Genomic DNA, 115,343 nt, shown 5'->3' on the forward strand with positions numbered 1-115,343 from the left:
GATTTTATATGTCGAATTTGTTACATCGTGGTCAGTCTGTAATTGGGGGTTTTTGGTGTTTGATTACAGTTTCTACAATTTTACAATTAAGTATTAGAGATTCTTATTTAGCAGCTTTTCAGATATTAGTTGGTTCTGTTATTGGTGGAATTACAGCATTTATTTTTACATCCATTTTAGGTTATCACTATTATGTTATGATTTTAGCTGTGGCAATTAGTGTTCTTATTACAGCTAGTCTACATCTTGAAAATGCTATCAAAATGAGTAGTGCAAATGCTGGGGTGATTGTTGCATTGGGATTGTATCAACCAAGTTATTCACCTTTTCTAAATACTGGTTTACGTTTGATAGAAACATTTAGTGGTACAGCTATAGCATTGTTTTTTATATTTATTAGTAGGATTTTTAGGATAAGGACAGATGATTAATAATATAGGCTTAACTATTTAATAGGATTGAAAAATAGTAATGAAAAACCTAGATGCAAACACAATAACCCTACAAGGTCGCCATATTATCGAGGCTAGTGCTGGTACTGGTAAGACTTTTAATATTACCGAGTTATATATTCGTTTACTTCTTGAGCAGAGGTCGGGAAATAGATTATTACCCAAAGATATCCTTGTAATGACATTTACCAAAGATGCTACCCAAGAGATTATCGGTAGAGTAGAAGCTAAGATTAGAGATGTACTAGAGGATATTTCTGAAGGCAAAGAGGTCAAAGTTTCTATAAAAGGACAAGAAACACTGATACAAAAAGGTGATCAAAATTATAAGCATCTTAAAAGATCATTACTTGAGATAGATGAAGCAGCTATTTTTACCATTCATGGTTTTTGTAAAAAAGTTCTAAGTGAGCAAGCTTTTGCTAGTGGTATGGAGATGGATGTCTCTATGGAGGTCGATACTTCTGATATTTTACAAAAGGTAGTAGAGGATTTTTTTAGAAAACATATCAATAAAAACAAAACCAATTTTGAATATTTGCAAACATATAAGCTACATACTCCAGATATGTTTTTGGATAAGTTAAGAAATGTTGCTAGGTCCAGTTATGAACTTTTAACAAAGCAAGCTATGAGCTTAGATGAATTTAAAATACTCAAAAAGCAACAACTGGAATTATTTTTAAATAATCAAAGTATTGTGGATGACTTTTTATCTAAATTAGGAAAAGATGAGCCAGAGGGCAAGAGAGTAGATGAGTATCATAGAGTTTTAGAATGGTTAAAATTAGATAATCAAATACTATTCCCAGATGATATATCTATAATTACAGATGGCAGAAAGATAAGTGCAAAACTAATAAAACCGATTTTTATTGGTGTAAAAGAATTAAGAGACTTACAGGAAGAAATAAAGCGAGCAAATGCAGCTCAATTCATCAAACAAGCTTGCCTAAAAATTCGTCAAGATTTTATAAAAGCAAAAGAACAAAAGGGTGTTTTAGATTTTGATGATTTGATTACTAAACTTTGTCATAGTGTCAAAAAGTCTCCAGATTTAGTCAAGACTTTACAACATCAATATCCAGTTGCTCTTATTGATGAGTTTCAAGATACCGATGCTGAGCAGTATGAGATTTTGGATACTATCTATCCTCAGAGTAATAAAATACCCCATCCCCCTCTTGAGAGGGATGCCGATAGGCGGGGTGTGGTGTCTGTGACTGACACCCCTTCGTCCCAAAGAGGAATAGATGATTTGTTATTGCTAATGATAGGCGATCCAAAGCAAGCAATTTATGGTTTTAGAGGTGGAGATATTTTTACATATTTAAAAGCTAAAGATAGTTGCTCTAATGACAATCAGTGGAGTATGGATACTAACTGGCGCTCAACTAGAGAGATGATAAAAGCTTACAATAGACTTTTCTATAAACAAGATTATCAGCCAGAAGAAGCGGGACAAATTGGGACTAATATTTTTAGTGATGGTATAGGCTATCAGCTTGTCAAAGCATCACCAAATGCTGACAAAAAAGCAAAAGACTTTGATGATAAACTTAAACCAATAAATTATTTCTATTATCAAGTGGCCGAAGATGATAATAAAAGTGATATCGATAGTAATTTATCAGTATGGACAGCAAATGAAATCGTTAGACTATTAAATTCTAAAAAAGTTGTAGAAAGTGATATCGCAATTTTGGTAGAGAATGGCACGCAAGCAAAGATTATTCAAAAAGCTTTACAAGCTAAGAAACTAAGCTCAGTATATCTAAGCCAGCGCGATAATGTCTATCATAGCCAAGAGGCTAAAGAAATATTAGCTCTTATGGAAGGTATAAACGATCTTGAAAATAAATCTATGCTAAAGAGAGCATTATCAACTAGTTTACTTGGTGGTAGTGCCGATAAATTTATTAGATATATTGATGAAAATGATGTCTCAGCATGGGATGAAGAGATAGAAAAAGCTAAATCTCTAAGACAACAATGGCATAAATATGGTTTTATGGCATTTATTATCCAGATTATACATGAGAACTTCATTCAAAGATCAGATTCAAAAGAGCGTGTTATCACAAATATTCTCCATTTGGCCGAGCTTATAAAAGTAGCTGAGAATAAATATAAACACCCAAATCAATTAATTAAGTGGTACCGTCAACAGTTAAATAGTTCAGCTACAAGTGAGGGCGAACTTAGATTAGAGAGTGATGATAATCTGATTAAGATAATTACAATTCATGGCTCAAAAGGACTTGAGTATTCAGTTGTATTTATACCATTTGCAAGTTATGTAAGTAAAAGGAAATTTGAGACAAGTGATTTCTCTAAATACTATGATAAAAATCTTAAACAGACAGTCTATAAAATTGGTAAAGATGACAGTATAAAACCACAGATAGAAAATGAGGTTATAGAGGAGTTGATGCGCCTATTTTATGTGGCTGTTACACGTGCAGAGCATAGATGCTATATTGGAGTTGCAAAATACCAAGATAAAAAATCTGATATTTCATTTAGAAGTCCATTAGCAAGGTTTTTAGATTATCAAAAAGATGATAATTGGTTAGAGAAAATCCAAAATATAACAGCAAATCCTACTAATCAAAGCTTGCTTATAGATATAGCTACAAGTCATTCTTATGAAAGTGAGAATCTAATTACAAATGACCAATTCGACCATGATGCTTTACAAAACCTCAAAGCAAATGATATTAATAAGTTATTAAATGATAGTTGGGAGATGTTGTCTTTCTCAAAAATTTCAAAGTCAAAAGTTGAAAATACTGCATTAGAAAAAGAAAACGATGAGTCTGAAGATGATAGCGCTCAAAAATCTCAGCAGGAATTGGAGTTTAGATTTACAGCTTCCAAAGGAGCAGATATTGGTAATATTTTGCATAATGTTTTAGAGCATACAGATTTTAGCCTAGGTAAGATAGATGATAATCTTTTACAAGAGCAAATGGATAGATATAAAGTAGTTGCTGCAGAAGATTTTGATAACCTTAAAGTATGGTTAGAAGAGTGTTTAGTTGCATCTATACCTTTTATAGAAACTAAAACTTTTAGTTCTAATGATAATATTCAATATGGTTTGTTTGATATCAATAATAAAGATTTTTGTCTAAAAGATATTCCAAATACAAAAACCTTAAAAGAAGCAGAGTTTTATTTTCCTATAGCAAATGAAAAGTTATATAAGAAAAATATTATCGAAATTTTAGCAGAATATCGTAATCAAACTATTGATTATGACGAATTTGCAAGTCAAAAGATTTTTGGTATGCTTCATGGTTTTATTGATTTGATTTTTGAACATGATGGTAAATTTTATGTGGCAGATTATAAGTCAAATTATTTAGGTGATACTTTAGAAGATTATAATCAGCAGACTATGCAAGAGAAAAATCAAAGTAGTTTTTATGATTTGCAGTATCTGATATATAGTGTTGCTTTAGATAAGTACCTGCGACAAAACATTGAAAGTTATAATTATGAAAAGCATTTTGGCGGAGTATATTATTTCTATCTTAGAGGTATGAAAGATGGCTATGGAGTTTATCGAGCTAGACCAAATTTAGAGATTATCAACAAACTTGCTAGTTTATTTAATGGAGATGATAATGTATAAGACTTTCCATCAAGCTTGTGAGCAATTAGCAGATATTAGAGCTATAGATTTTTTCTTTGCTAAAGAGGTGTTTGATTTAGTCAAAAAGACTATCCCGTCTATGACCACTTTATCAAGTGAGTCATATCTACCCCTTCACGGAGCAAAGGGGAATGATTTGGAACAAAAAAGTAATGAAATTTTATTTCATATTTTGATGAAGCTTATGCATGTGTATAGCCATGGTCATAGCTGTTTGAAGATAGCGGATATATCAAATAAAACTATTTTTGCTTTAGAACAAACCAATCAAAGTGATGCTAAAGTAGGCTTTAAAATTCCAAGTTTTGATGAAATTGTAAGTATTTTAGATAGTTTAAATTATGATGATTTACCTATACATTTTGCCAAACAGTATGATTCTCTATATATCAAAAGATTTTGGAATTATGAGAATGAAATGGCTAACTTTATAAAATTAAGAACAGTCCAAAATACTCAAAAAGATAACTATATTGAAGAAGTCGTAGACAAACTATTTGAACCTATTAATGAGATAGATTGGCAAAAACAGGCAGTTATCAAAAGTCTAAATTATAATTTTAGTATTATCTCAGGTGGACCAGGCACAGGTAAGACAACTACAGTTGCAAAACTTTTACTTGCTATACAAATTCTTAATCAAAATCAGCAAAGAATAGCGCTTTTAGCACCAACAGGTAAGGCTGCTCAGAGAATGACAAAATCCTTAAATAGTGCATTAAGTAAAAGGGCAGATAGTGATAGTTATTTAGGATTATCTAATTTAGAAGCTCAAACTATACATAGATTTTTAGGTTTACGACCGAATTCTACTTATGTTAAATATAACAAACAATCAAAAGCACCATACGATGTGATCATTGTTGATGAAGCTTCGATGCTAGATATGAATATTTTTATTAAGTTGATTAGAGCAGTGGCCGATAATACCAAGTTGATACTAATAGGTGATACTAATCAGTTACCCTCAGTTGAGGCAGGAAGTCTACTAGCAAATTTTACACACCATAGAGATGGTAGCATTACGCCATATACAACATTACTTATCAAAAACTATCGTTCACGACAATATATAAATAATCTTGCAGCCTCAGTTTTAAAAGGAGATATTAATATTGATAGTCACCAAAATGAGAATATTAGTTTTCATAGTCAAAGAAATTTAGATACTTATCTAAAAGAGTATGCAAAGAGATATTCAAAGCTTGAAAAGTGCAGTGACTATAAAGAGGCTCTTATCGAGCTAAATAAATTTAGAATACTTGTAGCTAACAAAAATTTAGAAATTGGTACAGATAAATTAAATCAGAAAATTGAGAAGTTTATGTCTAAACCTATAGATTCTAACTATAAGGGTAAACCAATTATGATAACCCAAAATAGTTATTCATTAGGTTTATTTAATGGAGATGTAGGGATTATTTGGCCAGATGATACTGGTAAACTTCGTGCATATTTTGATGGCAAAGATACTAAGGCATTTAGCCTAAATATGCTACCAAAATATGAAAGTGTCTATGCTATGACAATTCATAAAACTCAAGGTTCAGAGTTCGATGAAATTGTAATTATTCTTCCAGCAGAAGATAATGAAGCGCTAAGTAAACAACTTTTGTATACAGCTATCACTAGAGCGAAACATAAATTAACAATTATATCTGAACAAAGTAGCTTAATAGATATCGCTCAGAAAGATATTAAGAGAAATTCAAATATTAGTGAATTAGTTAGCTTGAGCAATTAATATACGGCTAAAATTATATAAAAGTAGTACTTGATCAAATAGCTTAGATCTAAGCTATTTGCTAGATTGTGTGGTCAAGCCTGACACAATGACGTACTAACTTTTTAAACATAGTAGGCTATCGCTCAGAGATTATTTATTCATTTGCCAGATTATTCTAAGTCCATGAAGTAATAAATCAGAGATAATTACATCAAAATATTGTTCTTTTCAAATAAGTGAGAGTAACCTCCAGTTGCGATTAATACTGGTGGTTTATCTGAGAAATTTTCTTGAGAGATTCTACTAACTATCTCTTTTATAGCACCTAATTGACCATATATAAGACCTGATTGGATTTGGGAGATAGTTGTCTTACCTAACGCAGAACTAGGGTGAGAGATAGTTACATTAGATAGTTTTGCAGTCTTTTGTGATAAGCTCTCCATCGAAAGGTTAATCCCTGGTAAGATTGCGCCGCCTATATAGGCTTTATTATCCGAAATAGCACAAATAGTTGTTGCTGTGCCAAAATCAACAATGATAATGTTCTTTGCAGGAAAGTTAGAGATAGCTGCAACTGAGTTTGCAACACGATCTGCACCTAAATCTAGAGGGTTTTTGATATCGAGTTTTAATCCTGTTTTTATTCCAGGTTTTAACTCAAGAGGTGTTATCCCTAAGTACTTTTTGCAAGCGGAATTGACAGAATACTCTAAATGAGGAACAACAGATGAAAGTACAACTGCTTCAATAGCTTCTATATCAAGCTTTTTTCTCTCAAAGAATGATAATAGAAATATGCCTAGCGTATCGGAGGTACATGGAGTAGTAGAAGGGTAGCGAAAGTTATGTTTAATCTGATCTCCTATGAATATTCCCCCAAAAATATGCGAGTTACCAATATCTATGCATACTATCATTTATTATTCTCCAGTTTTTAGATCAACAAGTTTAGGTTTTATATTTTCTCTAGTAGGATCAACTTGCGCATAACTAATTATAAAAAGCTGATCACCTATTTCACACCTTCTAGCAGCAGGGCCATTTAGTGCGATAGTTTTACTATTTGGTTCGCCTTTGATTACATAAGTTTCAAGACGCTCGCCGTTGTTTAAGTTTACTACTTGTACTTTCTCATTTTCAATAATATTTGCTTGTTTCATTATCTCACTATCGATAGTGATACTACCCACATAAAACAAATCTTTACCAGTTACAGTAGCGTATGAGATTTTTGATTTTAAAACTGAAATTAGCATGATGGTCCGGTCTCCTTTAGGAAGTTGTCAATTAAACGTACTTTACCAATGTAAAGTGCCAAAAATATTCTGTTATTAAGTTTTTGAACGTATTCTGTTCTTGCACCAGTAGAATTAATTTTATTCGTTAGTTCTTCTAAGTCTGAGAAATTATCTTGTCTAAGTATTTCGTATACCTTATTGGCAATTTCCATATCAGTAGATGTTAGATTTTTATTTCTAGAGCTAAGAGGAAGCCCTGTTGGTTCTCTTTGTGTTGGGCAGATTATGACTTTTGTATTGATAAAAAAATCTTTAACAAGCTGTTTGATTAGCATAACTTGTTGATAGTCTTTTTCCCCTAAATAGAGATTATCAGGTTTAGTAATTTGTAGTAGCTTTAGGACTACAGTTAGCATACCACTGAAATGCCCAGGTCTAGCTTTACCTTCTAGGATATTCGCAATCTCAAGCTCCGGTTCTATTCTCAATAGGTTACCATCAGGGTAGATATCTTTTTCATTTGGGTTAAATAATGTATCGACATCAAGAGATTCTAGTATTTGCATATCTTGTTGTAGTTGGTTTGGGTATGTTTGATAATCATTTGAATTATTAAACTGAGTTGGATTTACAAATATACTGACAATAGTAATATCATTTTCTAATTTAGCTTTTTTGATTAGGCTTATATGGCCACCATGTAATGCACCCATTGTTGGGATAAAGCCTATTTTTTGCTTTTTAGTGAAACTTTCTCTTAGTAAATTAAATTGCTCAATATTTTTAGCAATAATCATAGCCATGCTCCTTAGTTGGGAAAACACCATCTTTAGTTTCTTTAACATATGTATTTATAGCCTCGGAAAATATCTCAGAAGCACTTATATATTTTTTGACAAATTTGGGTTGAAAGTCAGTATTCATACCAAGCATATCTTGGAGAACCAAAATCTGACCATCAGTATCACTACCAGCCCCAATACCTATTGTTGGGATATCTAAATTTTGAGTAATATCTTTAGCAATATTTGCTGGTATACATTCTAGAACTATCGCAAAACATCCTGCTTGTTCAAGAAGCTTAGCTTCTTCAAGTAAATGCTTAGCAGCTTCTTCAGTCTTACCTTGAACTTTAAAACCACCAAAACTATTTACAAATTGAGGAGTCATGCCAATATGACCCATGACTGGAACACCAGAATCTACGATATGTTTGATTGTATCTAAGTTTCCTGAACTACCTTCAAGCTTAACCGCATGAGCTCCTGATTGAATCAGAGTCATTACAACTTGCATTGTTGTTTCTAATGATTGACGATAACTCATAAATGGCAAATCAGCAATTATGAATTTATCTGTAGCACCATTAGCTACTGCTTGAGTCATAAACTGCATGTCTGCTAGAGTTGTATAGGTAGTATTTTTTTTACCAAGTAATACCATGCCACCACTATCGCCAACAAGGATACAATCTATATCTGTAGAGTTTATGATTTTAGCTAAAGTATAGTCATAACATGTTACCATCGAGATTTTTTCTCGATTTGCTTTAGCTTTTTTGAAGCCTAAAACTGATTTCATTTCATTTTTTCTCCTTGTTTGAAAATTGATTAACAATTGCTCTAAAAACATCATAGAAATCATCATCAATTAAAGCGTTGAGATCCTTTTGTAGTGTAAGGCTATCTCCTCTAGCTATTGGTCCTGATAAGGCGTGATGATTATGTTTGATATTTTTAAATGTGGTTTCTAAAAATGGTATTAGATAGTCTTGATTTATACCAAAGCGATTTTGCATTTCTGTATAGAATTTCTGCCAAACTAATGTACTTACATTGTTGGCTAAAACACACATTGCGTGATAGTACGCTTTTTGACTTTTATCGATACAAAAATTAGCGTTAGGTAGCTTAGGTAAAAGCTCACCAAACGCGATACTTCTATCACAAGTTACAAAGGCAATCGACTTGTACTCATCTAAAGAGTATAAGCTCTTATCGGGGAAGCTTTGTAATGGGTGTGCTGAGTAAGCATTTTCGATATCCAAAAGACCTGAGAAGTGAATCACTATTAGTCTTTTTGATTTATTTGTGAGATATTTATCTACAAAATTTTGTATCTCAGAGTCTTTGATTAAGACTAAAACATGAGTTGCATTATCTAGCAGTTTATCAAGTTTATCTAACGAGTCTTCTCGTGACCACTGTCTAAAATCTAGTTTTAAGCATTCAAAATAATAGCACATATGTGCTGCTACATTGCCGTTGCCGACAATGACATATCTAGGTACCTGTTGCATAAATCAAGTCCATTTTCTAATTAAACTAATACTGTGATTATTGCCTTTTTAAAAAGGTCAATATTGTTTACAAACTATAAGTACTGTTACAAAATTGTATACAGTCTTATTTTTGTAATGCAGATTTATAACATATCGTTAAACGCTTTGCAATTTTTTAACAGTGATATTAATAATTTTTAAGCTATTTCCATAGTTTTTCTTAGGAGATAATGATTGACAAAAGATTATAACTTAAAAGGTTTTCTCTTATGCAAAAATAGCTAAATTAGTATAAAATAGCTGCTATAAAATAATTATTTTAAAATATTCTTTAATGACGCCAAATGAATTTTTTTCTATAAAATATCATATTTTAGCTAAAGCAGAATTAAAAGCTTACATAGACAAATTAGCTGATTATCTTAGTCAACAGAGCTATTTATATCATACCTTAGATAAACCAATTATTTCTGATTCTGATTATGATAAATTGTTTAGATTACTTCAAGATTTAGTTGATGACAATCCCCAATTTAAGCCGACAAATTCAGTATTAGATCGTGTTGGCGGAGAAGTTTTAGCAGGATTTGAAACTATCAAGCATAAAAAGAAAATGACATCTTTAGCAAATGTTTTTAGTCTAGAAGAGCTGCGTGATTTTTATGACAAAATAGAGTATGACATTGAGCTTGAGTGTGAGCCTAAAATGGATGGTCTTGCTATTAGCATTTTTTACAAAAATGGTAAATTTGACTATGCTGTTACGCGTGGTGATGGTATTCAAGGTGAAAAAGTCTCAGAAAATGTCAAAACTATCCGTAATGTCCCACTTAAACTAAATACTATAAATCCTCCAGAAGAAATAGAAGTTCGTGGTGAGATTATCTTAGATAAACAAAGTTTTTTATCTCTTAATGAGTATATGCAAACTCATGAGAACAAAACTTTTGCAAACCCGCGTAATGCCGCAGCTGGAAGTATCCGTATGCTTGACTCAAAAGTTGTAGCGAAGCGACCACTTAAACTTTTTAGCTATGGTATTGGCTACTTTTCCAAAGACTTTGTACATCCTGAAACACAATTTGAGCTTATGAATCTATTACAAAGTTTTGGCTTTACAATTAGTGATAATATGTTTTTGGCAAAAAGTTTCTCAGAGGTTGAGGAATATCATCGCAAAATGAGTCACCAGCGTGCTGATTTGGCTTATGATATTGATGGCTTAGTTTTTAAGGTTAATAATATTAAACTACAAGATACTATTGGATACACTGCTAGAGGACCTAAGTGGGCTGTAGCATATAAGTTCCCAGCTGAAGAAGTTGAATCAGAAGTGTTAAATGTAGAGTTTCAAGTTGGCAGAACAGGAGCAATTACACCAGTTGCAAGGCTTAAGCCAGTAGCAGTAGGTGGGGTGATGGTTTCAAATGCAACCTTACATAATATCAATGAAATTAAACGCAAAGATATTCGAGTTAGCGATAGAGTAATCGTACGTAGAGCAGGGGATGTAATTCCAGAAGTGGTCAAAAGCTTACCACAATATCGTAAGCCTGATGCACATATGGTTGAGATGCCAACAAATTGTCCAGTCTGTGATTCAGCAATTGAGAATGTTAACGATCAGGCTATATATCGTTGTACAGGGGGATGGCATTGTCAGGCTCAAACTACTGAGCGCTTGAAGCACTTCGTCTCACGTAAAGCAATGGATATTGATAAGCTTGGAGCTAAACTAATTGAACAACTTGTTGCTGCAGATTTAATCAAGTATCCTGCTGATATTTACAAACTCAATTTTGAGCAATTGACAGGCTTAGAAAGAATGGCTGCTAAATCATCACAGAATGTTTTAGACTCTATCACAAAAAGTAAAGAGCCAAGTTTAGCAAGATTTATTTTTGCAATAGGTATTAAAGATGTTGGTGAGGTATCGTCAGAAGCTTTAGCCAATCATTTTGGTAGCTTAGAAAGTTTCCGTGAAGCCAAATTTGAGCAATTAATAGAGATTAATGATATTGGTGAAATTATTGCTAAAAATATTGTTTCATTCTGGCAAGACCCATTAAATATACAAATTGTTGATAAGCTATTAAGTAATGCTATTAACATCCAAAATCCAGAAAAAATTGAGCAAGCGCATAATGAGAGTTTTACAAATAAAACAGTTGTTATTACAGGGACTTTTGAAAACTATAACCGTACAGAATTGACACAACTTCTTAAATCAATGGGCGCAAAAGTTACTTCAAGTGTCTCTAAAAAAACTGATATGGTTATTTGTGGCGATAATGCTGGCAGCAAACTTACAAAAGCTCAAGATTTAGGAGTTACGGTTATATTAGAACAAGATTTACAGAATTTACTATGAACATTAATAACTTAAAAAAGGGCGATGTGGTTTTCATAGTAGATGAAGCTGAAAAGAATATTTCAAGTTTATCTAACGGTTTTGGTGGTTATAGTTACTATCATTGTGCTTTGTATATTGGAGACGGAAATATTATAGAAGCTGTTCCTGTTGCAGGGGTTATACAAGTTAAGTTATCTAAATATTCAGATAAAAAAACTCTAGTAGCTCGTGTATCTGAGAGTAAGGAATTTTTACAAGAAGTAGTTAATAATGCTAGTGAATTTATTGGTCTTGCTTATAATGATTTATTTTTGCCAGATTTAGAAGACAAACTTTATTGTTCGGAACTAATTCATGTTGCTTTTAATCGTACAAGTAATTCAAAATATTTTACTCAGCATAAACTTAATTATATTGCAGTTGATGATGTTGCTGTGTCGAAATACTGGCTTGATTTCTATAGTGAGCATGGTTTAAAAGTCCCTCAAGGTCAGCCAGGTTCACATCCAAATAATTTATCATTAGATAATAAATTTATTTATAAAGCTTTTTAAGTAGTATCTAATAATAGTTTACAACTTTAGTAGTTTGACATAAAATCTACAAGAGAGATATTTGTATAAAAGTATATACACAAATAAAGGATTGATATGAAAATAAGAGAAGCCACAGCTAAAGATTTTGATGATATTGTACATATATGGTCAGAGCATTTATTGAATAATTGTCAGTTTCTTACGACGAATGAAATAAATAATCAAGGAAAGCTAGTAGTAGAGAAATACCTTAATAATCCAGCATTTAAAAGCTTTGTATTAACAGTTGAAGATCGAGTTATTGGGTTTTCTTGTATAAAAGATAATGAGATACTCTTTTCAACAGTTGAACAGAGGTTTTTAGGTAAAGGATTTAGGAGTTTTATGCTTAAATATTTGTTAGAGAATTATGCAGTCGATACTGCATATGTATATAGTGCAAATATCCAAACCTTAGCTTTTTATACATCAATAGGATTTATTATTGAAGATAAAATAGATGATATTATTTTCTCTTCACAGTACCATATAAATAAGTTAAAACTTTCTGCAACTCCTCAAGAAACTATAGAAAAAATTGCTGCTAAAAATAAGGATTTTTTTTAAGTAAACAGTAATAAAAGCCATCACCATCTTGTTGAGATAGCAGTATTTGGTAGCCATAACTAGTTTTATATTTTTTAAGGATATCTATCTCAATAATCTCAGCATTATTATTTTTAGCTAAAAACTCTTTTATTTGTTGTTGATTTTCTTCTGCTAGTATTGAACATGTAATATAGAGTAAGTAACCATTATCAGTAAGGTTATTATTCCATAAGTTAGCCAAAATTTTACTTTGTAAGCTTTTGATAGCTTGAATATCATTCGGTGCTCTTAGTACTTTGATGTCAGGATTTCGCCTTATAGTTCCTAATGCAGAGCATGGAGCATCAAGGATGATTTTATTGAATTTTCCACTTAGAGGTAGAGTTAAATCATGTTTAAAAATATTGACATTATTATTTTTAGATAATCTCGCTAAGTTTTCTCTAAGAAGCTCTAAACGCTTATCAATAATATCTATAGCGGTAATATCAGCTTGTGGAGCAGATTCTAAAATATGCGAAGTTTTACCCCCAGGAGCAGCACAAGCATCAAGGATTTTATCATCATTGTTAGCTTTGATAATATGTCCTGCATACTGTGCAGAGATGTCCTGTATTGTAAAATAGCCTTGCTGAAATAGCTGATTGTATTTTACATCGATAGCTTGATCAAGCTTTATACAATTTTTTAGATTTGTAAAAGAGTATCCTATACTATTTTTGTCAAAATACTCTAAGACTTTTTTAGTATCTTTAGCTTGATTTAAACGAATAAACATATCGGCTTTTGTATTGATTGCTTGAGCTATCTCTAGATACTCTTTAGGATACTGTTTTATGAGTGTATCACTAAGCCATTTAGGCATATCTATTGCTTTATTTTGCTTATAGATACTAGTTATATCATTGATATTACGAGTGATTTCTCTTAGTATTCCATTAACTAGTTTCTTCGCCCAGATAATTTTAAGATCTTTGCAAGCTGATACAGATTCATTAATAGTCGCGTAGTAGGGTTGTTTGACTTCAAATATTTGTAATACCCCAAGCATTATTAAAACTTTAGCCTTTATCTTAGTTTTTTGTTTTAGATATAAACTAGCAATCTTTTCTAAAGAGTAGTAGTGTCTGAAAAACTCATAACACAAAAGTTTAACAAAAGATTTATCTTGCTCTGATAAGTTATGACTAAGAAGCTTTTGCTCAAGGGTAAGCAGAGAATATTTATTATCAAGAATTTCTAAAATAGCTTTAGCCGCAATAGCACGGGTATTCATTATTTTATGTGTTTTGCTAAAATTTTAATAAGTTTGGGTTGGATTTTTTTATTACCCGCTACGATTAAACTAGACTCAAGATTGCTAGTACCATGGATGTCAGTAACTACAGCTCCGGCTTCTTTCATAATTATATAACCTGCTGCTAAATCCCATATTTTGACATTACCACAAGCCCATAATCCATCGATATAACCTGCCGCTAAGTAAGCCATATCCATAGCAATACTTCCAGAATATCTATAGCCAGAGATTATTTGTTGAAGTTTAATAAGTTCTGCTACGTAGCTGTCATTAAATATTTTACGTGAGTATTTTAATGATGCTGAAATTAATGTGTTTTTTAAGTCTTGATTTTGAGCAACTCTTATCTTTTTACCGTTAAGAAGAGCACCTTGACCTTTGTAGGCACAAAACATTAGATCTAAAAAAGGATTATAAATAACTCCTAAAACTATATCATCATCTTTTTTGGCTGCAATTGATATGCAACAGTGTGGTAAGCCGTGAACAAAGTTATTAGTACCATCAATAGGATCAATAATCCATGTGAAACGACTATCTTTGTTACCAAACTCGCCATTTTCTTCAGTTATGAAGTAGTCATTAAAGCCTGATTTTTTGATATTATCAATAATAAAGTTCTCAACAGCAATATCAATATTTGATACAGTTGTGTTATCAAGCTTTTGAGAAATTTTGATAGAGCTTAGATCATTTTGTGCTTGAAGAATAATTTTACCAGCTTTTCTAGCAATAGTTGTTACAGAATTAAGAATAGGTTTCATTGGTTGTGAAAAGTTATCAGATTATTATTTTTAGATATGATACATTATTTAGTTTCAAAATAGGATAGCTTTGGTCAAATAAGAGACTATATTATGCTAGTAATACCATAAGTGATAGCTATGCCACCAAAAAATAACCAAGCAAATAATATTAGCGCTAATACTAGAGGTTTTATTCCTGCTTGGATGAATTTAGATATATGAGTTTCAAGACCTAGAGCAGTCATTGCCATAGCTAATAAAAACTGATCGGCTACTCTAATGCTACTAACTGTTGCTACAGGCAGTAAGTCTAAAGAGTTAAATCCAGCGACAATTATAAAACCAATCGCAAACCATGGGATGATTTTCTTGATAGATCCTTTTTCAGATTTAGAACCATTTATTCCACTAACAGTAGTCGCTGATTTAGCTATCCATATGCCTATGACGATTAGCATAGGAGCTAACATCATTACGCGAATCATTTTAACCGTTACAGCAACTTCTTCAGCATGAGCACTTACACCACTACCAGCAGCTACAACTTGAGCTACTTCATGGATAGAGCCACCAGCAAAAATACCATATTGAGCATCACTCATATGCCCCAATAATCCTGCTTTCATAAGGATAGGATATAAAAACATTGCTATAGTACCAAAGAGTACTACAGTACCAACAGCCATAGCTGCTTTATATGGCTCTGATTTTAAAGTACCTTCAGTAGCTAGTACAGCAGCTGCACCACATACAGCACTACCAGCTGCTACTAGAATTGAGCTATCTCTATCTAAACCAAATACCTTAGTACCTAGTACAATACCTATTACTAAAGTAGAAACTAGCATGATTATTGATACTGAGAGTCCAGCTAAACCAACTGATGCAATTAATTGAAATGTTAAATTAAAGCCATAAAAGATTATTGCAAATCTAAGGATTTTTTTAGCACTGAATACTATACCTTCTTTCCACTTGTGAATAATTTTACTTGCTGGTGTATGAGTCAGTGCCATGCCTAGTACAATTCCTATAATTAAAGGACTAATTCCAAGCTCTTTAATGGTAGGAATTTTTGCAATAAAATATGCAATGCCAGCAAGAATAGCTACTAGGAGCACGCCGAAAATCATTGATTGAGTTAAGTGTTTTTTCATAGTTATTTACAAATTCAATTAAATTAATTTTGTATAACTATACATTATAGGTTTGTAATTTGGTAACAAAAAGAACTTATATGTTTTATTAGCGAAATTTATATAAATGTTTGAGAATTCTTTTGCTCTTTTGAGAAAATAACCGCTAAGATAACAAGTATAAAAGATATTATATAAAATATTACTACGGCATGCATTACACTAGTAAGACCAAAGTATTGGTTTATAAAGGCTCCAGTCGTAGTAGAAAGGGCAGTACCAGTTGTACCGAACAAAAGAATTGTCGTAATTAGTGTTGGAGGAGCATTTTCCATCTGGAATGTTCCATAAGCTAGTAGCCCAGCATAGATATAACAGTTGAATAATCCAAAAATGATTGCAGCTTTAAAGACTATGCTCATATCTGGAATATATAAAATACAAGATAAAGCAGCTAAACCTATTAGCATAAATGTTGGTAGAATGTATTTTAGCGGGATAAATCTAGTTATTATTGGACTGATAAATAAGCCTACACATTGTGCTGTCCAGAAATAAGAAAGAGGTTTGTTTGCATCAATAGTACCCCAACCAAGTATTTCTTGGAAATATGATTGAGCGTAACTAGTCATAGTTAATTGAGCCAATAAGAATAAGAAAGCTGCAAAAGCTACACAATACAAGCTTAAATTCCATGTTGAGAAACTTAAATTTGGTTTTATCTCTTTGGTAGAGATATTGTGACGATTAAGTATTGTGAAATCTGAAAATATTACTAAGACTAATATGATCACAGCAGTTATTTGTAATATCAGATAAATAGTGTACCATTCAAAGTGTTGGGTTATAAGATAAGCAGCAAATATTGGTATCAAAGCGCCACCAAAGCTAAAGAAAAAATCAGTAAAAATCACATTCATAGCTCTTATTTTATGATCATTGTAGATATGTACAATCATATAGCTAGCAATAGCCATAAAAAGACCACCAGTGATACCTACACAAGTAAGTAGTATTTTGAGAGTAAACATTGATGGGATTATGGTAGTAATTAATGATGATATAATTCCTATCGCTACAGCGGCAATTAGTAATAGTTTTATAGAGAATCTATTCATCAAGATGCCTATTATCAATATTGCAAACCACATCGCAACATTAATAAATGTGAAAGCAAAGCCAATATTATTGTTGTGAAAATATTCTGATAATGGCTGCATTACTGCACCTGTTACTAGAACTATATTTGCAGTATAAAAATAACAAAGATAGCAGATAAATGTTATAAGTAGTTTATTTTTTAGTGATGATGAGTCGTGTATTGTACTTTCCATGTTTAAGTTTTACATAATGAGGATATCAAAGTATTATTTTTGCATATAGGACTATTTTTAGCAAGCGCCTGATCTGCTATTCTTTTATACAAATAGTAGCTAATCACAAAAGTCAGATAATTATGCAATTTGCTAAAATAATTTGGGAGAAAAATACTCCTAAATCAGTTTCTTTTGATGATTTTTATTTTTCAACAACATCTGGTATCCAAGAGAGTATATATAATTTCTTAGTGCACAATAATTTACAACAGCGATTTTCTCAGTTACAAAACAAGCAATATTTTAGAATTTGTGAAACAGGTTTTGGTAGTGGGCTTAACTTTATCTTGACAAAGAATCTTTGGCATAAATATGTTAGTAATGATTCTCAACTGGAGTTTATTTCATTTGAGAAGTTTCCTATAACAATAAATGACCTTAGAAAAATACTTAATAGTTTTGCTGAGCTAGACGGTTACCAAAATTTTGTTGAGCAATATAATCCTATTGATGGTTTAAATATTTATAAGTTTGATAATATTACTCTTAAGCTAATAATTGATGATGTTAACAATATTAATCATTATAATCTTCCAGTTATAGACGCATGGTTCCTTGATGGTTTTTCACCAACTAAAAATAGTCTTATGTGGAGTGATAATCTTTTTGAGAACATTTCAAAACTTTGCCATAACCATAGTAGCTTTGCAACTTTTACAGCTAGCTCTAAAGTAAGAAAAGCATTATAGAAATATGGTTTTAAAGTGAAAAAAGACAAAGGCTTTGGTAACAAAAGAGAAATGATGTATGGAGTATTTATGAATTAGCAAGTTCTGGGATATGCTTGACAGCATCAAAAGACGTAAAATGGTATTCAGCAACTTTATTTGTGTGGAATGGATCGTCTTTGATAAACTCTTTGATCTCTTGTATATCTCCACGTGCAATAATAATACCACCTGTCTTTGATGTTTTAGGTCCAGAGGCTATGAATATTCCTTTATTATAGCCAATATCTAAGAAATCTCGATGTAGAGGTCTAACTTTAGCAATTTCTTCTTGTGTAGCCAAATAGTGAATATCAATTATGTGAATTTGCATATTTTTTCCTTAATTTTTATATACAGAAAGCCATATAGTAGTGGCTTATAGAAACTAGCTATATATAAGAAAGTAGCTATGGGTAATTAGATTTTTTTGAAAATTACAGATCCGTTCGTGCCACCAAAACCAAAAGAGTTATTTAGCACATAATCAATTTTCATTTTCTTAGCAGCATTTGCAGCATAGTCTAAATTACAGCCATCATCTAAATTATGTAGATTAATTGTTGGTGGAGCTACTTGATCTCTTATTGCCAGTACGCTAAATATTGATTCAATAGCACCAGCTGCACCAAGTAAATGTCCAGTCATTGATTTTGTTGAGCTCATAACTAAGCCTTTTCTATATTGTCCAATTACTTTTTCAACAACTTGTGACTCTTGAACATCTCCTAGTGGAGTTGAAGTACCGTGTGCATTAACGTAATCTATAGCATCGGGATTATTTTCAAGTCCAGCATCAGCTAAAGCATTTTGGATACATCTTTCTTGTCCTGGAGCATAAGGCATAGTCATATGGTAACCATCGGCAGACATACCAAAGCCTACAACTTCAGCATAAATTTTAGCACCACGAGCTTTTGCTCTTTCATATTCTTCTAAGACAACAACACCAGCGCCATCGCCAAGTACGAAACCATCTCTGTCTTTGTCCCAAGGGCGAGAAGCACCTTGCGGATCATCATTACGTGTAGATAATGCCCTAGCAGCAGCAAATCCACCCATACCAATAGCATTACTTGCTTTTTCAGAACCACCAGCAAGCATAGCATCAGCATCACCACTAGCTATTAATCTAGCAGCCATACCAATATTATGAGTACCAGTAGTACAAGCTGTAACAATCGGAATATTAGGTCCACGTAAGCCATGGTTAATAGAAATGATTCCAGAGAGCATATTCACAATTGAAGATGGTATACAAAACGGTGAAATTTTTGAAGGCCCTTTTGTATCTATTACAGCTTTTGTAGTCTCTAAAGTTTCGATACCACCAATACCAGAACTAACACAAACACCAAATTTATATGAATCTTCTTCAGATACTTTATCGATGCCAGCATCTTTAAGAGCTTCATTAGCAGCTGCAATACCATAATAGCAGAAAGGATCTACTCTCTTTGCGTCTTTTTTACCTACAAGTGCATCTACATCAAAATTTTTAATTCTTGCTGCAAATCTAACTTTGAACTCATTGATATCAGGAGCAGGTGTGTCAAAACCAATTATAGTTTCTACACCACTTTTACCAGCTAGGATGTTAGCCCAAGTCGTAGGGACATCATTTCCTAAAGGTGTTACCATGCCTAAGCCAGTAACAACTACTCTACGATTAGATTTCATAATTTAAATTAACCTGTTTATATTCATTGTAGAAAAAAGTATGAAGTGGATATTCATACTGACTTTAAGATTAATTTTGATTAACCTACATCTTTAGATTCGATGTAGTCATAAACGTCTTTAACAGTTCTGATTTTCTCAGCATCTTCATCTGGAATCTCAGTATCAAATTCTTCTTCTAGAGCCATTACAAGCTCAACTGTGTCTAATGAGTCCGCACCTAAATCATCGATAAAAGAAGCTTCTGGCTTAAGATCTTCTTCTTTAACGCCTAATTGCTCAACTATTATATGGTTAACTCTAGAAAATATTTTTGCTTTTTCGTCAGCATTATTTTTTTTAGAATCTTCGTTATGTGTACTCATATTTTTTTCCTTCTTATTTTTGTTTTGAAAAATTAAAAACCTTAATCGAGTCAATAATATTATTTTTTAATCATTTTTGCAATAATTTTGCAAAATTTAAGCCATATACATCCCACCATTTACATGGATAGTTTGTCCTGTTATGTATTTTGATTCTTCGGAAGCCAAAAAAGCTACTGCTGCAGCGATATCTTTTGGTTCTCCCATTTGCCCTGAAGGTATCTTAGTAGCGATAAAAGATTTCTGCTCATCAGTCAGTTTATCAGTCATATCTGTAGCTATAAATCCAGGAGCTACAACATTTACGGTGATATTACGGCTAGCAACTTCATAAGCAAGAGATTTTGAGAAACCTATTACACCTGCTTTAGCTGCACAGTAGTTTGTTTGTCCTGGGTTGCCAGCTGAGCCAACTACAGAACCTATAGAGATAATTCTGCCCCATCTTTTTTTCATCATCCCACGTACGCACTCTTTTGACATACGGAATATTGAGCTTAAATTAGTATTTATGACTGATTGCCATTCCTCTTCTGACATTCTCATCATCAAGTTATCTCTAGTTATACCAGCGTTGTTGACTAGAATATCTACTGCTAAGTTCTCAGTTTTTATTTCAGTAAAGAAATTTTGAATACTTTCAATGTCAGAAATGTTTAGAACTAATCCTTTTGCCTTAAAGCCTTTTTCTTTCATTGAGTTTTCAAATTTTTCCGCAGAAGCTTGACTAGTTGCAGTGCCTATCACAGTAGCGCCTTTGCTTGCTAATGCATGAGCAACTTCAAAACCAATACCTCTACTTGCACCTGTGACTAGAGCAACTTTTTCATTTAAAGACATTTATTATCTCCTTTTAAATATTTTCTAAACTATCAATGCTGTTTGTATCTTTTATATCTAGTGATTTATCTATTCTTTTGATTAGTCCAGATAAAACCTTGTTAGGACCACATTCAATAACTTCTGTGACGCCAAGTTTGACTAGCTCTTCGACAGACTGTGTCCAAAGTACAGGCTTATACAGTTGTTTAATAACAGCTGTTTTTATTTCTGTTGGATTCGCATGTGATCTAGCGTCAAAATTTTGTACAACTGCAGTAGTTGGCTTTTTAAACTCTACCTTATTCAATTCTGCTTCAAATTTATCAGCAGCATCTTTCATTAAGGAGCAATGTGAAGGTACACTAACAGCAAGTATCTGTGCGCGTTTTGCACCTTTTTCTTTAGCTATTATATTAGCTTTCTCAACAGCGGCTTTTTCGCCAGAGATGACAACTTGTCCTGTTGAGTTGAAGTTTGCAGCTTCAACAACACCAGCATCAGCAGCCTCTTGGCAACACTTGATTACATCTTCATTTGATAAGCCTAGAATTGCGCTCATAGCACATTCTTTGTCTGTGACGGCATTTTGCATTAATTTGCCGCGTGTAGAAACAAGTTGTAAAGCATCTTTGTATGAAATACAACCAGCTGCTAGTAGGGCAGTATACTCACCTAAGCTATGTCCAGCAAAGTATGCTACTTTTAAGTCTGGTTTTTGCTCTTTTAATACTTCGTATATTGCATAGCTAGACGCAAGTAAAGCTGGCTGAGTAAACTCAGTTTTATTTAGAGTTTCTTCATCATTTTGAATAATATTCCATAAGTCATAACCAAGGTGCTCTTTAGCTTCATCGACTATATTTCTAAAGGTCTCAAAATTTTCATAATAATCTTGAAGCATTCCAAGTTTTTGTGAACCCTGACCAGGAAAAACCACAGCTATGTTTGACATAATAATCCTCCTTTTATGTTATTTAAAAAATAATAAATTTATAAAAGATTATATCTTTGCGATAAAACCACCCCAGACAAATCCAGCTCCGAATGCTTCAGAGATTATTGTATCGCCAGGTTTAATTTGATTTGTTCTTACAGCGTGATCTAAAGCCAATGGAATAGATGCTGCAGATGTATTGCCGTGATCTTGTAGTGTTGTGACTACCTTAGACATTGGCATGTCTATTTTTTTTGCAGTTGAATTAAGTATTCTATAGTTTGCTTGATGAGGTACAAGCCAATCAATATCACTAGCTTTTATTCCAGCATCTTGTATTAACTCATCAGCTAATGAAGATAGGCGTGAAACAGCAAATTTGAAAACCTTATTACCTTCCATTATTAAGTAAGGATCAATATTTATACTCTGTCCCCTTGAAGTCGGTAAGTTATTTGGGACATTGAGCATATCTAAACATGAACCATCTGTGAAAAGTAAAGATGACAATATCTTTTTTTCTTGACTTGTTGAAATTACAACGGCACCGGCACCATCACCAAAAAGTACACATGTTGAGCGATCATTCCAATCTAGGACGCGCGTCATTTTTTCAGCACCGACGACGAGAATATTTCTTGAAACACCTGTTTCTATATACTGCTTGGCGATATCTAAAGCATAAACAAATCCACTACAAGCAGCTGAAATATCAAAACAGCGTACCTTGAAATTATCTATTTGTAAATTTTGATGAATCATTGACGCTGTTGAGGGCATTATGAAATCTGGAGTGCTTGTTGCAACAATTATCGTATCAATTTCATTAGCTGTTAGTTGAGCTGCTTCAAGAGCTTTTTTAGCTGCTTGTGTAGCCATATAGCTTGTTGTCTCTGTCTCATTGGCACAATGACGTCTTTCTATGCCAACTCTTTGTTTGATCCACTCATCTGAAGTATCAACAAATTTACTTATATCTTCATTAGTTAAGATTTTTTCAGGCAAGTAACTTCCTGTACCTAGTATTTGTGCAAACATTATATAGTTATACCTACTTTTAAATTATTATTTAACAACAAAAAACCATAAGCTTTCGCATATATGGTTCGGTATTTATTGTAGCATGAATAAAAGGATTAAAGAACTTTTTCTAAAGATTCTTGAATTGTTTTAGGAATATTATATTTAATTTCTTTGATAGCTTCATATATAGCAGTCTCAAAAGCATTAGCACTTGCACCACCATGGCTTTTAACTACTATGCCGGTTAATCCTAATAATGATGCGCCGTTAAAGCTATCAAGATTCATACCTTTTTTCATCTTTTTGAATATCGGTAATGCCATAACTATAGGGATCTTCATTAACCACGAGCTTTCATGTATTGTCTTTTTGATAAGAGACTCTATAAGTCTTAAGCTTCCTTCCATTGTTTTTAGAGAGACATTACCAACAAAGCCATCACAGACTATTACATCGGTAGTATCATCAAAAATGTATTTACCTTCGATATATCCGTTATAATTGATAAAATCACAACCTTGTAATAATTTTGCAGCATTTTTGATATTATCTAAGCCTTTCATTTCTTCTTCACCGATGTTTAGTAATGAAACTCTAGGTTCAGCAATACCTTTTGAACTTGCCGCTAATATTGACCCCATGATCGCAAATTGGAAAAGTTGTTCAGACGTACAAACCACATTTGCACCAAGATCAAGCATATAAGTTTTACTAAGTTGCTTAGTTTCTCTATTGAATGCAGGTAATGCATAAACAATAGCGGGACGATCAACACCATTAATAGTTTTCAGTACGAATTTTGATGTAGCCATTAGCGCCCCAGTGTTACCAGCACTGACACAAGCATCAACAGTACGATCTTTAACAAGGTTGATAGCCACGCGCATAGAAGAATCTTTTTTCTTTCTAACAGCAATAGAAGGTGATTCATCCATACCAACTGTCTCGCTAGCATGATGAATTGCTATTCTTTGTAAAACTGGTAGTTTTATTTTCTTAACTTTTGAATATCTGTCTAAAGCTCTTTTAACTTTATGATGATCTCCAACTAATACTATTTGTAAATTAGAGTCCTTTTTTACTGCTTCAAGAGCTGCTGGGATAGTGGTGTTTAAACCATGATCTCCACCCATTGCATCTATAGATATTTTGTAACCCATAATAGATAAAACTTCCTATATCGCTAATTGTCTATTGCTCATCATTAATAATTATAATTGTCATCTAGATAAGCTGATTAAAAGTGTTGATGGGAAATATTAGTCTTCAGATTTAGTTTCTACTACTTTTCTACCTTTGTAGAAGCCATTAGGTGATACATGATGTCTTAAATGTAATTCACCTGTTGACTTGTCAGTAGATAGAGTAGGACTTGTTAAAGAATCGTGAGATCTTCTCATATCTCTTTTTGATCTGCTTTTTTTAACTTGTTGTACAGCCATTTTAGGTAACCTCTTAGTGTTTTTTATATTCTAAATTAGTATGTTACTTAAGTGTTTTAAGAATCTCGAAAGGATTCTTTTTCTCTTGTATAACACTTTCTTGCTCGCTATAGTATGAATGTTTTTTTGTATTTTTACAAGTGCTTGAGTCTTTTTTTGGTATTAAAGGTAAATCTAAAAGTATTTCTTCTTTGATTATATCCTTTAAATCAATTATTGTGCTTTTACATATAAAAGGCTCATGAAGACTATCTTCTACTAGTCTGTCATCTTCGGTAATTATTATAGTATTTGTTATATTAAAATTATGTTCAAATACTTCTAAAGAATCTTGGCAAATAAGTTCCAATATGCCCTTAATCGAATATCTAATACAAGTATGATTTTTTTCTTCAAAAAAGGAAAATGAGCATACAAATGTATGAGGAGCAGTTGTGATGAAATCAGAAAGCTGATCAAGTTGTTCAATGATTATTTCAATATTTTCTAATTCTCTTTTTTGCTTGGCATATATTGAGTAATTTATCTGAGTATGCTTACCTTTCATCTTGGCTGTTGCTGAGATATTTTGCTAATACTATTATTGTATATACATTTCTTGTTTTATGAAAGTCTCTACTGTATCATCATACTAGTTATTTTTTTAAATTAACAATCACATAATTAAGGGTTAAATACTAATGTCTTTATCTATTCCACGCGAGTTTTCAAACGCTATAAGGTTTTTATCTATTGATGCAACACTTAAGGCTAAATCAGGACATCCTGGAATGCCTATGGGGATGGCTGATATTGCCACAGTGTTATGGACAAAGTTTCTTAAGCACAATCCAAATAATCCACATTGGATAAATAGAGATAGATTTGTTCTTTCAAATGGACATGGCTCAATGCTTTTATATTCTCTACTACATCTGACAGGTTACGATCTATCTATTGAGGATATTAAAAACTTCAGACAGTTACACTCAAAAACTCCAGGACATCCTGAGTACGGCTATGCACCAGGAGTTGAGACAACAACTGGCCCATTAGGACAAGGAGTAGCAAATGCTGTTGGTATGGCTTTAGGTGAGAAGCTTTTGTCAGCTAGATATAATACACCTGATTTAAAAATTATAGATCATCATACTTATGTGTTTCTAGGTGATGGATGTCTGATGGAAGGTGTTTCACATGAAGCATGCTCATTAGCAGGGACTCTAGGTTTAAACAAATTAGTTGCATTTTGGGATGATAATAATATTTCGATAGATGGTGATACTAAGGGTTGGTTTAGTGATAATACACCTCAAAGATTTAGAGCATATGGTTGGCACGTTATAGAAAATGTCGATGGTCATGATTATGCTGCGATAGAAAAAGCTATAAATGAAGCTCATGCACAGCAGCAAAAACCGACTTTAATTTGTTGTAAAACGGTTATAGGATTTGGCTCTCCAGAAAAGGCTGGTACTGCCTCTGTACATGGCTCGCCTTTGAGTGAGCAAGAAAGAGCCTCAGCTGCTAAAGAACTTGATTGGAATTATGCTCCTTTTGAAATCCCTAATGATATATACAAATACTGGGATGCTAAAGAAAAAGGGAAAGCTTTAGAGGCAAATTGGCAGAACCAATGGGATTTATATAAGAATAATCCTAAGTTTGAAGAATTTGATAGAGTGTTGAAAAAACAGTTGCCCGCAAACCTTGAGCAGGAAGTTAATCAATATATTGCTTCACAGTTAGCGAATCCTGTCAAAGTGGCAACACGTAAAGCTTCACAAATGGCGCTTGAAGTATTGTGTAAGAATATGCCTGAGATGTTTGGTGGATCAGCAGACTTGACAGGATCAAATAACACTAATTGGAGTGGCTCAGTTTGGCTAAATAATACTCAAGAGGGTGCAAATTACCTTTCTTATGGTGTTAGAGAGTTTGGCATGGCTGCAATAATGAATGGTCTAAGCCTTTATGGTGGCATCAAACCTTATGGTGGCACATTCTTAGTATTTAGCGATTACTCAAGAAATGCTATAAGGATGTCAGCATTAATGAAGCAGCCTGTAGTACACGTTATGTCGCATGACTCTATTGGTTTAGGTGAGGACGGGCCAACACACCAGCCTATAGAACATATTCCAAGCTTAAGACTTATACCTAATCTTAACGTTTGGCGACCTGCTGATACAATTGAAACAATGATAGCATGGAAGGAGGCTGTAAAATCTAAAGATACGCCAAGTGTAATGGTATTAACGCGTCAAAACTTAATGCCAATAGTGCAAACACAACATCAAGTTGCAAATATTGCTAGAGGTGGATATCTAGTCAAAGATAATCCTGATGCTAAATTAACTATCGTTGCAACAGGATCTGAAGTTGAACTTGCTGTCAATGTTGCAAATGAATTTGAAAAAAAAGGTATGAATTTAAATGTTGCTTCTATACCGTGTGTAGAAGTTTTTGCTACTCAAACTCATGAGTATATAAGATCAGTAATAAGAAATGATATTCCCGCAGTTTTTGTTGAAATGGCACAACCTGATATATGGTATAAATATATGCCAAAAGCTGGAGGAGAAGTAAAAGGAATCTATAGCTTTGGTGAGTCAGCACCAGCTGAAGATTTGTTTGAGTATTTTGGATTTACTGTAGAAAATATTAGCAATATTGTTGCTAAATATGTTTAATAAACTAACTTTCGCAAGATAATATCTTAAGGAGATTAAAAATGAGAGTTGCAATTAATGGTTTCGGTAGAATTGGTCGTTTAGCATTTCGTCAAATGTTTGGTAAAGGTAACATTGAGATTGTAGCGATTAATGATTTGACAAATCCAGAGATGTTGGCACACTTATTGAAATATGATTCTGCTCAAGGTAGATTCTCAAAAGCAGCTGTAACAGTAGCAAAAGAAAGCTCTATAGTTGTCGATGGTAAAGAGATTAAAATATATGCTGAAAAAGATGCAGCTAATCTACCTTGGGGTGAGTTAAACGTGGATGTTGTACTAGAGTGTACGGGTTTCTATGTATCAAAAGCAAAATCACAGGCTCATATTGATGCAGGTGCTAAAAAAGTAGTTATTTCAGCTCCAGCTGGTAATGATCTACCAACTGTTGTGTTTGGGGTTAATCACGATATCCTCAGTGCTGATGATAAAATCATATCAGCAGCTTCTTGTACAACTAACTGTCTGGCTCCTATGGCTAAAGCTCTTCATAATATAGCAACAATTGAAAGTGGCTTTATGACGACTATTCATGCTTATACAGGTGACCAAAATACTCTAGATGCACCTCATGCAAAAAATGACTTTCGTCGTGCAAGAGCTGCTGCTGTAAATATTGTACCTAACTCAACTGGTGCAGCTAAAGCTATCGGTCTAGTAATCCCAGAATTAGCGGGTAAATTAGATGGAGCTGCTCAACGTGTCCCTGTAGCAACTGGATCGTTAACTGAGCTTGTTGCGGTGGTATCTAAGAGTGTAACAGCTGAAGATGTTAATGCTGCGATGAAAGCCGCTGCAAATGAATCATTTGGTTACACAGAAGAGGAGTTAGTGTCTAGTGATATCATCGGGATCTCTGAAGGTTCATTATTCGATGCAACTCAAACTAAAGTTACTTCACTAGGTGATAAGTCTCTAGTTAAAGTAGTATCTTGGTATGACAATGAAATGTCATATACAAATCAAATGGTTAGAGTAGTAGAGTACTTTGGGGCTTTATAAACACTATAGGTAAGATATAAATGAGTTTTCTAACATTAAAAGATGTTGATCTAAAAGATAAAAAAGTCTTGGTTCGAGTAGATTTCAATGTGCCTGTCAAAGATGGTAAGGTAACAAGTAAAGTTAGAATTGAGGCAGCTATTCCAACTATTCAATACATTTTAGATCAAGGTGGCGCTGTGATTTTGATGTCACATCTTGGGCGTCCCATAGAGGGCGAATATGATCCTCAGTTTTCTCTAGAGCTTGTTGCTGAAGCATTATCTCAAATTATCAAAAAGCCAGTTAGATTTGCTAAAGACTGGCTAGATGGTGTTGATGTTAAGGCTGGTGAAATTGTTATGTGTGAAAATGTACGCTTTAACAACGGCGAGAAAAAATCAGCTGAAGATTTATCTAAAAAGATCGCAAGCTTAGGTGATGTTTTTGTAATGGATGCCTTTGCTACAGCACATAGAGCTCAAGCTTCGACATATGGTGTAGCTAAATATATACCAGTAGCATGTGCAGGTATGCTTTTAGCTAATGAAATTCATGCATTAGAGAAAGCTTTGAAAGCACCTAAGAAACCAATGGCAGCTATAGTTGGCGGATCTAAAGTTTCAACTAAGCTATCGGTATTATATAACCTTCTTGATAAAGTTGAGATTCTTATTGTTGGTGGTGGTATCGCTAATACTTTCATAAAAGCAGAAGGTTATAATGTTGGTAATTCGTTGTATGAACAAGATCTTGTTGCTGAAGCAAGAGATATATTATCTAAAGCTAAAACTCTAGGAGTTAATATTCCTGTACCAGTTGATGTAAGAGTTGCAAAAGAATTTAGTGAAAATGCCCAAGCAATCACTAAAAAAGTCTCTGATGTTGCCGCTGATGAGATGATTCTTGATATCGGTCCAGAATCTGAAAAGAGAATTGCTGAGCTGCTAAAATCAGCAAATACTATTTTATGGAATGGTCCTGTTGGAGTTTTTGAGTTTGATAACTTCGCAGAGGGTACAAAAGCTTTATCTTTGGCTATAGCCCAATCGCACGCTTTTTCAGTAGCTGGTGGTGGTGATACTATTGCTGCGATAGAAAAATTTGGCATCAAAGACCAAGTTTCTTATATATCAACAGCTGGTGGAGCATTCTTAGAGTTTCTTGAAGGCAAGAAATTACCAGCTATAGAGATACTTAAAGAAAAAGCAAGCAGCTAATTTAGGATAATTTATATGAGAAGAACAAAAATTTTAGCTACTCTTGGTCCTGCTAGTGAATCAAGAGAAGCTCTAACAGAGATGATTAAAGCAGGCGTCAATGCGGTTAGATGTAATTTTTCGCATGGATCTGCTGAGGATCATCGTAAAAGAGTTGATTTAATTCGTCAAATCGCAAAAGAGCAAGATACCCATGTTGGTATTTTAGCTGATTTACAGGGACCAAAAATCAGATTATCAAAATTTAAAAATGGTTCCGTAGAAATTAAGAAAGGTCAAAAATTTACACTGGATGCTGATCTTGGAGTTAATGATGGTGATGAGAATACTGTAGGAATTGACTATAAAGAACTGATCCAAGATGTAAAAAAAGGTGATATATTACTTGTAGATGATGGCAAAATTGTCTTAGAGGTTGATTCTGTAAAAGGAAATAAAGCAGTCACTAAAGTTGTCGTTGGTGGCAAAGTTTCTAATAATAAGGGTATCAATAAAAAAGGTGGTGGGCTGACAGCGCCTGCACTTACTGAGAAAGACAAAGAAGATATAAAAATAGCGGCAATGCTGCAAGTCGATTTCTTAGCGGTATCATTCGTCAGGGATGGTAAGGATATGGAGTATGCACGCCAACTTGTCCATGAAGCTGGCTGGAGACCTGCTATGGTTGCTAAAATTGAGCGTGCAGAGGCTGTATTAGAAGATAATCTTAAGAGTATTGTTGATGCTTCTGACCTTGTAATGGTAGCACGTGGTGATTTGGCTGTTGAAATCGGTGATGAAAATGTGCCAACTGTACAGAAGCTTATTATTAGTACAGCTAGAAGAAATGAAAAAGGTTCTATTACTGCTACACAGATGATGGAGTCAATGATAGAGAACTCTTCACCAACTCGTGCAGAGGCATCTGATGTTGCTAATGCTGTGTTTGATGGTACAGATGCTGTGATGTTATCAGCTGAAACTGCGGTAGGTAAATATCCTGTTGAAACAGTTTCTGCAATGTCAAGAATATGTAAATCAGCTGAGAAAAGTAAGTATACACATATTTCTAAAAAGCAAAAAATAGCTGATTGTGATAGGATTGATCATGCTGTTTCTGTTGCAGCAGTCAAAATAGCTAACGATATCGGTGCTAAAGGATTAATCGTATTAACAGAAGGTGGCAATACTTCGCGTTGGATGTCACGAATAAATACTGATTTACCTATTTATGCATTATCACGAAATGCTACAACTTTAGGTGCAATGACATTATTTAGAGGAGTCGTGCCAATATATTTTGATTCAACTAGAATGTCTAAGTTGTATGTAAATAGATCAGCTTGTATGGAGCTAGAGAGCAGAAATTTAGCTAAAGATGGTGATATTTTTGTTCTTACTAGTGGTGATAGTATGGGTGTTCATGGAAGCACTAATAAGATTAAAGTAATAATTGCAGGTCAGGTAAGATAAGGAGATAATAATGGCTTTAGTTTCATTGCGTCAACTATTAGATCATGCTGCTGAGCATGGTTATGGATTACCAGCTTTTAATGTTAATAACCTTGAACAGGTTAGGGCTGTTATGGAAGCTGCGGATAAGGTTAATTCACCAGTTATTTTACAAGGTTCTGCTGGAGCAAGAAAGTATGCGGGAGCATCTTTTATTAGACATTTGGTTTTAGCTGCGATAGAAGAATATCCACATATACCAGTGTGTATGCATCAAGATCATGGTACATCTCCATCAGTTTGTCAAAGATCTATCCAATTAGGTTTTTCATCTGTAATGATGGATGGTTCTCTAAAATCAGACGGTAAAACTCCATCAGATTACGAGTATAATGTTAATGTTACAAAAACTGTTTCTGATATGGCTCATGCTTGTGGCGTATCGGTTGAGGGTGAGTTAGGTTGCCTTGGTTCGTTAGAGACTGGACAAGCTGGCGAAGAAGATGGTATAGGTGCTGAAGGTACTTTATCTATGGATCAGTTACTTACTGACCCTGAAGAAGCCGCTGATTTTGTTAGAAAAACTAAAGTTGATGCTTTAGCTATAGCTATTGGTACTTCGCATGGTGCTTATAAGTTCACAAAACCACCTACAGGTGATGTATTATCTATCAAAAGAGTAAAAGAGATTCACGCAAGAATACCTGATACTCACCTAGTAATGCATGGTTCATCTTCTGTGCCACAAGACTGGCTAGAAGTAATAAATACTTATGGTGGTGCTATGGGTGAAACCTATGGCGTGCCTGTAGAAGAGATTGTTGAAGCTATTAAGTATGGTGTACGTAAAGTAAATATTGATACAGATCTTCGTATGGCAGCAACTGGCGCGGTGAGAAGATTCTTAGTTGAGAATCCAGCTGAATTTGATCCACGTAAGTACAATGCTGTTGCTAAGGCTGCAATGTCAGAAATCTGTAAAGCTAGATATGAAGCATTTGGTAGTGCTGGTATGGCAAGCAAAATTAAGCCTATATCTCTTGAAACTATGTTTCAACGCTATGAGAGTGGTGAGTTAGATCCAATTGTTAAATAACTATCTTTTAAACTCTTATAGTATTAACTTATAAATCATATATAAAGTCTAATAATTAAAATTTTATTGACAACTTTCTTAAGAATTATTTCTCATAAATTATACATTTTAATAAAACTTTCAACTACTCCATTAGTCCAGCCAAAACCATCTTGGACTATATACTCTCCTCCTCCTGCTTTTTGCTCGGGGCTTATTACATCGTATTTTTCGCGAATTTTTCCAGTTTGTTTAAATTTTGTATTAACTGTACTTATAAACCTTGTTGCAATAGTTTTTGCAAGTTCATCAAACCCATAATTTTTTAAGCCTATTACTGCCTCAAAGTGTAATGGAGCCCAACCATTTGGAGAATCCCATTGTTGTGTTGTATTTGTAAGAGTTGTAATAAGACCATATTCAGTTAAAAAATCTTTTTCTATGATTTTAGCAACTTTTAGGGCTTGCTGATCTGTTGCTATATTTAAGAATAAAGGAGCTATTCCCGCTAGACTTGTAATATCTGTAAGTTCAGTCGTAATATGGTTTAGATCATAAAAAAATCCTTTTTGATTATCCCAAAATTTATCTTGGATAAGTTGTTTTCTTTTTTTTGCTAATTCTAGATACTTGGTAGCTTTTTTTTGTTGTGAAACTTCGATGAACCATTTACCTAGTAAATGTTCTAATCCATATAAATAACTATTTAAATCAATAGGTAAGATATCAGTAGTTTGGATTGTATTAAAATCATCCGCTTTGGCAAACCAGCGGCTAGAAAAATCCCATCCAGATTCGCAAGCAGCACGAATATTTCGATAAAACTCTGATTTATTTTTTATGTTTTTTGCATGTTCGATATCTTCTCGATATGATTCTGGTCTAGGAGTGTCAGAGTTATCCCAATATCTATTTAATCCATTTATGTTCCTTTGAGAATTCATCCAAAAAGAATACTCTTTTTCTAATATTGGTAGATATTTTTCAATAGCGGATATACCAAGTTCTTGATATAAGATATTTACGATCAAATAAAATAAAGGAGGTTGAGAGCGAGTTAGGTAATATTTTCTATTCGCATTTGGTACGAAGCCAAGTATATCTATAAGATATGCAAAATTATTAGCAATATCTTTAATCATTTGGATTTTACCATCTACTCTTAGACCTTCACAAGTGAAGTAACAATCCCAATAATAAACCTCTCTAAACCTTCCCCCTGGAATTATATAAGGTTTTGGTAATGGTATAAGAGAGCTTAAAGAGTTTGGTTCATCAAAAGTTTGATATAAAAAACTCCACATTTGTTTTATGTATTGTGATAATGATATTTCTTCAGTATTAGCAAAAATTTTTTCAGTAATTGGGTGATAAAAGTTATCCTCAATGAAAGCTTTAAGATTAAAATCATTAGAGCCTTTAAGTTTTCTGTAGTCGTTTAGAATATTTTGAGGTGATCTCTTAGGCGTCATATCAACAAAGTATTTTGAGTCATTAAAACAGGGTTGTAATTGAACAGCTTCAAAGAGCTCCCCTGATAATTGAATTAGTAAATTCTGATTATTGATCATATTATTTATTTCCATGAATTTTTGCATACGGTAGTATTAAAAGTACTAAAATAGTAATCGGTATTAGAACACTATAAAAAGCTGTAACTCCACCAAAATGGGAGAATATTTCGCTAATTATTCTAGATCCTATAGTGCCTCCTAATGCTGAGAATATAATAATCAAACCAGTCATAGCACTTTGTAGGTTTTCAGGTTGGCTACTAAGGACACTTGAGCATAGAGTTGGATATATTGGTGCCATAAAGAAGCCAATCATAGGGAATAATAGCGCGATAATTATTGCTATAGAAGAATCGGTTTGAGTGGGGATTATTAATCTAGATAATTGTAAAGTTGATATTATTAATATTCCACAGCATATAAGGCCTATAATAATAATTGTTTTCCAGTCAATTTTTTTCATGATAAAACCAAATGTGATTCTCCCAGCTGCTATACTCAAAGCAAAAGCACTCGCCATAAAGACACTAGTCGATGTAGAAAGATGGAGAACTCTAGTATTAAATGTTGGAAGCCACGATTGTACGCCTTGCTCAATAAATACATAAAAAAAGACACTGATTATAAATAATACAACAATTGGTAATTTTATAAGCTTTAGCATACTTAGGGTGTCTACCAAAAAGTTAGATGCCTTTGGTATTTGTACAGCTGATTCATCAAGCTTGGTAAATAAAAGCAGAATAAATGCAATAACACATAAACTAGCTAGCAACCAATATGTTTCTAGCCAGTTACCAAAATGAATAAATACACTAAATACAAAAAAGCATAATACTACACCTATTTGAAATATACCTTCTAATAAGCTTAACAGACTAGCGTGTGCCTTTGAATTATCCGTGATTAAACCAACTGTAGAATATACAGATACTTTAATAAGAGCGAAAGCTACACCTATTAGTATGAATAGTATTTTAGTTGTTAGAAAGCTATCAATACTAGCAATAGTAATACAACCTATAGCAATAATGGCTAATCCGGTGAGTATTGCATTTTTATAACCAAATCTTGGAATAAATGAACAAATGGCGAATGAAACTATTGCAATAGTTAGATCTTTGAACGCTTCAAGAATACTTGCTTGAACTTCTGTAACTTGATAATAAGTCACTGACTGTAGAATTACAATACCAATACTATTAAGCAAAATAGCACTAATAAAGAAAGTGAGAAATAGTGAAATTTTTAGTTGTAAGAATCTCATGGATGTTTGATAAAGAGATTGTTTATTATCTTAGAATAAACAAATTTATATATCTAAACAAGTTTTAAGCATTGAGTTTGGAATTTTTTTAGTATCTAATAAATTGTATATATTTAAAAATGAGGTATCTGTTTTGAGTGAATATAAATATTGTGTAGGAGTTATGTCTGGGACATCACTGGATGGAATAGATGTCGCTTTGTGTAAGATTCGAGGCAGAGGATTAGATACTGATATTAAATTGGTAGATTGTCAAACATATCCATATTCTGCTGACTTGTTATGTAACATCAAACAGTCACTAGATCTATCAACAAGCAACGCTCAGCTATTATGTAGTCTTAATTTTAAACTTGGTATTGAATATGCAACTGCGGTAAAAAAACTAGTAGCAACCAATGGTTTGAATTTAAAAGATATAGCATTTATAGCAAGTCATGGACAAACAATTTATCATCAAGCAAATAATCAACAAGGTTTTGTTAAATCATCATTACAATTGGGTGATGCTGCAACAATTGCTTATGAATGTCAGACAACCGTAGTATCAAATTTTCGTGCTGGAGATATAGCTGCTGGTGGTGATGGCGCACCACTTGTTCCTTATGTCGACTATATATTATATAGAGACAAAGATAAATCACGAGCTTTACATAATATAGGCGGAATAGCAAATACTACAATTATCCCAAAAAATGCAAATATTGATGATATTTATGCTTTTGATACGGGACCTGGAAATATGATGATAAATAGAGCTATGGAAGTTCTGTTTAATCAAGATTATGACAAAGATGGTGATACTGCCGCAGCCGGGATAGTTATTCTAGATATGTTACAAGAGCTTTTGGATAATCCTTATCTAAAGCAGAAACCACCTAAATCAACAGGTCGAGAGCTTTTTGGAATCAAGTATACAGATAAGATTATAGCTAAATATAAGCAAAATAAACCTGAAGATATAGTCCATACTTTGACAATGTTTACAGCAGAAAGTATAGTCAGTGCCTATAAAGATTTTGTATTTAATAGAAATAAACTAGATCAAATAATATTTACAGGTGGTGGAGCATATAATAAGTTCTTAATAAAAACTATTTCAGATTTAGTTGACGTTGAAGTATTAACATTTGAAGATATTGGTGAGAGTAGTGATGCAAAAGAGGCTATAGCCTTTGCAGTATTAGGCAATGAAACTCTTCATAAAAACTATAATAATGTACCATCTGCAACCGGAGCAAAAAGTAGAGTTATATTAGGTCAAATAAATTTCTTTTAAAAAAACAATCACAAAAACGCTGTAAAATAGGTTTATCCAATCATAAGGTTCATGTAAGAATAAAGATTATACTATGATTTACTTGTAAGAGTAGTAAGTATGGATCAAGATATCAACGATTTATTATATGATACTGATGATTTGAAAAAAGAAAAAGTAAATGGAGGCTTTTTTGATTTTATCAAAGCTTGGTTTTATAATGACGTTGAAAGACATATGTTTTTTGAAGATGAGATTATTGTGGCTCAGAAACTTAAAACGATGGATGTTATGGCTAATACATACGCCTTAGAGAGAAAAAAATATTTTGAAGATTTTCTCGAGTATTCTCATAAGCAAAAAAGTTTTCTTACAAGAATAAAAGATAGAGATTTTGCTTTTTATAAAGATCCTACTAGAGTTAGGCTATGGAGTAGTATTACTGATACAGACGTCTATAGTTTTTTTATAAAGTCAAGTATTAACCAGATGCTTGGTGGTGGTAATATAGCCCAGCTGACATCATTACCAAAATTTAAGTTTAATGCAATATTATCAGTTAATAGTGAAAATATCTCCGCAGCAGCTAGTCTTGCAGCCACTGGAGAAAAAAGTTTTGCTGGGAGTTCGTGTATAAATATTTGGTCTAATTTACCTGTATTTGATAGTAAAAGAGGAGATGTTAAATCATTTATTCCATTATATCTAAGGATGAGTGGTAAAGCTTCATCTGCATTATTTAGTTATGATGTAGATATAGGTTCTACTACAAATAGATTAAAGTTTACTGACTCTGAATGCATTCAATTGTTAAATAATTTTAAAGGAAATATAAATCTTAAGTTAGTAACTGCAAAAGGTTCTAGAGAAGCAAAAAGTCTTATCTATACACCAAAATTTAAAGAATATAGTAAGCGTTTAAATGATTTAGGTTTTATTCTAAATGTTCAGCAAGGCTCGTATAGATACTTAGTTCCTGAAACTAGGGATGGACTTGATCTAATTAGAGAATATACATATCCAGAAATTGAACAGATTTATTTTGGTAGGAGTGCACTTTCTGGTTATTCAAAGAGTAATTATGATAGGCAGAGTCTAGGCATTGAAAAAAATGGTGAGGGTCTTATGACTCTTGGTGTTAGTTCTAAAGATTATGAAAACCCATTGATCCAGGTGAAAACCTCGACTAAAACGGCAAGTTTTGATCTTCTGCAAGGTGAAATAAAAGGTAAAATATTAGCTGATAGCTTAATCGGATTTGCTGATGTTAAGGGAGCTGTTAATAAATTTAGAAATCAAGTTGATTCTATTGTTAAAAATAATATTGCAGAAAGTTTTGAATCTCCTTTTAAAATACCAAACTTATCTGAATTTAGTGATATGGAGATCAAAGCAAGGTTTGGCTTATATTCTAAGAAGTCGGCATCTAAGCTTAGAACTATAAGAATCTCTATTCCCATGACTACTAAAATGTTAGATTTTAATCAAACATCTGGGTCATATAATACAAAATCAGGCATGGGTTATTCAATGGCTCAGCGACATGAATTAAAAGGAACAACAGCTTATAAACAAGGTCTTCTAGAAAATTCTACTCAGAGGTTGTTTAGTGGCGAAAGCTTAGATTTTAAAAACCAGTTGAGATCTATGGCTAAAGATCTGACAAAAGATTATGTTGAGTTTGGTAATTGTGCAAAAGATAAGGCTAACTCTTTGATAGAGAATATTTCAAATGCTGATCAGCACGATTTTGATTTGGTTAAATCAACTCAGAATAGTGCTCTTGAGACTATGCAGGATAGTTCGTCAAGTATATATGATAAAGGTAGTACTTTTGATTCAGTAATAGATTCTTTGAGAGAGCTTTATAAACTTAAAGGTGAGAACCTAACAAATATTGATTCTAATGATATCCTTAATGTTTTATCACAAAACTCGTCTTTAGCAGGGTTGTCTAGTAGTATTGGAGAGGATCTGAATAAGCTAAACTCTAAGTTTAAGGATATTACATCTATAGATATAAAGAAAAAAGCATCTGAAGAGATATTATCTACGAGTTATCAGCAATATAACCCTAGTTTTAATAAGGCAAAAATATTCAATAATCCAGATTCTTTCTATGTTCAGGATACTTTAATTAACTACTCACAAACTCTAAAAAAAGAAGAGTTTAGAGATCAGATGTCAACAATAAACATTATTGAGTTTGGTAATGACAGTCACTTACCTATATTATTTAATCTTTGCAAAATGATGACTAGTGAGTCAGGAAAAGATGAAGCTAAAGATTTTCTAAACCAAAAAGAAAATGCTAATAAAACTAAAGAGCTTATTAATACTTTAGAAAATACTGCTACTGTAATAAGTCCAGAGTCAAATATCAGTTATACATCTATTAATGTGCTTTGTAACAAAGGTGTTGGCAGTATAATTACTGAGAATAATAAAGCCTCTTCTGTATCTTTAGGTTCAACTGTTAGTCTAGCTGGATTTAATAGAATGTACTCGCTTGACTCAAGAGTTTCTATGCTTGGAGTATCCCCTTTAGAAGAGCTATCAAATTTTTCAGCGGAAAAAAATAAATATAAGATCACTTTTGAAGAATATTTTACTAAGTTAGCAATTCAAAAGTATATAAAAGTTGTAATGATAGATGATGAAGCTAGCTTTATAAGAACATTTGTATCACCAATGATGGAGTGCCAAAAGAAACTATTAGATAATTTAGTTATTTTAAATAAGGTTGCTAAATGGAAAAGTAGTTCATCATTTAAGAGAGCTTTCTCAAGTAGTGGTAGTTTTAGTTTTACTGGTTGGCTTAAAGAGAGACTTCCTGGTTTTGATTTTGAAATTTCTCAGGAGTATGCTTATTTTACTGGCTTAGTAATAAACTTTACCTTTGAAGAAGATAACTCTTCTTCTGAAACTGTAATTAAACTATGTAAGATTATAAAATCTTTAGATAGGCTTGTTAGAGGTTTTTATTTATTACTAAGAAGGATGGTAAAAAATAGAAATGCCAGAGTTGGCTCTCATAATGTTTCTGAGAGTCACCTTAATATGGTTAAGCAGATTTTAACATCATTATATGAACCATATGAAGTTTTAACTCGGAAGATTAGTGATAATGCTGAATTACTGTCTGCTTTAGTTAATATGTTGAGTTTTATGGATAGTTTCGTTGAAGTACAACAGTTATGTGCTTCGATTTGTATTCCAAATGCTGCATTCTTTACTTTGGTTAATGAAAATAAAAGTTTGTTAAAGGATATTTGCTATACTGTCGAAAAAAGTGGCGTTACAGGAGTAATAGTTGAATCGATATTTAGCTATTCGTCAGAACTCTTCAAAGAAGGCCAACAAGAGATAAAGCTTAACATCAAAAAAATGCCAGTCAGAGTGAGAGATGGTAAAGTCAAGAAGTTTACTAGCATTGATAGGGATGCTAATACTGAAGCTATCTTACAAAGTATTTATGACAATATAATTGCGCTTGATGAACAAGATTTAGAGAGGTTATTTATGGGATTTAGGATCTTAAAACAAGAAAATTCGACAAATACTGATAAAACTGGTTTTAATATTGGTCTAATATATCATCCAATAACTAATGATGTTTCGATTGAAATTAATAAGGATCAACAAAGTTCATTATACTCATATAGTAATTTAAGCAAAGATGCGTATATCAGAAAAATTAAAAGTATAGTTGATGCTAAAATTGCATTAACCCTTAGTTTTGAGCATGAAGAGATTAGAAGTTCACAAGGTTTCAGTGTTTTAGCAATTATACCAGCTAAAGGACATTCTATAGATGAGTTAAATAGAAAGTATAGACCAATGATCTGGGTTTAAATTTAGCTGTATAAACATTGTGTTATTGACTTTGTTAGGGTAATTTGCTTATAAGGGTTTAAAAAAAAGGATGATAATATGGCGAAAAATAAAATCCCAAATTCAAGGTTAATGATAAATTATGAAACTAATGTTGATGGTATCTTAAAGAAAAAAGAACTACCTTATAGAGTTTTAGTCGTTGGGGATTTATCAAAAGGAAGATCTGTGGATGCAAAAAAAGAGTTCGCAGATAGAGAAGTCAGAAGAGTAAACAATGGTGTTGATAGAGTTTTAGAAGAGATGAATATCTCTTTTGATTTTGAGGCACCAAACTTTGTTTCCAAAGATCCTAGTAATTTGAAAGTTAATTATAGAATTGAAAGTATCAAAGATTTTAGACCCGATGCTGTTGCTAAAAAAGTTCCTGAAATCAAAGCTTTGCTTGAAATGAAAGAGATATTAGCATCTTTTGCTAAGGATATTGAGAATAATCGTAATCTCAAGAAAACTATAGATATGATTTTTTCAGATTCTAATGAATTAGAAGCATTAAAGGGTAAGATTCCTGCTTTGACAAATTATACGATTAAAGACTCTTGTGATGCGATTGAATCTCAAGGCTTAAACAATCAACAAGTAGATGGTAAGTAGGGAGGTTTTTTATGTCAAAAAATAAATCAAGTCTCATCGATGAGCTTTTAAATAATTTTGGAGGATCTACAGAAGTTGATAGTGTACTCAAAAATATAGATTTTGATGTTTCAGATGATGCTTCTAAAGTTTTATCCTTATCTACTGACTACAATGCTAGAAACCTCATGGCGCTATCTTTGGTATTAGCAAATAATAATGATATAAATAATTATAATCAAAAATATATCCAGAAAGTTATTACAGTTATTGATAAGCTTATTGATTTACAAGTTAACTCTATTATATCTAATGATGAGTTTAGAGCACTTGAGCAAGAATGGCTAAAGGTGCAAGAGGTTTGTCAAGATGACTATGATAATGTAGAAGTAAGTATATTAGATGTAAAAAAAGAAGAATTACAATATGATTTCGAGAGAAATTTATATGATATATCTAGTAGCGACTTTTTTAAAAAAGTATATGTTTCAGAATTTGATCAATATGGTGGCGAACCTTACGGAGCGATACTAGGATTATATAACTTTGAAAATACTACAAATGATATAATTTGGTTGACTGGAATGGGTATGGTGGCAAAGAATTCTCATGCACCATTTATTGCATCAATTGATAAATCATTCTTTGGTGTTAAGGATCTATCAGAAATCACTCATATAAAAAGTTTTGAAGCTTTGCTTGAGCATCCTAGATATAAAGAGTGGAATGATTTTAGAAACCTTGATGTTGCTGCATATATAGGTTTGACCGTAGGTGATTTTATGTTGCGTCAACCATATAATCCTGAGAATAATCCTGTTCAGTACAAGCTTATGGAAGGCTTTAATGAGTTTGTTGATTATGATGATAATCAAAGTTATCTATGGGGCCCCTCATCAATTCATCTAGTTAAAAATATGATGAGATCTTATGATAAAACTAGATGGTTTCAATATATAAGAGGGGTTGAGAGTGGTGGCTATGTTAGGAATTTGGTATCTTGCGTATATGATAACAAAGGCATTCTAGAAACAAAGCCACCTTTAAATGTATTATTTGCTGATTATATGGAGTTATCACTTGCGAATATTGGCTTGATACCATTTGTAAGTGAAAAAGGTACCAGTAATGCTTGTTTCTTTAGTGTGAATTCTGCTAAAAAAATCGAAGAATTTGTCGATGGTTTTGACTCTGCAAACTCAAGATTAATTGCCAATCTTTCTTATACTATGTGTATATCGAGAATATCTCATTATATTAAATGTGTAATAAGAGATAAGATTGGCAGTATAGTGGATGTTGAGTCGATTCAAAAAATTCTTTCTGATTGGATATCTGAATTTGTCACTACAGTCTATCAACCAACCCCTTTAGAAATGGCGAGATATCCTTTCAGAAATGTTTCTATCGAGGTTAAAACTATATCGGGTAAACCTGGTTGGTATTCATGCAAAATAAATGTAATTCCACACATTCAATTTGAAGGAATGAATACTACAATGACTATAGATACTAGACTTGAACCAGAATTATTCGGTACAAATAATAACTAAAAAAAGGAGAATGATTATGAGCGAGATGATAACAAGACAACAAGTAACAAGTGGCGAGACCATTCATGTGAGAACTGATCCTACCGCATGTATAGGATCTCATCCTAATTGTAGGTTATTCATTGATTCTTTAACTATAGCTGGGGAGAAGCTTGATAAAAATATTGTTGCTATAGAGGGTGGGGATGATGTCACAAAAGCTGATTCTGCCACAGCTGCAGCTAGTGTAATACGTTTATCTATAACGCCAGGCTCTATAAATCCAACAATAAGTATTACTCTTGGTGTTCTAATTAAGTCAAGTGTTAGAACTAAACTTGAAGAAAAAGTTTCAAGTATATTGCAAGCAAGTGCTACAGATATGAAAATTAAGTTAGGTAACTCTAATAAAAAACAAGAGTATAAAACTGATAAGGCATGGGGTATTATGATAGATCTATCTAATTTAGAGTTATATCCAATAAGTGCTAAAGCCTTTAGTATTAGTATAGAGCCAACAGAACTTATGGGTGTTTCAAAAGATGGAATGAGTTATCATATTATCTCTATAGATGGTCTTACGACATCTCAAGGAAGCCTCCCTGTATGTTGCGCAGCTAGCACAGATAAAGGAGTTGCTAAAATAGGATATATCGCAGCTGCATAGTAAGATCGGAGTTGATTCTAATGTTTCTAGAAAGAATTTATTGGGAAGATGGTTTAAGATTAGATAGCGATATTCTTGATAAAGCGAATCTATCTGTTTTAGAAAGGTTAAGTGCTGCTAGCTATTTACCATCTAATCTTAATAAGGGAATTGTTAGCTTCGATTTAGATATTGAAAGTTTGCAGACGGGACTTATTCTTATAAAAGATCTTAAATTATACTTAGATGAAAAAACATATGTTTTTTATGATAAATCTTATCCATTATCTTTGCAAATAATGACTGATAATTTAAGTGACGAAGTTCCTTTATTTTTGAATATTAGAGAGAAAGTGATTGAAAAAGATGGGGTTAAATATATCCATAACCAATTGTCATTATCATCAGAGCATAACTATGGATTTAAACATAGTACTCAAATTGCATTATTTAAGTTAGATAATGGACGATTAGTATCAGAAATTTATGACTTTCCTTTATTAACGCTTAATCATTATTCTATAAATGAAGCTTTTATAAAGCTTAATAGGATTGTTTCTGAACTAAAATCTTTCAATCGCTTTGTTTTTTCAGCTTCAAGGACATATGCTGCGATATTGCTTGTGTTTTTGATTAATAAACTAGAAAGAGAATTAAAGTTTGCAGAATCTAATAGAATAAATAGCTCCCCGAAACAAATATTTGATTTAATTGATGATATTTACAGCTTAATTCAACTTAACCTAGATAAAGTTGAAGAAGTTGAAATTATTGAGTTTGATTTTCAAAAACCTTTGAGTAAATTAAATCTACTTGCTGATAGGTTGTTAACTCTTTGTGAATATAGGAAAATTAATAACTTTATCAGGTTTGAATTGCATGGAAAAAAATATATATGTGAAAGCTTTCCTGAAGAGTTTTTTGTGGCTACCAGATATTATATTTTCATCAAAAAGAAAGCAACAGCTCCAGCCAATGTAAGGTTTGAAAATAAAAATGCTTTAAGGATTACTAGTATTAGTAGAAATAAGAATATTGTAACTCTGTCTCTTTCAGGAGTAAAGCTTGTTGATGTTGAGTATTCTATGATCAATTTTACAACTCGATTTGATAATATCGATGCAATATATGAAATCCAAAAAGGTTCAGAATGGGATTTTATATTAGCAGATAGTAGTGCGGTATTTACAGCTTTTGAAGGTAGTGAGAATTTTGATTTCTTTATAGCCTTTTCTTAACTAAATATAAAGACCATTGATTTAATATTTAGTTTTAATTCTTAAAGAAGAGTGAAAGCTAATAAAATCAACGCTTTCATATTTTAAATTTTTATCAAAATGAATAAGTTTATTTTTTACAGTCTTTTATAGTAATTTTCTTTTCATAATGAGGAATAGCCCAGCCATCAGCTATACGGTTAAGCTTTACTCTTAAAAAACTACCTTTATCATAGTTCTTACAATTATTAATGTTTTTATTTATAAAAATAGATCCTTCACTAGATGATAAATATAATTCTGAAGATACAAACCAATTATATGTAACTTGTGAAAAGTAGGTTTCATATTGATTATTTTTCAATAAGCTTAGACATATGCCTATCGTTTCTGGAGGTATTTCTCCTTTATTATATTTATATAATATTGTTAAATCTTTAACTGATTTGGGAGTAATTGGTACTGCTAAATAATAGTTAGTACGACTAACTGGATCTCTAATTAATTCTGTTGCATAAATACAATTATTATCATTCTCATCTTTACATGCTCCTATACTGGTTGGACAGAGTTCGTTCAAATTTAGAAAGATAGTAGCATTTTTTTTAGAGCTATTCTTCAATTTGAATATACTAGCTGTTATTGTATTACTATATCCTTGTTGGCATGTGCTACCAAATATTAATAAAATTAATAATAATTCAAATACTTTTTTATTCATGTATTTGTATCCTTAACCTATGATGGTATTTTTTTAAAAAAGTCTGATTTATATAAGTTATTTATTTTTTTATAGGTTTCCTCAATAGTTATAAGCTTAGTATGAAAAGCTTTATACCTGTCAGTACTTAGATCTTTATTTTTATGAATAAACAGCTTATCTATTAGCTTATTTATTTTTTGAAATTTTGGTTTATTCAATATATCATAAAATATCGGAGTTGTATTAGTTATAGTTGATTTTGTGAGTATCCTATGATAAGTTGATATTCCAATAACTATTATTAGAAGTTGATAAAAATTTAATTCATTTGCTCTAGCTATAATTTGTTGATTAATCATGTTTATTTTGTACTCGCTACATTTAGTTTTTAATTCTTCAATTAATTCCATCAGTAGAGTATTATCGCCAATATAATTAGGAGATAAGGATAAGTTTTGAACGTGAAATATAGATTCAAACCAAGCACTAAAATTAATTTCGTTTTTATAATTATTTTTTTTATAAGCGTCAGCATATTTTTGTAGAGCTTTTAATTTGAGTTTTTGCTCTTCATGTTCAAATAATATTATTGGTAAACGGCAGCGTATTAAAATTAAAGTATTATCATCAATAGTGTTATTATATATGTTAAGAATAATTAAGAATCTTTCTATTACTGGTTTTGAGGCATTATTAAGAGCAATTTCAAGTATATTTTTAAAGTTTTCTTCTGTTGGTATATAGTAGTGAGTTTCTGATGAGGAGTACCTTACAATTGCGCTACTAATCCACAAAAAGGGTATAGTTTTGCCATAATATAATTGCATTAATCTAACATAATATAAAGCATCGATAAAAGTATTAGCAGCTTCTTGTGTATCTATGTTATCTAAAACTGAAAAACATGATATAGCTTGATGTGATAGCCCAACCCATATCTCATAATTAGTATGATATAAGTTTTTACCAAAATTTTTAACTATATCCTCCTTTTGTTTATCAAAACTAATATATTTATATGATTTTATAATATCTTTAGATACTCTTTTAAAGTCATCTCTATTGTTAAGTAATTCTGGTGAAACTCTATATATTTTAGAATCTGAATTAGGAGTTGCGAAGCTATATTTTTCATTATGTAAGTTTACTAAATAGTTACCTGATTTATCTTTTATTCTATAAAAAGTCGTAATTCTATTTTTAACGAAAAAGTCGTTAAAATATCCGTAGCAATATCGCGTATTTTGTTTTTTTGCATACACAATATTGTTTTGATTTTTTTCTTTGCTCTTTTTGTTTTTATAAACAGCATCAAATTTATTATCTTTAAAGTTATATTTTAGATAATTTATCTGTTCTTTATCTGGTGAGTATAAGTTGAAATCTTTTTCTGTCTGTATCGTATGAGAAGAGGAGTATTTTGCACCACTGTCACACATTATGCCTAATGATACAAAATGGGTATATTGATTAATCGCAGCATAGCTATTGTAGTTCTTTATGACTCCATCATCGACTGATCCTATCTCAGCCCTCTTCTTACGAGAATACTGCTCTAATAAAGTACAGTTTCTTTCGCTATGAGTTAATAGTAGGTTATACAATGATCCTTCTGATAGAGAACTATATAAACAATTTAAGTTATATATATCTTCATATACTTCAGATAGTGTGGCTACTCTACTTATATAATTCTCTTTGAGAATTTTTGAATTAGGTTTTAGGCTATTTTCATACTTCTCAACTAATGCTTTAAAATGTTTATCCTTAGAAAGTTTAAATACAGGTCTAGCAAAAAAATTAGCTATATTAACAATAGGATACTTTTCCTCTTTAGAATTTAACATATAAGTATTTGAGGACATTAGTATTTCATCTACAGTATGATCGACACTATGTGCCATGAAAATGCAGTATAAGTATGTCATATATAGCACTTGATCTTCATCAATTACGATATCGCCATTTTTTTTTGTAGTTGCCATCCCAAGTATTAATGCCTGAGTCATTGCTTGATCTAAATTTCCTGAGATACCTACCTTGAAATCAAGATTATATAGCTGCGCAACTTTCAACATAACTTTTCGAAGTCCATCTTCTTTTTCATTTGTTAGATTAAGGCTAAATAAAGACATTCCATTGTCAATTGAGTGATCCTTGGGTTTATTAACCGATTTTGGCATAATCATTTCCTCTTTTTCTGAGTATTGATTATGTAATCTTTCAGGTGAGTCATATAATTCAAACTCCATTCGATTAGAAACATTTGCATTTGATCTTATCAAAGCAGTTGTTGAGGCAAATGCACCATATCTAAAAGCTATTGGTATATAACTTGGTTTAATTTGTGATGATGTTTGTTTTAGAAGTTTGATAACATCAAGATCGATGAAATTCTTTATATATTTTTGATGCGATTTATATAAATTATTTAAATAAGAGTTTTTAAGTAATTCTTGATTTTCGATTTTATTAGAATACCAGTCTATAAAGTCATCATCAGCAATTACAGAGCTCAAGAAGCCAGGAAGATAGCATACTATAAACAATTTATTTCTTATATCAGCAAAATATGCTTCTTTTGATGTTCTACGTTTTCCGGTTTCTAGCATACAATTATAGTATGTAAGAGGATTACTTCCTAAATACCCATAAGGTACTAGATAATTTTTAGTTGAACATAAAAATGCATTTATATAGCTAAGAACTCTAAATTTTGGATCTTCTAATATGCTTGAAAGTTTATTTGCATGTTCTTCTCTAAGCTTATCATTATTTAAAAAATTATATTTCTCTTTGTATTTTGTCAAACTTAAAATTTTTTCTGAATCGCTTTTATAATTTTCTTTGTAGGTTTTATATAGCTCTTTGGAATTTATAGGATTAATTTTCGGGTTAATATTCTCTTCATCAAGAAACTCACATAAAGCCTGAGCTTCTTCAATATCTAAACCATGAAATGTTTCACCAAGCCAAATAATATTGCCAATTTTCTTTTGATCATATATTAATTGATTTTGAATATCTTTGTTCAATAAGCCAGCTTTTAATAATTTACTATACTCAGGTTTTACTGATTTAATACCTATTTCTATTTCATAAACTGAGTAAACTGCTATTAAATAGAGATGTCTTACGACTAGAGCGTCTAAAAATGTCGTCAGATTTTCAAGTAACACCTCGTTTTTATACCAAGCATTAGATATTACATAATCAATTATGTCACATTTGATTTTTTCATTATTTTCAATCACTAATGAATTAAATAATTTACTCTTATTTTCACGTTGTAATCTTGGAACTGCTTTTATAGCTTTTGAGAAAAAAATATCATTTGCGCTTATTTCAAAATTTTTTAATTTAGTTATTTTTTTAAAATCTTTTTCTAGATCTTCCCTTTCAGAAATAATATTGATTTTATTTTCTTTCGTATCAGCTCTTACCCAGTATGGATCTGGAATTTTTGCCACTAACTCTCTTCTATTTTCTCGATCTATATTTATGTCATCCATAAATTCTGGAGTATGATAAATATATAAAAAATCAGAATGGTATGCTAAATGGATGATGTTTTGATTACAGTATGTAATTGATGGCATAAATGATGTTAACTTATGATTAACCCAGGTTTTATTACTTGTATGAACTATTACGAAATCAACTAATCCCCATAGTTTCTTAAAATCAAAAATAACGCTTTTATGTCCAAAAGTGATAAATTTAGTTTTGTGAATTATTTTATCTAAAGATAAAATGGCAATTATAAAAGAATTTTTTTTATTGCGAATTGATTTAATTTTTTGCATCGCTATTTTTGAGGGATGAATAGCTCTTAAGTGCCTAATATTTGCTAAATAATCTTCATCAAATTGGAATAAATGTATTTTCTTTTTTAAATTAGCATTTACTCTGATTTCTTTAATATCATGTTTACTTATCATATTGAAATCTGTTGTTTTAGGTAGTACTATTTTTTCAGAACAGATATTTAGTTTATATTTGTCGCTCATATGTACTTTCCTTAATTTATCAGATAGTGATTCGGATTTTTCATAAACTAAAATAACCTAGGTATATTTGATTTTTTTTATTATTTTCAATTGATATTTCAAGCTCTATCTTAAATGCGATATCTGTAATTTTTTCCTCAATTTTTTTAATTTGAGCTTTGATTTTATTTATGACATATTGATTTTTACTAATGAGATATATGTTAATACTTATAATATAAACATATGAAGGAGTATATGCTCCTAAGAAAGATTTTCCAACGTAAGAATCTCCTACTACTATTTGTTTTCTCTTTATATTGATTAGTTTTTGTTTATAATCTACTACTGTGCAATAGTCCTCTGAGAGTAATTTATAGATATTGTTTATTATGTTATCTATGGTGTATTTTGGAGCATATTGAATATAATAATTATTTTTTGTTGTGAATTTATATAGCGCTTTAGTATCTAAAATGTATATCTTTAATAAAGCTTTAACTCCATATTCAAGTATTTCAATAGCTAGGTCACTACTGTTTTGGGTATATTCTTGATAAATGTTTTGTAGTTTAACAAAAGGTTTGATTTTAAAGATGTTTATTTTTACATTTAGATTTTCTTTATTCTCATATATTTCTAATATGGTGGGAGATGAGGTTTTATTAACCATCACGGGTATGAAATTTATTCTTTTCAAAGAATATTTCTGACTTTTTAGAAGACTTACAAAATTATTTAGAGAGATATTTTTATTAATATGTTGCATACTTAATATTTTCCAATACTTATTTATATGTCAAAAAGATCTTCAAAATATTCTTCATCTATCTCACTTGAAATTTTTTCTCCATTATTTTGATTTTTTTTAATATTAGGATGCTGTTTTATTTCTATTTCTTTTTTGATGGCATCTGCTTCAGCCATTATTTTATGATCTTGTATAGGGGTTTTTTTTAGTTCTGAGGATGTTTCATAAAAGAAATTTTTAGTTATATCAGGAGAAGAATTTAAAAAATTATTTTCTGGCATTTTTTCAAGATTATCTAAAAAACTCTTATAATCTATGTTGTACATTTTTTGAGCTATGCTCCATTGGATACTTGATGAATAGTAGTCTATGTTTTTATGGATATTGGCAATAAAAGGAGCTATTTTCTTGTATAATGGGAAGAAAATTTCAGGAAAATACTCTTTAGGATCGAAGTTAACTAATAAATTTTGGATATCATTATAAACAATAGAAGTTTCAAATATCCTTTCGCTTTCAACTAGAGCTTTTAAAACTTCAATTTTTTCAATGAGAGCTATCCATTTTTCAGAACCTTTTATGGTTTTTTTATCGGTAGTACTAATTTGTTCTTTCTTTTTTGTTTCACTTATTGTTTCTTTAACTGTAGACTCATGAGTTTTTTGATCTTCTAAAACCAAAGAATGCTCTATTTTTTTGAGAGTCTTATTTAGCTGGATTTTTAAATCAGGATTATAATTTAAATTATTATTCTCAAAAAATATTATTATTTGCTCTATAAGTTTTATAATTAATTCTATGTTATTTGATGATAAATTATTTTGACTTTTCATTTCTGCAAAATTTATATCCATAGTAACTAAGAATTTATTTATTCCTTTTTCAGCCAACTCACATTTTTGTTTTGATTCTGATGGACTAATTTTTGTGAAATTGGTATTTAGAATAGATAAATAAGAGCTAATAATTTCAGCGATGTTATCAATCTCATATAAATTAAGGCATATTTCTGAATTTAAAGATAGAAATAAACTATATATATCTATGCTTTTATTAATATTAATATTATCTATTAATTGATCAATAAATGATTTATACTCAGCATTTTCATATTTTGCGTGGATTTGCATATTACCAATAAGATTTATTTTATCTTGAGTTACTAAGTCAATACTGTTTAAAGTAGATATTAACTTACTCATAAAACCTCCTCCTGCTACCAGCTTAGGAAAATTAGTAAACTTAAAAAGAACAGCCCTAAAGGAACACCCACCCTCAATAAGAACTTAAATATCTTGCGATATCTTCTCGATAGTGGTGGGTTATTAACAGGGATATCAATAAAACTAACTGAATCAATACTGGAATTTTCTATTATATGTTTATCGATTTCTTTCTTATAAGCAATGAAGTTGTGATTATATATATTGTCGTAGTATTTGCCATAGAAGTCATTGTGGAGAATAAATGAGATTGTCTGGTAGCAAATTTGTGGATAAATATTCTCTGATAGAATATTATCGGCTATCTCAAAAACGTATTCACCACCATCTTTTCTATCATAATATTCTAATTGTAGTAAGCTCCAAGAAATATTGCTTCCCGACTTTTCTCTGAGTAACATCAATTTTTCATCAACATATGCAAGTATTGGAAAAGTTACATATTTACATACAGTCTCGCTGTACTTTTCTAAGAGTTCTTCTTGAAGGAAGAAAATATTTTTTCTTATGTTATTACGATGATATGACACTTTCTCATTATCATTACTATTTTCTTCTATAATTTCTTTTGTACTTTTTATAATATCTAGAATTATTTCTATCTCTATAAAGTCTTTCATCACTAATATCCTTTATCTGGAGTTATTCAAAACTATCTTTTTAATAAAACTAAAGGTGTTTTGATTTATAAATTTGCATATAATACCAATATAAAAATCTAAGAAATGTTTATATTTCTGGTTATATTTGTCGCTAAAGGTTAAAATTAGTTCATTTATCGTAGAATCAATCTCAACATTTTGTATAAGCATTGATAGTAATGACATATCATTACTGTTGGTTTTTAATAGCTTTGCAATAGCTAGAAATGTTGTTTTTGTATAGATGTTTTTAGAGTTAATCATATCTATTATGTTAAACATTTCTTTAGCATTACTATTGTAGTTATTTAGAGTTTTGTTAATAATTAAAGGAGAAATATTACAGCTTATAGATGCTATCGCATTTGAGTTAATTTCAATTAGCTCAGAAATCTCAGTTACTTGTGTCCAAGTTGTATATGTGTGTACTTTTGTTCCTATTATTTTGTTGCTAAGCTGAGGCAATACTGTACTATAATTTAAAGATTGTGTGCTGCGATTAAAATAATACTCATTTTGCCCCACAAAAACGAAACTATCAAATTCACATTGTTTATTATTTTCATAAACAGATAATACTTCTATTGCTTGAGCGTCGTCTTTTTGATGATGTCTTAACCTGCTATCTGAGAGATTCATTGAAGCGAATGAGGCACTTGAGTAGTCATCAAAGCTATTAAATATGGGTATTAAATTAACTTTAAATAGAGATGATAATTTTTCTTCACTATAATTATCAGTTTTAATCTTTAAAAAAAAGTCGATTTTTTTAAGATCATTATGTTTGTATTTAAATAAATCTTTAATTTTTATATTAAAACCGTACAGAAGGCTAGAATAATGAATATTAAGAACTAACTTTTCTGTTGGTTTAATTTGAAATTTAATTGGTTCTATTTGTATATTTTTTGTTGCATAGTTATAATTTGAGAATGTAATCTTTGCTGAGCCATAATTATCTTCTAATATTTGGTTAAATATGTATGTTGCAAAGAAAGGATTTTCTTCACATAGACTAGGATCTAACCAAATAGTAACATAGTCGTAGTCGAAGTTATTTTCAAAGTCCAATGATATATTTATTGATGTATCACTTTGTTTTATGGTTATGATCTCTCTAATGGGAATTATTATATTTTCTGACTTTGTTGTATATGTTAGAGTTTTGCCAGTTCTTTTATCTTCTATGAAAAAATATTCCTGTGGTCGAATATAGTAGCCATTATGTCCTTTATCATTTATTTCTAATAAGCATGATTTAGGAAGGAAGTAATAAAGGCTACTGTAATATTTAAATAAAAGACTATTGCTATAATCAAAAATTCTCTTATCAAAATCATCTCTTAGATCATTGCTTAATCTATCAAAGGTTTTTTTAAGAATGCTAGCATCATTTATAGTTAAATCTTTTTTTACTTTATCCATGACAATAACCTTTTAAGATGTTTTTACATTTATTTGTCCACTATTAATAAAATTAACTATACCTCCTGGGGCGAACATACACATTGATTTACTATTTATTGTAGTTATAGGAGCATTTTCTAGCAGCGTGGTAGGATTTGTTGGAATAAATGCTGATAAATTTGGAATACATACCCAAGGGAAGCTAAATGGATTCATTGTGGGATTTGCTGGATTTGTACATCCAGCAAAAGGTAATATGTTGACTCCAAGTTTAGAATCAGTGATATTTGAAGCTGGTAAGTTACTTGCTAGTGTTTTTACTCTTGTACTAATATAGGTTCCTGATGCTAGACTAAACGAACATTTAATTTGAGCGCCCATTGATGGGGTTAATATTGATGCATTGTTTGATAAGTTAAGTTTTGTTTGAGTTAGTAAGATTCTTATATTATTTAATTCTGAGATCAAATCAGATACTGAACTACTAGTACTTTGATTATTGGTTGCTATTTCTTCTAGGCGTTTTAGAGAGTCATTTATAATATCTAACATTTAAATTCTCCAATAATCTTCTTGCTTATTTTTTATACTATCAATGATTGGATTATTTGTAATCTCTTTAAGCACCAAAAAAAAGCTATTTGAAATAGGAGGTAGATTATATATTCCTATTAAAGTTGGACACATATAGTAATTTTTACTTAAAAGAAGCATAGTTAGCTCTTTAGCGGATTCAAAAGCGCCTTCATATTTACCATTGCAAATATTTTTGTTGACTTTTGTTAAAGTTTTATTGATTTCAATATTTTTATAATCATTTGATCTTAAGGTTTTAATTTCTTTATAGGAAGAGAAACCTTTCCTGTTAACGAAAATATTAAGCTTAGATAAATCATTTGTTTCTATACTTTTCTGATTATCAATAATTTCTTGTTCCTTATCTTTTAATATGCAATAGTTTTGATTTAGCAAAGGATGTAGCTTAATAATATTTTGAATATTTTTCTCTAGTTTCTTGTGGTCAAACTGCGATTTTTTTGATACTTCTAAAATTATTTGATTAAAATATTTTTCAAATTCTAAGAAAGGATAAATGAGTTCTAGATTATCATTTACTAATTGAATATTTATTATTGATGCTATATCTAGCAGTATTTGAAAGTATTTATTAGCTATCTTGGTTAATAAGTTTGCTGGAGATTTTTCCATAATATCTTCTATAATACTATTATGGTCATTATTTAAAAAAAGGTTTTTGTAGAGTCGATTTTTTATATTGATTTTTTTGTATAGTGTTTCCTCATCAAACATTATGTTTGAGATATTTTTTAAACTAAAAATAAGTTGTTCTAGTGATTCTGAACAAGCAATTTCTATTTGAGATTTTTTTTGGAAAAAAATATCCTGTAAAGGGAAATCATCAAAATACCGAGATATAACAAAAATTTGTAAATCTATAAATTCGAGGGTTTTCTTTAAGTTTACTGAAGGATTATTTTGTAATAATGTCAGTGAAACTATAGAGAGATTAGGATCTATTTTTTATTTATAAGTTTTAATTTGAGTATATCTTTTTTTATAGAATAAAAAGCCTTTAAAAGAATAACATCACTAGCTAAAAGAAGATCTATTTTATATAAATTGTTTTTGATTAAATAAGCTAATCTTAATAAGCTTAAAATAGGATTTTTTCTAAAGGGAATGAAGTTATCTATATTTTTATGGTCTTTTATAAATATTTTAAGTGCATCGAAATATGATTTATACTCATCTATAGTCTCAGTAGAATCGGGATCTTGTATAGTTTTTATATATGATTTTACAAGCCTATCATTATAAGCACGGGGATTATCGTTCTTTATATAGTCTAAAAATGTACACTCTAACTTATCGATTTGCTTAGTTTTTATAAGTTTTATTCGATGAAATATATCTCTCTCTATTATCAGTTTGTAATTCTCCAAAAGGGTTTTTAAATTTTTCATAAGATTAGCAAAATACTTAATATCAATAGAATCTAGTAGGTTATCCAAATTTTTTAATATTAGATTATGAAAATCCAAGGCAGAGTCAGATAAAATTAGATTTGTTGAGTATTTTATGTCTTCGATGAGGTATGTCAGATCGTAGATATCAAATTTTGTATAATTTTTTATGTCTTTGAATTTAATTATATTAGTTATACACTGATCAAGCTTACTTATTCTAAAAGTTTTTTCTTGATCATAATATAAATGAATATTGTTAAATAAATTCTCAAACCCTTTATTAATACTATCCATATATTATCCAACCATTGTTGCTGCAGAGCCTTTTATACTTGCTGTTACACTTCCTTTAATATTTACATCTGTACCTTCAGCATTAAGATTTATATCTGCTTTGATACTATTATTTAGACCTTTGATATCAATATTTTGTGATGCTTGAATATTTATATTAGCAGAGCTTTTTATATTAATAGTTGCAGACTCTAGCGAAATACTTGAATCATCAAGGACAATAGATGAACTCCCTATTTTGATAATAATTTTATTATCATTAAGCATAATGCTTGACTTCTTAGTAGCTAACAAAATTTCTTTTTCAGTTATTGATATCTTTGAGTCTTTAACATTTTCAATTATTTGTTTATCAGCTGTTGACTCTATCGATTCAGTTGCATTATGAGTGATTTTTCCAGAAGACTCTAGTTTAGTAGTACATCCTTTCGAATCATCTTTGATATCTATTAGTAATCCTTGCTCTTCTAAGTTGAAAATATGATCTACTTTTGACATAGGAATATCCCCTTAATCTTTTTCTATGCTACTATCATTTTTTATAGTAAATTTATTTACAGAATCCGAGTTTATTATGTATTTCCAGTTTTCAGTTTTTTTATTTTCAGGGAGTATAAAATATAAGGCGTAATCTTTAATATTTTTATCTAATGCAAATTCATTCTCTCCAGTTTTAAGATTCAACACTTTTACATTATCATCATATATTCTTTGAGAAATAGATTGATAATTATCTGAGTAGAAAATACTTTTATCAGGTTTACATTCTAGAACTATTTTTGTCTTAGGAACATTATTGTTGATATACAAACCATCACTTGCACAACTATTCAGTCCTAGGATAACTAGAATTAATGAAATATTTTTTAATAAGTTATTGTGCATTAGTATCTCCTTGTTTTTGCCAACCTAATACTTGCAAGAATTTTGATTCTATTTTGAAGCTTACAGGATAACTTTTACCTTTGTGTTTGATTACCCAGGTACAAATATTGTTTTGATCACAATTTGCGTCTTTAATTGCTTTTAATATAGACCATTTGCCTTGGTAGCTTATTTGCTCATTACTACCATCCTCAAATTTTATGGTAATAGTTGTTGACTCAAGTGAATTCCAGTTATAAAAAACTTCAATACTATCTGAATATTTTATGTTTAATGAGTTTACGTAGTTTTGCTTATTGAGGATTATGCTAAAAAATGTATAATCATTATCTTTGTTTGGTATAGGAGTTATATCAAATTTTATAGCTTTAGGGTTTCTTTTACCATCCCATAGTAGCTTATTTAAAAGATATACTTTATTGAATTTATTTAGATAGTCTATTTGTTCAGGTTTTGAAAAATCTTCGCTTTCCCATCTATCATCAATCTTATCATAAGAAAGTAGTGGAGATAGATGTTCGATAAATCTAGAGTATATATAACCATTGTTATCAAAATCTTTTGTGATAGCTTCATTTGTTGCAATAGAGTTACTATCTTTATTAAATGGGAATTGATTATTTATGTATTCATATTCAATGTTGACAGTATTATTTAGTTTAGTTATAGCATCTTGTATGGCGATAGTTTTTATAACATCGATTGCAATATCAAGATGTTTCTTCAACAGTTTATATAAGTTATTATTATCTGGGTTATTTATCTTAGAAAGCTCGGAGTAAACTTTTTGTAGAGGTTTATATCCTTGTTTGATATTTTTATATGTACTTGAATAGCCTTCTTCTCTAATTAGATTATTTAATTGTTTGAATATATTTTTATAGTCTGCATAACTCTTAGACTCAAGATATTTATCGTTTTCTTTAAAATAATTATCTATAGGAGTCCATAATGACTTATTACTTTGATCATTAGTATTGTTTGGTTTATTTAATTTAGTTATTTCTCCATAAAATTGATGAAGCTTATTTATCTTTTTAGATGGACTTGCTTCAGATTGATTAGTTATTAGATCTGTATTTGTGCTATAAAATTCTATTAGACTATTAAAAGATGAGTCTTTTGATGACATTGCAAGTAAATATAAATTGAGAGTATTCTTGCTAGATATATTTTTGTTAAATTCAGAGTCATTATTAAGGCTATCAATCATTTTATTATAGGATTCGATATATTTTTGATTATAGTTATTTATAGAGCTTTTATAGATAGCAATCATAAAGTCAGGCTCTATATTGAAGTTACTCTTTAAATTATTGAGGAGTCTATTAAACTTTTTATCTATGGGATCTATATTATCTTTAATATATTCTTTTGAATATATTGGGGAAATAAGAATTTTTTTGCTATAAAAATTAGGAGCAAATTCCATATACAGTTTTTTGCTTACTGGATTTATTAGTGGGAGCTCATCTTTGTTATAAGTAGGATTAACAACACTATTTATAACATAATTTATAAGCGATACTGTTATCGTGCTAGTTTGCTCTTTACCATCATCTGCAACATCTTTAGCATTTTTTTCTAATGATTTTACTAAATAATAGATATGATCTAACATATCACTAAAGCTTTCAAATTCTCTTTTATTTTCCTCTTGATTAAGTATTAAAGAGACGCTTTTCGTTATAGAGTTAATATATGATGAGTTGCATAGTTTCTTGGATGATGTGTCAAACTGTTCTTGATACAGAGTGAAGATATTATTTACTTCTATCGGTATTATGTACTTATCATTTAAATCTAAAATTGCATTATCTGTAGCGCATTTATATAAGTATTTTATATAAATATCATTTATGATCTTAGCTCTTTTAGAATTTGAGATTCCTAAGTATTCAGCATTGAATCCTTGAGTACTTAAGTAACTTTCAGAATCTTCGCCTATAACTATTAAACGATTTGTGTAGAGTTTATTTGCCCTGTCGATAGCTGAATTAATGATTTGAGTTTTTATACTAGTACTTGTATTTTTGATCACTATCTCTAACTGCTTTTCAGATAGGCTTGTGATGCTACTTATTATTTTAAGTATTCGATCTGTATTTTGGTTTATATCTTTGTTATTTAAGTATTCAAAAAATATCAAGAATGATGTAATCATTGATAGGTCATATGTTTCATTATATTTTGGCAAAATTGCATTTTTTAGAAGAGTATTAGCATATTGTTCGTATATAAAATGATATTTTATCGAATTTGGATATAAAGTATCTAGAAGTATAGCATTATCGATTTTTTTTCTAGCTTCTTTTATTAATTTATGAGAGTCACTTTGATGTAATTGGCTTAGTTCATGTTCAGAAATTTTTTCTTTGATACTAATTTCTTGAAAAATATTGGTGATAAATATAAAACTAAATAATAAAGATATTAGGTTTATAATAATGCCTTTTGGCGAGGTGCTAAAAAATATTGTATCTTTATTTGCTATAATATTATCTGGGATGTTTAGTCCAAAATTAAAGAATATTTCTTTATTTATGGACTGTAGTTGTGGATAAATGTTCTTTAGTAATCTTCGTATTTGATTTAATATCTTAACATTATTATATTTATCATTAACATCATCTTTAGAACCAAGAATTTTTGATAGTATTGCTTCTTCAGCTTTATGATTTATATCTTCATCAGAAGTTAGTTTAAATATTGATTTTTTACCAATTGCATTATTATAGCTTTCAGTATGTTCAGATGAGGTGTAAAAAGATATGATAAAGTTTTTTAATCTTAATTTTGATAGTTCTTTATAGACTTCATCAATCTTGATGATTTCATGGTAGTGATCATCAGATATGTCGAAACAAAAATTAAGCTTATAAAATTGTAGGTTTAGCCTCTTTTTAAATCTATATAAGTGTGAAATCTCGTTATTTGAAAATACAAGAGAGGTGTTGTTTTTATCAATAGCTATTAAAGGCAATTCATTACTATCAATAATTTGAGCTTGAGGTTTTACCTTTGCTATATAATCTTTAGCGGCTAAATAGTCTCCATAGAAAATATACAATTCACTTAAGTTATTTCTTATTTTATTTTTTTTAATCAGCGTCTTTGCATCTTTTATGATTTTTGAGTTGGATTTTTTGTTAGAGTTTCTCAATGCTTTAAACCATTTTCTAATGATAAAAATACCAAAAACTAATAAAACAATTATTATTATAGTTAGTGAAATTATTAATATCTGATGATTTTTTATAAAATTCATATCTTTAATTTCCTTTTGATTTATATCTTAGAAAAATACCTTTTTTATCATTTATTAAAAAAAAATTCTGATTGTTTTCATTAAGTTGCGTTAGTGAGAATGTCTCACCATCACTAGTTTGAGTGTATGCTATTTCACAATTTTGTTTAGATCCAAGAAGTTGTCGTTGTAGTAGTTGCTGCTGAGCTTTCTTTGTTGATATCGCAGAGTTTGAAATTAACTCAATAATTTCACCTTTGATAAAAGACTGTATTTCGATTAAGATAATATCGTCATTTCTCAATGGTATAAATTGATTATTAGCAGAATTTATGTTCACTTTTAGAGGTAAGTATATGATTGGCTTATCTGATGATTTATCAGATAACATTTCCTTGGCAATTTCTATTGCGTATAAGATATCAGCCTTACTATTTAGTATAGCTGAAGTACCTTTTTCTCCATTTTCTTGAAATTCCGCGATTGAGCTTTCTTCTGGCTTATAATTTTTAAAGAACTTATAAGCTTTTTTGGAGTCATTATTAACATTTTCTCCAATTGTTATTCTACCATTAATATAAAATTTATTAAAAATTTTATATTTAGGATATTCAGGAGTTAGATTACTATAATCTTTAATTGTATAAGTTATTAAGTTGTCATGTGTCAGATTAGGGCATTTAATAAAAGCAATTTTTTCATATACGTCTGATTCAGAATCACTTTTATAGTGAAAATTATGTAAGTTTTCATATAGTTGTTTAGAGCAGTATTTACTTCTTTTAAATAATAGCTTTCTTTGACTTATATATAAGGTTTTTATATCTGTTGCGCCTAAAAGATAGTTTTGATCATTTTCTAGTTTAGAAAGAGTAATTTCAGTATCTAAGAAGGGAAGAGTATTTCTTGATGTCAGTAATATCTCAAAACCTGTAGTAATAATTTTTTGTTTATCATCATTATTACTTTGTATATATTGCACAGCTTGTAAGTTATCCTTGAATATCGATGAGAATGGTTTTATTAATGTATCTGAAATCTTTCGATCATCCTTTCTTTGAGCATTTAAAGTAACATCAGGACATATATTTTTTTCCTTAACATAAAAGTTTGACTTATTTGAGATTAGAATTTGTTTTTTGAAGCAGCCTATATCATAAGGAGATAGTTTGTTCTTTAAATCTTCATCTGAATTTGCAATATTCTTTTGTAAGGCATTATCTACTTGGTCAATAATATAATAGCTTACTTTAGCGCTCTTCTTATCACAGAAATATTTTAAGTAGCATTTATTATGTTGGAGTTGCTCAATAAAAAAATCATAAAAACTTCGATTAATTGTTGAAATAAATGTTTGTGGTATTCGTATTTTTAAGTTGTTACTTTTGTTGGTATCTAAAGAAACTAAGTTATCAAAGAAAAAATTCTCTTTGAAGATGTCATCCAAGCTTTTATTTAAAGCTATATAAGATGGTTGATGTTTTGTCCAGAGTGCTTTTAAAGGATCATAGAATTGTATTTTAAATTTTTTTACTCCTGAAGAAACATTTTTACTATACGAATATATACTGTATTCAAAACTTTCATGTATATTTAGATTGTTTGAATTAAATCCGATGACTAGAAAACGAGTTGATCTTTTATGATGATCTTTTTTAGATTCTTTTTTGTAGAAATTGAAGCTATCTTTAATCTGAATGTCAATCAAAATTGGTTGATTTGGATTTAATAAAAAATCAAAGTCTTTATGATTATTTATATAAGCCAAATCAAAAGTTAAGTAGCCATTTATTCCGTAGATATTTTCACATACTTCTAATTCTTCAATATGTAAATTTTTAAGTGTAATAGAGTTGTGCTTGAAATATTGCTTATTGTTCGTAGATACAAAACTTAAATCTTCAAGTTCAAAATTTTTATCAATAGGCTTTATATTTATTGTAATTTCTTGTTTTTGTACTACATCATTGTATGCGATATATTGTGAAAGAGTGCTCTTAAGCTTATTTAATTTTTCTGAAATCGTTTTGTTAAAATCACTCGATCTTTGTATGGCGTTATCTATAATACTCATTAAGCTATCAATTTTTCTTATGTAATCATGAGGAAGTTCAAGAATTAATTTTGATGAGCATGAATGTTGTAATTCTTCAATTACGATTTTTAAGTTTTGAGGGTCTTTGTAATTTGTCGAAAAGTATAAGGTAAACTGATCTATATTACTTTTAAATCTAGATATTAAGCAATATTTTTTATATTTTTTATAATCAAGCTTAGATATAAGACCTTTTCTATAGAATATTTTTGTATTTTTTAGTTGAGTGTTGATAATCTCAATATCAGATATATTGTAATCGATAATGCAGCTATTAATTTCACAAGCAAATTTGGCAGAAGAAGAGGTTGTATTGCCATTTATAACTTCAGAAGTTAATTGACTAATTAGCTCTTGTAAATTTAAGTCAGTTATATCTTTTAGTGTTATCATTATCTATTCAATTAGAACATAACTAAAGTCATTTTACAGAAGCACTTATTTATTGACTATATGTTTACAGCTAATTACCTTGACCATACAGTTGCAAAAAGAGTATTGGTATGAGTTATTTCAGTATTGATTTTGTAGATGATTATGTAGAAAGTTAAGGAAGATAGAAAAAGTTTTAAAAAAGTTGCAAAAAGTTTAATTTTTTTTAAAAAAGTACTTGCGTTGTTGATGAGTGATGTGTATTATATGTCTTCACCGGCTGACGAGTGATGTTAGCGGTTTGAAGCTAAGGTTTCTAAGGTATTTAAGAGATATATTATATACAAACACTTTGTTAAAGAATTTGAGTAATCAGTAGTTAGAGTCAGAATTTGAGAATTAAACTGAAGAGTTTGATCCTGGCTCAGATTGAACGCTGGTGGCATGCTTAACACATGCAAGTCGAACGGTAACAGGTCTTCGGATGCTGACGAGTGGCGGACGGGTGAGTAACGCGTAGGAATCTGCCCATTTGAGGGGGATACCAGTTGGAAACGACTGTTAATACCGCATAATATCTGTGGATTAAAGGTGGCTTTCGGGCTGTCGCAGATGGATGAGCCTGCGTTGGATTAGCTAGTTGGTGGGGTAAGGGCCCACCAAGGCTACGATCCATAGCTGATTTGAGAGGATGATCAGCCACATTGGGACTGAGACACGGCCCAAACTCCTACGGGAGGCAGCAGTGGGGAATATTGGACAATGGGGGCAACCCTGATCCAGCAATGCCATGTGTGTGAAGAAGGCCTTAGGGTTGTAAAGCACTTTAGTTGGGGAGGAAAGCCTTAAGGTTAATAGCCTTGAGGAAGGACGTTACCCAAAGAATAAGCACCGGCTAACTCCGTGCCAGCAGCCGCGGTAATACGGGGGTGCAAGCGTTAATCGGAATTACTGGGCGTAAAGGGTCTGTAGGTGGTTTGTTAAGTCAGATGTGAAAGCCCAGGGCTCAACCTTGGAACTGCATTTGATACTGGCAAACTAGAGTACGGTAGAGGAATGGGGAATTTCTGGTGTAGCGGTGAAATGCGTAGAGATCAGAAGGAACACCAATGGCGAAGGCAACATTCTGGACCGATACTGACACTGAGGGACGAAAGCGTGGGGATCAAACAGGATTAGATACCCTGGTAGTCCACGCTGTAAACGATGAGTACTAGCTGTTGGAGTCGGTGTAAAGGCTCTAGTGGCGCAGCTAACGCGATAAGTACTCCGCCTGGGGACTACGGCCGCAAGGCTAAAACTCAAAGGAATTGACGGGGACCCGCACAAGCGGTGGAGCATGTGGTTTAATTCGATGCAACGCGAAGAACCTTACCTGGTCTTGACATCCTGCGAACTTTCTAGAGATAGATTGGTGCCTTCGGGAACGCAGTGACAGGTGCTGCACGGCTGTCGTCAGCTCGTGTTGTGAAATGTTGGGTTAAGTCCCGCAACGAGCGCAACCCCTATTGATAGTTACCATCATTAAGTTGGGTACTCTATTGAGACTGCCGCTGACAAGGCGGAGGAAGGTGGGGACGACGTCAAGTCATCATGGCCCTTACGACCAGGGCTACACACGTGCTACAATGGGTATTACAGAGGGCTGCGAAGGTGCGAGCTGGAGCGAAACTCAAAAAGGTACTCTTAGTCCGGATTGCAGTCTGCAACTCGACTGCATGAAGTCGGAATCGCTAGTAATCGCAGGTCAGAATACTGCGGTGAATACGTTCCCGGGTCTTGTACACACCGCCCGTCACACCATGGGAGTGGGTTGCTCCAGAAGTAGATAGCTTAACGAATGGGCGTTTACCACGGAGTGATTCATGACTGGGGTGAAGTCGTAACAAGGTAGCCGTAGGGGAACCTGCGGCTGGATCACCTCCTTAACGGAAATACGAAAGAATAAGAAATAAGCTTTAACTGCTGTTCAAGTGATTTAGCATAGTGTTTGTAGGTAATGTATTTTAGTGTGAATAGAATACGGGTCTGTAGCTCAGTTGGTTAGAGCGCACCCCTGATAAGGGTGAGGTCGGTAGTTCAAGTCTACTCAGACCCACCATTTTAGGTTTAGTTGGGGCCATAGCTCAGCTGGGAGAGCACCTGCTTTGCACGCAGGGGGTCAGCGGTTCGATCCCGCTTGGCTCCACCAATATTTTATTTACATGAAGATAGAGATATTTAACAATTTAGTATAGAAATAGACTTAAGAAAATAAGTGCAAGCGGTGGATGCCTTGGCATTCAGAGGCGATGAAGGACGTGATAATCTGCGATAAGCTTCGGTTAGCTGGTAAATGAGCTATGACCCGGAGATTTCCGAATGGGGGAACCCACCTGACACAAGTTAGGTACTCACTCGATATAGAGTGTAGAGCGAACGAGGGGAACTGAAACATCTAAGTACCCTTAGGAAGAGAAATCAATTGAGATTCCCGTAGTAGTGGCGAGCGAAGTGGGAAGAGCCTGGTATGATATAGTCTTAATTATAGTAGAACAAGTTGGGAAGCTTGACGATAGAGGGTGATAGTCCCGTATACGAAATAATCAAGATGGAACTAAGCATACGAACAAGTAGGACGGGGCACGTGGAACCTTGTCTGAACATGGGGGACCATCCTCCAAGGCTAAATACTCCTGAATGACCGATAGTGAACTAGTACCGTGAGGGAAAGGTGAAAAGAACCCTTATAAAGGGAGTGAAATAGAATCTGAAACCGCTTGCATACAAGCAGTAGGAGCATGATTTAGTCATGTGACTGCGTACCTTTTGTATAATGGGTCAGCGAGTTACTTTTAGTGGCGAGGATAACTGAATAAGGGATCCGTAGCGAAAGCGAGTTTTAATAGGGCGACTAGTCGCTAGGAGTAGACCCGAAACCGGCGCGATCTATCCATGGCCAGGTTGAAGATTAGGTAGTACTAATTGGAGGACCGAACCCAATACTGTTGCAAAAGTATGGGATGAGCTGTGGATCGGAGTGAAAGGCTAATCAAGCACGGAGATAGCTGGTTCTCCCCGAAAACTATTTAGGTAGTGCCTCGTGTATAACTCATTGGGGTAAAGCACTGTTTCGACAATGGGGGTTTTACGACCTTACTGACTCGATGCAAACTCAGAATACGATGAAGTTCGATCACGGGAGACACACTGCGGGTGCTAAGGTCCGCAGTGGAAAGGGAAACAGCCCAGACCGCCAACTAAGGTCCCAAAGTCATAGCTAAGTGGGAAACGAAGTGGGAAGGCCCAGACAGCCAGGAGGTTGGCTTAGAAGCAGCCACCCTTTAAAGAAAGCGTAATAGCTCACTGGTCGAGTCGGCCTGCACGTAAGATTTAACGGGGCTAAGCTATGCACCGAAGTTGCGGAATATATTTAGTATATTGGTAGGGGAGCGTTCTGTAAGCCGATGAAGGTGAATTGAGAAGTTTGCTGGAGGTATCAGAAGTGCGAATGCTGACATGAGTAACGTAAAATAAGTGAGATTCTTATTGGCCGAAAACCCAAGGATTCCTACGCAATGTTAATCAACGTAGGGTAAGCCGGCCCCTAAGGCGTAGCTGAAGAGTGAAGTCGATGGGAAACAGGTTAATATTCCTGTGCCGCTTATATGAACGAAGGAGGGACGGAGAAGGTTAGGTAGGCCTGGCGAATGGTTGTCCAGGTGAAAGTATGTAGGTAGAGGTGCTAGGCAAATCCGGCATCTTGTTAATCTGAGATACGAGACGAAGTCAAACTTGTTTGACGAAGCTATTGATACCATGCTTCCAGGAAAAGCTTCTAAGTATATTGTATAAGCGACCGTACTGTAAACCGACACTGGTGGGTAGGTAGAGAATACTAAGGCTATGAGATAACTCTGGTGGAAGGAACTAGGCAAAATGACACCGTAACTTTGGAAGAAGGTGTGCCCTTGATGGTGATGAGACTTGCTCTTTGAGCTGTTGGGGGTTGCAAATACCAGGTGGCTGCGACTGTTTATCAAAAACACAGCACTCTGCGAAATCGTAAGATGAAGTATAGGGTGTGACGCCTGCCCGGTGCTGGAAGGTTAATTGAAGGGGTTAGCGCAAGCGAAGCTCTGGATCGAAGCCCCAGTAAACGGCGGCCGTAACTATAACGGTCCTAAGGTAGCGAAATTCCTTGTCGGGTAAGTTCCGACCTGCACGAATGGCGTAACGATGGCCACACTGTCTCCACCAGAGGCTCAGTGAAATTGAAATCGCTGTGAAGATGCAGTGTACCCGCGGTTAGACGGAAAGACCCCGTGAACCTTTACTACAGCTTTGCACTGGACTTTGAATATTTATGTGTAGGATAGGTGGGAGACTATGAAGCAGCTACGCCAGTAGTTGTGGAGTCGACCTTGAAATACCACCCTTGAATATTTGAAGTTCTAACTCAGGAGAGATTCGAGGACAGTGTATGGTGGGTAGTTTGACTGGGGCGGTCTCCTCCTAAAGAGTAACGGAGGAGTACGAAGGTGCACTCGGTACGGTCGGAAATCGTGCCAAGAGTATAAAGGCAAAAGTGCGCTTGACTGCGAGAGTGACGGCTCGAGCAGGTACGAAAAGTAGGTCTTAGTGATCCGGTGGTCCCGAATGGAAGGGCCATCGCTCAACGGATAAAAGGTACTCCGGGGATAACAGGCTGATTCCTCCCAAGAGTTCATATCGACGGAGGAGTTTGGCACCTCGATGTCGGCTCATCACATCCTGGGGCTGAAGCAGGTCCCAAGGGTATGGCTGTTCGCCATTTAAAGTGGTACGCGAGCTGGGTTCAGAACGTCGTGAGACAGTTCGGTCCCTATCTGCCGTGGGCGTTAGAGATTTGAGAAGAGTTGCTCCTAGTACGAGAGGACCGGAGTGAACGAACCACTGGTGTTCCGGTTGTTTCGCCAGAAGCATTGCCGGGTAGCTACGTTCGGACGGGATAAACGCTGAAAGCATCTAAGCGTGAAGCCTCCTTCAAGATTAGATCTCTCTGATGAAAATCAGTAAGGAACGTTGGAGACTACGACGTTGATAGGCTGGGTGTGGAAGTACAGCAATGTATGAAGCTTACCAGTACTAATGATCCGAGAGACTTAAGTCTATTTCTATGCTGAATTGTTAAATATCTTTATAACCCCAAAACACAGTTTTGGCGATGATAGCTTGTAGGAACCACCTGATCCCATTCCGAACTCAGAAGTGAAACTACAAAACGCCGATGATAGTCTGGCATTGCCCAGGTGAAAGTAGGTAGTCGCCATCTTTTTCCATTCAAAGTCTTACATAATAAGCACGAATCAATAAGCCCTAAATTAATATAGGGCTTTTTTGTCGTTAAAATATTTTAATATCACAACTTTATCTTAAGTCGGTATAAATCATATATAACTAAATTATCGCATTTATTAATGATTTGGGTAGTATCCATTAAATTGTGTCTGTAGCTAGTCGACTTTATACTAAAGTTGAAAAAAAGATAAAGGACTAGCTAATGAAAGATATTAACTCACAACTACAAAAAAATATACAAGATGTATTACATTATGACAAAGGTAATGCTGTAGAAAATATAGTTAAACTTGTATTTGAAACAATAATGAATGCTGAAAGAAGCAAATTTCTTTCAACATCAGAAGGCAATAAAGCCAATGGTTACTATCAAAGACTGGCTCAAGAAATTAACAAATACTTCAAGCTTAACATTCCACAAGAAGCAGCTTCTGGCTGGTGTGAGGTTTTAGAAGATAAAGTCTCGAGGACTAGAAAAATGCTTAATGGTTATCGCTGATGGCTTATCAGGTTTATCAGATGTAGTTAAACAGCAATTACAGTCTATTTCAAAGATGTTTGGTTCACAAAATTAGAAACTCTTTTCCTAATCCAGATAGTGCCATGAATCTAATTTGTGCTTGTTTGATCAACTTCGAACAAAAAACTTATAAATACCCTGTGACTGCTTTTTCCAAAGTTAAGTATATTTTGGATGCAAAACTCGATAGGCTATAGTCACACTTTCTTGGATGGTATCTATAATGGTATGACTCCATATACATCTGGAACAACATTATCAGCTTAAGCAAGGTATGCTGCTGGTACAAAAGAGATTTTAAAAAGTATTTTATAGAAATTTTATATTTTTACTTTGATTTTATAATAGAATCTTTATATCTTTAATATTTATAATCTATAGCTATTTTAAGAGTAGTATAAAAATAACACTTATATTTTCTTTTGTAATGTTTCTCTTGAGAAGCCCATTACTTTACAGGCTCTTGATATGTTTCCTAACTCTTGTGCTAAGTTTAGTAAACCTACTTTGTTTTTTATGAGTTTATCGTTAGTATCTAACATAAGTTACCTCTTTGTTTTGATTTGTTTTTCTTCAATCTTATCAAAACAGGTAACTTAGTCTCTTGCAAGACTAGTGTCACATTATATCTAGACTAATTCAGTATATGTCCTCTAGCTTCTAATAATGGTCTAATTTCACTTTCTTTATGGAACCTAGCATTATCAATAATATAAACGCAATTGTCAGGCAACTGATCTAATAGTTCATCTTTAATCCATTGAGTATATAAGCTTGTATCGATATTACAGTTGAATAAATCTACACACATTAAATTACCATTATATAAAGCACCAATTGCATTTGTTCTATTTTTATTACCAAAGTCTTTAACGCCATAACACTTTTGTCCTTTAGGTGTATAACCATGTGTCCTAGGCATAATGCAAAGCCACTTTCATCACCATAAACTATATTCTTGCCCATACAGATATAAGTTTCTAACTTCTATTGGAATTCAGTTTGCTTAATAGGATCTGCTTTAGGGTGAGTATAAGTCTTTTTTTATATGTTATATTAAGTTTTTTTAAAGCGTAGTATATACAACTTTGGCTTACACCAAACTTTTCAGCTCGTTCATACTAGTAAGCATCAGGACGATCTTTAATATCTTGTAATAACTTAGATTTATCTAATTTTATATCTGGTCTTGATTTACCTTGCTTAGGCCTTACTTCTTTACTCCACAGATATAGCGTATTCTTACCTATGCAAAATCTGCTTGCTGCGGCTTCAAACGTTAAATTTTCTGACTCTTTTACCGATAGTACTTTTTGACGGAAATCTAAAGAATAAGTCATCGTTACAAATAGAAAATATTATAACTAAAATATATTGATTTAGCTATAAGCTCTAATCAATAGCACCTAAATTAATTAGGGCTTTTTTGTTTATGGCTCAACAAAATAGATATATCTCAACCAACATAAATAATATAGCTAAATAATCTATGAAATTAGTAGATATAACATTTTGCTAGAGAGCGTTTAAGTCTTTTAATGAAAGCCTTTTTCTTAATTATTATTAATAGTTTATTTGTTTCTATTTTAATTTTTATGGTTATTAATTAATCTTTATTTTAAATAACATTTAATATTTACCGTTAAATTTATTGACTATATGCATATGGATTACTAGTATAAGTACTACCAATGTAACACATTTTTTAAAAATATAGGGGAAAAATATGGCTACTTTAGTTGGTACTCAAGCAGAATTTGCTAAGGCAGTTCGAGAATTGGTAGAGTTGGATTTTGATGCGGTAGAAGCATACAAGACAGCTATTAATAGGTTAGAAAATATAAATTATAGAAATCGTTTACAGCAATTTAAAAAAGACCACGAAAGACATATAAGTGAATTGAATGCTGTCTTGGATGCACATGGAGAGAAAAAAGTAGAAAAACCTAGTATGAAACAATGGCTAACCAAAGCTAAAGTGGTTATATCTGATATAATGGGAAATGATATTAATGTACTTAAGGCCATGAATACAAATGAACAAGATACTAATACAGCTTATGAGAGAATAAATAAATATAAAGATAAATGGGTTGATGCAATTGAGCCTTTGAAAAAAGGACTAAAAGACGAAAAACGCCATAAAAAATGGATTCAATACGCTATAAGTAGTTGTAGCTAATGGTAGTAGCACAACCTTTAAAAAAAGAAAATGTGTATTTATTTATAAAGGTAAGTAGTAGGATTATCTGGACATTCATGTAAACCACATTCAAAGAATGTTGAAATCATATTAGCAAAAATGATTAGAATAAAAATTATAAACATAAAGTGGGTAAAGGTACGTAATATCTTATTACTTGCTTGGATGATTTCTTGAGGTCGGTGGCTAAGTTCATATTGCCGAGGATATGACATAACTATAGCAATATAAATTATAGCGACCATAGATATTACAAATACCCAGCTATACATATGCATACCTAAAACCTTTGAGCCAAATCCAACAGGATCAGTTATATGTAAGGCGATTTGTCTGAGGGAAACAAAAGATGTAAATACTGCTGCTAGTAGTGATAATGCATAATGACTAGGACGTATATTAAAGCGCATATTAAGTAAAAAACCAAATCCGATTGCTAATAATCCTAATCGTTGTAGTAAGCATAAAGGACAAGGAAGTTCATCCATTGCAAACTGGAAATAGAATGCTGCTATTATGCTTACAGCTATTCCCATTAGTTCTATAGCACTCAGAGCTTTAATTAAGTCATTTTCAATAAATGTTTTCATGTTTTGCTCCTTCATAGTTATAAGTAGATAGATAAGTGATTTGTCGCATGATGTAAAAATACAAGTCCAGCTACTATTAAAAAAATACTAAATGTAATTACGCCCCAACGTCTATTAAACCAAGCTATTAAAATTGAAATAAAAAGTAATGTGAAACTTATTAGTATACCAGGCATATTATCCACTCCTATATTTAACAATTTACAATTAAATAATAGCAGCAAATATAAAATATTGTATAAAGAATTTTTAAATTACGTTATTAAAAAGTATATTTCATACCACTATCTAGTACCATTATGAGGATGTTATAACTTTTGTGTTGTGGCAATTTTTCAATTAGTTTTTTAGCAACAAAATAGTTGGCTCCACTACTATGTCCTGCGTAAATACCTTGTTCATTAGATAAATCAAGACATCCTTGTATTGCTTGGTCATCACTAAACTGTATTATTTCATCAATATATGAAAGCTTCATTGATTTGCAGAAAACTGGATTACCTGGACCTTCTACTTTATAGCTATGTATGTTTTCTTTAATAGGCGCCCCATTATAGAAAATATCATAATAAACTGAACCTTTGGGGTCTGGCATAATAACCTTAGTTTGAGGATATATCTCTTTTATTTTTTTTGCACACCCACTGATTGTACCACCAGATCCACCAACAGTTATAAAGTAGTCGATATTAAATGATTGGGTTAGAAAATAATTAACTATTTCTTGTCCTGTAGTTTTATAATGGCATTCAGTATTTAATTGATTATCATACTGATTGATTAATATACCGTCGATATCTTTGGCAATTTCTTTGGCTTTATTAACATAAAAATTTGGATCTGTATGATCGGATGTATTTTTACAAATTGTAAGGTTTGCTCCAAAACTTTTAATCATTTCTCTTTTTAGTTGTCCTGTTTTTTCAGGACATGCAATGTACACGGGATGTTTATATAATTTACCAATGGCAGCTAAAGATGTCCCCATATTGCCTGAACTTGCTTCGATAATTGCTTGTTGAGCTTTTATTTTTTTGTTTTTTATTAAGTTTTCTAAGATATATTTCGCAACACGATCTTTGATACTGCCAGTTGGATTTAACCATTCACATTTAGCATAAAGATTATGATTGTTTATCGTATTTTTAAGTTTTATTATAGGAGTCTTTCCTATTAAAGATAGCATTAGAGTAGACGATGTTTTTTTAAAACTTAGAGTATTTTAACAAAATGTATGCGATAAGAAACTTATTTAACAATTTATTTGTTAATCGGATGATAAATAGCTATTGAATATGATGGGATTTGATGGATTATTGCTGCTTGAGAAGTGATTATTGTAGTGAATAACAAAAGTATTATTTTTTTCATTAGATTTTTCCTGGTTTTACGTTTATTTTGTAAATTTACTGTACTTCTTTTATTGAAGTCATATCATTAGTGATATCTCCAGTTAAGCTATCATTGATTAGTGATATTGTCTTAACAGTTTGGCCTTTATCTAAGTTTGCTTTATTTAAGTTTATATATACTCTATTACCTATTAGATTATCTACCACATATAATGTATTTTGTGATAATGATATTACTGATTTCCATTGTGTTGGCCATTTATCTTCTAAGCTTGGATTATTTAAACTTTCATTTCTATAACCCTTTATGAAAGGTACAGAAATTGAGTCAGCAGCTGCAAACATATAATTAACAGCTTGAGCTGTCGATTTTGCTTCTGGAAGATTTTCGCTTATAAAAGATGCTCTAACGAATCTATAAGCAGAATTTGCGCCACCAGGTAATTTATCAACATTATAAAAACCAAGCTCTTTAGCTTGCTTAAGAATTTTTTGCTGCTGATCATAACTTGGCTCATTGCTAATTGCTTTAACATTTCTATGTACTTTTAATTTACCATTTATGTACTCAATTAGTGCACTATCTCCTGTTTTATCTTCAACCATATAGTGAACTGGGATATTGCTCTCTTTACCATTGATTTTTATCGGAGGGTTATATATTTGATATTTATCAAGGTTATCTAGAACTTCCTTAACTGTAGCAAAATTACCTAATACATACCTAATCCAATATAATCCATTTACGCCTGGCTTGCTCGTATCTCTTTTTGGCTGAATCGTATCACCAAGATAAAGTAAATGTGCAGCTAAACCTTTTTCATTAAGACCTTCGCCAGTTAGATTTGCTAAATTTGTTTCATCAATAGATATATAGCCATATTTATCAGTCCATTTCAGAGAATTATTCTTTAAGCCTCCTGTTTCTTTTGTGCCTCTTGGATATATGGTCAAACTTGGCTTTAAATCTATAAATAGGTCCATGGTTCTACTAGTATAAATACCTAAATCTCTGCCAAAATCATGATTAAATTCTGAGCAAGCAAAAGTAGCTGGAGTTATAGTAAAAATACTACCAGTTAATATAATGCTTGAAATTATTTTATTCATATTCCTTCCTTTTCTACTTAATTAAATAATTTTAAGTTAGTTAATTAACTTACCCTGATAGTATATTTGTAGTAGTATTAACTTGTCTATAACAAAAAATGCATAACTATTATGCATAAATAGAGGACAATTATGAATTTTGATGATATTTTTCTTTTTGTTAAGCTTGTTAATAAAGGAACGTTTACTGAGTTAGCAAAACAGTTAAATGTTTCTCAGAGTACAGTTTCGCGTAGAATTCAAAGCTTAGAGGAGTCTATTAACACTAAGCTACTAAAGAGAAATTCAAGAGGTGTTATCGAAATTACAACAGAAGGTCAGTCATTATATAACAACTTTAGTTATATCGAAAAACAAGCTGTTATGACACTTCAAAAATGGATTAACAGTTCTAAACAAGTTAAAGGTATTTTAAGAATAGGGGTACCAAAGTTATTTTTTGATAATATTCTTGTTCCTAAGCTTGATACATTTTATGCACGCTACCCTAATGTGCAATTAATATTTAGTTATACAGCTAGGGTAGTTGATTTAGTAAAAGATAACATAGATATAGCAATTACGACAAAAAAACCAATAACTCATAACTGCACTATAAAAACTCTTATTAGAGCTAAAAATAAACTTTACGCGTCTAAAAAGTATATTCAAGAAAAAGGTACTCCTCAAACCGTAAAGGAATTAGAAAATCATAATATTGTTGGCTTTGTAAGTAATGATAGATGCCAGAATATTTTAGAGGCTTTCTCGGAGTTAGATAATTCTAGTCAAGAAGTTACTATTAATCCTGATTTGTTTCTTAATAATGCTATTTATAATATTAACTTAGCAACTAAATGTAACAGAATTATAAATGTTTTAGATATTTTTGTTGATAGTAAAGCAGATATAGAGCCAGTTTTGAGTGAATATTATTTTGGCAAAACAAGTTTCTACTTGATACGTGCTACAGGCGTACGTAGTAATTTAGAAAGAGAATTTGTTAAGTTTGTCGATATGTGTTTGCAAGCTATTTTAAATTCTTAACAAGAAATATTTTTTGTTCTAATGATTAAAATCAAACTAATAAGATTAGTTAACTCTTATGAGAAAAATATTAATGATTTTTAGTTGTAATAATTATTTAAACAGATTCTTATACGATTGTGGCTGGATATTCATTTAATATTAGAAGAGAAGGGTTTAACAGCAATTTACAGCAGCTAATGTAAAGATATAAAACAACAAAAAAACATCTAGAGTTCAACAGTTAAAAAATAGAAATAAATATCTAGATAAATTACTTGCCAATACAAAAGCTTGAAAATATTTTGCCTAATAAGTCATCTGAACTAAATTCACCAGTAATCGAATTAAGATACTCTTGGACAATTAATAACTCTTCAGCTAAAAGCTCACCATTACCAAGCTCTAATTGTTGTTTGGCAAGTTTAATATGTTCAAAAGCATTATTTATCGCTGTAACATGTCTTTCACGCGCAGTATAGATACTTTCATTTTGATTTGTATAGCCAACTTTGTTGAGGATGTGTTCTTTTAATCTATCAATGCCAATGTTATTTTCAGCTGATATATATATGTGATTATCATGATTTTGAGGAACTTCTTTGAGAAGATCTATTTTATTATGTACATATGTGATATCGATATTTTTAGGAATTTGATCATAAAATTCAGGAATTATATCTTTTATATCACTAAATTTAATTTGGCTATTTGTATAGTCATCAGTTACAAATAGTACTTGATCAGCTTCTTGAATTTTCTTGATAGCTCTTTTGATTCCTTCACTTTCAATTATATCATCACTGTTGCGTAGCCCCGCAGTATCAATGATATGCATAGGAACACCATTTATTTGTATATGTTCTTTGACAATATCTCTAGTTGTACCTGCTATTGATGTTACGATTGCTGATTCTTTACCTGCAAGGGCATTTAAAAGGCTTGACTTACCAGCATTTGGTTTGCCAACTAGTATTAGAGTTATACCTTCAGCAAGTATCACACCTTGTTTACAACTATTCTTGACATCAAGTATTGTTTTATATATTTCTTCTAAACTAGTGTGAATTTTTTGATCTTCTAAAAAGTTTATTTCTTCCTCTGGAAAATCAATAGAAGCCTCTACATACATTCTTAAATAGATGAGTTTTTCTAAAAGATTATTTATCTCTTTAGAAAAATCTCCTTGTAGTGATTTAGCTGCAGACTTAGCTGCTATTTCTGATGATGCATTAATAATATCAGCAACAGCTTCTGCTTGAGCTAAATCAAGTTTATTATTCAGAAATGCTCTCTCAGTAAATTCACCTGCCTTTGCCATCCTAGCACCGCAATTAAGTGCTGCTTTGATAATCAAATTCAATATAAACGGGTTACCATGAGCTTGTATCTCTACAACATCTTCACCTGTATATGACAAAGGCGCTTTAAAGAATATTACAATACCGTGGTCTATTATTTCACTATCATTGTAAATATTAGAGAATATTGCATAACGAGGTTTTAAGTGTCTTTTAGTAAGTTTCTCAGCTATTACTAGAGCATCTATTCCTGATATCCTGACTATACCTATACCACCATTACCTTGAGGGGTTGCTATTGCAACTATAGTATCTTTTGTATACATATTTATCTTAGTTTTTGATTTGAACTATCAAAATTATCATCTTCTTGATCGATGATTCTACCTTTTTTACTTTTATATTGTCTAAAAAATTCTGGATTTTCTTTAATTATTTTTCTACGTATAAAAAATGAAGAAACCATCAGGAAAATTATTAAAAAAACAAATAAAGGTGCAAAAACGATAAATGATAATATGGCAATTGCTATAAGAGTTAGTGAAGTTAAAATTTGTTTTACATTATTATTCATTACTTTGCTTTATATTATTTAGCTTGTATAATATGACTACAAGTATATCACTTAGGTGGTTATTAAAATAGAGCTCTATAAAAATCTATAGGCTCGGTATTCAAATCCGGAGGTTTATATGAATATTCAAATTACTGGTAGACATGTTGAAGTTACAGATTCAATTAAGAACTATGTTAATGAAAAGGTAGGTAAAGTTGGGCACTATTTTGATAATATCACTTCGACTAAAGTTATATTAGATGTTGAGAAAGATCATCAAGTAGCAGAGGCTATAGTTACAGTTCCTGGTAGTGAATTTGTTGCGAAAGCTGAAGATAAAGATTTATATGCAGCTATAGATATGCTTGAAGATAAGTTAGCGCGTCAGTTAAAAAAGCACAAAGATAAAATGAGATGTAATCACGGCGAATAATACACTATCTTATTCAAATCTATTCAATTTTTACCTATGAATCTAAAAGCTCTAATTGATAAAAAAAATATTATCTTAAATTTGAATATCGAGTCTAAAAAACGCTTAATCGAGTTTTTTGCAAATAGAATCGCAGATACTTATCCTGATGTGAGCGAAGATCTTGTGCTTAAAAATATTTATAAGCGTGAAAGAATAGGTAACACTTATATTGGTAAAAATATTTATATTCCTCATTGCCGCGTTGAGAATCTTATGACTACTAGGTTGATTATTGTGACATTAAAAAATAGTTATTATGATGATTCTGTCAACGATGATATAAAAATAGCAGTAGGTGTTTTTTTTCCTGAAAATATATCTACAATACATATGGAGCTGCTAAAACAATTAGCTTTATATTTAAAAGAAGATAAGATACAGCAGTATTTTCAATCGGCAGAAAATTCCGAAGATTTGTACAATTTAATTATTAATCCTAGTAATGAATAATCTATTTAATAATATACGTATAGTTTTAGTAGAGCCATCTCATAGTGGTAATGTTGGTTCTACTGCTAGAGCAATGTTAAATATGGGGTTAACAAATTTATGGTTAGTTAACCCTAAAAAGGGGATAGATGATGAAGCTATAGCACTATCATGTCATGCTACAGAAGTTGTCAAGAATGCTAAGATTGTAGCTAATCTAGTAGAGGCTCTTGAAGGTGTGGATTATGTGGTTGGAACTAGCGCAAGAGTGCGTAGAGTATCTCTACCTATAGAACCTATATCTAAAGTTGCTACAAATATTCTTAGTAAAATTCAAAAATCTGATGAAAAAGTTGCAATATTATTTGGTAGAGAAAGAACAGGGCTTTTAAATGAAGAGCTTTTGATGAGTAATGTACATGCTTATATACCATCAAATGAAGGGTATACTTCATTAAATCTAGCTCAAGCTGTACAACTAGTAGCGTATGAGATTTATAAGCAAGCAGTTGAGATTAGTGATCTAAAACAAGTTCCTGAATATAATCATCTGCATAAAAAGGCTTCTGTCAAAGAATTGCAAGGATTATATCAACATTTTGAAGATAGTATGGTGCAGTCAGGATTTTTAGATAAAAATAAACCTGGGCATGTGATGGACAAAATACGCAGACTTTTTCAAAGATCTGAGCTTGAGAGTCAAGAAGTTAATATTTTGAGAGGATTTTTGACATCATTAAATAATCAGGATAAGTTAGGATGATTATATTAGGTATAGATGAGGCAGGGCGTGGACCATTATCAGGACCTGTGGTTGCTGCAGGGGTTGTATTAGACCCAAATATAATTATTGATGGTCTTGCAGATTCAAAGAAGCTAACCGAAAAAAAACGTCAATCACTCTATCAACAAATAATCTCTCATGCAAAGGCTTATACAATAGTTGAAATTAGTTCGCATCAAATTGATGAGCTAAATATTCTTCAAGCAACCCTAAAAGCTATGCATCAGGTTGCAGATAATTTAAGAGGGCAGTTTGATAAGATATTAGTTGACGGTAACAAATTACCAAATTGGAATTATAATTCGGAAGCTATAGTAAAGGGTGACTCAAAAATTCTAGAAATATCTGCAGCTTCAATCTTGGCAAAGGTGCATAGAGATAATATTTGTCTTGAGCATGATAGATTATATCCACAGTATGGTTTTGCTAAGCATAAAGGTTATCCAACAAAAGAGCACCTTGAAAATATAAAAAAATATGGCGTATTAGATATCCATAGAAAAAGCTATAAGCCTGTACAAATATTATTATAGTAAATGAATAATTCTGAAGGCTATTACACTGCTGGGAAAAATTTAGGGCTTTTTGCTCTTACTGCTACACTTGTTATGACAGAGCTGAATATATCAACTTTAATAGGTTTCTCAAGTTTGGGTTACTTATATGGTTATTCGGCATTATCATTGGGGATTGTATTTTTATTTGGGTTACTATTTTATTCTTTTGCTGTTGCTAAGAAGTGGAAAAACTTTGATGCAATATGTGTTTCAGAATTTTTTTTCACAGCGCTATAATCGAACATTTGGTTTGATGGTGGCACTATGTTTGTTAACAGCAATGGCAGGTTTTGGAGCTAATTTTATATATTCGACCACAATTTATTTAGAGCAAATCTTCCCTAATTATAATCATTGGTTAATAAGTGCAGTAGCTTGTAGTTTAATGCTATTATTTACCATAAGAGATGGTCTGGCGATGATAGTAAAAATAGATAAATTAAGTTTTGTATTATCACTAATATTATTTGTATATTTAGGCTATTTAGTATATAAAGCAGACATTTCTTCATTTAAATATATTAATAGCCAAGAAGCAACTTTACCATTTTCTTTCTCAATCTCTTTAGGATTTCTTACAGCTTTTACATATATACTTTCACCTTGGTATGGTCAAAAGATATTTGCTGCAAAATCTAAGAAAACAGCATTTTATGCAGTGATAATAGCTGCATTTATTGTAAGCTTAATTTATCTAATAGCAGTTTATACTACAGCTAAATATGCTGGGATGATTAACTTGTCAAATCCTGATAGAGCATTTACATCTATAGTTACAAATCTTTTTAGTAGACCTATGCTAGTAATATTTTATATTGTGATGTTTCTGATAGCTTTAACAACTATCGCAGCTCTTTGGAATACTATGGCATCAATATGTTCTGTACACTTTCAAAGAAATAAAAGTGAAAAGAAAAATATCATTACAGTAATAACCATTGCAATTTTAAGTTATATATTTGCCAATACTTTTATAGATCAAGTTCTTGATAAGATGCTACTTTTTAATATTCCGATAGCAGCACTAGCATTTAGTTTATTATATGGTTTTTATGGTAATAAGACTAATTTGTTGGGTGCTATTTTGAGTACTATCACAGGTATAATAAGTTCTTTAGGTTGTTACTTTACCTTTAACCAAGATGATTTTGTTTTCTATTGGGCAACTGTATGTATCCCTTTGAGTTTTGTGGCTGGATATTTACCTATAATTATGAAAATTACTTCGAGAAAAAAATAAAGAAATTAATCAAGAGAAAGAACATTTCCTGAATTTGCTTGACCTATTTTATTAGGATTAGCAGTTTCATCATCTTCACCTTCATTAATATTAATTCCATAACCAAATTCACGAGCATACATTCCTTGTTCTGTTTCTTTAGAAAATACTTCTAATACAGCTTCGATAGGAATATTTATAGACATTGGCTCACTATCAAACGTTGCAGCAAAACTAATATGATTATCATCTATAACTAAATCTTGTATTGCCTGAGGGGATAAATCTAAGAGTATTTTTTTATCCTCATCAATATAGTTTGCTGGTACTACAACACCTTCATACTCAGTATCAACTAAAACATAAGGTGTAAATCCATGATCAACTAGCCAGTTGTATGTAGCTTTAACTACATATGCTCTAAGCATAGCCATATTAAGCTCCTTTTGCTTTAATAGTTTTTATAAAGTTAGGTTCGCTAAGTAATTCTTTGATCTCTTTAATAATATTTTTATCTTTGGTAGGTATTGAGATCTTTAACTTAATGAAATAATAAAAAACAAAAGTTATTATCAGAGTCAATACGTTGATATTTTGAGCATCTGGATTACTTTCTGCATTTACTTCTCTTTCACTAACTATTGTCTTATACGTGCTTATTATATCCCTTTGCATTAGCATTTTTATTTCGTTAGCTTGTTTTTCATCCAAATCAGGACTTTGTAATTTGATGATATTTTGTAGAAACGTTTTATTAACATATTCTAACAATATTCTTGCATTAGCGCGCTGTTTTGGAAATACTGGAAACATCGGAGGAAAGGGATATAGATCCTCTATAGCTTCTATAATCACACTAAGTCTATACACTGCAAAATCATCTGTGCTAAGCGTAGGTATATTACCATTAGGTGTAATGATATTTAGCTCTTCTAGATGTTTTGAGTTTTCTTCTTTAGAAACATCTACAATTTTCGCATTAGCCCCTTTAATAAGAAGGATCATGCGGACTATATCGCTATAGATATCATCTTTTTTTGTGTATAAAAGCAAGATTGTATCCTCCTAGTAATAAAATAAAAAAGAATAATAGAAAGGTAATATAAATAGATTAACGCTTAGAGAATTGTCTTCTTCTACGAGCTTTTCTAAGACCAAATTTCTTACGCTCAACTTTACGTGGGTCACGAGTAACAAAACCTGCTTCACGAAGAGCTGGTTTAAGTTCTTCATCATACTCAATTAGAGCTCGAGTAACACCAAGACGAATAGCACCAGCTTGACCAGTAGTACCACCACCTTTTACAGTTACTTTGAAATCAAAGTTATCAGTGTTGTTAGTTAGCTCTAAAGGTTGTTTTACGACCATACAGTCTGTTTCACGACATAGGTATTGCTCTAATGGAAGACCATTAACAATAAATTGACCAGTACCTTTTTTCATAAATACACGAGCTACAGAACTTTTGCGACGACCTGTACCATAATTATATCCTGACATTTTTACCATCCTTTATTAAATATTGTGAGCTTTAGGTTGTTGAGCTGTATGTGGGTGAGCTTCACCTGCATAAACTTTTAACTTCTTAAACATAGTGCGACCTAGTGGAGTTCTAGGAAGCATCCCTCTAACAGCTTTTTCAATAGCTCTTTCTGGATGAGTTGCTATTAGCTTCTCGAAAGATACTGATTTGATACCGCCAATATAACCAGTATGATGGTAATAAGTTTTTGCTTTTCTTTTGTTACCAGTTACAGCTACTTTTTCAGCATTTACGATAACAACATAATCACCAGTATCCATATGAGGAGTGTATTCTGGTTTGTTTTTTCCTCTTAGGATCATTGCTACCTCAGTAGCTAGACGACCTAAAGTTTTATCTGTAGCATCAATCAAAAGCCATTCTCTTTTGATATTTGATGGTTTTGCAGTAAACGTTTTCATCTTTTTTCCTTTATTTATTGTTGTCAATTACTCAGTTTTTGCAAAAAATTCTTGATTCACAAGCGCTTTTTAGCTTGTTTGACTTTAAGATTTTAAGCAGACTATATGATACATTTTTCGTGTCAAATAATCAAATCATTAAGGCTTTTTATTTTGAATAATTTTATCTGCTTGGTCATTTGACCTTCTAATACAATTTTCTATAGCTAGTCTGTCAAAAAAATTACCACTAATATATAGATTTGGCTGATTTTGTAATTCTTTTTCAAGATCTGCTATAAAAGCACTATGCTTACGATGATAGCACGGTAAAGTATTATTTTTAATATGTGTATGCAGAATATCATCAGTATTTATCTTTAAGAGTTTTGTAATTTTTTCGAGTAATTCTTGTTGAGAAAATTCATCACGGCAGTGAAAAATAATTGCTCTATAATCTGAGCTATCTACAACATCTCTAGAAACTGCTGAGTAAAAAAAATGCTCTTTACCAATTAATCCAGCTAAATTTTTAATATGTTTCAAGCTTTTTTTACTCGTAACAATTCCTATACTTATTAGATTTGACATCGCAGGTCTATATTGATGTTTTGCTATGTTAGGTAATATTTTTTCTAATAGTGATTCGGTTGTATTCCATGGTGTTGCAAAACAGAGATTTTCACAAGTATATTCGGTATAGTTTGTGTATATGTGCCACTTTTGCTGTTTTGTTACCTTTATGACAGACTCTTTTACAACATTCTGATTATGATTTTTAAAAAGCTCAGTTAAACCATTTTTTAGAGTAAAACTTCGTGGTAGGGTGCTATCTCTATCATATTTTTTAAATAAGTATTCCATTGGGAAGTTTTCACTATTTTGAGATAGTACAGCGTCAAAGCAATATTTCAAAGTTTTATTATAATTTTTTTTGCCAAATAGCTTTGTGGCATATTCGCTAACAGTTTTATCTTGTTTTGAGACTTTTCTATTTTTCAAAAAACTAAGAGCGGCTGTAAATGGATTAATATTTGTAAAAATACTTTGAATTTTATTGTTTGGTTGCACAAATAAGAAAGGTAGTTTTTTTCTTGGTTGGATATCTTTTTCAAGAGAGTTGCTGTGAATATATTCTATAGTTTTATTGTAAGAGTTATATATGGTGTGTGCTCCCATCTCAAACCAAAAATCTTCGTATTGTTGAGAGTCAATACATCCACCGATCTTATCAGCTTCAAAGATACAGTTTTGTATTGATGCTTCAGTCAATCTTTTGGCTAAAGTTATACCCGAGATTCCAGCGCCAATTACGATGGTATCAAAATGTTTTGTATTAGTCATTTGGTAAAAGTATCCATAGTTTGCCACGATTATTCATATGACCGGCGTTAAATTCGGCTTGCTTACCATGTCCCCAAAATACGTCACCTCTAATAGCACCTTTTATAGCACCGCCTGTATCTTGAGCTATCATTAGCCTATCAAGAGGCTTGGTATCATCATGATTGTCAGCAAAATAATCTGTCTCTAACCATAATGGTACGCCATATAGATAGTATTTGTTATCAACTGCAAGAGAGTATCCAGGTGTTAGTTCAACATCTTGAGCACCAACTGCGTTTTTGCGATCTACATATCTAAAGAATACAAAAGAAGGATCATAATTTAGGACATCATCAATCTTATCTTTATTCTCATCTAGCCATGCTTTTATAGCTTGCATAGACATTTGTTCAGCGCTCATATAGCCATGCTCAAGTAAATATTTACCGATAGGTTTATACTCATGACCATTTTGGCTATCATAGCCTACAAGAATGTCACCACTGTCAGTTTGGATGCGACCAGAACCTTGAATCTGTAAAAATGTTCTATCAACTTTTGATTTTACCCACACTAAAACATCTTTTTTCGGAAGTAGATCACCTTTTGATATTTCTTCACGTGAGTAATAAGGAACAAATTTACCATCTTGATACATCCCAAAAGAAAAACTATCATCACCTTTAGGTTTTTTTACTAAATTATCAGGGGTGCGATAGATAGGTACAGTATATTGTATAGTTTTAACTAAACTACCTTTCATTGCAGGTTCATAGTAGCCTGTAAATAAGCCAGTATCTTTTCCTTTATATATTATTTGGTATGGAGTGAAATTCTGCTCAAAAAATATTTTAGCCTGTTGTTTAGTATTTAAATCTGTATTTACTACCTTATGGCAGGTATTTATCCAGTTTGAATATTCAGATTTATTTTCTTCTAATATTTTTTCACATGATTTTTTAAAAGTATTAAAAGACTCAAGCTGATCAGCACTATTCCAGTTAGTCAAATCTTCAAAGCTTGATTTTTTATAATCTATATTTTTTGAATATTTTTTTGATAAATAGTGCTGAGCAGTAAAATTAGTACACCCACTTATAAGTATGCAACTAACTGTGATAACTATTTTTTTTAAGATTTCTTTTACTTTTTTAACATCCATATAAAAAAATACCAATAATTTCTTGAAAATACAGAATTAATCACTATCTATAAAACATCTAACAAATTGTAGTATTAACAGAACTAAAATAAAAGGTTGTTTTATGAGTAAACAAGAAAAAAGTAATGTAGAAGATAAAATTGTTGATATTGAAAAAGAAGCACAAGTAGAAACAGCACAAGAACCTGCTAATGGCGATATACAAGAATTATCTGTTGAAGAACAGCTGGAAAGAACAAAAGATACGATAAAAGAACTTGAGGATAGTTGTGACCGTTTTAAAGATGAAGCTCTAAGAGCGAAAGCTGAAATGGAAAATATTCGAAAAAGAGCTGAAAGGGATATATCTAATGCTCGTAAGTTTGGTATAGAGAAATTTGCTAAAGAACTTTTACCTGTAATTGATAGTATTGAACAAGCACTAAAGCATGAGGTTAAGCTTGAAGAAGCTGTTGCCATGAAAGAAGGTATTGAGTTAACAGCAAAAATGCTGGTTGATATACTTAAGAAAAATGGCGTAGAAGAGTTAGATCCAAAAGGTGAAAAATTTGATCCTAATCTACATGAAGCTATGGCAATGATCCCTAACCCTGAATTTGAAGATAATACTATTTTTGATGTTTTTCAAAAGGGTTATATGTTAAATGGTCGTGTTGTTAGAGCTGCAAAAGTTGTTATAGTAAAAAATTAAAAAAAGTACTTGAAAAGATTGTAAATATGCCCATCTATTAGTCAGATGGATTTAAAAATTTTAAAAAAATTACAGAATAAAAACAGGAGAATCAAATGGGAAAAATAATAGGTATAGATTTAGGAACTACTAACTCTTGTCTTGCTATTATGGATGGCAAGACTGCTAAAGTTATTGAAAATGCTGAAGGACATAGAACAACTCCTTCAGTCGTTGCGTATACTGATAGTGGTGAAATATTAGTAGGTCAAGCCGCTAAAAGACAGGCCGTAACTAACCCTGATAACACATTCTTTGCTATCAAGAGACTTATAGGTCGTAAGTACGATGATAAGGCTGTGCAAGAAGATATTAAAAAGAAAGTACCTTACGCCGTAGTTAAAGCTGATAATGGTGATGCTTGGGTTGCTACTAAAGAAGGTAAAAAAATGGCTCCGCCGCAAGTATCTGCAGAAGTTCTAAGAAAAATGAAAAAAACTGCTGAAGACTATTTAGGTGAGCCAGTTACAGAAGCTGTAATTACAGTTCCTGCATACTTCAATGATAGTCAAAGACAAGCTACAAAAGATGCTGGTAAAATTGCAGGTCTTGAAGTTAAAAGAATCATCAACGAGCCTACAGCAGCAGCACTAGCATATGGTGTAGACTCTAAGAAAGGTGAGCAGACAGTAGCTGTATATGATTTAGGTGGTGGTACATTTGATATTTCAATTATTGAAATTGCTGATGTTGATGGCGATAACCAAATCGAAGTATTATCAACTAATGGTGATACTTTCTTAGGTGGTGAAGATTTTGACTTAGCTTTGATGAACTATCTAATTGACGAGTTCAAAAAAGAGCAAGGTATAGATCTTCATAATGATAAGCTTGCTTTACAAAGAGTTAGAGAAGCTGCTGAGAAAGCTAAAGTAGAATTATCTTCAGCACAACAAACTGATGTTAACTTACCTTACATCACAGCAGATGCTACTGGACCTAAGCATTTAAATATTAAAGTAACTAGAGCTAAGTTTGAGTCTTTAGTTTCTGATCTTGTAATGAGATCTCTTGAACCTTGTAAAAAAGCTCTAGAAGATGCTGGTTTAAGTAAGTCTGATATTACAGAAGTATTACTAGTAGGCGGACAAACTCGTATGCCTCTAGTACAAGAGAAAGTAAAAGAGTTCTTTGGTAAAGAGCCACGTAAAGATGTAAACCCTGATGAAGCTGTAGCAGTTGGAGCAGCTATTCAAGGTGGTGTATTAGCTGGTGATGTTAAAGATGTACTTCTATTAGATGTAACTCCACTATCTTTAGGTATAGAGACTATGGGTGGCGTTATGACTAAGTTGATTGAGAGAAATACTACGATTCCTACTAAGAAATCACAGGTGTTCTCAACAGCTGAAGATAATCAGCCAGCAGTAACTATTCATGTGCTTCAAGGTGAGCGTGAAATGGCTTCTGCAAACAAATCTCTAGGTAGATTTGATTTAGCAGATATTCCACCAGCTCCACGTGGCATGCCACAAATTGAGGTTACATTTGATATAGATGCAAATGGTATTTTAAATGTATCAGCTAAAGATAAAGCTACTGGCAAAGAGCAAAATATTGTAATTAAATCTTCAAGTGGTCTATCTGAAGAGGATATCGAAAAAATGGTACAAGATGCTGAGGCTAATGCAGAAGCAGATAAAAAGTTCCATGATTTGGTGACTGCTAGAAATACTGCTGATAACTTAATACATAGCTCAAGAAAAGCAATTCAAGAGCTAGGCGATAAAGTAGCAGCAGAAGAAAAAGATAAAATTGAAGAAGCTTGTAAAGAGCTTGAAACAGCAACTAAAGGTGATGATAAAGATGCTATTGAAGCTAAAACTAAAGCGCTAGAAGAAGCATTTGCTCCAATAGCTCAAAAAGCTTATGCTGAGCAAGCTCAAGCTTCTGGCGCTCAAGGCGGAGCTAAAGCTGAAGAGCCTAAGAAAGATGAAGATGTTGTTGATGCTGACTTTGAGGATGTTGAAGACGACAAAAAATAAGTAATCTTTTAATAATCAATAAAGTGTGGTTTATCCACACTTTTCTTTTTGTTATAATAGTCTGTCCAAAATTTTTAGGTTAAGTAAAATGCAACAGAAATGCTACTATGAAATTCTAAATGTATCAAAAACTGCTTCAGGCGTTGAAATTAAACGAGCTTATAGAAAGCTTGCGATGAAATATCATCCAGATCGTAATCCTGGTGATAAAGATGCAGAGATCAAGTTTAAAGAAATATCTGAAGCCTATGAAATCTTAAGTGATGATAGTAAAAGAGCTCGTTATGATCAATTTGGTCATGCAGGAGTAAATCAACAAGCTGGTGCTAGTGCTGGTGGATTTGGTGGTTTTGAAGATATCTTTGATACTTTCTTTGGTGGAGGAACTTCGCGTGGTTCTACTAGGTCTAGAGCATCTCGAGGTAGTGATTTAGAATACACTTTAGAAATAACTCTAGAAGAAGCTTTCTTTGGTGTTGAGAAAGAGATAACTATACCAAGGATGGAGTCTTGTGATAGTTGTGATGGCACAGGTTCTAAATCCAGAAGCAAAACTACTTGTCATGCTTGTCATGGCCAAGGCACTATTCGTAGACAACAAGGTTTTTTTGCATTTGAACAGACATGCCCAGTATGTAATGGTACTGGCTATAGTATTACTGATCCTTGTGATGCTTGTTATGGTAACGGTAAAATCAAGAAACAAAAATCTCTCAAAGTTAAAATACCAGAGGGTGTTGATAGTGGTGATAGAATCAGACTACAAGGTGAGGGTGATTCTGGCTCTAATGGCGCTATGAACGGTGATTTGTACGTTCAAATCATAATCAAAGAACATAAGATTTTTGAAAGAAGAGATATTAATCTTTATTGTGAAATGCCAATTAGCTTTACTAAAGCTTGTTTAGGTGGAGATATCAAAGTACCAACACTTGATGGAGAAGTTATCTTAAAAGTTGTTCCTGAGACTCAAACAGGTAAAATTTTCCGTCTACGCGAAAAAGGTATGAAATCTTTGAGAGGGCATAGAAGAGGTGATTTATTATGTAAAGTTGTAGTAGAAACACCTGTAAACTTAAATGCTGAGCAAAAAGAGTTGTTAGAAAAATTTGCTGATAGTTTAGGTGAAGATTATCAAAGCAAGCATGCTCCAAAGAGTAAAACATGGTTTGATAATGTTAAAGATTACGCTAAGAAATTCTTTGAGTAATATTTACAGTAAGGTAATATTTTATAATTCGATCTTTGGTAATTTTTTCTCTAAATAATCACTTAATAATCTAACTTTCTTTAATCTATATTTATCTTTTGGACTTATTATGTAAAGATTTTTTTCTAGTGGATTTTTTGAATTAGGTAATAAATGGATTAGTTTTTTGTTGCGAATTTTATCTATAACCTCGAATAATGGTAATTTTGCTATACCCAAGCCATCTAAACAACTTTGTAGCATCATTTCAGCACTATTAGTTACAATTCTTTGTCTTACATTTATTATCTCAGTTTTGCTAGCTGATTCTAGAATTATGCGATTTGATGAGCTGTGATTGTTATATTGTATAAATAGATGATTTTCTAAGTCTTTTATCGTTTTAGGCATACCATAATTTTTTATATATTGTTCACTTGCACACAATAAACTAGGCATCGGCATAAGCTTTTTAATAATTAAGTTTGAGTTATCTAGAGCACCAATCCTTATAACTAAATCGAAATCTTCATCAATGATGTTTACATAACTATCTGACAAGTTAATATTTAGTTTATATTTTGGATAGTCAATAGCAAATTTAGAAAATATAGGACAAAGATATTTAGTACCGAATGAGTTTGGTGCAGAAATCTTTAATTCGCTATCTATTAGAATATCTTCGGCAAAAATTTTTTCTTCAGTAGCTTCTAATTCATTTAGTATTAAACTGACTTTTTCATAAAGTAGTTTTCCATATTCTGTCAAGTGTACAGTCCTAGTATTACGATTAAATAGGGATTTTCTATACTTTGCTTCTAAGATTTGTATTTGTTTTGATACTACTGGAGCAGATATGCCTATAACCTTTGCAGCTTTACTAAAGCTTTTTAAATGTGCTGCTTTTATAAATATCTTTAATCTTTCAAGATGCCCCATTATTTCTATATTGGAAATTATATTTTTCTATATTTGTTAATTATCTCATAAAAAATATTCGATATCATTAGCTTATTAAAATGTTCTCTAGGAAAAAATTATGATAAAAACTATAAAATATAATGATTTAGGTATAAGTTCATTTTATTGGTTAGATACTAAGCATCATTTTAGCTTTGATGGCTATTATGATCCAGAGAGAATGGGGTTTGGACATTTGAGAGTAATAAACTATGATATTGTAATGCCTCATTATGGATTTGATACTCATCCTCATAGAAATATGGAAATAATAACATATGTTACCAAGGGAACTATAACACATAGAGATTCATATGGTAATTATGGCAAAATTACACCCGGTAATATCCAAGTAATGTCAGCAGGTAAAGGAATATTTCATTCTGAATATAATTTAGAAAATGAAGTACTTTTATTTTATCAAATATGGATTGAACCAAGACAAAAAAATACTCAACCAAGATATCAGAATCTCAAGATAGATTATAAGCTTAATAATTTAATTCACATAAGTTCTGGTGGTGAGGATGTTGATGATAAAAATATTCTTTATATAGATCAAGATGCTGATATCTATGCTGGTAAGTTTAGTAAAGATGCAAAGTATCAATATAGTATTATCAGACAGCTCTATATCATCATAATATTTGGAGAAGTAAAAATAGGTTCAAATATCGCTAAAACTGGAGATGCAATGGAGGTGACTAATGAAAGTGAAATAATTATAGAATTTATAGAGGATTCTGAAGTTATATTAATAGATGTTGCAAAAAAATAAAGTAGGAGATAATTATGAAAAAATTAGCAATAGTTTATTACAGTGGTTATGGTCACACAAAAGTTTTAGCTGAAGAGGTTAAAAAAGGTATGGATAGCGTAACTGATGTTGAATCAACATTATTTGATACCCAATCATTAAAGGATAGTGTTGATATTCTTGATGATTATGATGCTATAATTTTTGGTTCACCAACATATATGGGTTCTGTTGCTGCGGGATTAAAAGAGTTTATGGAGAAAAGTTCTAGAAAATGGTACGAGCAGAAATGGAAAAATAAAATTGCTGCAGGCTTTACAAATTCTCATAGCCTAAGTGGTGATAAGTCAAATTCTTTATTACAATTAGTAGTTTTTGCAGCACAGCATGGGATGATATGGGTTGGTCAAGCAGAGCATAATCAATCACCTGAAGGTTCTGCTGGTAAAGAAGATGTTGTTAATAGAATTGGTTCTTATCTTGGTGTGATGGCTCAATCTGAGAATGATACTCCAGATGTTACTCCTCCTTCTGGAGATAAACTTACAGCATTTAAATTTGGGCAAAGAATTGCTGAAATAACTAAGGCATTTTCCTTTTAGAATACGGAAACCCTAATACTTATAATTCTTAATCTAGATACTAGTTTATTTTTAATATCATAAACCTTATTTAAAATATGATTTTTGTTTATTCTTATTGATGCTCAACTTGTGCTTTTGCATGATAAGTTTTCTCATCAGAAAATACTTTGATTTCTAAATCATGTTTTTCGCCAGATTTTCCATTGCCTATACCTTGACGACAATCTATTCTAACAATATCCCAGTCACGAGCATTACCAATAAATATTTTATTTATCCCTGAGCGTTTGATTTTAACGTCACCATAGTCAATTACATCACAATTTTCTAGTGCTGATCCAGAAACTTCGACATCATAATAGTTTTGATCTTTTATATCTTTAGGTAATTTTCCCTTTTCATTAAAGTTTATATCTTTAGTATAAGGGGATGTAATATTGATATATAGTTCTTCTTGTGGTTTATTATAACCTTCAATATAAGCACAAGAAGTAAGCATTGAAACTAAAGCTAATAATAGTAGTAAGTTTTTCATTATTAGAATTTAATAGATGGTTACTTTTTGATTATTTTACTGCAAGAAAACAACTAATCAATATCTATGTTTGTTTTTGTAGAAGAAAATCAGATAAGTATATTTAGAAATTAGGAGTTAAAGCTAGTTTTCTCTTATGATGACTACGATTATGCCAGAAGTTTATTCTTTCTAGGGCTTTTGCTGAAATTTGTTTACCATCTAAGAAATCATCAATTTCTTGATAAGTTACGCCCATTTCATCCTCATCAGTTTGTCCTTGCCATAGTCCAGCAGACGGAGCTTTATCAATTATATTTTTCGGAACATCTAAGTATTTACCTAATTCAAAAACTTGTGATTTTTTAAGATTAATTAGCGGAAATATATCAGCAGCACCATCACCAAATTTTGTAAAATATCCCATATACCACTTACAAGCATTATCAGTACCTATAACTATTCTGTTATATTGTTGGGCATAGGCATATAAATACATCATCCTTAAACGTGCTTGAGCATTTCCCTTGATCACAAGTTGTCTATTATTATCTGTATTTATAAATTCCTGTGTTGATGCTAGAAAATTTTCGTATGCTGGTTGAATTGTAACAATATGATGTTCAATATTAAGTTTCTCAACAAGTTCTAGAGCATCTTGGATATCTTGGTGTTGATTGTTTTTTGAAGGTAGTATTAAAGCTGTAGTTGGTAATCCAGTTTTGACAGCTAAAGAAGCTGCAACAGCTGAATCTATACCACCGCTAATGCCGATTACAAATCCTTCAGCAGGATAATTTATACAAGTATCACTTAGCCAATTAACTAAATTTTGTGAATATTCTTTAGGACTAAAATCTTTAACTATTTTCATTTTTAACCTTGTCAATAAAAATTATTTTTTTAAGATAAATCAGGTTTAGGAGCTGATTTTATCATAATCATGAGCTTATTTTAGAATATTTTTTTAAGCTTTTTACTAAACTACAAAACTATTAAACTATTTATCAAAAGCTGGGTTATCATAGTGAGGGTCAATATAATTATCAACGTTATAACCACTACCAAGAGCTTGGTACAAATTAACTACACTAATCAAAGATTTCAATTTAGCTTGGTTAACTTGCATTTGTTGATATAGTACATTCAAGGTAATACCAGTATATTGTGCTTTACTTATAGCTCCAGAACTATACTTTTTAAAGAATATTTTTTGTTGTTTTTGAGTTGACTCTAAAGATATAGTTTGTTTTTTAAGATTTTTTGCATTAGCAGCTCTTTCAGAAAGACTATCATCAACATCTTGGAATGCCTGTTGTAGCGTATTAATATAATCGTAATATGCTTGATAAAATTGAGCCTTAGCCTTGTCACTATCAGCTAAAATACTTAGGTTAAATACAGGTATAGCAGCAACAGCTTCGGCAGCCCAAGCCCAAGCATTCATTGTAGCAAGTTCTCCAAGAGCAAGTGTGGCGTTTCCGAAAGTTCCAGTAAGGTCAATACTTGGGAAAAACTGTGATCTAGCTAAACCGATATTCGCATTTGCTGTTTCAAGCTTGTACTCAGCAATACCAATATCTGGTCGATTCTCTAAAACTTGAGAAGGCATATTTACAGGCACTTTTATGTTAGCATTAATTTCATTTAGAGTTCTGCTTGTGACAATTTTACCAGGATTTCTTCCCATCAAGATTTTGAGAGTATTTTGGAAATGAACTATGTCATTTTTGATCATAGCTATTTTACCTTTTTGCACCTCAAGTTGTTGCCTAATAACTTCCTCAAGCATTGGTGAGCTAGCGCCGAGTTTATGCTGGTTTTCTGCATACTTAAACATCAAGTTCAGTTGATTAACCATTAGGGTTTGTAATTTTAACTGCTCTTTTGCTGTAATTAGTGAAAAATATGCGGCACTAACTTGACTTATGATTGATAGTCTTGTGGTATCTTTAAGGTTAGTTTGCATTTTTTTACTAAGACGTGAAATCTCACCTAATTTAAACTGCCTAGCAATATTGATTGTATAGCTAGGTATAATACCAACCAAAGATCCTGCGGTAGTTTGAGTGCCAATATTATTAAGCTGAGGGATATTTGAGCTGGAGTTGACATCAAATGCTTGCGCCACAAAACCACCGCCACCGACACTTGCTGTAGGTAACCAGCCATAGTTAGCTTTATTTATCTCAGCATTAGCTTGTAGGATATTACCAATAGAAACTTGTAATTTGTTATTATCTTTTAAGGCAGTAGTTATTAGATTATTTAATACTGGGTCATTAAACTCTCTCCACCATGCAACTTTTGTAAGGTCCCAGTTTTTTGTGACTTCAATATTCTTATCTTGATTATTCCATAAAGCTGGAGCTTTGACTTTAGGTCTTTCATACTCAGGACTAAAGAAGCTACAGCTAGATGTTAATAAGGTTGCAGATATTAACGCTAAAGGAAGTATTTTATTTCGTATCATTGTTGTGACCTATAATGTATCTACTTTTACTGTTGCACTTGCTCCAACTCTAAGTGGGTATTTAGGATCATTGTTTAGGATTATTTTCACTGGGAAGCGCTGAGTGACTTTTACCCAGTTTCCAGTGGCATTTTCAGGAGGTAGTAATGAGAATACTGAACCAGTAGCATAACTGATACTATCAACTTTACCAGTGTAGCTATGACTATACATATCTAGCTCAATTTCAACTTTTTGTCCTGGTTTGATTCTATCAAGATCTGTTTCTTTAAAGTTAGCATCTATCCACCATTTTTTATTATCAATAAAACCAAATAATGCCTGTCCAGGTGATACTAGTTGTCCTTTGTAAAGTTTTAGATTCGATACATAGCCATCATCAGGAGCTGTCAATGTTGTATAACCTAGATTTAGATTGGCATTATCATAGCTTAGTTTAGCTGCGCCAATTTGTGCTTTAGCAATTTCAACTTGTAATAAGGCTTGCTTAAGTGATGAGTAAGCTTCATCTTTTGCTTTTTGAGCTTGGACTTTTTGATTTATGTATTTCTGTGCATCTTGTAGAGAGCCGGCATCGTCTTTATAAAGTTTGATGTATCTATCAGCCATACTTGTTGCAGTATCTAAAGATGATTGTGCTTTAGTAAGGTTTGACTTAGCTACATTTACTTGTTCTTGAGCTATAGCTAGTTGTCCCTTAGCTTGGATAACTTTAGTGTTTGCTTGAGCTACTTTTAGTTGATAATCTTTAGGTTCAATTTGAACTAGCTTATCGCCTTTGTGAACAAATTGGTTGTTGTGGATATAGACTTTTTCTATATATCCACCAACTTTAGGTGAAATACTAATTATATCAGCATTAACGTAAGCATTATCAGTACTAGGGAAGATTTTGTTATACTTATAATAACCATAAATACTTAATGCAGTCACTGCAATAATACTACAGCCAATAATCATTTTTTTAGGCGAAAATCTAGAGCCTTTTTTTATTTCTTCTAATTGTTTAGTTTGTTGTATTTTCTCTTCTGACATTTTAGTTATCCTATGATAATTTAATGCATCGCTGCAACAGGAGCACCTCTAGGTGGCTCTTTTAATAAAAATGGTACTATAGCTAATATTAGACTAAGTATTCCCACCACATAAAAAGAGTTAATGTAGCTTAATAAGCTACTTTGATGTAATACTTGTTGTTTTGCAATAGCTACTGTAGCTAAATCGGGCATAGGCAAGCTATGGCTCCAACTTTGAAAGTTGTTATTTAGTGATGATATATTTTGTGATAATTCAAGATAAGTAGTTTGTTGATTTCTTGATATAAACGTTGCTACAAAAGCGGTTCCAACAGAACTACCAAAGTTTCTAAAGAAGTTAAACGATCCAGACATGTCTCCCATATCTTCATCAGCTACACCAACTACTAGTACGCTCATAAAAGGAACGAAAAACATCATCATCCCTAGTCCTTGAATAGCTGTTGTAAGTATAATATCAAATTCATTAGCAGTAGTAGAAAAGTTCGCTTGCATTAAGCAAGATATTCCGAAAGTGATCATGCCAAGACTTATAGTCTTTCTTACACCTAATTTCTTTACTAAGATTGATTGTGTTAGCATCGCACCAATAATAGCGGCAAAGCCTCTAGGAGCAGTTATATAGCCTGCTAGATCAACAGGATAGCCATATACTTGCTGTAGCATTGTTGGTAAATATGCCATAGCAGCTGAGAATAATAATACGAACATAAAGCACAAAAAGCATGCTAAGACAAAGTTAAAATTTCTAAATATTTTAAATTTAACTACAGAAGAGTAAATCAAGCCTCTCCAGATAAAAAATCCAAGTGAAACTAATGAGATTGCTAAAAGAATAATCATTTTAATTGATGAAAACCAGCCATTGGTATTGCCATTATCGATAAAAAGCTCTAGACAGCCTACTCCAATTGCCATAAAACCAAAACTGATATAATCAATTTTGATTTTTTTTATCTGTGTTGCTTCCATCATAAAAGCAATAATTATAAATGCCACAATACAAAGAGGTACATTGACATAGAAAATCCATTCCCAAGACATATTTTCACAAATAGCGCCTCCAAGTACGGGTCCAATAATTGGTCCCATAACGATAACCATACTATATATTGTCATCATCTTGTTATACTCTTGGTTTTTAAAACTTGTCGATATATACGTCTGTGCTACCGATGGTAAAAAAGCTCCTCCCATACCTTGAAAAGCTCTAAAAATAATCATCTCAGTTAAGGATGTTGAAAGTCCACACATTATTGATGAAATACCAAAAATTACTGATGAAACTAAAGCTACTCTTTTTATACCATATTTCTCAATAATTAAGCCTGATAGTAGTATGAAAATTGCTGCAGTGACAATATACACCGTAGTTACATCAGCAATAGTTTCAACATTAGCGCCGATAGCACCCATAATCTGTGGTATTGCAACCGCCACTATTGTTAGGTCAACAATCTCAGCAAGTGCCAGTAAGCTTATTGCTAATGCTACGATTGTTCTTCTTTGGCTCCAAAAGCCAACTGTTGTTGTGTTACTAGCTTGCATAAGTTTTAAACGGTTATGGTTAAAATATCACTAAAATACTACATTATCTTGTGCAGTAAATAAGAAAATTACTCTATGAGTTTATTTTTTCGTAAAATTATTGCACAATTTCAACAATGTATTATAGCATTATATGGACAATAAATAGTGAAAATGGGACAAAATATGACTCAAGAAGAGATTATATATCTTAGCGATCGACTTGATGGACCAGCAATAATTGCTATAAAGGGTGGTAATGCGCCTGATAGTGAAAATAGGATAAATAATCAAGAGTCAGATTGGCGTCAGCATTATCGTGGTAAAATATTTTGTATTGAGTCAGGTCTTGTTCATGTTAGTACTCCTAATGGCTCATGGGTGCTACCATCAAATAGAGCAGGATGGATACCGCCAGATACATCACATAAAATTCGTATAAGTGGCATTGTAGAAGGATGGGTTATTTTTATACATCCAAGTATATGCCAAGATCTACCTAAGAACTCAAGAGTTATTCCAATGAGTGAAGTGTTAAGAGCACTCGCATTAAGAGCAACAGAATGGAATAAATACAACGATTTAAGCTTAGAGCAAGAGCATATTGCTAAGATTATTTGTAATGAGATTAGGCTTGCTCCAGAAGAGGCTTTGCATTTACCGATGCCAAAGACTGACAGAGTTACTAAAGTTGCTAATGCAATTATTGATAATCCTTCGATAAGTAAAAGTTTAGAGCAATGGGCATCATTCGCAGCTATGTCGCCTCGAACATTACGTAGAGCTTTTTTATCCGAGACAGGTCTTAGTTTTTCGCGGTGGCGACAACAGGCACAGCTTGCACGAGGTTTAGATATGTTAGCAAAAGATATTTCTGTTACTGAAGTTTCCGATTCATTAGGGTATGCTTCACCGAGTAATTTTATAGCAATGTTTCGTAAAGCATTTGGTAAGACGCCAAAACAGTATTTTTCTAGTGAAAGAGCACAGCTAAAAAATATTTATAAGAATTGATTTTTTAGTTTCTTAATATCTATTTTACCAGTATTATTTTTAGGTAGAGTTTCTACAAAAATACATGATTTAGGAACTTTATAACTTGCTAATTTATCTTTGCAATGTTTGATAATATCTTCCTCGGTTGCACTATAGCTTTTTTCCAATGAGATAAAAGCTATAGCTCTTTCACCAGATGTTTTTGACTTAACTCCAGTAACAGCAACCTCTTTTACATAATCTAATTTAAGTATACACAACTCAATTTCTCTTGGATAAACATTAAAACCTGAGACAATAATCATATTTTTAATTCTATCGGATATGGTTAGACGACCTTTCTTGTCAATATAGCCGATATCACCGGTTTTTAGCCAACCATCTGCAGTAAAGTGAAGTTCATTATTTTCTTTATCATTCCAGAAGCCTTGACACTTTTGTGGACCTTTAAGCCAGATTTCACCTTCTTTGAAGCACTCATTTATCTCTTGATGAGTATGAATATCGCGAATGCTAAGTTGTGTACTTGGAATAGGGTAGCCACAAGTACCAAAATAATCATCCTCAGATTCATTAAACTTGTTTAAGGCAATTGCAGGGGACATTTCAGTCATACCATAACCTTCTTTTAGTTCTACTCCTGTTCTGTCAAGCCATTGTAAGTATATCTTGCGTGAAATTGGCATGCCACCACTTAAAGAATACTGATATCTGGTTTTGTTAATTTTTTCAAAATCTGGATGCTCAAGCATTGCCATATACAGAGTATTAAGACCATTAAAAATAGTGAATTCATTTTTTGACATAGTCTTGATAAGATTTTTAATATCTTTAGCATTTGGAATTAAGACATTTTTAGCCCCAGCAAAAAAGAAACAAAGTAAATTAGCACTAAGTGAGAATATATGGTAAAGAGGTAGGGCGGTTATGATTACTTGGTCAGACATATCCATGTCATGCTTAATCCATGCCCAAACTTGCTGAATATTTGATACAAGATTATTATGCGTTAGTATTGCTCCTTTAGGTCTACCTGTTGTTCCGCTTGAGTATTGTAAACATAATATATCTTGTTTTGTTAAAACTGGTTTTTTATATAAATTTGCAGTGCCTTTGATGACTTTGCTAAACGGAATAAAATTACTTTTTATATATTTTGGTTTATTTTCAATTAGATATTTAGAAACAAAACCAATAATCTGTTTTTTAGGGAATGGATATAGATCAGCAATATTTGTAACAATTACATTCTCTAAAGAGTCGATATTTACACGGGCTTTTTGCATATGATGAGCAAACATATCCATTACAACTGCAGCTTTGACATTACAGTTGTTGAATATTGCCTCAATTTCATCTGCAGTATAAAGAGGGTTAGTATTGACAAATACAGCACCAATTTTAACACAAGCAAATAAACTAACAGTAAATTGTAAGCAGTTAGGTAGTACAATTGCTACTCTATCACCTTTGTTAATTCCTAGATTATTTTGCAGAAAACTAGCCATTTTAGTGGCAAGTTTATCAAGCTCAATAAAAGTTAGATTTACATCGTGACATGATACGGCTTCTCTATAAGGAAATTGTATAATTGTTTTTTCATATAGATCTAAAACTGTATCTTGGTTTTCAGTAATATTCTCAGGAGTGTAATCAGGATAATTAGCTATCCATGTTTTATCAGAAAATGTACTCATGTTAAATAAGATTATTAATTACTAGAAGTAATTCTAGCAAAAAAACAAACTATTGAAATAAATTTAGAAGATTTATTATGTAGTAGAAACTATAAAATGGTATTTTTTAATTCTCAGGATGGTATGTAATATTGTTAATATCTGCTTTATGATCATCAATAACTTGTATTCTATTTATGTATTTATTTAATATAGGAGTCAAGATCACCATAATTATTGTAGTGACTAAAATACCACTAGCGACATAACCAAATACAGCTGTATATGTTTCTAGACTTTGTTGTTTAGAGATTACATCACCACTTTGTGGTAGTGCTATGAATGATCCTATGTAAGAGGCAACATAGGATGCAATCATTGTAGCTAGAAACCAAAATCCCATCACAAATCCAGATATAAATGCTGGGCATAGCTCAGCAACCATTGCTAGTCCTAGACCTGATATAAGTAGCTCACCTAAAGAAGAACTTGCATAAGATAAAATTAACCAGTTACCCGAAACTACAGCATCGGTTGCAAAATATCTAGTAGAGTATAAAGTCGCATATGATATAAACATTAATGCTGTCCCAATACAGAACTTGGTAGCGTGTGTTAATTTACTCTTTTTGTATACTGCCGCAAGAATAGGTGATAATATCAAAATCCATAGAGGATTTAAAAATTGATACTGTGCAGCAGGAACATGCCAGCCAAATATAGAAAGTTCAACATTGTGCTGAGCAAAGAAAGTTAGTGTAGTTGGCATTTGAAAATATAAAGAGTAGAAAATTATCGCTTCAATGATAAGTACAAGAGCTACAAGCATTCTATTTCTTTCATATGACTCAAGACTAAAAGCTACATATAAGAAATATAGTGTAGCGATAGTTACAACAACAGCAGTTAGTTCCATACATAGGGTCGTATTAGGAAGAATATTTGCGATTATTAAGAATGCTGCAATAACTCCAGCAATAATATATGTTGCATGAGTTTTATTTACTGGATATTTGCCAGCTTCTGTATCTAAACCTTCTAGTTTTTTATAAAATAATATAAATCCTAGTATGCCAATAAATAAACCAACACCGCAAAGTATAAAAGCATGAGTGTATCCATAAAATTGTGATATCACAGGTGTCAAAGCCATACAGATTAGTCCACCCATATTAATAGCAAGGTAATATAAAGTCATAGCACTATTTAGGCGACCATCACCTTTATCAAACATCTTTGAAATTAAAGAAGAAGGGTTTGCTTTAAATATAGCATTACCGATAATAATTCCTGCAAAAATATAATAAATATTTTGTTTATCTGCAAAGCTAAAGCTTAAGTAAGATAAACACAGTATTACTGCACCAAAAAAAATTGTACGTTTGGCGCCAAGAATTTTGTCACCTATGAGTCCACCAACCCATATAAATCCATATGTAAAAGCAAAAAAAGATCCCATCAGATAAATAGTCTCTCTTTCACTTAGGCCAAGTTTCTGTGTAAAATACAGCGCGATAATTGCTTGGAAGCCATAAAACCCAAACCTTTCCCAGAACTCTATACCCCAGACAATCCAGAAAGGTGCAGATAGAGTATTATAATTTTTTTTCATAGGCATTTTCTCCTAATATTAATTATACTAAAAAAACCATTAAATCACTGAGAACAAACTTTTGCAATAATTATTTACAGTAAAAGATTATTGATTTAATTTAGTATAAGATTATAGCTTACTTATACAAGCCCATTGAAATACAGTATTGGAAGCTAGACTAATATATGCTAAGTCAATTTGTTTTACTAAGCTTTTATTAATTAGGTCAATTGTCTTGGTAAAACTTACTGTTTAATAAAGTTTATAATTGATAATATATTTATTGGTGCAGTTTCTGCTTTAAGTATTCTTTTACCCAAATTAATTGTATAAAAATTATTGCTATGGAATTTGCTCATTTCTCTATCACTAAAACCACCTTCTGGTCCTATAAATATATTAAAATTTGTACTAGATTTAATCTTTTGTACAAAATCTTGTTTTGTTTGAGTATATGGGCATAAAACTAAATTAAGATCATTTTGAGGTATTTGTATATCATTAATATCAATAGGAGTATGAATTTTTGGAATAAAAACACGACCACATTGTTCACTGCCAGCAATAGCAATTTTATGCCAACGTTCTAACTTTTTATCAAAGCCATTTTTATCAAACTTATGATTTGTAAATTCAGTAATTATAGGATATATATTATTTACCCCTAGCTCGGTAGCTTTTTGAATCACAAGCTCAAAATTTTCACTTTTAATAATAGCTTGATAGAGGTTTGTAATATAGTTATTTTCATTATTGATGTGTTTTTTGTCAATTACTTCAAGAGTTATATTTTTATTATCAATTGCGATAATTTTAGTTTTATATTGTAAGCTATCACTATTATTGAATAGTTCAATCAAATCAGATTTTTTTAAGCGTAACACATTTTTGAAATAATTATAATATTCTCCTGAAATATTAAATATTGTAGTCTTTGTTGAAATCTCGCAGAAAAAACCTCGAATAGTTCTCATAAAATTAAAATTTGGTAAAATACATATCTCTTATTATAAATTCTTAATTCTTAAAAAGTAGGAAAAGTTTATGGGTATTTTTAATAAAAGTTTTGTAACTAATTTGGTAGCTGCAATACTAGCAATAATTGGTTGGTATTTTGCTGAAGCGCATATCAAAAATATTGGTTTTTATGCTTTATCAGGAGCATTAACTAATTGGATAGCAATATACATGCTCTTTGAGAAAATTCCATTTCTCTACGGCTCCGGAATTATTCCTAATAAGTTTGAGAGTTTTAAGCGAGCTATAAAGAAGATGATCATGGAGCAATTTTTTTCACAGCAAAACCTAAATAATTTTCTTAAAAGCGATGATATCAAAAGATATCTAGCTGATAACTTAGCAACTAAAATTGATTACAATAAAATTTTTGATAGTTTTATTGATATGCTTATGAGTAGTAAATATGGTTCTATGATAGAAATGTTTCTTGGAGGTAGATCAGCTTTAGAAGGATTAAGAGAGCCATTTACTAAGAAACTAGATTCAAAAGTAATAGAACTACTTTCATCAATAGATATTGATACAAATAATATTTCCCAAAAAGCCGTACAAAAGATTGAAGGAATCATAGATAGTCGTTTAGAAGATCTAACTCCAGAGATGGTTAAAGAGATAATTCAAAAGATTATCCGCGAACATCTAGGCTGGCTAGTGGTATGGGGTGGAGTATTTGGTGGATTAATAGGTTTAGCAGCTAGCTTTATTTCTTAGCTAATAAAGGTTTGAATAAATTCTGAGTATTTTTATGTTTGGCTTGGATTTCTTTATTTCTATGCTTTTGAATTTTTAGATTTTCGATTAGCCAAGGCTTTAGTTGTGAGAATATATTTGTCAATGCAGTATTTGTCATTTCAGCATATAAGTTCGCATCTATGTTATCATCCGGAATTTTTTGATGATATTTAATAGTTGTTATCTTTGTAAAGCCTGTCTTTTCATTCTTTAGATAAAAGGTTATATAAAAATAAAATTGTTTATTATCTAAATCTAATATTGGTCCATAAGTAGTTGTTCCTGATAGGGTAAAATCTTGACGAATATTAATATCTTGGAAAGCAAGATTATTAACTATATTATGATCTAGAATATATTCAAAAGTTGCTACAGTAAGCATTTTTGATACTGGCATCGCCCAAGAACTATTTTTAAATGTGTAAAGACGATTACCTTTTAGATAAAACATCTGAGTTGATGTCGATGCTTGAGTTTGGATATTATATACTAGTAAAGTTGTACTAATATCAGCATTCTCAGTATCTGGTAATGGTTTTGATTCCATTTGTTTACTGTAGATAACATATTCTTTTTGTTCAGGTACCTTTACAGGATCTCCAAAAAAAGAAAAAGCAAATGATTGCAAAGGTAAAAATAATATACTTAATAATAAATATTTTTTCATAGTTTTATTCCTCATGGTCTACGCCTCTGACAATAGTTGAAGGATCATATTCTAATATTCTAATAACATTGTTAAGCCTTGTGATAGTTTCTTGACTTTCAGTCATAGTTTCATTTAAGTTCATCAGAGTTTTATTAAAGTAAATTGATGAGTTACTTAAATTATATAAGAGGATGTTGACACTATCGGTAAATTGATTAAATCTATCTAAATTTTCAGGAGACATCATTTTATTAAATTTACTAGAAATTTCCTCAAGAGAACTAGCTATTGCCCCGATTTTATTCATGATACTTTCAAGCTGTGATGGTTTTGATTTAATTTCAGGAATTTGTCCTTTTTTGATATTTATTAGATCTAGACTAGTATTTTTTTCATCAATATCTAAAGAAAGTTCAACTTTTGATTGACCAGTGATTCCCATACTTTGTAATGTTGCTACAGTTTGTTTATATATTGGTATTTGACTGTTTATTTTCATATAAACGCTAACAAGTTTAGGATTATCTTTATTTATCGATATATCAGATACTTTACCAATACTAAAACCTTTGTAAGAAACATCTGAGCCAACATTAAGTCCTGAGATACTTTTAAAGTTCGTCACGAATGTAGTAGTATCTTGGTCTTTAAAACCTCCAGATAAAAAGAAACCTATAAATATCATTACAAATACCATAAAAATCACGAATAATCCCGCGATTAGATTTTTTATACTATTTTCGTTCATTATAAGCTCCTAATACTTACCATCATTATGTGAGTCAAAAAATTTTCTTATACTTTCATACTGTGTTTGTTGTGAGACAAATTCAACACTATCATGAAGCATTATCCTCTTTTCATCCATGTATATTATATCGTCAACAATATGCCAAATTGTGCTAAGATCATGAGTAATCATTACTACTGACATTTTAAGCTCTTCTTTTAGATATAAAATAAGATCATCCATTGCTCTTGCAGAGTATGGATCTAAACCAGCATTAGGCTCATCTAAAAAGACAACTTTAGGATCTAATGCTATTGTTCTTGCTAGAGCCACTCTCTTTAACATTCCACCACTTATTTCAGAAGGATATTTGTTAAAAGCTTCTTCTTTCAGACCAACCATTTTTAATTTTATAATTGCTATATCAGTAAGTATGTCTATAGGTAGTTTTGTATGTTGGTTAAGAGGAAAAATTACATTTTGCAAGTTAGTTAAAGAAGAAAAAAGTGCACAATGTTGAAACATCATACTCATTTTGCTGGATATTTCTTTACGCTTGATTGGGTTATCGGCAAGTTTTGATATTTCTTGACCAAGCAGGAAAATTTTACCAGAGTAAATTGGTTGGAGCATAAGAATTTCACGCATTAATGTAGTTTTACCACAACCACTAGCACCAATAATACAACTTATTTTCTCAAAAGGTATATCAAGATTTAGATCTTTATGAATCCATTCTTTACCAAATTTTGTACTTAGGTCTCTTACTTGAATTAGACTTTCACTCATAGTTTGGCTACTCCCTAAGCAACTCCATTTAATGCTACTGCAAAAATAGCATCAACAACAATTATTAAAAAGATTGAGTAGACTACACTAGTAGTAGTTGCTTTACCAACACTTTGTGAATCTCTTCTAACTGCTAATCCTTGGTGACAACCTATTCCAGCAATGACTAGAGCGAAAAAAGGAGTTTTAAGTAAACCAATATAAAAATGATTAACATTAACATTTGAAAACAGTCTTTCGATAAACTGTAAAGGGGTGATTCCTGCAATTATATCTGCAATTATAATCCCACCAATAATATTGGCAATCATAGCTATAACCGTAAGTACTGGCAAGCTTATAATCAACGCCGTTATTCTTGGTAATACTAGACGTTGTATAGGATCCTCACCAATAGTTTGCAAAGCATCTATTTCCTCATTAACTTTCATGATACCAATTTCGGAAGTAAATGCAGAGCCACTTCTACCAGCAATAATAATAGCTGTAAATAAAGGGGCAAATTCTCTAAATGATGAAATACCAAGCATATCTACAACAAATATTTGCGTACCATATTGCATCATTAGGTTAAGTGGTAAGTAGGTTAGTACTAAACCAATAATTAATGATAGCAACATTACTATACTTAGAGCTTTGATAGTTGAGTCATAAGCAATATTTAAGACTATAGAAAAAAAAGACTTATACGGTTTGCGAATAAGAGTTAGGTAACCTAGCAAAATAGCACCTAAAAAGCCAATGCTTGCTTTTATTTCTTGAAGAAGATTATTTGTATTTTTACCAAGGGTGTATATGCTAGTAAAAACTATATTGGATTTATGTGAATATTCTTTATCAATTTTAGTTGGAAAGTTATTTGCAACAAGTTCAATAAGGTTTTTATCCTTATCGCTATTTAAAATCAAATCTTTTTTAGTAAGTCCTAGATCCTTAAGGACTCTAAGGATAAAGTAAGCCCCTGCAGTATCTAGTGATTGAATTTTTGTGATGTCAATTTGTTTTAGCTTAACTTTAGTACGAGAAATTTTTTTCTCAACAAGTTTTGGATTAATTTGTTTGAGAGTTAGCAAACCTGCAAAATAAATAGTATTTTGATCAATATTTACTTCCATTTATTTCTTACATTCAATTACTCTAAATCCAATTTTACTAGAAAAATAACTTTAATACCAACTGCTAGTTTAATATTAGCAATATTTAATTGAATCGTATTGTCTTAGATTGTTATGTTGAATTACTGAGATAAGTCTATCTTTATATTCATTGCCATCAAGTTCAGAATAGTTCTCTAAAGTATCAAGTAGGGTTTTTTGCGATAATCCTTGATTAATTATTTTATCCCTAGCAATCCTGAAATCTACAAACTTTGAACCTGTATTAAGTCTATGGTAATAACCTAGAACACTTTCAGCGGCGTTATTAAATACTTCAAGGTAAGTGTCAGAAGCTTGAGCTTTAACACCACATCCAGTATAGAAACAGTGTAGCCCAAAGTAATTATTGTAATCTTTGGCAAATCTTGAAGTTCCCCAGCCACTTTCTAGCGCGGCTTGAGCGAGAATAAAGCTTGTTGGGATCATTCCTGCCTTTATACTTAGGTAATGTAACTCTTGAGCTATATTGTGATTTGTTTTAATCTTATAGTATTCAAGATAAGTATTAAGTTTTTTATTTTGTCGAGAACTTAATGAACCTTTTTTGTCTAAGGCATTTTTAAGTTTTTGAATTTGCTGTTGTTGTAAGCATATTTCTTTATTAGCGATCGCAATTGCTGTAAGCATATATTTTATAAAGGCGTCTTTCCTTTCTTTAAAATTTTTAATTTCAGAAAAATCAGGTTTTTTTGCTATCTTAGGAGCTCTAGATTCTAAAAAATAATTTGACTTAGTATGCTTCGTATCTGCAATTGTAGATAAAATAGCTGATGATATAAATAATATTAGTAAGGCAAGACAATATTTTAACCATAAACTCTTATTATTCATACTCAGAGTAGTCATAGTAATCTTCTTCAAAATCCTCAAATTCTTCAACAGTTTGTTCTAGCTGTACTTTTAAATTTAACATATCTTCAGGAAGTTTGCTTTTAAATTTAACTATCTTTGCAGTTTTTGGATGGATAAAAGAGAGTTTATATGCATGTAAAGCTTGTCTAGTTGGTGTTGTTATAGCTAGTTTTTCTAGTTTTGTTGAAGACTTGTTATATGTTTGGTCTCCTACTAGTGGATGCTTAATACTTTTCATATGAACTCTAATTTGATGAGTTCTGCCTGTTTCAAGTTGACATTCAAGAAGTGTGAAACCATCATAAACTTCGATAGGAGTATAATGTGTAATAGCCTCTTTACCTCTATGGTTGATAGCCATTTTTGTACGGTTAGTAGAGTCTCTACCTATTGGTTGGTTGATTGTACCTTGTTGGTAAATCTCTCCCTCAACTATTGCAAGATATTTACGCGAGACTTTTCTCTCAGCAAGTTGTTGGACAAGATTATGATAAGCAATACTACTTTTGGCAGCAACCATCAATCCAGAAGTATCTTTATCAAGGCGGTGAACTATACCAGCTCGCGGTAGTTTGTCTTGATCTTTATAGCGATGTAGTAAAGCGTTAGATACTGTCCCTGTAGGATTACCAGCACCAGGATGTACTACCATATTAACTGGTTTATCAATTACAATAATATCGTCATCTTCATAAATTATATTAAGTTTAATATCTTCGGCAATCCATTCATTAGTAGGTAATAACTCAACATTAATCTCAACCTCTTCATCACCTAGAACAATATATTTTGGTTTAGTAGCTTGACCATTAACTATGATCGAGCCTTCTTTAAGCCATTTTTGTATTTGAGCACGAGAAAACTGCTCAAATTGCTCATTTATCGCGATATCAATTCTTTTTCCAGCATCTTTGGGATGCATTATAATATTTTGATGAAATCTATTAGATAGTGTATTATGTGCCATGTTATATGCTTAATATAAGTATTTTTATATAGAAAATATTAATTTTACATAGAATTATATAAGAAAATTCTAAGGATAGTTAATCAAATGAAAAGGTTTTTATATTTAATAGTAATTACATTTATGTTGTTGCTACTGAGCTCCTGTGGACCTAAAAAAGATAGTGAGTTGCCACAAGTCTACACAGGTTATACAGCTAGCTTTATTTATGCTAAAGCTCATGAGCAGATGCGTAATGAAAAGTATTTTGATGCGATTAGGTCGTACAAGTCATTGGTAGCGCAGTATCCATTTACGCCATTAGCAGAGAAGGGTATGGTTGATTTGATATATGTTTATTATATGGATGATGAGTCAACTATGGCGCTTGCATTAGGTCAACAGTTTATCAAGATGTATCCATATAGTATATACAAAGGTTATGTTTACTACATGATAGGTGTTGTAGGCTTCGAAGATGGAAGAGGGATGTTACAAACTTATGCGCCATATGATATGAACTATCATGATCCTACAGGATATCAAGATGCATATACTAATTTTGAAAGAGCTATTCAATTAGATCCTAATGGAAGTTTTGTTCCAGATGCTAAACGCAGAATGGTATTTATAAATAATACTATTGCAAGACATTATGATGATATAGCTCATTTTTATTTTAAGAGAGGTGCTTATAATGCTGCTATTGATAGAGCTTCTCAAGTGATAAGAAATTATCCGCAAAGTACATCAACAGAGGATGCTTTAGTTTTAACTATTAGAGCTTACAACAAACTTGGCTTATATGATCAGGCTAAAGCAAATATTCGTGTACTTAAGAAAAATTATCCTAAAAATAAATTTATTAAAAACCTTCGTCCAGATGGTACAGAAGAGCCAAATTGGTTCGAAAGATGGTTTGGTTGGTTGTAGATATAGACTGACTTTTAGTTCAAAAACTTATTCTTTATTAAGATTTAATAGCTTTTTTTTGAAATATTAATCATTTAGTATATTTACTATCATAGGATAATTTCTTAGTAGAAATGTATAGAAAAATTATTACGATTTGTATATTAGCTTTAACATTTAGTTTATCTAATGGTCAAAGTTTAGCAAATGTCAGCGATAAGAATTTAAAACCTAATTGCCGCTGTTTACCTTCTGAGCCATGTTGGCCAGATCAACAACAATGGGATACTTTAGCAAAATCACTTAAGGGAAAGCTTATCAAACCTAGATTACCTCTTTCTGTATGTGAGAAAAATTCAGATAGTAAAGAGTGTAAATTAGTCTTGCAAAATATCAAGAATCCTTTTTATATGCAGTCAGACTCTGGAAGAAATGAATCTCAAGGATGGTATGGAGCTTGGCATAATCAGTCAAGTAGCTATGCTGTTGAAGCAGAAGATACTCAAGATATTGTAAAAGCTGCCAACTTTGCTAGAAAACATAATTTACGTCTAGTTATAAAGGGAGCAGGGCATGATTATTTAGGACGTTCGAGCTCTCCGGATGCGCTATTAATATGGACTCATAATATGAGAGATATTGAGTATAATAAGCATTTTCACCCTCAGAACTGTCCAAAAAATAAAGAATATTCAGCTGTAACAGTTGGCGCAGGGACACGTTGGCTTGAGGCTTATAATGTTGTAACTAATCACCATCATCAATACGTCCAAGGTGGAGGATGTACTACAGTTGGTGCAGCCGGGGGTTTCCCACAAGGTGGTGGCTTTGGTAGCTGGTCGAAACAGTATGGTACTGGTGCTGGGGGTATTATACAAGCTGAAGTTGTTACTGCTGATGGTAAGGTTGTGATTGCAAATGAATGCCAAAATCAAGTTTTATTTTGGGCTATCAAAGGTGGTGGTGGGGGTACTTACGGAGTGGTTACAAACCTTACATTGAGAACTCACAAGCTTCCAAGTCATTTTGGACTGATAAGTGGAGAAATAACCACAGATTCTGATAAGGCTTATAAAAAATTGATAAAAGAGTTTCTCTTATTTTATTCTTCAAAGTTAAATAATGAACATTGGGGTGAACAATTTGCATTTCGTCCTAATGATAAAATGACGATAGCCATGGTAACTCAAGGATTAGCTGAAAAAGAAGCTTTAGATATTTGGCAGCCATTTAAAAAGTGGCTAGAAAGTCAGCCTGATTTACACTATAAGTTAAAATATATAGACATTCCACCAACACAAATTTGGAACTATGATTTTTGGCATAAAAACTACCCAGATATGGTTATTAAAAATATAGGCCCAGATGCTAGAGATGGAGAGTTCTGGTGGGCTTCAAATACCGCTGAAGTATCAGCATACTGGTATACTTATCAGTCTTGGTATTTACCAGAGAAATTATTTGATTCTAAAAATATCGATAAAACTGTGGATACTTTTTATAAAGTTTCACAACTTGCGCCAGTATCAATTCAGATTAATAAGGGTTTAGCAGGAGCTTCTAAAGAAGCTATAGAATTAACAAAGCAGACTTCTATGCATCCAGGTGTTTACGATGCTGGAGCTCTAGCAATTATGAGTTATAGTAATGACAAACCAGAGTTTGATAAGCCAAAGATGACACAAGAGATTGAGCAGAAAGTAGATAATATCTACAAAGCTATGAACATGATTATGGCTTTAGCTCCTGATGCTGGGACATATGCAAATGAAGCTGATTACTTCCAAAAAAACTGGCAGCAAGTATTTTGGGGTAGTAATTACTCTAAATTACTTAAGATTAAAAATAAATATGACCCAAATGGTTTATTTTATTGTCATCATTGTGTTGGTAGTGAATATTGGCAACAAGATGGGATGTGTCGAAAGTAGCCTCATATTAACTTAATTAATATTTAGAAATTCAGTTTTAATTTTATTAGTTAGCTTAAAACCTTGTTTAAGTTTTCAAACATGTTTGCTTGTAAAGTCAAAAATACTTTCTCTTCAAAAGCTGGGTCAATAACTTGATCTTTAGAAAGTTGACCAGCTATTTGCTTAGAAGCTACCACCATAGCTTTAGCTATAGGGTTGTTACTATTTTTAGCTGCTGTAAAGTTACAAGCATTTTCACCAAATAGAACACTATCAGCGTCATTTACTTGTTTGTAAATTCCGTTCTCAGCAATAGCATTAGCAACAGGGCCAGCCACAGCACTCGCAGGTCTTAACATTAAAGTATGACCCTTAACATATAGTACACCTTCAGAACCTAAAGCTGCGCTAATTGCATTTACAGCTGCTTTAATTGCCCAGTTGTTGCCTAATTTATCTAGGTCGTAAACTGTAATATCGCCAATACTAATCTTGTCTAATAAGTGTGTAAGTATAGTTTCTACAGCTTTTTGATCCGATAGTCCATTAATAACATTTCTAGCTGTACTAACTTTAGTATTAGCTCTAATATCAATTAAGTCAGCTTCACAAATTGACTGTGCTGTTCTTGGTGAAGCTATCTTATCTTGGATACCGCTCTCTAGATCACCTAGCGTAGTTACTGTATATGCAAGGGTATTAGCATCAGCATATAATGAAACCGCTTTAGTTGTATCACTACCTTGAAGAGACTTAATAGTCTGAATAGTCAAGTAGTTAGTAATATCATTAAATTCAATAGCTGTAACTGCATCTTTGCTATTGATATTGTATTGGCCATTCCAAAGAGCTACTCTTGCGCCCCAGAACATATCAATGTTGTTTCTGTAGTCTACATAGTTAAGACTAGTAGCAGAATCCCAGGCTGCGTTTAAGTGTGATGATACTGGCTTAGCAATATCATTAAAATATGCTTTAGGACCATTTACAGTTATATTTTTTACAATATTAAACTGTGCAATTTTCTCTTCAGCATAAGCTTTGTCACCTTTTTCGATACCTTTTAGGATATCTATTTTAGTGTTAATACTTTTTAGTTTAGCTTGTTCTGCAACTACTTTAACTCTCCAGCCTAGTTTCTTTTGACTTTCTAGTTTTTTGATGTTGCTGTTAATCTCATCTCTCTCAGCTCTGTACTTTTCAAGACCTTGAGCAGCAGTAGCTTGATCTTTCATATACATATTTTTTGGCTTGATAGAGTTAGGTATCTTAACTGCACCATTGTTAGTTAAGACAAAACCTCTAGCTAATTTTTCTCCATTTGCTTGAATATTGCTTGCATCAGCTGCTATGCTTTTGAATGCATAAATTGGTGAATTTGTATTAGTATCAGCAGCTGTTTCAACATTATTAGAGTATTTAGTAACAGATTCATTTATGATTTTTGCATTTAAATCATCGGCATAAACTGAAGTTGTTGCAATAGTTCCTAAAAGAGCGATAGTTAAAGTCTTTTTCATTTTTGTCTCCTTGACTTGTTTTAAAAATTATTATTTGTTTTAAAATTTAATCAAATTAATTATGCAGAAAGGTGTGTTATAGCATTGGTAATAAAGGATTTTATTGCTTAATATTTAATTAATTATAAAGTGATAAAAATATTGTTTGAAAATTGGAGACTAAAAAATAAATTAATAATTTGTAAGATTTGTGATTTATTTATAAACAGGGAACTTATCACAAAGATCTAAAACTTTAGCAGCAGTTTCATTTTCAACTTGCTCATCACCACAGTTAAATACTACATCTGCTAATAAGTTAGCGACTAACTCACATTCTTTTTCTTTGAAACCTCTCGTCGTTATAGCAGGGCTCCCAATCCTTAATCCGCTAGTGACAAAAGGAGAGCGAGGATCATTTGGGATAGAGTTTTTATTAACAGTGATATTTGCTCTACCTAGAGCTGCCTCAGCTTCTTTACCAGAGAAACCAGTGTTTGTAATATCAAGTAAAAGTAGATGATTACTAGTTCCACCAGAGATTATATTAATACCAAGTTGTTTTAAAACTTTTTCCATAGCCTTAGCATTTTTTAATACTTGTTTTTGATAGTCAATGAAACTAGGCTCTAATGCTTCTTTAAATGCAACTGCTTTAGCTGCTATTACATGCATCAAAGGACCACCTTGAATACCAGGGAAAATAGCTGATTGGAATTTTTTTGCAAGTTCTGGGTTATTATTACAAAGTATTAATCCACCTCTAGGTCCCCTTAAAGTCTTGTGAGTAGTTGTGGTTGCAACATCGACATATGGGAATGGGTTAGGGTATACTCCAGCTGCTACAAGACCTGCTACATGAGCTATATCTGCCATCAATACAGCATCTACTGAGTCTGCTATTTCTCTAAACTTCTGCCAGTTAATTATGCCAGAAAATGCTGAGAAGCCTGCGATTATCATTTTTGGTTTATGCTCTTTAGCTAATTGTGCCACTTGCTCGTAGTCTATATCACCATTTTCATCTAAGCCGTATTGGATAGAGTTATAAATTTTCCCAGAAAAATTAACTTTGCTACCATGAGTTAGGTGTCCACCTGCACCTAAATCCATACCAAGAACAGTATCTCCTGGTTTTAAGACAGCATTATAAACGGCAGCATTTGCTTGAGAACCTGAATGTGGTTGAACATTGGCATAATCAACTCCGAATAGTTGCTGTGCTCTTTCTATAGCAAGTTTCTCAGCGATATCAACAAATTCACAACCACCATAATACCTTTTACCATGATAGCCTTCGGCATATTTGTTTGTAAGTTGTGATCCCTGTGCCTCCATTACCGCAGGACTTGCATAGTTTTCTGATGCTATAAGCTCAACATGTTCATGTTGTCTTTTGACTTCAAGTTGTATAGCATCAAAAATCTCTTTATCGGTATTTTTTAGGCTATTTTTTTCAAAGCTGAACATATTTGATAGTCTCCTGATATTTTTTAAGTGGATAAAATAAATTTAATGTTTAAAATTATAGCTTATATTATATAGATATCGAAACAAATTAAAAATAAAAGCTATGGGTAAAGTTATTGATCTTGATGAAATAGATCGCTTAGAAAGAGAAGAAGAGAATTCTTATTATAAAACAGTAAAAAGTAAGACATCTGTAAAAAAAGATGCCTTAGAAATAACAGATTTTGGTAGATCCTTAACTGAATTAAGTAAAGAGCAATTAGAAAAAATACCAATCGATGATAACCTTAAAAATAATATTATCACTGCTAAAAGTTTACAAAAAATAGCTTTAAAAAGACAAATACAATTTATTGGTAAACTTTTACGTAAAACAGATAATCTTGATGAAATATATAAAGCGTATGATGTACTTGTCAATAAAGATAAACAAGCAAATCTAATGTTTCAGCGTTTAGAAAATATTCGCAATAATCTTTTAGATCCACTTAAAATGAATGATACATTAGATAAATTAATACAAGAGTTTCCAGATTTGGATATTCAAAAGTTAAGGCAACTCATTAGAAATCATCATAAGGAAGTAGAAAAAAATACTATAAATAAGTCATTTAGAGAGATTTTTAAGTTATTAAGAGGCTTATATGTGTAAGACTCTTAGAAAACTTAGCTTACTGATGCAGTAACTTTATTAAAACCATATGCCTCAGCAAATACTGTATTAGAGTATTCATTGTGATCCTCATGAATATCTTCTACTTTAATTAATTGTATTCCTGCGAATTTAATAGGTTCAAGAGATATATTTTCTTGTCCTATGTTTCTATAATATTGCATTTTATTGAATCTTGCTACTTCATAGTAATGATATTTACCAAAAATATATAAAAATAATCCTACTATTACTAAACCAGCAAAACAAAATATTTTGTAGTTCTTAGTCAAAAAATTATTAATTTTACTAGGATAATTGTAGATGTAGTATGAGATTATAGAGAAGTAAAAAAACATGTAGATTAGAGCTACTCTTCTTGTAAATTGAAAGCATATTGGGTAAATAGTTAACCAGACTAAAAATAGACAAAGAATAGTCATTATTTTTTTTAATCTATTATTTTCGAATTTTATAACACTTAATATAGCTAAAATAAATAAGGGAGATAGTTCAAATTCTGTGAAAACCATAAAAATATATTTCCAGAAATTCTTTATCAAGAGTTGGAAAGGAGTATCATCAAGGCGTGTTTCTGTTATATGATAACTGCCAGGTGCACTAAACATTACTATTCCACCTAAGATAAAAGGGATAAGAAAGAAGTAAACATTTTTATTTATTGTTCTGTGCTGTATAACCTGATATGTTATGTAGGAAAAAATAATACTAAAACACACTAAAAATATTGCCTCATTGTACAAGCCTATAACTAGTCCTGTCATAAAGCTTAATAGAGGAGCAAAATTCTCTTTAGTAAAGCACTTATAGTAAAAGTAACTAAGCAAAGCTATTCCCCAAAAATATTGTAGTGCTATAGTTTTAGATAATATTTGTGAAATTGAGTTATTCAAACCAAAAAGAATCATGAAAATACTAAAAATACAATAAATTTTTTTGAAAGTATTTCGTCTTTTTCAATAGTAATTATTTTATATAAAATAATTATGAATAGAGTCATCACTAAAGCATTAATAAAATCAAAAAAATAAAGTAAAAAAGGGTAGCTTTTATTTAGGAATATATAAACTAGTATTTGAGCAGAAATTCTTCCTGTCAGATAATTATAGTCTAATTGAAGCTGATGTAGCATTGTTTGATTATATAAAATATCCATCTTGAACCTAAGTAGGTCATCACCGCTCATTGGCTGAAAAATATTTAAATATAGAAAAAATAAAAATATCGATAATATGAAGATTGTTTGGCGAAAAGTAAATTTCATGTATCAATTACAGAGTTTTTATAATTATTAATGAATTCTATACCAACAGAAATTAGTTTACTATCATAAAAATATATCCTATTGTTAATATTAGCTTATGAAACTTATGTTAGTATATATTTTATAAAGACTTATAAAATTATTTCTAATATAATAGGATACTCAACTTGAATATAATAATTTATGCTAAAAGTATATAAAATTAAAACAGGTTTAATAATGAAACAAGATATATTTCCTAAAGTAGTTTTACTAGCAGCCATAGCAATATTTATTAGTATTTTTTTATTTGCTAGAGCTATTATTTCAATAAGTTTTATTATGATTATTTTATTATGTTTTCTTGATAAGAATGTTCTAACAATATTAAAACAAAATACATCTCTGAAGTTTTTACTTTTTGCTGCATTTTTGATCAACCTAGGGTTGATATATGCATTATTTTTTAGCAATGATCAAATTATTAATCAATTTTTTAGCTTTTCAAATCCTTTATTAATAGTATTATACATACTTTCAGCTAGTTATTTTTTATCTAAAAATAAAAAATATCCTGACTATCTACTAAATATTTTTGTCTATATCGTAGTGTTTATTTCTTTTATAGCATTATTCAGATTTAGCTACAAATACTTTACAGGAAATTATTTTATAATAAGTGATTTCTATACTGAAATTGATGGAGGCTCTACTATACAGTCTATTGTTGCACTAACTTTTCCATTTGCTGCAGTATTTATTGTTGGAAAAGCAATACGTAAAGAAAGTAAACTACTAAAACTAGTTATGATATTCGTAGGAATATTAATAGTATTTATAGATCTTTTTGTTAACCGTAGTAAAGCAGGATATATTATTGAGTTTGTTGTATTAATTTATTATTTTTTTGTCATAATAAAGTGTTATAGTTTAAATGATAAAAAACTAAATATAACTAAATTCTTAACTATTATCTTAGTTTCTATTGCTACTCTTTGCATTATATTTGTGATTGTTTATAGAACTTCTAATATTTTTCATGATAGAGTAAGAGATTCTATAAAAGAATCACAATTATATTTTTCTAAAGATTTTGATAATAAAACGGCAGAAGAGCTATCCTTAACATCTACTGGATTAAGATTGATGTATTATGATTCTTCTATTAGAGTTTTTGAAAAGTATCCAAAATTACTATTTTTAGGGTGTTCTCCTATTACAAATATCTCAGATGTTACTGAATGTACAAAGTTTTTAATCAATAAAAATGATGCCTTGAAGAATAATCCTCATATTACTAAAGATGGTATTATGCCTCATAATGAATTTATAAATTATACTTTTAAAGGAGGTATACTAGCAGGACTTTCATTATTAATTTTTTTCATAATGTTGTTATTTGAAGCAAGAGGATTAGATAATAATGATAAAGTTTATTTTCGAGTTTTAATTATAGCTATGTTTATAGGCTGTTTGTTTGATTACTTTTTTACTGTTCAAATTCTAGTTATATTATTTTCAACTCTTTTAGCTATATTTTTTGCAAAATTAAAGGTCAAACAAGGATAGGGATTACTAAGTAAGATCGATCATTTAGTACTTATTAAGTAATTTCTTTT

General features: G+C 31.6%; 96 protein-coding genes, 2 tRNA genes, 3 rRNA genes and 7 pseudogenes (2 of these 108 running past the window's edge). 42 read left to right on the forward strand and 66 right to left on the reverse strand.

Annotated elements, in window-relative coordinates; translation table 11 throughout:
- The 3 genes in view from FSC454_RS03145 to recD are tightly spaced (at most 40 nt apart) and all read left to right on the forward strand, a layout consistent with a single transcriptional unit that may run on beyond the window.
- Positions 1 to 431 carry the 3' portion of an FUSC family protein gene (locus FSC454_RS03145; protein ID WP_066046510.1) on the forward strand. 100 nt of this gene lie to the left of the window's left edge, so the window shows 431 of its 531 coding nt (coding positions 101-531); the start codon falls outside the window, past its left edge; the stop codon is at positions 429 to 431.
- 40 nt (positions 432 to 471) lie between these two features.
- The gene (recB, locus tag FSC454_RS03150) at positions 472 to 4,092 is read left to right on the forward strand and encodes an exodeoxyribonuclease V subunit beta (protein ID WP_066046512.1); all 3,621 of its coding nucleotides are present in this window, start codon (positions 472 to 474) and stop codon (positions 4,090 to 4,092) included.
- The gene (gene recD, locus FSC454_RS03155) at positions 4,085 to 5,857 is read left to right on the forward strand and encodes an exodeoxyribonuclease V subunit alpha (protein ID WP_066046514.1); all 1,773 of its coding nucleotides are present in this window, start codon (positions 4,085 to 4,087) and stop codon (positions 5,855 to 5,857) included. The genes recB and recD overlap by 8 nt, the downstream gene beginning before the upstream one ends.
- 132 nt (positions 5,858 to 5,989) lie before the next feature.
- Here recD and FSC454_RS03160 read toward each other — a convergent pair.
- The 5 genes and pseudogenes from FSC454_RS03160 to panG form a co-directional block, all read right to left on the reverse strand.
- Positions 5,990 to 6,759, reverse strand: a pseudogene (locus FSC454_RS03160) (type III pantothenate kinase).
- Between the two features lie 3 nt (positions 6,760 to 6,762).
- A complete protein-coding gene (gene panD / locus FSC454_RS03165) occupies positions 6,763 to 7,098 on the reverse strand; it encodes an aspartate 1-decarboxylase (RefSeq protein ID WP_004287356.1) in 336 nt (111 codons plus the stop codon).
- Entirely contained in the window at positions 7,092 to 7,877 is a 786-nt protein-coding gene (panC, locus tag FSC454_RS03170; RefSeq protein ID WP_066046515.1) for a pantoate--beta-alanine ligase, read from the reverse strand. Before panC ends, panD begins: the two co-directional genes overlap by 7 nt.
- A complete protein-coding gene (gene panB, locus FSC454_RS03175; RefSeq protein WP_066046517.1) occupies positions 7,864 to 8,661 on the reverse strand; it encodes a 3-methyl-2-oxobutanoate hydroxymethyltransferase in 798 nt (265 codons plus the stop codon). The genes panC and panB overlap by 14 nt, the downstream gene beginning before the upstream one ends.
- Position 8,662: 1 nt before the next feature.
- A complete protein-coding gene (panG, locus tag FSC454_RS03180) occupies positions 8,663 to 9,379 on the reverse strand; it encodes a 2-dehydropantoate 2-reductase PanG (protein WP_066046519.1) in 717 nt (238 codons plus the stop codon).
- 316 nt (positions 9,380 to 9,695) lie between these two features.
- On the opposite strand from panG, the gene ligA reads away from it, so the two are divergent.
- From ligA to FSC454_RS03195, 3 genes are all read left to right on the forward strand, one after another.
- Entirely contained in the window at positions 9,696 to 11,732 is a 2,037-nt protein-coding gene (gene ligA, locus FSC454_RS03185; RefSeq protein WP_066047527.1) for an NAD-dependent DNA ligase LigA, read from the forward strand.
- On the forward strand, positions 11,729 to 12,268 hold the full coding sequence (locus tag FSC454_RS03190) for a YiiX/YebB-like N1pC/P60 family cysteine hydrolase (protein ID WP_066047524.1): 540 nt from the start codon (positions 11,729 to 11,731) through the stop codon (positions 12,266 to 12,268). The genes ligA and FSC454_RS03190 overlap by 4 nt, the downstream gene beginning before the upstream one ends.
- Before the next feature lie 96 nt (positions 12,269 to 12,364).
- Complete coding sequence (locus FSC454_RS03195) at positions 12,365 to 12,856, forward strand: GNAT family N-acetyltransferase (protein ID WP_066047521.1); 492 nt, start codon at positions 12,365 to 12,367, stop codon at positions 12,854 to 12,856.
- Here the strand turns inward: FSC454_RS03195 and rsmB are convergent.
- From rsmB to tsgA, 4 genes are all read right to left on the reverse strand, one after another.
- The gene (gene rsmB, locus FSC454_RS03200; RefSeq protein ID WP_066047518.1) at positions 12,834 to 14,114 is read right to left on the reverse strand and encodes a 16S rRNA (cytosine(967)-C(5))-methyltransferase RsmB; all 1,281 of its coding nucleotides are present in this window, start codon (positions 14,112 to 14,114) and stop codon (positions 12,834 to 12,836) included. The two genes, FSC454_RS03195 and rsmB, sit on opposite strands and share 23 nt — an antisense overlap.
- Positions 14,114 to 14,902 carry an inositol monophosphatase family protein gene (locus tag FSC454_RS03205; RefSeq protein WP_066047515.1) on the reverse strand — a complete coding sequence of 263 codons (789 nt, stop codon included), beginning with the start codon at positions 14,900 to 14,902 and terminating at the stop codon, positions 14,114 to 14,116. The genes rsmB and FSC454_RS03205 overlap by 1 nt, the downstream gene beginning before the upstream one ends.
- A gap of 86 nt (positions 14,903 to 14,988) precedes the next feature.
- Complete coding sequence (locus tag FSC454_RS03210; RefSeq protein ID WP_014548697.1) at positions 14,989 to 16,041, reverse strand: YeiH family protein; 1,053 nt, start codon at positions 16,039 to 16,041, stop codon at positions 14,989 to 14,991.
- A gap of 98 nt (positions 16,042 to 16,139) precedes the next feature.
- Positions 16,140 to 17,354, reverse strand: coding sequence for an MFS transporter TsgA (gene tsgA / locus FSC454_RS03215; RefSeq protein WP_071794771.1), 1,215 nt, complete (start codon positions 17,352 to 17,354; stop codon positions 16,140 to 16,142).
- A gap of 122 nt (positions 17,355 to 17,476) precedes the next feature.
- Here tsgA and mnmC2 point away from each other — a divergent pair.
- Positions 17,477 to 18,163, forward strand: a pseudogene (gene mnmC2, locus FSC454_RS03220) (tRNA (5-methylaminomethyl-2-thiouridine)(34)-methyltransferase MnmC2).
- Here mnmC2 and FSC454_RS03225 read toward each other — a convergent pair.
- From FSC454_RS03225 to FSC454_RS03265, 9 genes are all read right to left on the reverse strand, one after another.
- A complete protein-coding gene (locus tag FSC454_RS03225) occupies positions 18,153 to 18,437 on the reverse strand; it encodes a YciI family protein (RefSeq protein ID WP_003018210.1) in 285 nt (94 codons plus the stop codon). The pseudogene mnmC2 and the gene FSC454_RS03225 sit on opposite strands and share 11 nt — an antisense overlap.
- An 86-nt stretch (positions 18,438 to 18,523) precedes the next feature.
- Positions 18,524 to 19,783 (reverse strand): beta-ketoacyl-ACP synthase II, encoded by a 1,260-nt coding sequence (gene fabF, locus FSC454_RS03230; RefSeq protein ID WP_066047512.1) that lies wholly within the window; start codon positions 19,781 to 19,783, stop codon positions 18,524 to 18,526.
- Positions 19,784 to 19,863: 80 nt separating this feature from the next.
- On the reverse strand, positions 19,864 to 20,148 hold the full coding sequence (gene acpP / locus FSC454_RS03235) for an acyl carrier protein (protein ID WP_003025404.1): 285 nt from the start codon (positions 20,146 to 20,148) through the stop codon (positions 19,864 to 19,866).
- A 96-nt stretch (positions 20,149 to 20,244) separates the two neighbouring features.
- A complete protein-coding gene (fabG, locus tag FSC454_RS03240) occupies positions 20,245 to 20,988 on the reverse strand; it encodes a 3-oxoacyl-ACP reductase FabG (RefSeq protein WP_066047508.1) in 744 nt (247 codons plus the stop codon).
- A gap of 13 nt (positions 20,989 to 21,001) precedes the next feature.
- Entirely contained in the window at positions 21,002 to 21,922 is a 921-nt protein-coding gene (fabD, locus tag FSC454_RS03245) for an ACP S-malonyltransferase (protein WP_014548691.1), read from the reverse strand.
- Positions 21,923 to 21,970: 48 nt separating this feature from the next.
- A complete protein-coding gene (locus FSC454_RS03250) occupies positions 21,971 to 22,942 on the reverse strand; it encodes a beta-ketoacyl-ACP synthase III (RefSeq protein WP_014548690.1) in 972 nt (323 codons plus the stop codon).
- A 98-nt stretch (positions 22,943 to 23,040) separates the two neighbouring features.
- Positions 23,041 to 24,087, reverse strand: a complete 1,047-nt coding sequence (plsX, locus tag FSC454_RS03255; RefSeq protein WP_014548689.1) for a phosphate acyltransferase PlsX — start codon at positions 24,085 to 24,087, stop codon at positions 23,041 to 23,043.
- Positions 24,088 to 24,186: 99 nt separating this feature from the next.
- Positions 24,187 to 24,369 carry a 50S ribosomal protein L32 gene (gene rpmF / locus FSC454_RS03260; RefSeq protein WP_014548688.1) on the reverse strand — a complete coding sequence of 61 codons (183 nt, stop codon included), beginning with the start codon at positions 24,367 to 24,369 and terminating at the stop codon, positions 24,187 to 24,189.
- 43 nt (positions 24,370 to 24,412) lie between these two features.
- Positions 24,413 to 24,916 (reverse strand): YceD family protein, encoded by a 504-nt coding sequence (locus tag FSC454_RS03265; RefSeq protein ID WP_066047505.1) that lies wholly within the window; start codon positions 24,914 to 24,916, stop codon positions 24,413 to 24,415.
- A 133-nt stretch (positions 24,917 to 25,049) separates the two neighbouring features.
- Here FSC454_RS03265 and tkt point away from each other — a divergent pair, with 133 nt between their 5' ends.
- Genes tkt through fba form a run of 5 tightly spaced genes read left to right on the forward strand, consistent with a single transcriptional unit; the run spans position 25,050 to position 31,810 of the window.
- On the forward strand, positions 25,050 to 27,041 hold the full coding sequence (gene tkt / locus FSC454_RS03270) for a transketolase (RefSeq protein WP_066047502.1): 1,992 nt from the start codon (positions 25,050 to 25,052) through the stop codon (positions 27,039 to 27,041).
- A 41-nt stretch (positions 27,042 to 27,082) separates the two neighbouring features.
- Complete coding sequence (gap, locus tag FSC454_RS03275; RefSeq protein ID WP_066047500.1) at positions 27,083 to 28,084, forward strand: type I glyceraldehyde-3-phosphate dehydrogenase; 1,002 nt, start codon at positions 27,083 to 27,085, stop codon at positions 28,082 to 28,084.
- Between the two features lie 20 nt (positions 28,085 to 28,104).
- The gene (locus tag FSC454_RS03280) at positions 28,105 to 29,283 is read left to right on the forward strand and encodes a phosphoglycerate kinase (protein ID WP_066047497.1); all 1,179 of its coding nucleotides are present in this window, start codon (positions 28,105 to 28,107) and stop codon (positions 29,281 to 29,283) included.
- Between the two features lie 15 nt (positions 29,284 to 29,298).
- Positions 29,299 to 30,735, forward strand: a complete 1,437-nt coding sequence (gene pyk / locus FSC454_RS03285) for a pyruvate kinase (protein WP_003040166.1) — start codon at positions 29,299 to 29,301, stop codon at positions 30,733 to 30,735.
- Positions 30,736 to 30,745: 10 nt separating this feature from the next.
- A complete protein-coding gene (gene fba, locus FSC454_RS03290) occupies positions 30,746 to 31,810 on the forward strand; it encodes a class II fructose-bisphosphate aldolase (protein ID WP_066047494.1) in 1,065 nt (354 codons plus the stop codon).
- 92 nt (positions 31,811 to 31,902) lie between these two features.
- Here fba and FSC454_RS03295 read toward each other — a convergent pair whose 3' ends face one another.
- On the reverse strand, positions 31,903 to 33,360 hold the full coding sequence (locus FSC454_RS03295) for a trehalase family glycosidase (protein WP_066047529.1): 1,458 nt from the start codon (positions 33,358 to 33,360) through the stop codon (positions 31,903 to 31,905).
- 1 nt (position 33,361) lies between these two features.
- The gene (locus FSC454_RS03300) at positions 33,362 to 34,513 is read right to left on the reverse strand and encodes an MFS transporter (protein ID WP_244148265.1); all 1,152 of its coding nucleotides are present in this window, start codon (positions 34,511 to 34,513) and stop codon (positions 33,362 to 33,364) included.
- Positions 34,514 to 34,733: 220 nt separating this feature from the next.
- Here FSC454_RS03300 and anmK point away from each other — a divergent pair, with 220 nt between their 5' ends.
- The 6 genes from anmK (at position 34,734) to tssK (ending at position 43,711) form a co-directional block, all read left to right on the forward strand.
- Positions 34,734 to 35,849 carry an anhydro-N-acetylmuramic acid kinase AnmK gene (gene anmK, locus FSC454_RS03305; RefSeq protein ID WP_066047488.1) on the forward strand — a complete coding sequence of 372 codons (1,116 nt, stop codon included), beginning with the start codon at positions 34,734 to 34,736 and terminating at the stop codon, positions 35,847 to 35,849.
- 99 nt (positions 35,850 to 35,948) lie between these two features.
- A complete protein-coding gene (locus FSC454_RS03310; protein WP_066047485.1) occupies positions 35,949 to 39,683 on the forward strand; it encodes a Pathogenicity determinant protein D in 3,735 nt (1,244 codons plus the stop codon).
- Between the two features lie 78 nt (positions 39,684 to 39,761).
- Positions 39,762 to 40,316 carry a type VI secretion system contractile sheath small subunit gene (gene tssB, locus FSC454_RS03315; protein WP_066047482.1) on the forward strand — a complete coding sequence of 185 codons (555 nt, stop codon included), beginning with the start codon at positions 39,762 to 39,764 and terminating at the stop codon, positions 40,314 to 40,316.
- An 11-nt stretch (positions 40,317 to 40,327) separates the two neighbouring features.
- Complete coding sequence (gene tssC / locus FSC454_RS03320; protein WP_014548676.1) at positions 40,328 to 41,848, forward strand: type VI secretion system contractile sheath large subunit; 1,521 nt, start codon at positions 40,328 to 40,330, stop codon at positions 41,846 to 41,848.
- A gap of 16 nt (positions 41,849 to 41,864) precedes the next feature.
- The gene (gene iglC, locus FSC454_RS03325) at positions 41,865 to 42,494 is read left to right on the forward strand and encodes a type VI secretion system tube protein IglC (protein WP_014548675.1); all 630 of its coding nucleotides are present in this window, start codon (positions 41,865 to 41,867) and stop codon (positions 42,492 to 42,494) included.
- A 20-nt stretch (positions 42,495 to 42,514) separates the two neighbouring features.
- Entirely contained in the window at positions 42,515 to 43,711 is a 1,197-nt protein-coding gene (tssK, locus tag FSC454_RS03330) for a type VI secretion system baseplate subunit TssK (RefSeq protein ID WP_014548674.1), read from the forward strand.
- Positions 43,712 to 43,820: 109 nt separating this feature from the next.
- Here tssK and pdpE read toward each other — a convergent pair whose 3' ends face one another.
- The 12 genes and pseudogenes from pdpE to FSC454_RS03390 all read right to left on the reverse strand — a co-directional run bounded on the left by pdpE (position 43,821) and on the right by FSC454_RS03390 (position 61,306).
- Positions 43,821 to 44,411 carry a type VI secretion system protein PdpE gene (gene pdpE / locus FSC454_RS03335; protein ID WP_071794772.1) on the reverse strand — a complete coding sequence of 197 codons (591 nt, stop codon included), beginning with the start codon at positions 44,409 to 44,411 and terminating at the stop codon, positions 43,821 to 43,823.
- 17 nt (positions 44,412 to 44,428) lie between these two features.
- Positions 44,429 to 48,403 carry a type VI secretion system effector PdpC gene (pdpC, locus tag FSC454_RS03340; RefSeq protein ID WP_071794773.1) on the reverse strand — a complete coding sequence of 1,325 codons (3,975 nt, stop codon included), beginning with the start codon at positions 48,401 to 48,403 and terminating at the stop codon, positions 44,429 to 44,431.
- Between the two features lie 40 nt (positions 48,404 to 48,443).
- Entirely contained in the window at positions 48,444 to 49,151 is a 708-nt protein-coding gene (gene iglJ / locus FSC454_RS03345) for a type VI secretion system baseplate protein IglJ (protein ID WP_071794774.1), read from the reverse strand.
- Between the two features lie 23 nt (positions 49,152 to 49,174).
- Positions 49,175 to 50,335, reverse strand: coding sequence for a type VI secretion system protein IglI family protein (locus FSC454_RS03350; protein WP_071794775.1), 1,161 nt, complete (start codon positions 50,333 to 50,335; stop codon positions 49,175 to 49,177).
- A 14-nt stretch (positions 50,336 to 50,349) separates the two neighbouring features.
- Entirely contained in the window at positions 50,350 to 50,976 is a 627-nt protein-coding gene (locus tag FSC454_RS03355; protein ID WP_066044915.1) for a DotU family type IV/VI secretion system protein, read from the reverse strand.
- A gap of 12 nt (positions 50,977 to 50,988) precedes the next feature.
- Entirely contained in the window at positions 50,989 to 52,422 is a 1,434-nt protein-coding gene (iglH, locus tag FSC454_RS03360; RefSeq protein ID WP_066044917.1) for a type VI secretion system baseplate subunit TssF/IglH, read from the reverse strand.
- 12 nt (positions 52,423 to 52,434) lie between these two features.
- The gene (iglG, locus tag FSC454_RS03365) at positions 52,435 to 52,956 is read right to left on the reverse strand and encodes a type VI secretion system PAAR-like protein IglG (protein WP_066044919.1); all 522 of its coding nucleotides are present in this window, start codon (positions 52,954 to 52,956) and stop codon (positions 52,435 to 52,437) included.
- Positions 52,957 to 54,686, reverse strand: a pseudogene (gene iglF, locus FSC454_RS03370) (type VI secretion system putative effector IglF). It abuts the gene before it with no gap.
- A 3-nt stretch (positions 54,687 to 54,689) separates the two neighbouring features.
- Positions 54,690 to 55,184: a type VI secretion system tip protein TssI/VgrG gene (tssI, locus tag FSC454_RS03375; protein ID WP_066046883.1), complete on the reverse strand. Its 495-nt coding sequence runs from the start codon at positions 55,182 to 55,184 to the stop codon at positions 54,690 to 54,692.
- Positions 55,185 to 55,196: 12 nt separating this feature from the next.
- Positions 55,197 to 55,571, reverse strand: coding sequence for a type VI secretion system lipoprotein IglE (gene iglE / locus FSC454_RS03380; protein WP_066046885.1), 375 nt, complete (start codon positions 55,569 to 55,571; stop codon positions 55,197 to 55,199).
- Positions 55,561 to 58,839, reverse strand: coding sequence for a hypothetical protein (locus FSC454_RS03385; protein ID WP_071794776.1), 3,279 nt, complete (start codon positions 58,837 to 58,839; stop codon positions 55,561 to 55,563). The genes iglE and FSC454_RS03385 overlap by 11 nt, the downstream gene beginning before the upstream one ends.
- 4 nt (positions 58,840 to 58,843) lie before the next feature.
- Positions 58,844 to 61,306: a pathogenicity determinant protein PdpA1 gene (locus FSC454_RS03390; RefSeq protein WP_066046688.1), complete on the reverse strand. Its 2,463-nt coding sequence runs from the start codon at positions 61,304 to 61,306 to the stop codon at positions 58,844 to 58,846.
- Between the two features lie 380 nt (positions 61,307 to 61,686).
- Between FSC454_RS03390 and FSC454_RS03395 the strand changes: the two genes are divergently transcribed.
- The 6 genes from FSC454_RS03395 (at position 61,687) to FSC454_RS03420 (ending at position 67,103) form a co-directional block, all read left to right on the forward strand.
- A 16S ribosomal RNA gene (locus tag FSC454_RS03395) occupies positions 61,687 to 63,213 on the forward strand.
- Between the two features lie 96 nt (positions 63,214 to 63,309).
- Positions 63,310 to 63,386, forward strand: a tRNA-Ile gene (locus tag FSC454_RS03400).
- Between the two features lie 14 nt (positions 63,387 to 63,400).
- Positions 63,401 to 63,476: transfer RNA gene (locus FSC454_RS03405), tRNA-Ala, on the forward strand.
- Between the two features lie 52 nt (positions 63,477 to 63,528).
- A 23S ribosomal RNA gene (locus tag FSC454_RS03410) occupies positions 63,529 to 66,416 on the forward strand.
- A gap of 47 nt (positions 66,417 to 66,463) precedes the next feature.
- Positions 66,464 to 66,578: ribosomal RNA gene (gene rrf, locus FSC454_RS03415) — 5S ribosomal RNA — on the forward strand.
- The 16S, 23S and 5S rRNA genes sit together here with 2 tRNA genes alongside, the layout of an rRNA operon.
- 228 nt (positions 66,579 to 66,806) lie before the next feature.
- Positions 66,807 to 67,103: a hypothetical protein gene (locus tag FSC454_RS03420; RefSeq protein WP_066046449.1), complete on the forward strand. Its 297-nt coding sequence runs from the start codon at positions 66,807 to 66,809 to the stop codon at positions 67,101 to 67,103.
- Between the two features lie 440 nt (positions 67,104 to 67,543).
- On the opposite strand, the pseudogene FSC454_RS09645 reads toward FSC454_RS03420, so the two are convergent.
- The 3 genes and pseudogenes from FSC454_RS09645 to FSC454_RS09955 all read right to left on the reverse strand — a co-directional run.
- A pseudogene (locus FSC454_RS09645) lies at positions 67,544 to 67,666 on the reverse strand (helix-turn-helix domain-containing protein); the annotation flags it as partial.
- A gap of 92 nt (positions 67,667 to 67,758) precedes the next feature.
- Positions 67,759 to 68,046, reverse strand: a complete 288-nt coding sequence (locus FSC454_RS03425) for a transposase (protein WP_066046450.1) — start codon at positions 68,044 to 68,046, stop codon at positions 67,759 to 67,761.
- Positions 68,047 to 68,104: 58 nt separating this feature from the next.
- Positions 68,105 to 68,464: pseudogene (locus FSC454_RS09955) on the reverse strand (IS630 transposase-related protein).
- Positions 68,465 to 68,850: 386 nt separating this feature from the next.
- On the opposite strand from FSC454_RS09955, the gene FSC454_RS03435 reads away from it, so the two are divergent.
- Positions 68,851 to 69,306 carry a DUF892 family protein gene (locus FSC454_RS03435; RefSeq protein WP_071794777.1) on the forward strand — a complete coding sequence of 152 codons (456 nt, stop codon included), beginning with the start codon at positions 68,851 to 68,853 and terminating at the stop codon, positions 69,304 to 69,306.
- Between the two features lie 38 nt (positions 69,307 to 69,344).
- Here the strand turns inward: FSC454_RS03435 and FSC454_RS03440 are convergent, their stop codons facing one another.
- The 4 genes from FSC454_RS03440 to FSC454_RS03450 form a co-directional block, all read right to left on the reverse strand.
- Entirely contained in the window at positions 69,345 to 69,917 is a 573-nt protein-coding gene (locus tag FSC454_RS03440) for a disulfide bond formation protein B (protein ID WP_066046451.1), read from the reverse strand.
- A 17-nt stretch (positions 69,918 to 69,934) separates the two neighbouring features.
- Positions 69,935 to 70,093: a DUF5993 family protein gene (locus FSC454_RS09775; RefSeq protein WP_003025430.1), complete on the reverse strand. Its 159-nt coding sequence runs from the start codon at positions 70,091 to 70,093 to the stop codon at positions 69,935 to 69,937.
- Positions 70,094 to 70,179: 86 nt separating this feature from the next.
- Positions 70,180 to 71,103 carry a PLP-dependent cysteine synthase family protein gene (locus FSC454_RS03445; RefSeq protein ID WP_066046452.1) on the reverse strand — a complete coding sequence of 308 codons (924 nt, stop codon included), beginning with the start codon at positions 71,101 to 71,103 and terminating at the stop codon, positions 70,180 to 70,182.
- A 220-nt stretch (positions 71,104 to 71,323) separates the two neighbouring features.
- The gene (locus FSC454_RS03450) at positions 71,324 to 72,379 is read right to left on the reverse strand and encodes a linear amide C-N hydrolase (RefSeq protein ID WP_066046453.1); all 1,056 of its coding nucleotides are present in this window, start codon (positions 72,377 to 72,379) and stop codon (positions 71,324 to 71,326) included.
- 132 nt (positions 72,380 to 72,511) lie between these two features.
- Here FSC454_RS03450 and FSC454_RS03455 point away from each other — a divergent pair, with 132 nt between their 5' ends.
- Positions 72,512 to 73,405 (forward strand): LysR family transcriptional regulator, encoded by an 894-nt coding sequence (locus FSC454_RS03455; protein ID WP_066046454.1) that lies wholly within the window; start codon positions 72,512 to 72,514, stop codon positions 73,403 to 73,405.
- 253 nt (positions 73,406 to 73,658) lie between these two features.
- Here the strand turns inward: FSC454_RS03455 and mnmE are convergent, their stop codons facing one another.
- Complete coding sequence (gene mnmE / locus FSC454_RS03460; protein WP_066046455.1) at positions 73,659 to 75,011, reverse strand: tRNA uridine-5-carboxymethylaminomethyl(34) synthesis GTPase MnmE; 1,353 nt, start codon at positions 75,009 to 75,011, stop codon at positions 73,659 to 73,661.
- A gap of 2 nt (positions 75,012 to 75,013) precedes the next feature.
- Complete coding sequence (locus FSC454_RS03465) at positions 75,014 to 75,259, reverse strand: hypothetical protein (protein WP_014548656.1); 246 nt, start codon at positions 75,257 to 75,259, stop codon at positions 75,014 to 75,016.
- 118 nt (positions 75,260 to 75,377) lie between these two features.
- On the opposite strand from FSC454_RS03465, the gene hpf reads away from it, so the two are divergent.
- The 5 genes and pseudogenes from hpf to FSC454_RS03490 all read left to right on the forward strand — a co-directional run bounded on the left by hpf (position 75,378) and on the right by FSC454_RS03490 (position 78,726).
- Positions 75,378 to 75,674 (forward strand): ribosome hibernation-promoting factor, HPF/YfiA family, encoded by a 297-nt coding sequence (gene hpf / locus FSC454_RS03470; RefSeq protein ID WP_003034470.1) that lies wholly within the window; start codon positions 75,378 to 75,380, stop codon positions 75,672 to 75,674.
- Positions 75,675 to 75,710: 36 nt separating this feature from the next.
- A complete protein-coding gene (locus FSC454_RS03475; RefSeq protein WP_014548655.1) occupies positions 75,711 to 76,166 on the forward strand; it encodes a PTS sugar transporter subunit IIA in 456 nt (151 codons plus the stop codon).
- Complete coding sequence (locus FSC454_RS03480) at positions 76,159 to 76,908, forward strand: RNA methyltransferase (RefSeq protein WP_014548654.1); 750 nt, start codon at positions 76,159 to 76,161, stop codon at positions 76,906 to 76,908. The genes FSC454_RS03475 and FSC454_RS03480 overlap by 8 nt, the downstream gene beginning before the upstream one ends.
- On the forward strand, positions 76,905 to 77,462 hold the full coding sequence (gene rnhB, locus FSC454_RS03485) for a ribonuclease HII (protein WP_066046456.1): 558 nt from the start codon (positions 76,905 to 76,907) through the stop codon (positions 77,460 to 77,462). The genes FSC454_RS03480 and rnhB overlap by 4 nt, the downstream gene beginning before the upstream one ends.
- 3 nt (positions 77,463 to 77,465) lie before the next feature.
- Positions 77,466 to 78,726: pseudogene (locus FSC454_RS03490) on the forward strand (sodium:solute symporter family protein).
- A gap of 5 nt (positions 78,727 to 78,731) precedes the next feature.
- On the opposite strand, the gene mglB reads toward FSC454_RS03490, so the two are convergent.
- From mglB to mltA, 6 genes are all read right to left on the reverse strand, one after another.
- Entirely contained in the window at positions 78,732 to 79,139 is a 408-nt protein-coding gene (gene mglB, locus FSC454_RS03495; protein ID WP_066046457.1) for a transcriptional regulator MglB, read from the reverse strand.
- A gap of 1 nt (position 79,140) precedes the next feature.
- Positions 79,141 to 79,758, reverse strand: a complete 618-nt coding sequence (gene mglA, locus FSC454_RS03500; protein ID WP_003034461.1) for a transcriptional regulator MglA — start codon at positions 79,756 to 79,758, stop codon at positions 79,141 to 79,143.
- Positions 79,759 to 79,816: 58 nt separating this feature from the next.
- Positions 79,817 to 80,206: a 30S ribosomal protein S9 gene (rpsI, locus tag FSC454_RS09535; protein ID WP_066046458.1), complete on the reverse strand. Its 390-nt coding sequence runs from the start codon at positions 80,204 to 80,206 to the stop codon at positions 79,817 to 79,819.
- 15 nt (positions 80,207 to 80,221) lie between these two features.
- On the reverse strand, positions 80,222 to 80,650 hold the full coding sequence (gene rplM / locus FSC454_RS09540; protein WP_003016252.1) for a 50S ribosomal protein L13: 429 nt from the start codon (positions 80,648 to 80,650) through the stop codon (positions 80,222 to 80,224).
- Between the two features lie 138 nt (positions 80,651 to 80,788).
- Entirely contained in the window at positions 80,789 to 81,973 is a 1,185-nt protein-coding gene (locus FSC454_RS03510; protein ID WP_066046459.1) for an NAD(P)-binding protein, read from the reverse strand.
- Complete coding sequence (gene mltA, locus FSC454_RS03515) at positions 81,966 to 83,117, reverse strand: murein transglycosylase A (protein WP_066046460.1); 1,152 nt, start codon at positions 83,115 to 83,117, stop codon at positions 81,966 to 81,968. Before mltA ends, FSC454_RS03510 begins: the two co-directional genes overlap by 8 nt.
- A gap of 103 nt (positions 83,118 to 83,220) precedes the next feature.
- Here mltA and grpE point away from each other — a divergent pair, with 103 nt between their 5' ends.
- From grpE to dnaJ, 3 genes are all read left to right on the forward strand, one after another.
- Positions 83,221 to 83,808, forward strand: a complete 588-nt coding sequence (gene grpE, locus FSC454_RS03520) for a nucleotide exchange factor GrpE (protein ID WP_066046461.1) — start codon at positions 83,221 to 83,223, stop codon at positions 83,806 to 83,808.
- Between the two features lie 95 nt (positions 83,809 to 83,903).
- A complete protein-coding gene (gene dnaK / locus FSC454_RS03525) occupies positions 83,904 to 85,832 on the forward strand; it encodes a molecular chaperone DnaK (RefSeq protein ID WP_066046462.1) in 1,929 nt (642 codons plus the stop codon).
- Positions 85,833 to 85,920: 88 nt separating this feature from the next.
- Positions 85,921 to 87,042, forward strand: coding sequence for a molecular chaperone DnaJ (gene dnaJ, locus FSC454_RS03530; protein WP_014548645.1), 1,122 nt, complete (start codon positions 85,921 to 85,923; stop codon positions 87,040 to 87,042).
- 21 nt (positions 87,043 to 87,063) lie between these two features.
- Here the strand turns inward: dnaJ and FSC454_RS03535 are convergent, their stop codons facing one another.
- The gene (locus FSC454_RS03535; RefSeq protein WP_014548644.1) at positions 87,064 to 87,960 is read right to left on the reverse strand and encodes a LysR family transcriptional regulator; all 897 of its coding nucleotides are present in this window, start codon (positions 87,958 to 87,960) and stop codon (positions 87,064 to 87,066) included.
- A gap of 100 nt (positions 87,961 to 88,060) precedes the next feature.
- Between FSC454_RS03535 and FSC454_RS03540 the strand changes: the two genes are divergently transcribed.
- Together FSC454_RS03540 and FSC454_RS03545 are read left to right on the forward strand one after the other, a co-directional pair.
- Positions 88,061 to 88,759 carry a pirin family protein gene (locus FSC454_RS03540; protein ID WP_066046463.1) on the forward strand — a complete coding sequence of 233 codons (699 nt, stop codon included), beginning with the start codon at positions 88,061 to 88,063 and terminating at the stop codon, positions 88,757 to 88,759.
- 14 nt (positions 88,760 to 88,773) lie between these two features.
- Positions 88,774 to 89,340, forward strand: a complete 567-nt coding sequence (locus FSC454_RS03545) for a flavodoxin family protein (protein WP_066046464.1) — start codon at positions 88,774 to 88,776, stop codon at positions 89,338 to 89,340.
- A 94-nt stretch (positions 89,341 to 89,434) separates the two neighbouring features.
- On the opposite strand, the gene FSC454_RS03550 is transcribed toward FSC454_RS03545, so the two are convergent.
- The 5 genes from FSC454_RS03550 to FSC454_RS03570 all read right to left on the reverse strand — a co-directional run bounded on the left by FSC454_RS03550 (position 89,435) and on the right by FSC454_RS03570 (position 94,894).
- The gene (locus tag FSC454_RS03550; protein ID WP_066046465.1) at positions 89,435 to 89,857 is read right to left on the reverse strand and encodes a hypothetical protein; all 423 of its coding nucleotides are present in this window, start codon (positions 89,855 to 89,857) and stop codon (positions 89,435 to 89,437) included.
- A 103-nt stretch (positions 89,858 to 89,960) separates the two neighbouring features.
- The gene (gene nadE / locus FSC454_RS03555) at positions 89,961 to 90,710 is read right to left on the reverse strand and encodes an NAD(+) synthase (protein ID WP_066046466.1); all 750 of its coding nucleotides are present in this window, start codon (positions 90,708 to 90,710) and stop codon (positions 89,961 to 89,963) included.
- A 126-nt stretch (positions 90,711 to 90,836) separates the two neighbouring features.
- Complete coding sequence (gene silC, locus FSC454_RS03560; RefSeq protein WP_066046467.1) at positions 90,837 to 92,309, reverse strand: TolC family protein SilC; 1,473 nt, start codon at positions 92,307 to 92,309, stop codon at positions 90,837 to 90,839.
- Between the two features lie 9 nt (positions 92,310 to 92,318).
- Positions 92,319 to 93,344: an HlyD family secretion protein gene (locus tag FSC454_RS03565; protein WP_014548638.1), complete on the reverse strand. Its 1,026-nt coding sequence runs from the start codon at positions 93,342 to 93,344 to the stop codon at positions 92,319 to 92,321.
- 20 nt (positions 93,345 to 93,364) lie between these two features.
- Positions 93,365 to 94,894 carry an MDR family MFS transporter gene (locus FSC454_RS03570; RefSeq protein WP_066046468.1) on the reverse strand — a complete coding sequence of 510 codons (1,530 nt, stop codon included), beginning with the start codon at positions 94,892 to 94,894 and terminating at the stop codon, positions 93,365 to 93,367.
- 165 nt (positions 94,895 to 95,059) lie between these two features.
- Between FSC454_RS03570 and FSC454_RS03575 the strand changes: the two genes are divergently transcribed.
- Positions 95,060 to 95,887, forward strand: a complete 828-nt coding sequence (locus FSC454_RS03575; protein ID WP_197456266.1) for an AraC family transcriptional regulator — start codon at positions 95,060 to 95,062, stop codon at positions 95,885 to 95,887.
- On the opposite strand, the gene FSC454_RS03580 is transcribed toward FSC454_RS03575, so the two are convergent.
- From FSC454_RS03580 to FSC454_RS03590, 3 genes are all read right to left on the reverse strand, one after another.
- Positions 95,875 to 97,566, reverse strand: coding sequence for a long-chain-fatty-acid--CoA ligase (locus FSC454_RS03580; RefSeq protein ID WP_014548635.1), 1,692 nt, complete (start codon positions 97,564 to 97,566; stop codon positions 95,875 to 95,877). The two genes, FSC454_RS03575 and FSC454_RS03580, sit on opposite strands and share 13 nt — an antisense overlap.
- A gap of 106 nt (positions 97,567 to 97,672) precedes the next feature.
- Entirely contained in the window at positions 97,673 to 99,163 is a 1,491-nt protein-coding gene (locus FSC454_RS03585; RefSeq protein WP_080555366.1) for an oligopeptide:H+ symporter, read from the reverse strand.
- A 221-nt stretch (positions 99,164 to 99,384) separates the two neighbouring features.
- Positions 99,385 to 100,113: a 16S rRNA (uracil(1498)-N(3))-methyltransferase gene (locus FSC454_RS03590; protein ID WP_014548633.1), complete on the reverse strand. Its 729-nt coding sequence runs from the start codon at positions 100,111 to 100,113 to the stop codon at positions 99,385 to 99,387.
- Positions 100,114 to 100,183: 70 nt separating this feature from the next.
- On the opposite strand from FSC454_RS03590, the gene FSC454_RS03595 reads away from it, so the two are divergent.
- The gene (locus FSC454_RS03595) at positions 100,184 to 100,870 is read left to right on the forward strand and encodes a DUF445 family protein (RefSeq protein ID WP_071794778.1); all 687 of its coding nucleotides are present in this window, start codon (positions 100,184 to 100,186) and stop codon (positions 100,868 to 100,870) included.
- On the opposite strand, the gene FSC454_RS03600 is transcribed toward FSC454_RS03595, so the two are convergent.
- The 6 genes from FSC454_RS03600 to FSC454_RS03625 form a co-directional block, all read right to left on the reverse strand.
- Positions 100,860 to 101,558: a hypothetical protein gene (locus tag FSC454_RS03600; protein ID WP_066046483.1), complete on the reverse strand. Its 699-nt coding sequence runs from the start codon at positions 101,556 to 101,558 to the stop codon at positions 100,860 to 100,862. The genes FSC454_RS03595 and FSC454_RS03600 overlap by 11 nt on opposite strands.
- A 4-nt stretch (positions 101,559 to 101,562) precedes the next feature.
- Complete coding sequence (locus FSC454_RS03605; RefSeq protein ID WP_014548630.1) at positions 101,563 to 102,288, reverse strand: MlaD family protein; 726 nt, start codon at positions 102,286 to 102,288, stop codon at positions 101,563 to 101,565.
- Between the two features lie 9 nt (positions 102,289 to 102,297).
- Complete coding sequence (locus tag FSC454_RS03610) at positions 102,298 to 103,059, reverse strand: ABC transporter ATP-binding protein (protein ID WP_066046471.1); 762 nt, start codon at positions 103,057 to 103,059, stop codon at positions 102,298 to 102,300.
- Between the two features lie 14 nt (positions 103,060 to 103,073).
- A complete protein-coding gene (locus FSC454_RS03615; protein WP_014548628.1) occupies positions 103,074 to 104,174 on the reverse strand; it encodes an MlaE family ABC transporter permease in 1,101 nt (366 codons plus the stop codon).
- A gap of 75 nt (positions 104,175 to 104,249) precedes the next feature.
- Positions 104,250 to 105,062, reverse strand: a complete 813-nt coding sequence (locus FSC454_RS03620; RefSeq protein WP_066046473.1) for a glucosaminidase domain-containing protein — start codon at positions 105,060 to 105,062, stop codon at positions 104,250 to 104,252.
- Positions 105,040 to 106,035 (reverse strand): RluA family pseudouridine synthase, encoded by a 996-nt coding sequence (locus FSC454_RS03625; RefSeq protein ID WP_014548626.1) that lies wholly within the window; start codon positions 106,033 to 106,035, stop codon positions 105,040 to 105,042. Before FSC454_RS03625 ends, FSC454_RS03620 begins: the two co-directional genes overlap by 23 nt.
- An 87-nt stretch (positions 106,036 to 106,122) precedes the next feature.
- Between FSC454_RS03625 and FSC454_RS03630 the strand changes: the two genes are divergently transcribed.
- Both FSC454_RS03630 and FSC454_RS03635 read left to right on the forward strand, forming a co-directional pair.
- On the forward strand, positions 106,123 to 106,947 hold the full coding sequence (locus FSC454_RS03630; RefSeq protein WP_014548625.1) for an outer membrane protein assembly factor BamD: 825 nt from the start codon (positions 106,123 to 106,125) through the stop codon (positions 106,945 to 106,947).
- 113 nt (positions 106,948 to 107,060) lie between these two features.
- Entirely contained in the window at positions 107,061 to 108,857 is a 1,797-nt protein-coding gene (locus tag FSC454_RS03635; protein WP_066046475.1) for an FAD-dependent oxidoreductase, read from the forward strand.
- A gap of 50 nt (positions 108,858 to 108,907) precedes the next feature.
- Here FSC454_RS03635 and FSC454_RS03640 read toward each other — a convergent pair whose 3' ends face one another.
- The gene (locus FSC454_RS03640) at positions 108,908 to 110,359 is read right to left on the reverse strand and encodes a hypothetical protein (RefSeq protein ID WP_066046477.1); all 1,452 of its coding nucleotides are present in this window, start codon (positions 110,357 to 110,359) and stop codon (positions 108,908 to 108,910) included.
- A 195-nt stretch (positions 110,360 to 110,554) separates the two neighbouring features.
- Positions 110,555 to 111,808 carry a serine hydroxymethyltransferase gene (glyA, locus tag FSC454_RS03645; protein ID WP_066046479.1) on the reverse strand — a complete coding sequence of 418 codons (1,254 nt, stop codon included), beginning with the start codon at positions 111,806 to 111,808 and terminating at the stop codon, positions 110,555 to 110,557.
- Positions 111,809 to 111,911: 103 nt separating this feature from the next.
- Here glyA and yjgA point away from each other — a divergent pair, with 103 nt between their 5' ends.
- On the forward strand, positions 111,912 to 112,460 hold the full coding sequence (gene yjgA, locus FSC454_RS03650; protein ID WP_066046481.1) for a ribosome biogenesis factor YjgA: 549 nt from the start codon (positions 111,912 to 111,914) through the stop codon (positions 112,458 to 112,460).
- Between the two features lie 14 nt (positions 112,461 to 112,474).
- Here yjgA and FSC454_RS03655 read toward each other — a convergent pair.
- Positions 112,475 to 113,745, reverse strand: a pseudogene (locus FSC454_RS03655) (DUF6056 family protein).
- 219 nt (positions 113,746 to 113,964) lie between these two features.
- Between FSC454_RS03655 and FSC454_RS03660 the strand changes: the two are divergent.
- The gene (locus tag FSC454_RS03660) at positions 113,965 to 115,293 is read left to right on the forward strand and encodes an O-antigen ligase family protein (RefSeq protein WP_071794838.1); all 1,329 of its coding nucleotides are present in this window, start codon (positions 113,965 to 113,967) and stop codon (positions 115,291 to 115,293) included.
- A 24-nt stretch (positions 115,294 to 115,317) separates the two neighbouring features.
- Here the strand turns inward: FSC454_RS03660 and FSC454_RS03665 are convergent, their stop codons facing one another.
- Positions 115,318 to 115,343, reverse strand: partial view of a glycosyltransferase family 8 protein gene (locus FSC454_RS03665; RefSeq protein WP_071794779.1) — the final stretch only. It continues 865 nt past the right edge of the window; 26 of the gene's 891 nt are visible here — the last part of the coding sequence; its start codon lies off the right edge, out of view; it ends in the stop codon at positions 115,318 to 115,320.

It is taken from the genome of Francisella hispaniensis FSC454 (assembly GCF_001885235.1).
GTDB classification, from domain to species: Bacteria; Pseudomonadota; Gammaproteobacteria; order Francisellales; family Francisellaceae; genus Francisella; species Francisella hispaniensis.

Excerpts from the sequence above, each read along its gene's own strand:
- FSC454_RS03535 (WP_014548644.1), bottom strand. The coding sequence starts at position 87,960 with ATGGGGCATCTTGAAAGATTAAAGATATTTATAAAAGCAGCACATTTA.
- panD (WP_004287356.1), bottom strand. The coding sequence starts at position 7,098 with ATGCTAATTTCAGTTTTAAAATCAAAAATCTCATACGCTACTGTAACT.
- iglG (WP_066044919.1), bottom strand. The coding sequence starts at position 52,956 with ATGTTAGATATTATAAATGACTCTCTAAAACGCCTAGAAGAAATAGCA.
- FSC454_RS03435 (WP_071794777.1), top strand. The coding sequence starts at position 68,851 with ATGGCTACTTTAGTTGGTACTCAAGCAGAATTTGCTAAGGCAGTTCGA.
- tsgA (WP_071794771.1), bottom strand. The coding sequence starts at position 17,354 with ATGGAAAGTACAATACACGACTCATCATCACTAAAAAATAAACTACTT.
- nadE (WP_066046466.1), bottom strand. The coding sequence starts at position 90,710 with ATGAAAATAGTTAAAGATTTTAGTCCTAAAGAATATTCACAAAATTTA.
- dnaK (WP_066046462.1), top strand. The coding sequence starts at position 83,904 with ATGGGAAAAATAATAGGTATAGATTTAGGAACTACTAACTCTTGTCTT.
- FSC454_RS03580 (WP_014548635.1), bottom strand. The coding sequence starts at position 97,566 with ATGAGTACATTTTCTGATAAAACATGGATAGCTAATTATCCTGATTAC.
- FSC454_RS03510 (WP_066046459.1), bottom strand. The coding sequence starts at position 81,973 with ATGACTAATACAAAACATTTTGATACCATCGTAATTGGCGCTGGAATC.
- panB (WP_066046517.1), bottom strand. The coding sequence starts at position 8,661 with ATGAAATCAGTTTTAGGCTTCAAAAAAGCTAAAGCAAATCGAGAAAAA.
- FSC454_RS03450 (WP_066046453.1), bottom strand. The coding sequence starts at position 72,379 with ATGAATAAAATAATTTCAAGCATTATATTAACTGGTAGTATTTTTACT.
- recB (WP_066046512.1), top strand. The coding sequence starts at position 472 with ATGAAAAACCTAGATGCAAACACAATAACCCTACAAGGTCGCCATATT.
- FSC454_RS03355 (WP_066044915.1), bottom strand. The coding sequence starts at position 50,976 with ATGAAAGACTTTATAGAGATAGAAATAATTCTAGATATTATAAAAAGT.
- FSC454_RS03475 (WP_014548655.1), top strand. The coding sequence starts at position 75,711 with ATGAATCTAAAAGCTCTAATTGATAAAAAAAATATTATCTTAAATTTG.
- FSC454_RS03210 (WP_014548697.1), bottom strand. The coding sequence starts at position 16,041 with ATGAAAAAACACTTAACTCAATCAATGATTTTCGGCGTGCTCCTAGTA.
- FSC454_RS03225 (WP_003018210.1), bottom strand. The coding sequence starts at position 18,437 with ATGCAAATTCACATAATTGATATTCACTATTTGGCTACACAAGAAGAA.
- FSC454_RS03420 (WP_066046449.1), top strand. The coding sequence starts at position 66,807 with ATGAAAGATATTAACTCACAACTACAAAAAAATATACAAGATGTATTA.
- pyk (WP_003040166.1), top strand. The coding sequence starts at position 29,299 with ATGAGAAGAACAAAAATTTTAGCTACTCTTGGTCCTGCTAGTGAATCA.
- plsX (WP_014548689.1), bottom strand. The coding sequence starts at position 24,087 with ATGGGTTACAAAATATCTATAGATGCAATGGGTGGAGATCATGGTTTA.
- mltA (WP_066046460.1), bottom strand. The coding sequence starts at position 83,117 with ATGGATGTTAAAAAAGTAAAAGAAATCTTAAAAAAAATAGTTATCACA.
- tkt (WP_066047502.1), top strand. The coding sequence starts at position 25,050 with ATGTCTTTATCTATTCCACGCGAGTTTTCAAACGCTATAAGGTTTTTA.
- FSC454_RS03595 (WP_071794778.1), top strand. The coding sequence starts at position 100,184 with ATGGGTATTTTTAATAAAAGTTTTGTAACTAATTTGGTAGCTGCAATA.
- hpf (WP_003034470.1), top strand. The coding sequence starts at position 75,378 with ATGAATATTCAAATTACTGGTAGACATGTTGAAGTTACAGATTCAATT.
- FSC454_RS03565 (WP_014548638.1), bottom strand. The coding sequence starts at position 93,344 with ATGTCAGAAGAGAAAATACAACAAACTAAACAATTAGAAGAAATAAAA.
- dnaJ (WP_014548645.1), top strand. The coding sequence starts at position 85,921 with ATGCAACAGAAATGCTACTATGAAATTCTAAATGTATCAAAAACTGCT.
- FSC454_RS03570 (WP_066046468.1), bottom strand. The coding sequence starts at position 94,894 with ATGCAAGCTAGTAACACAACAACAGTTGGCTTTTGGAGCCAAAGAAGA.
- FSC454_RS03195 (WP_066047521.1), top strand. The coding sequence starts at position 12,365 with ATGAAAATAAGAGAAGCCACAGCTAAAGATTTTGATGATATTGTACAT.
- iglC (WP_014548675.1), top strand. The coding sequence starts at position 41,865 with ATGAGCGAGATGATAACAAGACAACAAGTAACAAGTGGCGAGACCATT.
- mglB (WP_066046457.1), bottom strand. The coding sequence starts at position 79,139 with ATGGCTATGCTTAGAGCATATGTAGTTAAAGCTACATACAACTGGCTA.
- acpP (WP_003025404.1), bottom strand. The coding sequence starts at position 20,148 with ATGAGTACACATAACGAAGATTCTAAAAAAAATAATGCTGACGAAAAA.
- FSC454_RS03660 (WP_071794838.1), top strand. The coding sequence starts at position 113,965 with ATGAAACAAGATATATTTCCTAAAGTAGTTTTACTAGCAGCCATAGCA.
- rplM (WP_003016252.1), bottom strand. The coding sequence starts at position 80,650 with ATGAAAACGTTTACTGCAAAACCATCAAATATCAAAAGAGAATGGCTT.
- yjgA (WP_066046481.1), top strand. The coding sequence starts at position 111,912 with ATGGGTAAAGTTATTGATCTTGATGAAATAGATCGCTTAGAAAGAGAA.
- FSC454_RS03295 (WP_066047529.1), bottom strand. The coding sequence starts at position 33,360 with ATGATCAATAATCAGAATTTACTAATTCAATTATCAGGGGAGCTCTTT.
- panC (WP_066046515.1), bottom strand. The coding sequence starts at position 7,877 with ATGATTATTGCTAAAAATATTGAGCAATTTAATTTACTAAGAGAAAGT.
- gap (WP_066047500.1), top strand. The coding sequence starts at position 27,083 with ATGAGAGTTGCAATTAATGGTTTCGGTAGAATTGGTCGTTTAGCATTT.
- glyA (WP_066046479.1), bottom strand. The coding sequence starts at position 111,808 with ATGTTCAGCTTTGAAAAAAATAGCCTAAAAAATACCGATAAAGAGATT.
- FSC454_RS03205 (WP_066047515.1), bottom strand. The coding sequence starts at position 14,902 with ATGAAACCTATTCTTAATTCTGTAACAACTATTGCTAGAAAAGCTGGT.
- FSC454_RS03575 (WP_197456266.1), top strand. The coding sequence starts at position 95,060 with ATGACTCAAGAAGAGATTATATATCTTAGCGATCGACTTGATGGACCA.
- panG (WP_066046519.1), bottom strand. The coding sequence starts at position 9,379 with ATGCAACAGGTACCTAGATATGTCATTGTCGGCAACGGCAATGTAGCA.
- fabG (WP_066047508.1), bottom strand. The coding sequence starts at position 20,988 with ATGTCTTTAAATGAAAAAGTTGCTCTAGTCACAGGTGCAAGTAGAGGT.
- FSC454_RS09775 (WP_003025430.1), bottom strand. The coding sequence starts at position 70,093 with ATGCCTGGTATACTAATAAGTTTCACATTACTTTTTATTTCAATTTTA.
- FSC454_RS03630 (WP_014548625.1), top strand. The coding sequence starts at position 106,123 with ATGAAAAGGTTTTTATATTTAATAGTAATTACATTTATGTTGTTGCTA.
- tssB (WP_066047482.1), top strand. The coding sequence starts at position 39,762 with ATGGCGAAAAATAAAATCCCAAATTCAAGGTTAATGATAAATTATGAA.
- FSC454_RS03455 (WP_066046454.1), top strand. The coding sequence starts at position 72,512 with ATGAATTTTGATGATATTTTTCTTTTTGTTAAGCTTGTTAATAAAGGA.
- FSC454_RS03310 (WP_066047485.1), top strand. The coding sequence starts at position 35,949 with ATGGATCAAGATATCAACGATTTATTATATGATACTGATGATTTGAAA.
- FSC454_RS03465 (WP_014548656.1), bottom strand. The coding sequence starts at position 75,259 with ATGAATAATAATGTAAAACAAATTTTAACTTCACTAACTCTTATAGCA.
- FSC454_RS03390 (WP_066046688.1), bottom strand. The coding sequence starts at position 61,306 with ATGATAACACTAAAAGATATAACTGACTTAAATTTACAAGAGCTAATT.
- fabD (WP_014548691.1), bottom strand. The coding sequence starts at position 21,922 with ATGTCAAACATAGCTGTGGTTTTTCCTGGTCAGGGTTCACAAAAACTT.
- fba (WP_066047494.1), top strand. The coding sequence starts at position 30,746 with ATGGCTTTAGTTTCATTGCGTCAACTATTAGATCATGCTGCTGAGCAT.
- rnhB (WP_066046456.1), top strand. The coding sequence starts at position 76,905 with ATGATTATATTAGGTATAGATGAGGCAGGGCGTGGACCATTATCAGGA.
- FSC454_RS03265 (WP_066047505.1), bottom strand. The coding sequence starts at position 24,916 with ATGAAAGGTAAGCATACTCAGATAAATTACTCAATATATGCCAAGCAA.
- rpmF (WP_014548688.1), bottom strand. The coding sequence starts at position 24,369 with ATGGCTGTACAACAAGTTAAAAAAAGCAGATCAAAAAGAGATATGAGA.
- rsmB (WP_066047518.1), bottom strand. The coding sequence starts at position 14,114 with ATGAATACCCGTGCTATTGCGGCTAAAGCTATTTTAGAAATTCTTGAT.
- FSC454_RS03540 (WP_066046463.1), top strand. The coding sequence starts at position 88,061 with ATGATAAAAACTATAAAATATAATGATTTAGGTATAAGTTCATTTTAT.
- FSC454_RS03190 (WP_066047524.1), top strand. The coding sequence starts at position 11,729 with ATGAACATTAATAACTTAAAAAAGGGCGATGTGGTTTTCATAGTAGAT.
- FSC454_RS03620 (WP_066046473.1), bottom strand. The coding sequence starts at position 105,062 with ATGACTACTCTGAGTATGAATAATAAGAGTTTATGGTTAAAATATTGT.
- pdpC (WP_071794773.1), bottom strand. The coding sequence starts at position 48,403 with ATGAGCGACAAATATAAACTAAATATCTGTTCTGAAAAAATAGTACTA.
- FSC454_RS03385 (WP_071794776.1), bottom strand. The coding sequence starts at position 58,839 with ATGAATTTTATAAAAAATCATCAGATATTAATAATTTCACTAACTATA.
- FSC454_RS03350 (WP_071794775.1), bottom strand. The coding sequence starts at position 50,335 with ATGAGTAAGTTAATATCTACTTTAAACAGTATTGACTTAGTAACTCAA.
- FSC454_RS03480 (WP_014548654.1), top strand. The coding sequence starts at position 76,159 with ATGAATAATCTATTTAATAATATACGTATAGTTTTAGTAGAGCCATCT.
- mnmE (WP_066046455.1), bottom strand. The coding sequence starts at position 75,011 with ATGTATACAAAAGATACTATAGTTGCAATAGCAACCCCTCAAGGTAAT.
- FSC454_RS03425 (WP_066046450.1), bottom strand. The coding sequence starts at position 68,046 with ATGCCTAGGACACATGGTTATACACCTAAAGGACAAAAGTGTTATGGC.
- FSC454_RS03615 (WP_014548628.1), bottom strand. The coding sequence starts at position 104,174 with ATGGAAGTAAATATTGATCAAAATACTATTTATTTTGCAGGTTTGCTA.
- FSC454_RS03640 (WP_066046477.1), bottom strand. The coding sequence starts at position 110,359 with ATGAAAAAGACTTTAACTATCGCTCTTTTAGGAACTATTGCAACAACT.
- FSC454_RS03445 (WP_066046452.1), bottom strand. The coding sequence starts at position 71,103 with ATGCTATCTTTAATAGGAAAGACTCCTATAATAAAACTTAAAAATACG.
- rpsI (WP_066046458.1), bottom strand. The coding sequence starts at position 80,206 with ATGTCAGGATATAATTATGGTACAGGTCGTCGCAAAAGTTCTGTAGCT.
- FSC454_RS03440 (WP_066046451.1), bottom strand. The coding sequence starts at position 69,917 with ATGAAAACATTTATTGAAAATGACTTAATTAAAGCTCTGAGTGCTATA.
- fabF (WP_066047512.1), bottom strand. The coding sequence starts at position 19,783 with ATGAAATCTAATCGTAGAGTAGTTGTTACTGGCTTAGGCATGGTAACA.
- tssC (WP_014548676.1), top strand. The coding sequence starts at position 40,328 with ATGTCAAAAAATAAATCAAGTCTCATCGATGAGCTTTTAAATAATTTT.
- FSC454_RS03635 (WP_066046475.1), top strand. The coding sequence starts at position 107,061 with ATGTATAGAAAAATTATTACGATTTGTATATTAGCTTTAACATTTAGT.
- FSC454_RS03600 (WP_066046483.1), bottom strand. The coding sequence starts at position 101,558 with ATGAAAAAATATTTATTATTAAGTATATTATTTTTACCTTTGCAATCA.
- iglJ (WP_071794774.1), bottom strand. The coding sequence starts at position 49,151 with ATGCAACATATTAATAAAAATATCTCTCTAAATAATTTTGTAAGTCTT.
- ligA (WP_066047527.1), top strand. The coding sequence starts at position 9,696 with ATGACGCCAAATGAATTTTTTTCTATAAAATATCATATTTTAGCTAAA.
- FSC454_RS03610 (WP_066046471.1), bottom strand. The coding sequence starts at position 103,059 with ATGAGTGAAAGTCTAATTCAAGTAAGAGACCTAAGTACAAAATTTGGT.
- silC (WP_066046467.1), bottom strand. The coding sequence starts at position 92,309 with ATGATACGAAATAAAATACTTCCTTTAGCGTTAATATCTGCAACCTTA.
- tssK (WP_014548674.1), top strand. The coding sequence starts at position 42,515 with ATGTTTCTAGAAAGAATTTATTGGGAAGATGGTTTAAGATTAGATAGC.
- tssI (WP_066046883.1), bottom strand. The coding sequence starts at position 55,184 with ATGTCAAAAGTAGATCATATTTTCAACTTAGAAGAGCAAGGATTACTA.
- FSC454_RS03280 (WP_066047497.1), top strand. The coding sequence starts at position 28,105 with ATGAGTTTTCTAACATTAAAAGATGTTGATCTAAAAGATAAAAAAGTC.
- FSC454_RS03545 (WP_066046464.1), top strand. The coding sequence starts at position 88,774 with ATGAAAAAATTAGCAATAGTTTATTACAGTGGTTATGGTCACACAAAA.
- FSC454_RS03590 (WP_014548633.1), bottom strand. The coding sequence starts at position 100,113 with ATGAGAACTATTCGAGGTTTTTTCTGCGAGATTTCAACAAAGACTACA.
- FSC454_RS03250 (WP_014548690.1), bottom strand. The coding sequence starts at position 22,942 with ATGTTTGCACAAATACTAGGTACAGGAAGTTACTTGCCTGAAAAAATC.
- anmK (WP_066047488.1), top strand. The coding sequence starts at position 34,734 with ATGTCTGGGACATCACTGGATGGAATAGATGTCGCTTTGTGTAAGATT.
- FSC454_RS03550 (WP_066046465.1), bottom strand. The coding sequence starts at position 89,857 with ATGAAAAACTTACTACTATTATTAGCTTTAGTTTCAATGCTTACTTCT.
- pdpE (WP_071794772.1), bottom strand. The coding sequence starts at position 44,411 with ATGAATAAAAAAGTATTTGAATTATTATTAATTTTATTAATATTTGGT.
- FSC454_RS03585 (WP_080555366.1), bottom strand. The coding sequence starts at position 99,163 with ATGCCTATGAAAAAAAATTATAATACTCTATCTGCACCTTTCTGGATT.
- grpE (WP_066046461.1), top strand. The coding sequence starts at position 83,221 with ATGAGTAAACAAGAAAAAAGTAATGTAGAAGATAAAATTGTTGATATT.
- recD (WP_066046514.1), top strand. The coding sequence starts at position 4,085 with ATGTATAAGACTTTCCATCAAGCTTGTGAGCAATTAGCAGATATTAGA.
- iglH (WP_066044917.1), bottom strand. The coding sequence starts at position 52,422 with ATGGATAAAGTAAAAAAAGATTTAACTATAAATGATGCTAGCATTCTT.
- FSC454_RS03625 (WP_014548626.1), bottom strand. The coding sequence starts at position 106,035 with ATGGCACATAATACACTATCTAATAGATTTCATCAAAATATTATAATG.
- FSC454_RS03605 (WP_014548630.1), bottom strand. The coding sequence starts at position 102,288 with ATGAACGAAAATAGTATAAAAAATCTAATCGCGGGATTATTCGTGATT.
- iglE (WP_066046885.1), bottom strand. The coding sequence starts at position 55,571 with ATGCACAATAACTTATTAAAAAATATTTCATTAATTCTAGTTATCCTA.